The sequence below is a fragment of the Thermus thalpophilus genome (assembly GCF_022760915.1).
GTDB classification, from domain to species: Bacteria; Deinococcota; Deinococci; order Deinococcales; family Thermaceae; genus Thermus; species Thermus thalpophilus.
Map to the genome: position 1 here is coordinate 1 of NZ_JAKTNS010000001.1, position 105,324 is coordinate 105,324.

General features: G+C 67.9%; 114 protein-coding genes, 1 tRNA gene, 1 other RNA gene and 2 pseudogenes (1 of these 118 only partly in view). 62 read left to right on the plus strand and 56 right to left on the minus strand.

Annotated features, from left to right (window positions below; genetic code table 11):
• Nucleotides 1-419 precede the first annotated feature (419 nt).
• Complete coding sequence (locus L0D17_RS00005) at nt 420-1,118, minus strand: hypothetical protein (protein ID WP_243093299.1); 699 nt, start codon at nt 1,116-1,118, stop codon at nt 420-422.
• 64 nt (nt 1,119-1,182) lie between these two features.
• Nucleotides 1,183-2,598: an SWIM zinc finger family protein gene (locus L0D17_RS00010; RefSeq protein ID WP_243093300.1), complete on the minus strand. Its 1,416-nt coding sequence runs from the start codon at nt 2,596-2,598 to the stop codon at nt 1,183-1,185.
• 45 nt (nt 2,599-2,643) lie between these two features.
• On the opposite strand from L0D17_RS00010, the gene amrS reads away from it, so the two are divergent.
• Both amrS and amrB read left to right on the plus strand, forming a co-directional pair.
• Nucleotides 2,644-3,687, plus strand: a complete 1,044-nt coding sequence (amrS, locus tag L0D17_RS00015; RefSeq protein ID WP_243093302.1) for an AmmeMemoRadiSam system radical SAM enzyme — start codon at nt 2,644-2,646, stop codon at nt 3,685-3,687.
• Nucleotides 3,681-4,057, plus strand: a pseudogene (gene amrB, locus L0D17_RS00020) (AmmeMemoRadiSam system protein B); the annotation flags it as partial. The gene amrS and the pseudogene amrB, both read left to right, overlap by 7 nt.
• Here amrB and L0D17_RS00025 read toward each other — a convergent pair.
• From L0D17_RS00025 to L0D17_RS00045, 5 genes are read right to left on the minus strand one after another with little or no spacing between them, the layout of a single operon-like run.
• Nucleotides 4,055-4,444 carry a hypothetical protein gene (locus tag L0D17_RS00025; protein WP_039455364.1) on the minus strand — a complete coding sequence of 130 codons (390 nt, stop codon included), beginning with the start codon at nt 4,442-4,444 and terminating at the stop codon, nt 4,055-4,057. The pseudogene amrB and the gene L0D17_RS00025 overlap by 3 nt on opposite strands.
• 44 nt (nt 4,445-4,488) lie before the next feature.
• Nucleotides 4,489-5,235, minus strand: coding sequence for an HAD family hydrolase (locus tag L0D17_RS00030; protein WP_243093304.1), 747 nt, complete (start codon nt 5,233-5,235; stop codon nt 4,489-4,491).
• Nucleotides 5,235-5,597 carry a hypothetical protein gene (locus L0D17_RS00035; protein WP_243093306.1) on the minus strand — a complete coding sequence of 121 codons (363 nt, stop codon included), beginning with the start codon at nt 5,595-5,597 and terminating at the stop codon, nt 5,235-5,237. Before L0D17_RS00035 ends, L0D17_RS00030 begins: the two co-directional genes overlap by 1 nt.
• Nucleotides 5,594-6,109 (minus strand): LOG family protein, encoded by a 516-nt coding sequence (locus L0D17_RS00040; RefSeq protein ID WP_039455359.1) that lies wholly within the window; start codon nt 6,107-6,109, stop codon nt 5,594-5,596. Before L0D17_RS00040 ends, L0D17_RS00035 begins: the two co-directional genes overlap by 4 nt.
• The gene (locus tag L0D17_RS00045) at nt 6,110-6,544 is read right to left on the minus strand and encodes a universal stress protein (protein ID WP_039455357.1); all 435 of its coding nucleotides are present in this window, start codon (nt 6,542-6,544) and stop codon (nt 6,110-6,112) included. It abuts the gene before it with no gap.
• A 41-nt stretch (nt 6,545-6,585) separates the two neighbouring features.
• On the opposite strand from L0D17_RS00045, the gene rlmB reads away from it, so the two are divergent.
• From rlmB to L0D17_RS00070, 5 genes are read left to right on the plus strand one after another with little or no spacing between them, the layout of a single operon-like run.
• Nucleotides 6,586-7,302 carry a 23S rRNA (guanosine(2251)-2'-O)-methyltransferase RlmB gene (gene rlmB / locus L0D17_RS00050; RefSeq protein WP_039455355.1) on the plus strand — a complete coding sequence of 239 codons (717 nt, stop codon included), beginning with the start codon at nt 6,586-6,588 and terminating at the stop codon, nt 7,300-7,302.
• Between the two features lie 4 nt (nt 7,303-7,306).
• Nucleotides 7,307-8,380: a M20 family metallopeptidase gene (locus tag L0D17_RS00055; RefSeq protein ID WP_243093308.1), complete on the plus strand. Its 1,074-nt coding sequence runs from the start codon at nt 7,307-7,309 to the stop codon at nt 8,378-8,380.
• On the plus strand, nt 8,362-8,598 hold the full coding sequence (locus L0D17_RS00060) for a hypothetical protein (RefSeq protein ID WP_039455351.1): 237 nt from the start codon (nt 8,362-8,364) through the stop codon (nt 8,596-8,598). The genes L0D17_RS00055 and L0D17_RS00060 overlap by 19 nt, the downstream gene beginning before the upstream one ends.
• Nucleotides 8,595-9,503: a glucokinase gene (locus tag L0D17_RS00065; protein ID WP_039455349.1), complete on the plus strand. Its 909-nt coding sequence runs from the start codon at nt 8,595-8,597 to the stop codon at nt 9,501-9,503. Before L0D17_RS00060 ends, L0D17_RS00065 begins: the two co-directional genes overlap by 4 nt.
• Complete coding sequence (locus tag L0D17_RS00070; protein ID WP_243093310.1) at nt 9,490-9,702, plus strand: DUF2905 domain-containing protein; 213 nt, start codon at nt 9,490-9,492, stop codon at nt 9,700-9,702. Before L0D17_RS00065 ends, L0D17_RS00070 begins: the two co-directional genes overlap by 14 nt.
• On the opposite strand, the gene L0D17_RS00075 is transcribed toward L0D17_RS00070, so the two are convergent.
• Nucleotides 9,646-11,298 (minus strand): hypothetical protein, encoded by a 1,653-nt coding sequence (locus tag L0D17_RS00075; RefSeq protein ID WP_243093312.1) that lies wholly within the window; start codon nt 11,296-11,298, stop codon nt 9,646-9,648. The two genes, L0D17_RS00070 and L0D17_RS00075, sit on opposite strands and share 57 nt — an antisense overlap.
• A 153-nt stretch (nt 11,299-11,451) precedes the next feature.
• On the opposite strand from L0D17_RS00075, the gene L0D17_RS00080 reads away from it, so the two are divergent.
• From L0D17_RS00080 to L0D17_RS00105, 6 genes are read left to right on the plus strand one after another with little or no spacing between them, the layout of a single operon-like run.
• Nucleotides 11,452-12,285, plus strand: a complete 834-nt coding sequence (locus tag L0D17_RS00080) for a hypothetical protein (protein ID WP_243093313.1) — start codon at nt 11,452-11,454, stop codon at nt 12,283-12,285.
• Nucleotides 12,286-12,337: 52 nt separating this feature from the next.
• On the plus strand, nt 12,338-13,180 hold the full coding sequence (locus L0D17_RS00085; RefSeq protein WP_243093315.1) for a hypothetical protein: 843 nt from the start codon (nt 12,338-12,340) through the stop codon (nt 13,178-13,180).
• Nucleotides 13,177-13,665 (plus strand): hypothetical protein, encoded by a 489-nt coding sequence (locus tag L0D17_RS00090; RefSeq protein ID WP_243093317.1) that lies wholly within the window; start codon nt 13,177-13,179, stop codon nt 13,663-13,665. Before L0D17_RS00085 ends, L0D17_RS00090 begins: the two co-directional genes overlap by 4 nt.
• A gap of 1 nt (nt 13,666) precedes the next feature.
• The gene (locus tag L0D17_RS00095) at nt 13,667-16,771 is read left to right on the plus strand and encodes a hypothetical protein (protein WP_243093319.1); all 3,105 of its coding nucleotides are present in this window, start codon (nt 13,667-13,669) and stop codon (nt 16,769-16,771) included.
• Between the two features lie 13 nt (nt 16,772-16,784).
• Nucleotides 16,785-17,948 (plus strand): hypothetical protein, encoded by a 1,164-nt coding sequence (locus L0D17_RS00100; protein ID WP_243093321.1) that lies wholly within the window; start codon nt 16,785-16,787, stop codon nt 17,946-17,948.
• Nucleotides 17,949-17,965: 17 nt separating this feature from the next.
• Nucleotides 17,966-18,391: a hypothetical protein gene (locus L0D17_RS00105; protein WP_243093323.1), complete on the plus strand. Its 426-nt coding sequence runs from the start codon at nt 17,966-17,968 to the stop codon at nt 18,389-18,391.
• Nucleotides 18,392-18,428: 37 nt separating this feature from the next.
• On the opposite strand, the gene folE is transcribed toward L0D17_RS00105, so the two are convergent.
• The 4 genes from folE to L0D17_RS00125 are packed head-to-tail and all read right to left on the minus strand — an operon-like array spanning nt 18,429 to nt 20,986.
• Entirely contained in the window at nt 18,429-19,037 is a 609-nt protein-coding gene (folE, locus tag L0D17_RS00110; protein WP_243093325.1) for a GTP cyclohydrolase I FolE, read from the minus strand.
• 38 nt (nt 19,038-19,075) lie between these two features.
• Entirely contained in the window at nt 19,076-19,768 is a 693-nt protein-coding gene (locus L0D17_RS00115; RefSeq protein WP_243093326.1) for a gamma carbonic anhydrase family protein, read from the minus strand.
• Nucleotides 19,749-20,129 carry an NUDIX hydrolase gene (locus L0D17_RS00120; protein WP_243093327.1) on the minus strand — a complete coding sequence of 127 codons (381 nt, stop codon included), beginning with the start codon at nt 20,127-20,129 and terminating at the stop codon, nt 19,749-19,751. The genes L0D17_RS00115 and L0D17_RS00120 overlap by 20 nt, the downstream gene beginning before the upstream one ends.
• Nucleotides 20,120-20,986, minus strand: a complete 867-nt coding sequence (locus tag L0D17_RS00125) for a DUF1028 domain-containing protein (RefSeq protein WP_243093328.1) — start codon at nt 20,984-20,986, stop codon at nt 20,120-20,122. Before L0D17_RS00125 ends, L0D17_RS00120 begins: the two co-directional genes overlap by 10 nt.
• A 52-nt stretch (nt 20,987-21,038) precedes the next feature.
• Here L0D17_RS00125 and typA point away from each other — a divergent pair, with 52 nt between their 5' ends.
• Genes typA through phnE form a run of 4 tightly spaced genes read left to right on the plus strand, consistent with a single transcriptional unit; the run spans nt 21,039 to nt 26,135 of the window.
• Complete coding sequence (typA, locus tag L0D17_RS00130) at nt 21,039-22,802, plus strand: translational GTPase TypA (protein ID WP_243093329.1); 1,764 nt, start codon at nt 21,039-21,041, stop codon at nt 22,800-22,802.
• 32 nt (nt 22,803-22,834) lie between these two features.
• Nucleotides 22,835-23,710, plus strand: a complete 876-nt coding sequence (locus L0D17_RS00135) for a phosphate/phosphite/phosphonate ABC transporter substrate-binding protein (protein ID WP_243093330.1) — start codon at nt 22,835-22,837, stop codon at nt 23,708-23,710.
• 53 nt (nt 23,711-23,763) lie between these two features.
• Nucleotides 23,764-24,513, plus strand: a complete 750-nt coding sequence (gene phnC / locus L0D17_RS00140) for a phosphonate ABC transporter ATP-binding protein (protein WP_243093331.1) — start codon at nt 23,764-23,766, stop codon at nt 24,511-24,513.
• Nucleotides 24,510-26,135 (plus strand): phosphonate ABC transporter, permease protein PhnE, encoded by a 1,626-nt coding sequence (gene phnE, locus L0D17_RS00145; protein ID WP_243093333.1) that lies wholly within the window; start codon nt 24,510-24,512, stop codon nt 26,133-26,135. Before phnC ends, phnE begins: the two co-directional genes overlap by 4 nt.
• A gap of 215 nt (nt 26,136-26,350) precedes the next feature.
• Here the strand turns inward: phnE and L0D17_RS00150 are convergent, their stop codons facing one another.
• Nucleotides 26,351-27,034, minus strand: coding sequence for a hypothetical protein (locus tag L0D17_RS00150; protein ID WP_039455333.1), 684 nt, complete (start codon nt 27,032-27,034; stop codon nt 26,351-26,353).
• Between the two features lie 51 nt (nt 27,035-27,085).
• Between L0D17_RS00150 and L0D17_RS00155 the strand changes: the two genes are divergently transcribed.
• Nucleotides 27,086-28,348 carry a replication-associated recombination protein A gene (locus L0D17_RS00155; RefSeq protein WP_243093335.1) on the plus strand — a complete coding sequence of 421 codons (1,263 nt, stop codon included), beginning with the start codon at nt 27,086-27,088 and terminating at the stop codon, nt 28,346-28,348.
• Here the strand turns inward: L0D17_RS00155 and L0D17_RS00160 are convergent.
• From L0D17_RS00160 to L0D17_RS00170, 3 genes are read right to left on the minus strand one after another with little or no spacing between them, the layout of a single operon-like run.
• Nucleotides 28,302-28,817 carry a hypothetical protein gene (locus L0D17_RS00160; RefSeq protein WP_243093336.1) on the minus strand — a complete coding sequence of 172 codons (516 nt, stop codon included), beginning with the start codon at nt 28,815-28,817 and terminating at the stop codon, nt 28,302-28,304. The two genes, L0D17_RS00155 and L0D17_RS00160, sit on opposite strands and share 47 nt — an antisense overlap.
• 3 nt (nt 28,818-28,820) lie before the next feature.
• Nucleotides 28,821-29,339: a hypothetical protein gene (locus tag L0D17_RS00165; RefSeq protein ID WP_243093337.1), complete on the minus strand. Its 519-nt coding sequence runs from the start codon at nt 29,337-29,339 to the stop codon at nt 28,821-28,823.
• Between the two features lie 33 nt (nt 29,340-29,372).
• Nucleotides 29,373-30,158 carry a carbohydrate ABC transporter permease gene (locus L0D17_RS00170; protein WP_243093338.1) on the minus strand — a complete coding sequence of 262 codons (786 nt, stop codon included), beginning with the start codon at nt 30,156-30,158 and terminating at the stop codon, nt 29,373-29,375.
• Between the two features lie 30 nt (nt 30,159-30,188).
• Between L0D17_RS00170 and L0D17_RS00175 the strand changes: the two genes are divergently transcribed.
• Nucleotides 30,189-31,391 (plus strand): CaiB/BaiF CoA transferase family protein, encoded by a 1,203-nt coding sequence (locus L0D17_RS00175; protein ID WP_243093339.1) that lies wholly within the window; start codon nt 30,189-30,191, stop codon nt 31,389-31,391.
• 85 nt (nt 31,392-31,476) lie between these two features.
• Here the strand turns inward: L0D17_RS00175 and ffs are convergent.
• Nucleotides 31,477-31,577: signal recognition particle sRNA small type (gene ffs, locus L0D17_RS00180), an RNA gene on the minus strand.
• A 19-nt stretch (nt 31,578-31,596) separates the two neighbouring features.
• Here ffs and L0D17_RS00185 point away from each other — a divergent pair.
• Nucleotides 31,597-32,475 carry an ABC transporter ATP-binding protein gene (locus tag L0D17_RS00185; protein ID WP_243093340.1) on the plus strand — a complete coding sequence of 293 codons (879 nt, stop codon included), beginning with the start codon at nt 31,597-31,599 and terminating at the stop codon, nt 32,473-32,475.
• Nucleotides 32,468-33,238, plus strand: coding sequence for an ABC transporter permease (locus L0D17_RS00190; RefSeq protein ID WP_243093341.1), 771 nt, complete (start codon nt 32,468-32,470; stop codon nt 33,236-33,238). The genes L0D17_RS00185 and L0D17_RS00190 overlap by 8 nt, the downstream gene beginning before the upstream one ends.
• On the opposite strand, the gene L0D17_RS00195 is transcribed toward L0D17_RS00190, so the two are convergent.
• Entirely contained in the window at nt 33,235-34,305 is a 1,071-nt protein-coding gene (locus L0D17_RS00195; RefSeq protein ID WP_243093342.1) for an aminopeptidase, read from the minus strand. The genes L0D17_RS00190 and L0D17_RS00195 overlap by 4 nt on opposite strands.
• 20 nt (nt 34,306-34,325) lie before the next feature.
• Between L0D17_RS00195 and L0D17_RS00200 the strand changes: the two genes are divergently transcribed.
• Nucleotides 34,326-35,426, plus strand: a complete 1,101-nt coding sequence (locus L0D17_RS00200) for an E3 binding domain-containing protein (RefSeq protein ID WP_243093343.1) — start codon at nt 34,326-34,328, stop codon at nt 35,424-35,426.
• Nucleotides 35,427-35,470: 44 nt separating this feature from the next.
• Here the strand turns inward: L0D17_RS00200 and L0D17_RS00205 are convergent, their stop codons facing one another.
• From L0D17_RS00205 to L0D17_RS00215, 3 genes are read right to left on the minus strand one after another with little or no spacing between them, the layout of a single operon-like run.
• Nucleotides 35,471-36,823, minus strand: coding sequence for an NAD(P)(+) transhydrogenase (Re/Si-specific) subunit beta (locus tag L0D17_RS00205; RefSeq protein ID WP_243093345.1), 1,353 nt, complete (start codon nt 36,821-36,823; stop codon nt 35,471-35,473).
• Nucleotides 36,823-37,125 carry a proton-translocating transhydrogenase family protein gene (locus L0D17_RS00210; RefSeq protein ID WP_008630585.1) on the minus strand — a complete coding sequence of 101 codons (303 nt, stop codon included), beginning with the start codon at nt 37,123-37,125 and terminating at the stop codon, nt 36,823-36,825. The genes L0D17_RS00205 and L0D17_RS00210 overlap by 1 nt, the downstream gene beginning before the upstream one ends.
• Nucleotides 37,125-38,252 carry an NAD(P) transhydrogenase subunit alpha gene (locus L0D17_RS00215; protein ID WP_039455310.1) on the minus strand — a complete coding sequence of 376 codons (1,128 nt, stop codon included), beginning with the start codon at nt 38,250-38,252 and terminating at the stop codon, nt 37,125-37,127. The genes L0D17_RS00210 and L0D17_RS00215 overlap by 1 nt, the downstream gene beginning before the upstream one ends.
• Before the next feature lie 177 nt (nt 38,253-38,429).
• Here L0D17_RS00215 and L0D17_RS00220 point away from each other — a divergent pair, with 177 nt between their 5' ends.
• Genes L0D17_RS00220 through L0D17_RS00230 form a run of 3 tightly spaced genes read left to right on the plus strand, consistent with a single transcriptional unit; the run spans nt 38,430 to nt 41,267 of the window.
• Entirely contained in the window at nt 38,430-39,317 is an 888-nt protein-coding gene (locus L0D17_RS00220; RefSeq protein WP_243093347.1) for a DMT family transporter, read from the plus strand.
• The gene (locus L0D17_RS00225; RefSeq protein WP_243093349.1) at nt 39,314-40,126 is read left to right on the plus strand and encodes a DMT family transporter; all 813 of its coding nucleotides are present in this window, start codon (nt 39,314-39,316) and stop codon (nt 40,124-40,126) included. The genes L0D17_RS00220 and L0D17_RS00225 overlap by 4 nt, the downstream gene beginning before the upstream one ends.
• 1 nt (nt 40,127) lies before the next feature.
• On the plus strand, nt 40,128-41,267 hold the full coding sequence (locus L0D17_RS00230) for an MFS transporter (RefSeq protein WP_243093351.1): 1,140 nt from the start codon (nt 40,128-40,130) through the stop codon (nt 41,265-41,267).
• On the opposite strand, the gene L0D17_RS00235 is transcribed toward L0D17_RS00230, so the two are convergent.
• Complete coding sequence (locus L0D17_RS00235) at nt 41,249-42,343, minus strand: Fic family protein (RefSeq protein ID WP_243093353.1); 1,095 nt, start codon at nt 42,341-42,343, stop codon at nt 41,249-41,251. The genes L0D17_RS00230 and L0D17_RS00235 overlap by 19 nt on opposite strands.
• An 87-nt stretch (nt 42,344-42,430) precedes the next feature.
• On the opposite strand from L0D17_RS00235, the gene L0D17_RS00240 reads away from it, so the two are divergent.
• The gene (locus L0D17_RS00240) at nt 42,431-43,915 is read left to right on the plus strand and encodes a YifB family Mg chelatase-like AAA ATPase (protein WP_243093355.1); all 1,485 of its coding nucleotides are present in this window, start codon (nt 42,431-42,433) and stop codon (nt 43,913-43,915) included.
• Here the strand turns inward: L0D17_RS00240 and mgsA are convergent.
• Nucleotides 43,912-44,289: a methylglyoxal synthase gene (gene mgsA / locus L0D17_RS00245; RefSeq protein WP_039455292.1), complete on the minus strand. Its 378-nt coding sequence runs from the start codon at nt 44,287-44,289 to the stop codon at nt 43,912-43,914. The genes L0D17_RS00240 and mgsA overlap by 4 nt on opposite strands.
• A 22-nt stretch (nt 44,290-44,311) precedes the next feature.
• Here mgsA and L0D17_RS00250 point away from each other — a divergent pair, with 22 nt between their 5' ends.
• Genes L0D17_RS00250 through L0D17_RS00265 form a run of 4 tightly spaced genes read left to right on the plus strand, consistent with a single transcriptional unit; the run spans nt 44,312 to nt 47,347 of the window.
• A complete protein-coding gene (locus L0D17_RS00250) occupies nt 44,312-44,635 on the plus strand; it encodes a nucleotide pyrophosphohydrolase (protein ID WP_243093356.1) in 324 nt (107 codons plus the stop codon).
• Between the two features lie 4 nt (nt 44,636-44,639).
• A complete protein-coding gene (locus L0D17_RS00255) occupies nt 44,640-45,542 on the plus strand; it encodes an ABC transporter ATP-binding protein (RefSeq protein WP_243093365.1) in 903 nt (300 codons plus the stop codon).
• On the plus strand, nt 45,535-46,287 hold the full coding sequence (locus L0D17_RS00260; RefSeq protein WP_243093367.1) for an ABC transporter permease: 753 nt from the start codon (nt 45,535-45,537) through the stop codon (nt 46,285-46,287). Before L0D17_RS00255 ends, L0D17_RS00260 begins: the two co-directional genes overlap by 8 nt.
• Nucleotides 46,277-47,347 carry a YbfB/YjiJ family MFS transporter gene (locus tag L0D17_RS00265; protein WP_243093369.1) on the plus strand — a complete coding sequence of 357 codons (1,071 nt, stop codon included), beginning with the start codon at nt 46,277-46,279 and terminating at the stop codon, nt 47,345-47,347. The genes L0D17_RS00260 and L0D17_RS00265 overlap by 11 nt, the downstream gene beginning before the upstream one ends.
• Here the strand turns inward: L0D17_RS00265 and L0D17_RS00270 are convergent.
• The gene (locus L0D17_RS00270) at nt 47,344-48,879 is read right to left on the minus strand and encodes a carboxypeptidase M32 (protein ID WP_243093370.1); all 1,536 of its coding nucleotides are present in this window, start codon (nt 48,877-48,879) and stop codon (nt 47,344-47,346) included. The genes L0D17_RS00265 and L0D17_RS00270 overlap by 4 nt on opposite strands.
• A gap of 255 nt (nt 48,880-49,134) precedes the next feature.
• Here L0D17_RS00270 and L0D17_RS00275 point away from each other — a divergent pair, with 255 nt between their 5' ends.
• The 3 genes from L0D17_RS00275 to L0D17_RS00285 all read left to right on the plus strand — a co-directional run bounded on the left by L0D17_RS00275 (nt 49,135) and on the right by L0D17_RS00285 (nt 51,707).
• The gene (locus L0D17_RS00275; protein WP_039455283.1) at nt 49,135-50,205 is read left to right on the plus strand and encodes a prepilin peptidase; all 1,071 of its coding nucleotides are present in this window, start codon (nt 49,135-49,137) and stop codon (nt 50,203-50,205) included.
• A 67-nt stretch (nt 50,206-50,272) separates the two neighbouring features.
• Complete coding sequence (locus L0D17_RS00280; RefSeq protein WP_039455282.1) at nt 50,273-50,776, plus strand: DUF2939 domain-containing protein; 504 nt, start codon at nt 50,273-50,275, stop codon at nt 50,774-50,776.
• Nucleotides 50,777-50,786: 10 nt separating this feature from the next.
• Nucleotides 50,787-51,707: a nitroreductase family protein gene (locus L0D17_RS00285; RefSeq protein ID WP_039455475.1), complete on the plus strand. Its 921-nt coding sequence runs from the start codon at nt 50,787-50,789 to the stop codon at nt 51,705-51,707.
• On the opposite strand, the gene L0D17_RS00290 is transcribed toward L0D17_RS00285, so the two are convergent.
• The gene (locus L0D17_RS00290; RefSeq protein ID WP_243093373.1) at nt 51,661-52,473 is read right to left on the minus strand and encodes a C40 family peptidase; all 813 of its coding nucleotides are present in this window, start codon (nt 52,471-52,473) and stop codon (nt 51,661-51,663) included. The two genes, L0D17_RS00285 and L0D17_RS00290, sit on opposite strands and share 47 nt — an antisense overlap.
• Nucleotides 52,474-52,540: 67 nt before the next feature.
• Between L0D17_RS00290 and L0D17_RS00295 the strand changes: the two genes are divergently transcribed.
• Together L0D17_RS00295 and L0D17_RS00300 are read left to right on the plus strand one after the other, a co-directional pair.
• Nucleotides 52,541-52,616 (plus strand) — tRNA-Trp (locus L0D17_RS00295).
• A gap of 39 nt (nt 52,617-52,655) precedes the next feature.
• Nucleotides 52,656-53,354: an FAD-dependent oxidoreductase gene (locus L0D17_RS00300; RefSeq protein WP_243093374.1), complete on the plus strand. Its 699-nt coding sequence runs from the start codon at nt 52,656-52,658 to the stop codon at nt 53,352-53,354.
• Here L0D17_RS00300 and L0D17_RS00305 read toward each other — a convergent pair.
• Genes L0D17_RS00305 through L0D17_RS00360 form a run of 12 tightly spaced genes read right to left on the minus strand, consistent with a single transcriptional unit; the run spans nt 53,247 to nt 62,923 of the window.
• Complete coding sequence (locus L0D17_RS00305) at nt 53,247-54,248, minus strand: A/G-specific adenine glycosylase (protein ID WP_243093384.1); 1,002 nt, start codon at nt 54,246-54,248, stop codon at nt 53,247-53,249. The genes L0D17_RS00300 and L0D17_RS00305 overlap by 108 nt on opposite strands.
• Nucleotide 54,249: 1 nt before the next feature.
• Entirely contained in the window at nt 54,250-54,672 is a 423-nt protein-coding gene (locus tag L0D17_RS00310) for a CoA-binding protein (protein WP_243093555.1), read from the minus strand.
• An 11-nt stretch (nt 54,673-54,683) separates the two neighbouring features.
• Nucleotides 54,684-55,529, minus strand: a complete 846-nt coding sequence (locus L0D17_RS00315) for an NAD+ synthase (protein WP_243093385.1) — start codon at nt 55,527-55,529, stop codon at nt 54,684-54,686.
• Entirely contained in the window at nt 55,516-56,391 is an 876-nt protein-coding gene (locus L0D17_RS00320) for a nitrilase-related carbon-nitrogen hydrolase (RefSeq protein WP_243093387.1), read from the minus strand. The genes L0D17_RS00315 and L0D17_RS00320 overlap by 14 nt, the downstream gene beginning before the upstream one ends.
• A 4-nt stretch (nt 56,392-56,395) precedes the next feature.
• Nucleotides 56,396-57,955 carry a 1,4-alpha-glucan branching protein gene (locus L0D17_RS00325; protein WP_243093390.1) on the minus strand — a complete coding sequence of 520 codons (1,560 nt, stop codon included), beginning with the start codon at nt 57,953-57,955 and terminating at the stop codon, nt 56,396-56,398.
• 4 nt (nt 57,956-57,959) lie between these two features.
• On the minus strand, nt 57,960-58,769 hold the full coding sequence (locus L0D17_RS00330) for a [LysW]-aminoadipate kinase (protein ID WP_243093392.1): 810 nt from the start codon (nt 58,767-58,769) through the stop codon (nt 57,960-57,962).
• 8 nt (nt 58,770-58,777) lie between these two features.
• Nucleotides 58,778-59,812 carry an N-acetyl-gamma-glutamyl-phosphate reductase gene (argC, locus tag L0D17_RS00335; protein ID WP_039455266.1) on the minus strand — a complete coding sequence of 345 codons (1,035 nt, stop codon included), beginning with the start codon at nt 59,810-59,812 and terminating at the stop codon, nt 58,778-58,780.
• Nucleotides 59,805-60,650 (minus strand): lysine biosynthesis protein LysX, encoded by an 846-nt coding sequence (gene lysX / locus L0D17_RS00340; RefSeq protein ID WP_039455470.1) that lies wholly within the window; start codon nt 60,648-60,650, stop codon nt 59,805-59,807. Before lysX ends, argC begins: the two co-directional genes overlap by 8 nt.
• Nucleotides 60,651-60,700: 50 nt before the next feature.
• Nucleotides 60,701-60,865, minus strand: coding sequence for a lysine biosynthesis protein LysW (gene lysW / locus L0D17_RS00345; protein ID WP_039455264.1), 165 nt, complete (start codon nt 60,863-60,865; stop codon nt 60,701-60,703).
• On the minus strand, nt 60,859-61,179 hold the full coding sequence (locus tag L0D17_RS00350; protein ID WP_243093394.1) for a TFIIB-type zinc ribbon-containing protein: 321 nt from the start codon (nt 61,177-61,179) through the stop codon (nt 60,859-60,861). Before L0D17_RS00350 ends, lysW begins: the two co-directional genes overlap by 7 nt.
• A 9-nt stretch (nt 61,180-61,188) precedes the next feature.
• Nucleotides 61,189-61,680 carry a LeuD/DmdB family oxidoreductase small subunit gene (locus L0D17_RS00355; protein ID WP_243093396.1) on the minus strand — a complete coding sequence of 164 codons (492 nt, stop codon included), beginning with the start codon at nt 61,678-61,680 and terminating at the stop codon, nt 61,189-61,191.
• A complete protein-coding gene (locus L0D17_RS00360; protein ID WP_243093398.1) occupies nt 61,673-62,923 on the minus strand; it encodes a 3-isopropylmalate dehydratase large subunit in 1,251 nt (416 codons plus the stop codon). Before L0D17_RS00360 ends, L0D17_RS00355 begins: the two co-directional genes overlap by 8 nt.
• A 22-nt stretch (nt 62,924-62,945) precedes the next feature.
• On the opposite strand from L0D17_RS00360, the gene L0D17_RS00365 reads away from it, so the two are divergent.
• Together L0D17_RS00365 and L0D17_RS00370 are read left to right on the plus strand one after the other, a co-directional pair.
• Nucleotides 62,946-63,170, plus strand: coding sequence for a type II toxin-antitoxin system HicB family antitoxin (locus L0D17_RS00365; protein ID WP_243093399.1), 225 nt, complete (start codon nt 62,946-62,948; stop codon nt 63,168-63,170).
• Nucleotides 63,160-63,363 (plus strand): annotated as a pseudogene (locus L0D17_RS00370) (type II toxin-antitoxin system HicA family toxin); the annotation flags it as partial. The gene L0D17_RS00365 and the pseudogene L0D17_RS00370, both read left to right, overlap by 11 nt.
• Nucleotides 63,364-63,368: 5 nt before the next feature.
• On the opposite strand, the gene lysS reads toward L0D17_RS00370, so the two are convergent.
• The 3 genes from lysS to L0D17_RS00385 form a co-directional block, all read right to left on the minus strand.
• Entirely contained in the window at nt 63,369-64,499 is a 1,131-nt protein-coding gene (gene lysS, locus L0D17_RS00375; RefSeq protein ID WP_243093400.1) for a homocitrate synthase, read from the minus strand.
• 144 nt (nt 64,500-64,643) lie between these two features.
• The gene (locus tag L0D17_RS00380) at nt 64,644-65,435 is read right to left on the minus strand and encodes an isoprenyl transferase (protein WP_039455247.1); all 792 of its coding nucleotides are present in this window, start codon (nt 65,433-65,435) and stop codon (nt 64,644-64,646) included.
• Nucleotides 65,436-65,477: 42 nt separating this feature from the next.
• Nucleotides 65,478-66,020 (minus strand): NAD(P)/FAD-dependent oxidoreductase, encoded by a 543-nt coding sequence (locus L0D17_RS00385; RefSeq protein WP_243093401.1) that lies wholly within the window; start codon nt 66,018-66,020, stop codon nt 65,478-65,480.
• Nucleotides 66,021-66,063: 43 nt separating this feature from the next.
• On the opposite strand from L0D17_RS00385, the gene L0D17_RS00390 reads away from it, so the two are divergent.
• Genes L0D17_RS00390 through L0D17_RS00400 form a run of 3 tightly spaced genes read left to right on the plus strand, consistent with a single transcriptional unit; the run spans nt 66,064 to nt 69,548 of the window.
• Nucleotides 66,064-67,389 (plus strand): PASTA domain-containing protein, encoded by a 1,326-nt coding sequence (locus tag L0D17_RS00390; RefSeq protein WP_039455240.1) that lies wholly within the window; start codon nt 66,064-66,066, stop codon nt 67,387-67,389.
• Entirely contained in the window at nt 67,377-67,715 is a 339-nt protein-coding gene (locus L0D17_RS00395) for a YraN family protein (protein ID WP_243093403.1), read from the plus strand. Before L0D17_RS00390 ends, L0D17_RS00395 begins: the two co-directional genes overlap by 13 nt.
• A 45-nt stretch (nt 67,716-67,760) precedes the next feature.
• Complete coding sequence (locus L0D17_RS00400) at nt 67,761-69,548, plus strand: menaquinone biosynthesis decarboxylase (protein WP_243093405.1); 1,788 nt, start codon at nt 67,761-67,763, stop codon at nt 69,546-69,548.
• Here L0D17_RS00400 and L0D17_RS00405 read toward each other — a convergent pair.
• Complete coding sequence (locus L0D17_RS00405; RefSeq protein WP_243093407.1) at nt 69,545-70,501, minus strand: response regulator; 957 nt, start codon at nt 70,499-70,501, stop codon at nt 69,545-69,547. The genes L0D17_RS00400 and L0D17_RS00405 overlap by 4 nt on opposite strands.
• Before the next feature lie 352 nt (nt 70,502-70,853).
• On the opposite strand from L0D17_RS00405, the gene trmB reads away from it, so the two are divergent.
• Both trmB and L0D17_RS00415 read left to right on the plus strand, forming a co-directional pair.
• On the plus strand, nt 70,854-71,789 hold the full coding sequence (trmB, locus tag L0D17_RS00410; protein ID WP_243093409.1) for a tRNA (guanosine(46)-N7)-methyltransferase TrmB: 936 nt from the start codon (nt 70,854-70,856) through the stop codon (nt 71,787-71,789).
• Between the two features lie 19 nt (nt 71,790-71,808).
• Nucleotides 71,809-72,879 carry a cystathionine beta-lyase gene (locus L0D17_RS00415; protein WP_071676822.1) on the plus strand — a complete coding sequence of 357 codons (1,071 nt, stop codon included), beginning with the start codon at nt 71,809-71,811 and terminating at the stop codon, nt 72,877-72,879.
• Nucleotides 72,880-72,919: 40 nt separating this feature from the next.
• On the opposite strand, the gene L0D17_RS00420 is transcribed toward L0D17_RS00415, so the two are convergent.
• Nucleotides 72,920-73,384 carry an Hsp20/alpha crystallin family protein gene (locus L0D17_RS00420; RefSeq protein WP_243093411.1) on the minus strand — a complete coding sequence of 155 codons (465 nt, stop codon included), beginning with the start codon at nt 73,382-73,384 and terminating at the stop codon, nt 72,920-72,922.
• Nucleotides 73,385-73,481: 97 nt separating this feature from the next.
• Here L0D17_RS00420 and L0D17_RS00425 point away from each other — a divergent pair, with 97 nt between their 5' ends.
• Genes L0D17_RS00425 through L0D17_RS00435 form a run of 3 tightly spaced genes read left to right on the plus strand, consistent with a single transcriptional unit; the run spans nt 73,482 to nt 75,537 of the window.
• Nucleotides 73,482-74,174 carry a sulfurtransferase gene (locus L0D17_RS00425; RefSeq protein ID WP_243093413.1) on the plus strand — a complete coding sequence of 231 codons (693 nt, stop codon included), beginning with the start codon at nt 73,482-73,484 and terminating at the stop codon, nt 74,172-74,174.
• Nucleotides 74,171-74,794, plus strand: coding sequence for an MBL fold metallo-hydrolase (locus tag L0D17_RS00430; protein ID WP_243093415.1), 624 nt, complete (start codon nt 74,171-74,173; stop codon nt 74,792-74,794). The genes L0D17_RS00425 and L0D17_RS00430 overlap by 4 nt, the downstream gene beginning before the upstream one ends.
• Entirely contained in the window at nt 74,782-75,537 is a 756-nt protein-coding gene (locus tag L0D17_RS00435) for a zinc ribbon domain-containing protein (protein ID WP_039455217.1), read from the plus strand. The genes L0D17_RS00430 and L0D17_RS00435 overlap by 13 nt, the downstream gene beginning before the upstream one ends.
• On the opposite strand, the gene L0D17_RS00440 is transcribed toward L0D17_RS00435, so the two are convergent.
• Entirely contained in the window at nt 75,534-75,962 is a 429-nt protein-coding gene (locus L0D17_RS00440; RefSeq protein WP_243093417.1) for an OsmC family protein, read from the minus strand. The genes L0D17_RS00435 and L0D17_RS00440 overlap by 4 nt on opposite strands.
• Before the next feature lie 74 nt (nt 75,963-76,036).
• Between L0D17_RS00440 and L0D17_RS00445 the strand changes: the two genes are divergently transcribed.
• The 5 genes from L0D17_RS00445 (at nt 76,037) to truA (ending at nt 81,239) form a co-directional block, all read left to right on the plus strand.
• Entirely contained in the window at nt 76,037-76,813 is a 777-nt protein-coding gene (locus L0D17_RS00445; RefSeq protein WP_243093418.1) for an alkaline phosphatase family protein, read from the plus strand.
• Between the two features lie 80 nt (nt 76,814-76,893).
• Nucleotides 76,894-77,883, plus strand: coding sequence for an iron ABC transporter substrate-binding protein (locus L0D17_RS00450; protein ID WP_243093424.1), 990 nt, complete (start codon nt 76,894-76,896; stop codon nt 77,881-77,883).
• Entirely contained in the window at nt 77,884-79,437 is a 1,554-nt protein-coding gene (locus tag L0D17_RS00455; protein WP_243093425.1) for an ABC transporter permease, read from the plus strand.
• The gene (locus tag L0D17_RS00460) at nt 79,416-80,465 is read left to right on the plus strand and encodes an ABC transporter ATP-binding protein (protein WP_243093427.1); all 1,050 of its coding nucleotides are present in this window, start codon (nt 79,416-79,418) and stop codon (nt 80,463-80,465) included. The genes L0D17_RS00455 and L0D17_RS00460 overlap by 22 nt, the downstream gene beginning before the upstream one ends.
• A gap of 9 nt (nt 80,466-80,474) precedes the next feature.
• Nucleotides 80,475-81,239 carry a tRNA pseudouridine(38-40) synthase TruA gene (gene truA, locus L0D17_RS00465; RefSeq protein ID WP_243093429.1) on the plus strand — a complete coding sequence of 255 codons (765 nt, stop codon included), beginning with the start codon at nt 80,475-80,477 and terminating at the stop codon, nt 81,237-81,239.
• Nucleotides 81,240-81,279: 40 nt separating this feature from the next.
• Here truA and L0D17_RS00470 read toward each other — a convergent pair whose 3' ends face one another.
• From L0D17_RS00470 to erpA, 4 genes are all read right to left on the minus strand, one after another.
• Nucleotides 81,280-82,467, minus strand: a complete 1,188-nt coding sequence (locus L0D17_RS00470; protein WP_243093431.1) for an ABC transporter permease — start codon at nt 82,465-82,467, stop codon at nt 81,280-81,282.
• A gap of 9 nt (nt 82,468-82,476) precedes the next feature.
• Entirely contained in the window at nt 82,477-83,487 is a 1,011-nt protein-coding gene (locus L0D17_RS00475; protein WP_243093432.1) for an ABC transporter permease, read from the minus strand.
• A gap of 74 nt (nt 83,488-83,561) precedes the next feature.
• Nucleotides 83,562-85,442 (minus strand): peptide ABC transporter substrate-binding protein, encoded by a 1,881-nt coding sequence (locus tag L0D17_RS00480; protein WP_243093434.1) that lies wholly within the window; start codon nt 85,440-85,442, stop codon nt 83,562-83,564.
• Nucleotides 85,443-85,572: 130 nt separating this feature from the next.
• The gene (gene erpA, locus L0D17_RS00485) at nt 85,573-85,953 is read right to left on the minus strand and encodes an iron-sulfur cluster insertion protein ErpA (RefSeq protein ID WP_234506524.1); all 381 of its coding nucleotides are present in this window, start codon (nt 85,951-85,953) and stop codon (nt 85,573-85,575) included.
• Between the two features lie 85 nt (nt 85,954-86,038).
• Between erpA and L0D17_RS00490 the strand changes: the two genes are divergently transcribed.
• The 3 genes from L0D17_RS00490 to L0D17_RS00500 are packed head-to-tail and all read left to right on the plus strand — an operon-like array spanning nt 86,039 to nt 91,556.
• Entirely contained in the window at nt 86,039-87,091 is a 1,053-nt protein-coding gene (locus L0D17_RS00490; protein WP_243093436.1) for a mechanosensitive ion channel family protein, read from the plus strand.
• A 10-nt stretch (nt 87,092-87,101) separates the two neighbouring features.
• Nucleotides 87,102-89,354 (plus strand): coiled-coil domain-containing protein, encoded by a 2,253-nt coding sequence (locus tag L0D17_RS00495; RefSeq protein WP_243093438.1) that lies wholly within the window; start codon nt 87,102-87,104, stop codon nt 89,352-89,354.
• A gap of 21 nt (nt 89,355-89,375) precedes the next feature.
• Nucleotides 89,376-91,556 (plus strand): RelA/SpoT family protein, encoded by a 2,181-nt coding sequence (locus L0D17_RS00500; protein ID WP_243093440.1) that lies wholly within the window; start codon nt 89,376-89,378, stop codon nt 91,554-91,556.
• On the opposite strand, the gene L0D17_RS00505 is transcribed toward L0D17_RS00500, so the two are convergent.
• Together L0D17_RS00505 and L0D17_RS00510 are read right to left on the minus strand one after the other, a co-directional pair.
• Entirely contained in the window at nt 91,553-91,933 is a 381-nt protein-coding gene (locus tag L0D17_RS00505; RefSeq protein WP_039459484.1) for a secondary thiamine-phosphate synthase enzyme YjbQ, read from the minus strand. The two genes, L0D17_RS00500 and L0D17_RS00505, sit on opposite strands and share 4 nt — an antisense overlap.
• Nucleotides 91,934-91,946: 13 nt before the next feature.
• The gene (locus L0D17_RS00510) at nt 91,947-92,738 is read right to left on the minus strand and encodes a class I SAM-dependent methyltransferase (RefSeq protein ID WP_243093556.1); all 792 of its coding nucleotides are present in this window, start codon (nt 92,736-92,738) and stop codon (nt 91,947-91,949) included.
• 34 nt (nt 92,739-92,772) lie between these two features.
• On the opposite strand from L0D17_RS00510, the gene L0D17_RS00515 reads away from it, so the two are divergent.
• From L0D17_RS00515 to L0D17_RS00525, 3 genes are read left to right on the plus strand one after another with little or no spacing between them, the layout of a single operon-like run.
• The gene (locus L0D17_RS00515; protein ID WP_243093442.1) at nt 92,773-93,819 is read left to right on the plus strand and encodes a glucose-1-phosphate thymidylyltransferase; all 1,047 of its coding nucleotides are present in this window, start codon (nt 92,773-92,775) and stop codon (nt 93,817-93,819) included.
• Nucleotides 93,820-94,704 carry a biotin--[acetyl-CoA-carboxylase] ligase gene (locus L0D17_RS00520; RefSeq protein WP_243093444.1) on the plus strand — a complete coding sequence of 295 codons (885 nt, stop codon included), beginning with the start codon at nt 93,820-93,822 and terminating at the stop codon, nt 94,702-94,704.
• Between the two features lie 47 nt (nt 94,705-94,751).
• Complete coding sequence (locus L0D17_RS00525; RefSeq protein WP_243093446.1) at nt 94,752-95,177, plus strand: DUF2203 domain-containing protein; 426 nt, start codon at nt 94,752-94,754, stop codon at nt 95,175-95,177.
• Here L0D17_RS00525 and L0D17_RS00530 read toward each other — a convergent pair.
• Together L0D17_RS00530 and L0D17_RS00535 are read right to left on the minus strand one after the other, a co-directional pair.
• Entirely contained in the window at nt 95,125-95,520 is a 396-nt protein-coding gene (locus L0D17_RS00530; RefSeq protein ID WP_039459494.1) for a metallopeptidase family protein, read from the minus strand. The two genes, L0D17_RS00525 and L0D17_RS00530, sit on opposite strands and share 53 nt — an antisense overlap.
• On the minus strand, nt 95,517-95,927 hold the full coding sequence (locus tag L0D17_RS00535; RefSeq protein WP_126205238.1) for a 23S rRNA (pseudouridine(1915)-N(3))-methyltransferase RlmH: 411 nt from the start codon (nt 95,925-95,927) through the stop codon (nt 95,517-95,519). Before L0D17_RS00535 ends, L0D17_RS00530 begins: the two co-directional genes overlap by 4 nt.
• A 129-nt stretch (nt 95,928-96,056) precedes the next feature.
• On the opposite strand from L0D17_RS00535, the gene L0D17_RS00540 reads away from it, so the two are divergent.
• Genes L0D17_RS00540 through lpdA form a run of 4 tightly spaced genes read left to right on the plus strand, consistent with a single transcriptional unit; the run spans nt 96,057 to nt 100,876 of the window.
• Nucleotides 96,057-97,160, plus strand: coding sequence for a thiamine pyrophosphate-dependent dehydrogenase E1 component subunit alpha (locus tag L0D17_RS00540; RefSeq protein WP_243093448.1), 1,104 nt, complete (start codon nt 96,057-96,059; stop codon nt 97,158-97,160).
• A gap of 8 nt (nt 97,161-97,168) precedes the next feature.
• A complete protein-coding gene (locus tag L0D17_RS00545; protein ID WP_039459499.1) occupies nt 97,169-98,143 on the plus strand; it encodes an alpha-ketoacid dehydrogenase subunit beta in 975 nt (324 codons plus the stop codon).
• Between the two features lie 9 nt (nt 98,144-98,152).
• The gene (locus L0D17_RS00550) at nt 98,153-99,481 is read left to right on the plus strand and encodes a dihydrolipoamide acetyltransferase family protein (protein ID WP_243093449.1); all 1,329 of its coding nucleotides are present in this window, start codon (nt 98,153-98,155) and stop codon (nt 99,479-99,481) included.
• 9 nt (nt 99,482-99,490) lie between these two features.
• The gene (gene lpdA, locus L0D17_RS00555) at nt 99,491-100,876 is read left to right on the plus strand and encodes a dihydrolipoyl dehydrogenase (RefSeq protein ID WP_039459501.1); all 1,386 of its coding nucleotides are present in this window, start codon (nt 99,491-99,493) and stop codon (nt 100,874-100,876) included.
• A gap of 2 nt (nt 100,877-100,878) precedes the next feature.
• Here the strand turns inward: lpdA and L0D17_RS00560 are convergent, their stop codons facing one another.
• From L0D17_RS00560 to L0D17_RS00580, 5 genes are read right to left on the minus strand one after another with little or no spacing between them, the layout of a single operon-like run.
• A complete protein-coding gene (locus tag L0D17_RS00560) occupies nt 100,879-101,748 on the minus strand; it encodes an NAD(P)-dependent oxidoreductase (protein ID WP_243093452.1) in 870 nt (289 codons plus the stop codon).
• Between the two features lie 9 nt (nt 101,749-101,757).
• Entirely contained in the window at nt 101,758-102,120 is a 363-nt protein-coding gene (locus L0D17_RS00565) for a DUF3054 domain-containing protein (protein ID WP_039459504.1), read from the minus strand.
• Nucleotides 102,121-102,129: 9 nt separating this feature from the next.
• Complete coding sequence (lipA, locus tag L0D17_RS00570) at nt 102,130-103,101, minus strand: lipoyl synthase (protein WP_243093453.1); 972 nt, start codon at nt 103,099-103,101, stop codon at nt 102,130-102,132.
• The gene (gene lipB / locus L0D17_RS00575) at nt 103,085-103,750 is read right to left on the minus strand and encodes a lipoyl(octanoyl) transferase LipB (protein WP_243093454.1); all 666 of its coding nucleotides are present in this window, start codon (nt 103,748-103,750) and stop codon (nt 103,085-103,087) included. The genes lipA and lipB overlap by 17 nt, the downstream gene beginning before the upstream one ends.
• A gap of 50 nt (nt 103,751-103,800) precedes the next feature.
• Nucleotides 103,801-104,622: an SDR family NAD(P)-dependent oxidoreductase gene (locus L0D17_RS00580; protein ID WP_243093455.1), complete on the minus strand. Its 822-nt coding sequence runs from the start codon at nt 104,620-104,622 to the stop codon at nt 103,801-103,803.
• A 28-nt stretch (nt 104,623-104,650) separates the two neighbouring features.
• Here L0D17_RS00580 and L0D17_RS00585 point away from each other — a divergent pair, with 28 nt between their 5' ends.
• Nucleotides 104,651-104,857, plus strand: a complete 207-nt coding sequence (locus L0D17_RS00585; RefSeq protein ID WP_243093456.1) for a hypothetical protein — start codon at nt 104,651-104,653, stop codon at nt 104,855-104,857.
• Nucleotides 104,814-105,324: the 5' portion of an alpha-hydroxy-acid oxidizing protein gene (locus tag L0D17_RS00590; protein ID WP_243093457.1), read on the plus strand. The gene runs 218 nt beyond the window's last position; only the first 511 of its 729 coding nucleotides appear in the window; the start codon lies at nt 104,814-104,816; its stop codon lies off the right edge, out of view. Before L0D17_RS00585 ends, L0D17_RS00590 begins: the two co-directional genes overlap by 44 nt.

Here is a 105,324-nt window from a genome sequence, read left to right on the forward strand (position 1 = left end):
TGCCCATCAGGAGAGAGATATACACCCGTCCTCCTGACCTTTGCAAGGCAAGCCCAGGCCGAAGCCAGGCCAAAAGAAACCGCTCCACCAAGGTCCCCATGGCCGGCACCACCGCATGGTGGAGGTCGGGAAAGAGGATCGGATGGTTCTCCGAGAAAGGGCCAAACCCCATGGGCCGAAAGCGAGCCCGGCCCTCGGTGAGGGGCCCCCCGGGTAAGGGCCACCTGGTACACCCTCCGCCCCATCCCCTCCCGCGCGTCCCGGAGGCGGCAGGCCTGGGTGGGGGGTGAGGGGGTCGTTGCCCGCCTGGAGGACGAGGAGAGGAGCTTGCAGGCGCCCCGCCTCCGGCAAGGGGCTTTGCCGGGCGTAGCAGGCGGGGCAGTCCTCGGGGAGGCCGCCGAAGACCTCCCGCCAGCGCCCTAAGGCCTCCGGGTGGCTTCGCCGGAGGAGGGCCACCTGCTGGGCGAAGTCCACGGGCCCGATGACAAAGGCCACCCCCCTGGAGGCCCCTTCCCGGGCCGCCGCTTTGAGAGCCCCACAAGCCCCGAGGGAGTAGCCCCAGGTAAGCGGGCCGCCGCACCCCAAGCCGGGGGAGGAGGCGGGCCAGGTGGGCGGCGAGGTAAAGCCCGAGGAATATGGCCGGGGTGTACCAAAGGACGAAGCTTCCCGGGTAGGCCAGGAAGCGGTACCGCCGGTTCAGGAAGTAGACGAGGAGGGTAAGCCCCACGGCCGGGGGAGGAGAAGGAGGCTCGAGGGGCGCCTCCAGAGGAGGGGAAGGCAAAGGGGGGGAGCAGGGTGAGCTGAAGGGTCACCGCCAGGAAGTAGGCCTTGCCCCGAAGGAGCCGGTGGAAAAGCCGCTCCGGCTGGAAAACCCCCGCATCCCAGTAACGGAAGAGGAGGTGGGGCCAAAGGAGGCGCAGGGCGGGGTTCCTCACCCAGCGGCCCAGGCGAACCCCCCGCAAAAGCCCCGCCCCCAGGACCAGGGCGGTCATGAAGAGGAAGGCGGGCACGGCGAAGTGCAGGGTGCGGTTCACCGCCGCCAGGAGGAGCCACTCTGGGCTCCCCAGGGAAAGCTCGCGCAGGAAATAGCCGATGACGTGGCGGAGGACCACCTCCACGATGGCAAGCCCCGGAAAACTTCCACCTAAGGGGAGCGTTCCACCTCCCCGTTTTCCCAGGGCTTCACGAGCTGTGCCCGAGAAGGGGTGTGAGGGCCTCCTGAAGCGCCCGGCGGCGGGGGTAGGCCCGGAGGAGGGCCAAGGCCGCCTCCTCGGCCCCCTTGGGGTCCAGGCGGGCCGCCTGTTGCAAAAGCCGCGCCGCCTCCGCGTAGCGGGCCCTCCCCCCCGCCTCCACCAGGCGCCGGGCCGCCTCCCGGTAAAGGCGAAAGGCCTCTTCGGGAAGCTTTTCCTCCAAAAGCCCGGCCAAAGCGGGGTAGTGCTCCGGAGACGCCCGCTCCAGAAGGCGCTCCAAGGCCCTCCAGTCCTCCTCCAGGAGGTGGATGCGGGCGAGAAGAAGGGGGTCCATCTGGCGCAAAAGCCGCGGGCGCTCCTGGTAAAAGGCCTTTCCCAGCTTGGCCTTGAGGGCCAGGTAGTCCTCGAGGTTCGGCCTCAGGGCGAAGCGGGCCCGGTGGTCCTCCACCCGGCCCCGGTGGGCCACCAGGAGGTCCAAAAGGGGAAGAAGCCTCGGATCCCGGCCGAACCAGGCCAGGGCCTCCTCGGCGTAGAAGAGGGCCTCCTCCAGGCGGCCCAGGGCCAAAAGGCGCTCCACCAGGAGGAAGTAGTCCTCCACCCCCTCGAGGCCCTCCTTCAAGGCGGCGAGGGCCTCCTCCTCCCGGCCCAGGCGGAAGAGGAGCTCGGCCCTAAGCGCCCGCTTTAGGCCCGAGGGGTCTTTCCCTTTGAGGAGGGCAAGCGCCTCCTCCGGCGCCCCTTCCGCCGCCTTCAGGAAAGCCTCCCCCAAGGCCTCGGAAGGGTGGCGCAGGTAAAGCCCCAGGAGGAAGGGAAGCCGGGGCGAAAGGGCCTGGTAGCGGGCCAGGGCCAGGCGCAGGTAAGGCTCGGGGTCAAAGGGGGCCTGGAGCAGGGCCTCCAAAAGGGCCTCCACCTCCTCCCGCCCCGCCTCTTCCAGCCTTAGGAGGAGGGCCTCCACCACCTCCTCCCCTTCCCCCAGGCGGAAGGCCTGGCGCAGGCGCCGCACCCCTTCCCGGAAGGCCTCCTCGGGCGCCAAAGCCTCCTTGAGGCGGAAGGCCACCTCCGGCACCCGGGCAAGGCGGAGGAGAAGCGCCTTGGCCTCCTCGGGGGGGAGGGCCTCGAGGCGGGCCTGGAGGTCCTCGGGCCGCCTTTCTAGGTAGGCGTAAAGGAGGGCGGCGGCGTGCTTGCAGGGGAAGTCCGGGTAAGGACAGTCGCACCGGCCCGAAAGGCCCGGCCCCACCTCCACCCGGTAAGGGAGGGGCGCCGAACCCTGCACCTCGCCCAGAAGCCTCTCCCCCACCCGGAAAACCCGCCGAACCCGCCCCTCCCGGGCGTAGGCCAGGCCCCGGCGCAGGAGCTCCTCGGGGAAGAAGGGGGCGAAGTCCTCCTCGCTTTGGGGAGGAAAGGGCCGCACCTCCCCAGTTTAGGGCGTGGTATCCTGGGATTAGAAGCCTATGAAATGACGCTGGCCACGCTCAGGGAAGCGGACCTAAAGCGCCCCCTGCCCAAGGGCTTCGTTCAGTGCCGGGCCTGCGCCCACTACTGCGCCATCCCCGAAGGCGGGGCGGGGAAGTGCGGGGTGCGGCGCAACCTGAAGGGCAAGCTCTACCTGGTCACCTACGGCAAGGCCGCCGCGGTCCACCTGGACCCAGTGGAGAAGAAGCCCCTTTACCACTTCCACCCCGGGGAGGCCATCCTCTCCGTGGGCACCGTGGGGTGCAACCTCTTCTGCGCCTTCTGCCAGAACTGGCCGATCTCCCAGTTCCGGGAGTTCCGGGTCTCTCCGGAAGGGCACCTGGACCGCCCCATCGGCGAGGACTGGCCCCCAAAGCGCCTCGTGGCGGAGGCCGAGGCCTTGGGCGTGAGGCTTCTCGCCTACACCTACAACGAGCCCGCCGTCTGGATAGAGTACGCCCACGACACCGCCCGCCTGGCCAAGGCGCGGGGGATGAAGAACGTCTTCGTGACGAGCGGCTTTGAAACCAAAGAGGCCTGGGACTACATAAGGCCCCACCTGGACGCGGCCAACGTGGACCTGAAGGGCTTCACCGAGAAGTTCTACCGGGAGGTCTGCGGGGCCCGGCTCAAGCCCGTGCTGGAGAGCCTGGAGCACCTCTTGGCGAGCGGGGTCTGGGTGGAGGTCACCACGCTTCTCCTGGAGGGCTACAACGACTCGGACGAGGAGGTCCGGGCCATGGCCCGCTTCCTCAAGGGCCTCTCCCCGGACATCCCCTGGCACCTCACCGCCGCCCACCCCGACTACCGGATGCTCCACCTGAGGCCCACCCGGCACGCCACCTTGGCGCGGGCCCACGAGATCGCCAAGGAGGAGGGGCTCCGCTTCGTTTACGTGGGAAACGTCCTGGACGAGGAACGGAGCTCCACCCACTGCCCGGACTGCGGCCGGCTCCTCCTCAGGCGGCGGGGCTTCCGGGTGGAGGCCCTTTGGGAAACCCCCGGGGTCTGCCCGGGGTGCGGGCGGAGGATCCCCGGGGTATGGTGAGGAAGCCGGCGGTGGCGGGCTCCTTTTACCCGGAAACGGCGGCGGCCCTCCGGGAGGAGGTGGAAAGCCTTCTCCAAGAGGCCAAGACCCCACCCCTCCCGGGGGTGCGGGGCGCCCTTTCCCCCCACGCCGGCTACCGCTACGCGGGAAAGGCGATGGCGGAGAGCTTCCGGGCCCTTTCCGCTTGGCGGGGCAGGGCAAGGCGGGTCTTCCTCCTCGGGCCGAGGCCTGTGGCCGGCTGCCTTGGGCCGCTCTCACCCACCTGGCCCGGTCCTGGAACTGGAGGCCCAAGCTCCTCGCCTACGCCACCAGCGCCGAGGCGGGGGGCGATAGGGCGCGGGTGGTGGGCTACGCCGCCTTAGCCTACCTAGAGCCGGAACAGGGGCCGGAACCAGGGGATGGAAAGGAGGAGGACCAGGAGGGCGAGGCCAAAGAGGAGCCGGGCCCGGGGCTTCCCCTTTCGGGCCTGGGCGAGCCCGGCGTGGGCTAGCCCCAAGGCCACAAGCCCCCCCACCCAGTGCTCCGCCACGAAGTAGCGGGCCTCACCCCCCGCCGCCATCACCGCGGGCAGGTTGGCCAAGGCCCCTTGGAAGAGGGGGCTCGTAAAGGCCAACACCACCCCCAGGACCACCTGCAGGGTGAGGGTGTGGGCGAAGAAGGCCCCCAAGCGGGGCTCGGGCCGGAGGAGGGTAAGGAGGCCGAAGAGGAGGACGAACCAACGCACCCAGCCATGGAGGAAAAGGAGCACCTCGTGCATGGGGGGAGTCTACCGGAAAGACTCCAGGACCCCTGTGAAGCGACTCACGAAAGGAGGGCCAAGGCCTCCCTGAGGTCCTTCACCTCCAGGTGGGCGGGGTAGCGGGGGTCGGGCGGGCGGTGGTCCCGGTCCACGAAGACCGCATAAATCCCCGCCGCCAGGGCCCCCCGGATGTCCCGCTCTGGGTTATCCCCCACCATCACCGCCTCCTCCGCCCGCACCGAGAAGGCGCAAAGGGCCATGCGAAAGAGCCTGGGGTCGGGCTTGCCCCACCCCACCTCCCCCGAAACCAGGGTGAGGTCAAAGGCCTCCGCTAGCCCCGAGCCCGCGAGCTTCTCCCGCTGCAGGTCGGGCACCCCGTTGGTGAGGAGGGCGAGGAAGGCCCCCCGGGCCCGCAGGGCCTCTAAGAACTCCGGCACCTCGGGGAAAAGGGGGTAGCGGCGCCGCCTTTGGAAGAAGGCCTCGGCCAGGGCCCGGGCCCTTTCCACCGGTCCCCCCAAGGCGGCCAAGGCCTCGCGGAAGACCCGCTCGCGAAAGGGCCAGGCCCAGGCGGCTAGGTCCTCCAAGCCCGGGGTGGTGTAGCGGGCCCAAAGGGCTTCCAGGGCCGAGTGCCCGATCCTTTCCGCCCAAGGGTAAAAGGGGGCCTCCCGAAAAAGGGCCTCGGCCCGCGCTCGCACCGCGGGGTACAGCCCCTCCACCCCCGCCTCCGCCCCCAGGGCCTCCAGCACCTCCCGGGTCACCCCGTGGTCCACGAGGAGGGTGTCGTCCAGGTCCAAAAGCCAAAGCCGCATCAGCCCTCCCGCACCACCACCGGGTTCTCCCCGGGGTCAAAGAGGAGGAGGTGGTCCCCCGCCTCCCGGTAGGCCAGGCCATACTTGGCCAGGCGAAGCCGCTCGTGGGCGAGGCTCTCCACCAGGAAGACGAGCCGCCCCTCCTCCAGGCGGAGCCGGGCGAAGCCCTGCCCCTCGGGCCGGGGCCGGCCCGGTCCGCGCTCCACCCCCCCCTTCCCCGGCCGGAGGAGGAGAAGGGGCCCCTCCTTCGGCACCAGCAAGGCCTCGAGGGGAACGAGCTCCTCCAGGGCCAGGCCCAGGGCCTGGTAGAAGCTCGCCCCCTGGCCCAGGTCGGGCACGTAGACCACCAGGGTTTCGCTCATAGGCTCCTCAGGAAGCGGCGCAGGTCCTCCTCGTCCGCCACCACCCGCAAGAGGGCGAGGTCCTCGGGGGCGATCTCCCCGTGGGCCTTGAGGAGGCCGAGCCAGTAGGGGTCCACCCCCAGGGGCCGCCCCAAGCCCCGCCGCAGGTAGAGGAGGTTCCAGGCGAGGACGAGCTCCGCCAGGGTGCCCACCCCCCCGGGCAGGGCCAGGTACCCCACCCCCAGGTCCAAAAGCCGGCCGATGCGCTCGGGAAGGCTCGCCGCCGGAAGCTCCAGGTCCACGTGGGCGTTGGGGCCTTTCCGCTCGGGGAAGAGGCCGGGGGCCGTGACCCCCACCACCACACCCCCCCTGGCCTTCACCCCTTGGGCCAGGGCCTCCATCCCCCCTCCGTACCCGCCGCAGGCCAGGCCAAACCCCTCCTCGGCCAGCACCTCCCCGTAGCGCACGAGCCTGGGGTAAAGGGGGTCTTCCGGGGAAAGCCTGGAGGAAACGAAGACGGAAAGAAGGCGCATCTAGCGGCAGCGCACCACCAGAACCGGCACGGAAACCCGGTGGAGCACCCCCTCCGTCACCGAGCCCAGCAGGAGCTTGTCCAGCCCCGTGCGCCCGTGGGTGCCCATGACCAAGAGGTCAAACCCCTTGGCCGCCTCCACGATGGTGGGGATGGGGGTACCCTCCTTCACCTCCCCCGTGGCCTCCACCCCTTTCTCCTGGGCCAGGGCCAGGGCCTTCCCGATGGCCTCCTCTCCCGCCTTCCTCAGGTCCTCCAAAAGCTCAAGGCCGTAGGGGACGCTTTCGGGGGCGATCCAGATGGCCTGGGCGGGGTTTTCCAGCACGTAGAGGAAGTGCACCTTGGCCCCCAAGGCCTTGGCCAAGGCGAGGCCGTGCTCCAGGGCCTGGAAACTGCAGGGGCTCCCGTCCGTGGGCATAAGGATGGTCTTGTACATAAGGCCTCCTTCCCCCTCATCATACGGCGTAGACTCGGGCCATGTGGATCTACGGGAGGAACCCGGTCCTCGAGGCCATCCGGGAAGGCCGCGCCCGGAGGGTCCTGGTGGCCAAGGGCGTGGAGGCCTGGCTCCTACGGGAACTGGAGCGTCTTGGGGCCCCCTTTGAACTCGTCCCCCGGATAGAGCTGGACACCCTCCTCCGCACGACCCACCACCAGGGCCTGGCGGCGGAGGTGGAGGCGCCCAGCTACGCCACCCTGGAAGACGCCCTCCTCCTGGCCCAAGCCCGGGGCGAATCTCCCCTTCTCGTGGTCCTGGACGGGATCACCGACCCCAGGAACTACGGGGCCATGATCCGGAGCGCCCTGGCCCTCGGGGCCCACGGGGTGGTTTCCGAGGAACGGCGGGCCGCCCCCCTCTCCCCCCTCGCCCTCAAGGCCAGCGCCGGGGCCGCCCTCAAGCTTCCCGTGATCAAGGTGAAAAACCTCCCCCGTACCCTGAAGGAGCTCAAGGAAAGGGGGCTTTGGATCTACGGCTTGGACCTGCGGGGGGAAAAGACCCCCAAAGAACTGGACTTCCAAAGGCCCTTGGCCTTGGTGGTGGGCTCGGAAGGGGAAGGGATGCGGCGGCTCGTGCGGGAGTCCTGCGACGAGCTCTTCCGCATCCCCATCCGGCCCGAGGCGGAGTCCTTGAACGCCTCCGTGGCCCTGGGCATCGCCCTTTACCAGGCGGGGCTTTCCCGGGGTGTAGGATAGGGGCGTGGACTGGGTGAAGCTCCTTTCCCGCCTCGTCCAGGCGGAAAGCCTTCCGGGGAAGGAAGAGGAGGTGGCAGGGCTTCTCCTGGAAGCCCTGAAGGCCTTGGGCCTTCCCGCCACCTTGGACGAGGCGGGGAACGTGGAGGCCCTGTTGGGGGAGAAGGAGCCCGAGGTGGTCCTCGCGGGGCACATGGACGTGGTGCCCGTGGGGGACCCCGCCTACTGGCCTCACCCCCAAGGGGCGGTGGTGGGCGAGCGGCTCTACGGCCGGGGAGCGGTGGACATGAAAGGCGCCCTGGTGGCCATGCTCCTGGCCTTGGAGGCGCTTTCCAAGGCCCCCCTCCGGGGCCGGGTGCGCTTTTTGGCGGTGGTGCAGGAGGAGGTGGGGGGCCTGGGGAGCCGCTACGCCGCCGCCCGCCTTAACCCCTTGGCCTTCATCCTGGGGGAGCCCTCGGGGGGAAGGCTCATGCGGGGGCACCGGGGCCGGGCCGAGGTCTGGGCGGACTTTGAAGGGGAAGAGGCCCACGCCGCCCTGGCCTCCGGGGAAAACCCCCTTTACGACCTGGCGGAGTACCTAACCGCCTTAAAGGAGCTCCCCTTGCCCTCGGGGATCAAGCTCACCCCCACCCGGGTGGACACCTACCCCGGAGCCACCAACCAGACCCCCGGGGTGGTGCGGCTCTACCTGGACGTGCGCTACGAGCCCGAGGCGAACCTGGACGGGCTTTTGGAGCGCCTGAAGGCCCTGGGAAGCGCCTCGGTCTACATCCCCGAAGAGGAGCGGGCCTCGGGGGAGGTGCGGATGAATATCCCCGCCCTCTGGCCCCCTTACCGCCTGCCGGAGGACCACCCCCTCCTCCAGGCGGCCCTGAAGGCCCTGGGCCAAGATGGGGCGGGCCTTTGGCCCTTCACCACCGACGCCCCTTACCTGGGGGCCAAGGCCCCGGTCCTGGGCCTGGGGCCGGGGGACCCCGCCTTGGCCCACACCCCCAAGGAGCACATCCTCCTCTCCCAGGTGGAGGCCGCCGGCCAAGCCTACGCCCGCTTAGTGGAGGCCCTATGGAACGGCGCACGGTAGCCGGAACCCCATACGCCAAGCTCCTCACCGCCCCCCGTCCGGTGGCGGAGGGGCTTAGAGCCCGCCTCGAGGCCCGGGGCATCCCCGTCCTCCTGGAAACCCCCTTCGCCGGCCTCCCCGAGGCCGCCTTGGGCACCTACATGGGGGACGTGGCCCTCTTTGTGCCCGAGGCCCTTTGGGGCGAGGCCGAGGCCGTCTTGGCTGAGGAGGCGCCATGAGGGTGGTGGGCCTGGACCTCGGGGGGACCAAGATCGCCGCCGGGGTGTTTGACGGGGAAAAGCTCCTTTCCAAGGTGGTCCTCCCCACCCCCAAGGAGGGGGGGATGGCGGTGGTGCGGGCCTTAGCGGAAGCGGCCCAGAAGGCGGAGGAAGAAGCGGGGGTGGCAGGGGTGGCCCTTGGCCTCGGCACCCCGGGGCCCTTGGACTTCCGCAAGGGGATCATCCGCTTCACCCCCAACATCCCCGGCCTGGTGGACTTTCCCATCCGGGACCTTCTGCAAGAGGCCACGGGCAAGCCCGTCCACCTGGAAAACGACGCCAACGCCGCCGCCTTGGCCGAGCACCACCTGGGGGCGGCCAAGGGGGAAACAAGCTCCCTCTTCCTCACGGTTTCCACCGGCATCGGGGGCGGGGTGGTCCTGGCGGGCCGGGTGCTCCGGGGGGAAAGGGGCCAAGGCGGCGAGCTGGGCCACATGACCCTCCTCCCCGGGGGGCCCATGTGCGGCTGCGGGCTGGAGGGGTGTTTGGAGGCCCTGGCCGCCGGGCGGGCCCTGGAGCGGGAAGCCGCTTACGCCTACCACCGCCCCCTCAGCAACCAAGAGCTTTTCGCCCTCTTCCAAGAAGGCGACCCCAAGGCCAGGCGCATCCTCCTGCAAGCGGCCCACTACGTGGGCCTGGGCCTCGCCAGCCTGGTCAAGGCCTTTGACCCGGGGGCGGTGGTGGTGGGCGGGGGGCTCGCCCTAAACGCCCCAGAGGGCTACTGGGAGGCCCTCCACGCCGCCTACCGCCACTACCTGGCGGGCTGGGAGGTACCCCCCTTGCGCAAGGCCGAGCTCGGGGGAGACGCCGGGCTCTTGGGGGCCGCCCTCACCGCCTACTTGGAGGTGCGGGATGGAACTGGGTAAGGCGCTCCTTTACCTTGGGCTTTTCCTTGTGGCCTTGGGGATTCTTCTCCTCTACTTCCCCAAGCTCTTCGCCTGGTTCGGCCACCTGCCGGGGGATATCCGTATAGAGCGGGAGGGCTTACGGGTGTACATCCCCCTTACCTCAGCCCTCCTCCTTTCCCTTCTCCTCACCCTCCTTCTCAACCTCTTCCGGCGCTAGGGTCCACACCGCCTCCCGCCCCAGCCGGGGGCGGAAGGCCCGCAGGCGGAACTCCGCCACCCCAAGCCCCGTAAAGCGAAGCCGCAAAGGGCCCAGGGGGACCAGCACGCGCAAGGCGAAGGAAGCCTCCAAAGGCCATGAGGCCTCCTCCCGAAAAAGCCGCAGGGTCAGCAGGAGCCCAAGTGCCTCGGGCGCGTAGGCCTCCCCCTGTAGCTCCAGCACCAAGGCCTCCTCCAAGGGGCTAAAGGCCATCCCCGCCTCCTCCCCAGGTTCCAAAAGGGCCAGGGCATACCCCTCTCCCAAGTAGGCCACCCCGCTTTCCTCCTGCGGCAGAAGGGTCCGCTCCGGTCCCAAACCCCGGCGCCCAAGCCGCCAACCCTTTTGCTCCGCCGACCCCGTGGAACTCCCCCAGATGGCGGCGCTTTCCCCCAGGGCCAAGCGGTGAAAGGCCTCTTCCTGGAATCGGCCGGATAGGGCCAGGGCCGTGGCTGCCCGCTCGTGGAGCTCGTGCCGACGCCCCGGCGTCAAGGCGGCGTACAAAAGCCGCCGCTCCGCTTCCTTGGCGAAACAGTATCCCTTCTGGTAGACCAGCCAGCCCTTCCGCTCCAGCTCGTCTAGGTGCGGTAAGGCCCCCAAAGCGTCCAAAACCTCTTCGGGGATGAGCCCCGGGGCCACGGAAAGCCGCTCCAAGGCCAGCCTGGCGGGCTCGCTCAGGAGGCGGGCCTGGAGGCGGAGCTGTGCCAGAAGCCGCTGGGGAAAACCCGCGCAGACCCGCCACTCCGGGATCCACTCGGGCTGCCCCCCGGAAAGGAAATAAGCCCGGGCCGCCTCCTGGAACCCCAGGTCCCGCAACAGGGTCTGTCGGGCCTCGAGCCACCCCAGGGGAGGCAGGTCCAAAACCCGGGTGCGCTCGGCGGGGTAAGCCGCCCGCAGTTCCAGGAAGAAGCGGGGTTCCTCACCCGGGTCCAAGCTCAAGACCAACACCGCCCGGGAGCGGAGGAGTTCCCGCAGGGCCCCCTGGGGGTAGGGCGGGGCCAGGTACACCACCCCTTCCGGCCGGAGGGTTTCGTGGAAAGGGAGGGCCAGGATCCGGGCCAGGTCCTGGGCCAAGGCCCGCCGTCCCGCCCCGGGCCGCCCCCGGAGCACCAGAAGAAAGGGGGGGCGGAGGGCGGCGAGTTCCTGCAACAGACCCTGCCGAGTGGAAACCTCGCCGCTCCGCTCGTGGCGGACCCGCACCTCCAGTACCCAGTCCCAAAGGTGCCCCACCTCCTCTAAACCCTCCAAGGCTTCCCCCTGACCGGCGGTGTCCAAGCGGATCCAAGGGGGCAACACCAAGGGGTCTTGGCCGGCGGGGAAAGCCGCCCGGCCCAAGGCCTTGCCCAAACGGTGAAGCTCCACCCGCAGGTTCTGGAGCCCCGAGCCGTGCCCGTAGAGGAGGTCGGCGAGCCGGGTCCGGGTGGTGGGGCCTTCCAGGGCCAGGTAGTAAAGAAGGGCCAGCCCCTTTTTGGATAGCGGCACCTCCCGCCCTTCCCGGAGCGCGCGCGCCCGGCCGAAGAGGGGCAAAACGTAAAGCGATTCGTGAATGGGGCGTTTCAACCCGTTACTCCCTTGCCTCCTCAGGGTACCACAAAGCGCTTTCCTGCGTTTCTCAGGGCCCATCTTCCGGTAACGCCTCGGTAACGCCCCCCCACTTAAGGTGAGGCAGCCCTGAGAGGCCACCACCTCGAGGGGCAGATTCAGGAGGGAATTATGCGCAAAGGCATTCTGGCAGCAGTACTGGTTTTGGCGCCCCTGGCCTTGGCTCAGGCGCCCACCGTGGCCCCCACCAAGGGGAACGGCCCGGACGCTTACGCCAAGGGGGCGGACTCTGCGGCGGTGAACCAGACCATTGAGCTCATCCTGCCCAAGGCCACGGCCTTGCACCTGGACGTGACCACCCTGACCTTTGACCTTACGGGACTGGATGGAGCCCAGTGGCCGAACTCCAACCCGGATTTCGGGGGCCAGATGGTGTGCGTTTACGGTTTGAGCGACCAGGACGTGAGGACCCAGCTCGGCAACAACTTCTATAACCAAGTGCAGACCCTGCCCCTGGGCACGAGCTACAGCACCGCCACGTGGCCCAACATCACCATCAACGGCGGCGGGGCCGTGACCGCCTACCCTCCCATCAAACTGGACAAGAATGGGGAACTGGTCCCGGGAAGCAAGAACTACTTCGTCTGCTACCGCACCTTCATCCTGCAGAAGTTCTCCAACGGCAAGCAGTGGCACCTCACCGTGAACCGCAACGACCCTGAAGGCGCCCAGGGCATCCAACACCTTTACATCCAGGACAACCCTTGCGACACCTTCGGTGCGGCCACGGGCCTCTACGAGCTTCCCAACGGGGCCAGCTTGGAACTCGTGCCCCGCAACCTGCAGGCGGGCCCCACGGGCACCCGCTCCAGCAACAACCCCGAGCGGTGCGGCTACAAGAGCTGGCTGGATGACCTGGTGGTGGTGGCCGTCAAGGTCAACAGCGACCTCTGGGGCAAGAGCACGGCGAACCTGACCTACACGCTCGCCACCACGGCCTGGTAGGCGGCACGGGGGCCCGGCCTTGGGGTCGGGCCCCACCCTTTTTCGGTGAAGCATGAAACGGCTCCTTCCCCTTTTCCTAACCCTAGCCCTCCGCGCCCTGGCCCAAAGCACCCTAGGGGTGGAGCCCCCGGTTCTCCTCAAGGAGGCCAAGCCGGGGGAGGTTCTTACCCAGACCCTTCAGGTGTACAACGTGGGTACCCGCCCCGTGCGGGTGCGGGTCAGTCTGGGGGACTGGACCTACGACCCCATGGGGAAAATCCAGTTCCTTCCCGCAGGAACGCTAAAAGAAAGCGCCAGCGCCTGGGCCACCTTCGCCCCCGCGGAGTTCCTTTTGGAGGCCAAACAGGGCCGCCCCCTCACCTACACCCTGTCCCTTCCCTCCAACGCCACCCCGGGAACCCACTGGGGCGTTCTCTTCCTGGAATCCGAAGACCCTAACCCACCTCCCGGTGTGCCCCTGGCCACCTTCCGGGTGCGCATGGCCCACGTCTTCTATGTGAACGTGCCTCCACTCCAGACCGCAGGGCGCATCACCGGCATCGTGCCTAGCGCGCCCCAAACCCCCCAGGATCCCTACCGCTTCGCCGTGCAGTACCAAAATACCGGGAACACCGCCCAGAAGCTCTCGGGGCGCTTTGAGGTGAGGGACAGCGCCGGGCGCAAGGCGGCCCAGGTGGAGGTTGAGGAGGTGGTGGTCCTGCCGGGGCAGGTGCGGATCCTGCCCGTTTCCCTGGTGGGCCCCCTGCCCGCCGGGAGCTACACCGCTTTGGTAATCCTCAACTATGGAGATCCCAGCAAGGACGTGGCCGCCGACCTACCCTTTACCTTGCGCGCCCCCCTGACCGCTCCCCCCGCACCCCCCACGCCCGAAGGGGAAAAAGGAGGTTCCCCATGAGAAGTCTTTTGGCCGCCTGGCTGGTGTTGACAGCCTCGGCCCTGGCCCAGGCCACCTGGGTGGTCCAGACCCTGATCCCCGAAACCATCGCCTTGCGCACCCCCACCACGGAGATCGCCTTTGACCTTAAAGACTACCCTCCCCGGGGTTTCCCCGCCACCTACCCCGCCAGCAACCTGGAAGGAGGGGTTCTACCCGTGCAGGTGTTCTCCAACGCCCCCGGGGTCTGGAGCATCCTTCTGCAGATCCCGGACCTCAAAAGCGAGACTGGGGAAACCCTCCTCCCCGCCCGCCAGGTGCTCTACCGGGTGAACGGGGGGCTTTGGCTCCGGGCCGATGGCACGCCCCAGATCGTTTACACCCAGTCCGGTCCCACGGGGGATTGGCTGGAGCTCAGATTGGAATTTGCCTTGGAGCTTCTCGGGAACGAGCGGGCCGGAGCCTACGTGGTCCAGGCCCTGGTCACCGCCTTAAGGCAGCCCTGACATGAGGTTCTTGGCCGCTTTCCTCCTCCCGCTGGGCCTGGCCTTGGCCCAGGTGCGCCTCCTCCCCCCGCCAGCCCTTTCCGGAGCCCCGGGGGAGTACCTGACCCTGAGCCTGGGGGTGGAGGGCCAAGGCCCGGCGCGTTTTCGCCTCCTTCTCCCGGAGGGCTGGCAGGCCCTCTCTTCCGAGCGCCAGGCGGTGCTGGAGGGGCGGGGGGAAACCCTCAGCTTCACCCTGCGGGTCCCCCCCCTGCCGGCAGGCACCCGGGGCCAGGCGGCGGTGGTGGCCTACGTGGGGGAGAAAGAGGTAGCCCGGGTCCAGGTGGACCTCGAGGTGCTTCCCCTAATCCAGATCGCCCTGGCGGCGCCGGCCACGCTGGAGGCCCAGCTGGGGGGACCCTTTGAGTTTCCCGCCTACGTGAGCAACCGCTCCAACCAGCGGGTGGAGGTGCTGGTGGAAGCGGAGGCCGCCATGTTCCAGGTCTTCTTGAACCCCCAGGGCTTGGCGCTGGGGCCGGGGGAAACGGGGGTCGTCCAGGTCCTGGTCAATCCCCAAGGGGAGATCTCCGCCGGCTACCGCTTTTACCTCAAACTCCGCGCCACCCCCAAGGGCAAGGGGGAGGCCAAGAAGGAGGCAGGGGTCATCGTCCTTTTCCGCGAGGCTTTGAGCGGCCAGGCCCGGGGGAAAGACCCCACCCTCACCCTAACCCTCGGCTTGGGCCTGAGCCTCGGGGCCACCCTGGAGGGGGGAGCCTGGGCGGCGCAAGCGGGGTATTTCCTTTCCCCAAGCTTGAGCGGCGCCCTTTCCGATTACGTCACCGCCACCGCGGTGCCAAGCCCCCTCCTGGGGGACCTGGGAAACCCCTTGCGCCTCCCCCAGACCCTTAGCCTGGGCCTCAAGGGGGAAGGCTGGGAGGCCCGGGCCCAAGGAGGAGGGGGTAGCTACGGCCTGGCGGGCACCTTCCGGCTGGGCGGGGCGCGGCTGGGCCTGGAAGGCAACTACCGCCCCCAGGCCTGGGGCCTGCGGGCCAGCGCCGCCAGCCTGGACCGCACCCTAGACCTCCAGGGGAGCCTGGCCACCCAGCTCACCCCCGCAGGCCGCCAGGACAGCCTAAGTTTGCGCTACCGCCTGCCCCTGGCGGGCGGGCTTTCCTTAGGGCTCGGCACCGACCTAAGCGGCCAGCAGGGCGAAGGCTACCGCCTTTCCTTCGGCCTTGGCCAAAGCCTCACCTGGCAGACCCAGGACCTGGAGTTGGTGCAAAGCTATAGCGGCCTCCCCTTCGCCGGCCTCCACGCCCTCGGCCTGGCGGGGGGAACGCGAAGCCTCTACCCCTTGGGCCTCCGGGGGAGCACCAGCCTGCAGCTCGGGGCGGAAGCGGGCCTTTGGCATAACCAGCTCACCCTCTACCACCAGCCGGCACCCGGGGCCTTCCTGAGCCTGACGGCCGGCTACCAGCAACAAGGGCCAAGCCGAGGGTTCAGCCTGGCCCCGAGCCTTACCATCAGTTTCGGAGAAGCTGGGGTCTATGCGGGCAGCTTAGGCCTCGGGTACGGGCTAAGCCGCCGCCTCTCGGGCGAGGCCCCGGAGCGGCAGACCTACCAGGGGAACTTCTCCCTGGGTACCCGCGACCTCAGCCTTTCCGGCTACCTGCGCTACCTGGCCCAGGACACCCCCTATCTGGAAGGGAGCCTTCTCCTGCGCTTCGTCCTCCCGGGGGGGAGCCTCGAGGGCCTCTACCTCACCAAGCAGGGCGGCGATCAGGACCTCACCCTCTACGGTGCCGCCTGGAACCAGCTCTGGCCAGGGAGCCTGCAAAGCCGCCTCTTTTACGAGTACCGCCAGGAAGCCTCCGCCAACCAGCGCGTGGGCCTCGGCCTTTCCCAGCGGAACTTCCTCCAGCCCAACCTCTCCTTGGGCGCCTCCTACACCCTCATCCTGCAAAACGGGGGGGCCCGCCACGCCTTCGGCCTTAGCCTGGCCTACGCCCAAGCCCTGACGTTCCCCACCCCCAAGGAGGTGGTGGACCTCTTCGGGGGCCGCAAAGGGGGCGAGGTGGTGGGGCAGGCCTTCCGGGACGAAAACCTGAACAGCCGCCTAGACCCCGGGGAAACCCCCATGGCCGGCCTCAAAGTCTGTCTGGGCCAGGTCTGCGAAACCACCGACGCCGAGGGCCGCTACCGCCTGGTGGCCGCCCCCGGGGAAGGGGCTTTGGTCTTCGCCGGCCTTCCCGCCACCTTGGCCCTGTTGGGAGAGGAAAGGGTATGGGTGGCGCTCAACGCCCGCCTGGAAAAGGACCTGCCCTTCGCCCCCGCCACCACCTTGGTGGTGCACGTCTTGGACGGGGAGGAAGGGGGCCTGGCCTTCGCCGGGGTCTGCGCCCAAGGTGTGGTGGAGCGCTGCACCCGGGCCGACGCCAACGGCCGGGCCATCCTGGGGGGGCTCTTCCGGGGAAGCTACCGCATCCATCCCGACCCGCGCTACCTGCCCGAAGGCTACCGCCCTGGGGAAGGGGTGCAGGCTGAGGTGGACCCCTCGAGGCCCCCCCAAGAGGTGCAGGTATCGGCCCTCCCCCCCAAGCGGGACGTGGAGGTCACCTACACCGCCGACCGCCTCAGCCTGGTGGCCACGGCTGACCCCTCCACCCCCATTTCCGGGGCCGAGGTGGTGATCAAGGCCCTGGTCCAAGGCCAAGCGGAGCGCGTTTGGCTGGAGCTTCCCTCCGGAGCTGTCCCGCTTCAGGCCCAGGAAGGCAACTACTACAGCGCCCGGGTCCGCTTCACCCTGCCCCCCGGCCTACACGTCCTAAAAGTCATGGCCCAAGGCCAAGAAACGGCGGAAGCTCCCCTTTTTCTGCAGGTGGTCCCGGGTGCCCTCTTTGACCCCCAGGCCCTGGAAGGCCCAAAGGTCCACCTCACCCTTCGCTTCCGGGCCCAACGGGTGGCCCTAGGCGCAAACGGCCAATCCTTCGCCCTCCAAAGCGAAGACGGCTACACCTGGACCGGGGAAGTGCCCTTAGGCCCCGGTCAGCACACCCTTTCGGTACTGGCCGACGGGGAAACGCTGGGCTCGGTGGGCCTAAGCATCCCCTCGGAGAGTGCGACCCATTAGGAGGTGGTATTCCATGCGGCATTGGTACGGCGTTCTTTTGGCGGTGGGGCTCTTGGCGGCCTGCTCCCAGGCTCCCCAAGGGATAAACCCCCAAGCGGTGGTGACCCCAGAACCTTCGGTCACGGTGGAAAAAACGGCGGTGCCCTCCTTCAAGCGGGTGTACCGCTGGACCATCCACAAGGCGGTGACGGACCCGGCCAGCGGAAGCCTCACCCTCTCGGCGGGGCAAAGCTACACCCTGAAGTACGCGGTCTCCTTGGTGGGCACCCCCACGGACCAAGACTTTAAGGTGTCGGGCCAGGTGGTCATCAAGAACACCGGGGAGGTGCCCGTGGTCCTTCAGGCTCCTTCGGACGCCCTCTCCACCGGGGAAAGCGTGGCCTTGGCCTGCGGCGTCAGCTTCCCCTACACCCTGGCGGAAGGGCAAAGCCTCACCTGCACCTACAGCCAGACCCTTCCTGACGGGCAAAGCAGGACCAACACCGCCACGGTCAGCTGGACAGCCGGGGACAAAAGCGGCACCGCCCAAGGCCAAGCCAGCTTCGCCTTCACCACCCCCACCGAGGTGGTGGACGGGGCGGTGGACGTAAGCGACCCCTCCGCTACCCCGGTGAGCGCCATCAGCGGGATCAACTCCGAGGGCATCATCTCCCAGACCTACTTCTTTGAGCGGACCATCCGCTTTGACGCCTGCGGAAGCTACCAGGTGGAAAACCAGGCCACCTTCACCACCCGCGACACGAAGACCACCGGAAGCGCCTCGGCCACGGTTCAGGTCGCTGTGCCTTGCCTGGGGGGCTGCACCCTGACCCAGGGGTACTGGAAGACCCACTCCCGCTACGGCCCCGCCCCCTACGACGACACCTGGGCCCAGATCGGGGAGGACACCCCCTTCTACGGTTCCGGAAAGACCTTCTACCAGGTGCTCTGGACCACGCCCTCCGGGGGGAATGCCTACTACATCTTGGCCCACCAGTTCATCGCCGCTAAGCTGAACATCCTGAACGGGGCCGACGCTTCCGCCATCAGCGCCGCCATGGCCTGGGCGGAGGGCTTCTTCGCCACCTACACCCCGGGCAACGTCCCCAAGAGCGTGGCTAGCCAAGCAAAGAGCTACGCCGCCACCCTGGATAGCTACAACAACGGCCTCATCGGTCCTGGCCACTGCTCCGAATGAGGGCCCCGGAGGCTTGCATGAAGCGACTCCTTTGGCTTTTGCTGCTGGCCCTCGCCGCCTGCTCTGTCCCCCGGGGCATCGGCACCACGGGGAACCTGCGCATCCAGTCGGTGCAGCCGGACGTGGTGGCGGGCTGCGCGGTGCAGGCAGGGGACTGGATGGCACTTAAGGGCAACACCTTCGGCACCCAGGCGGAGTGGGACGCAGGGATCAACTACGCCCTCTTCCCTCCCAACCTTCCCGCCGAGTCCCCCGAGATCATCCAAGCCAGCGACCCCGCTACCCTGATGTTCCGGGTGCCCGCTGGCGCGCAAAGCGGCCTCCTCCGCCTTCACATTTCCGGCGTGGGGGAAGCGGAAATCCCGGTGCTGGTGGCCAGCGCTACGCCCCAAATGGCCGTTCCGGGCTGCGAGCTTCCCGCCCCGCCCCAGACCCCCGAGTAGGCCCGAAAGCCCGCCCTCCCCGCCAAGCGGGGAGGGCTTACTTTAAGTGGCTTAAGAACTCCTCCCGCGTCTTCTGGCTTTCCCGGAAAACCCCCAGCATGGCGCTCGTGAGGGTGCGGGAATGCTGCTTTTCCACCCCCCGCATCATCATGCAGAGGTGGACCCCCTCCACCACCACCCCCACCCCCTGGGGCTCGAGGACCTCCTGGATGGCCTCGGCGATCTGCACCGCCAGGCGCTCCTGCACCTGGAGGCGGCGGGCGAAGAGGTCCACGATGCGGGCGAACTTGGAAAGCCCCAGGATCTTGCCGTTGGGAATATAGCCGATGTGCACCTCGCCGAAGAAGGGGAGGAGGTGGTGCTCGCAGAGGGAGTAGAACTCTATACCCTTCACCACCACCATCTCGCTCCCCTCCGCCTGAAAGACAGCCCCGTTAACCACCTCCTTCAGGTCCTGGCGGTAGCCTCGGGTGAGGAAGGCCCAGGCCTTGGCCACCCGCTCCGGGGTCTTCAAAAGCCCTTCTCGGTTGGGATCCTCCCCGATGGCCTGAAGCCACTCCGAGGCCAGGGCCTTGAGACGGTCCAGGTCCAGTTCGGTTTCAAAAGAAAGGCCGGTTTCTTCAATCTCCACCATCTTGCGCTCCATGGTGCTCCCTTTTTCCCCCTCTTTTTGTGGCCCCGGGCTCACTCGGGAACGATGAGGCCCTCCTCCAGGAGGGGCAAGGCCGCTTCCGGCGCCAAGGGGAAGCCCTGGGCCACCTGGCGCAGGGCCTCCAAAGCCTCCCGCTTTTGCCGCTTGAGCCGCAAGTGGAGCTCGCTAAAGGGGTTTAGGGCGTCCTGGCCCCTGAGGGTGAGCCGGTAGCGCCTAGGTGGGTCCACGGGGAAAAGCCCCTTGCGGTAGCGCTCCGCCAAGGCCCGGTACCGAGGGGCGTTGGCGGGGGGGTCGGCGGGGCGCACCACCCGGGCGGGGACGCCCAGGGCCAGCATCCCCTCGGGCACCTCCATCCCCGCCGGCACCACCGCCCCCGCCCCCACCACGGCGTTTTTGCCGATCCTGGCCCCGTTGAGGACGATGGCCCCCATGCCGATCAGGGCCCCCTCCTCCACCACCGCCCCGTGGACCACCGCCCGGTGGCCCACGGTGACGGAAGGCCCCAAAAGGCAGGGAAAACCCGGGTCGGCGTGGAGGACGGCCCCGTCCTGGACGTTGGTACCGGGGCCCACCACCACCCTTTCCAAGTCCCCCCGGGCCACGGCGCCAAACCAGAGGGAAGCCCCCTCCCCCACCTCCACCGCCCCCACCACGTAGGCCCCGGGGGCGAGGAAAGCGGTGGGGTGGACCTTGGGAAGCTTGTCCTCAAAGCGGTAAACGCTCAAGGGCCACCTCCAAAAGCCCCAGGTCCTCGGGGAAGGCGAGGAGGGCCCGGGCCTCATCGGGGGCGAACCAGCCGGCCCCGGTCATGCCTGCCTCCAGCCTGGGCTTCCCCTCCCCCCGCATGAGGAACCAGTGCACCTCCCGCTCTATCCCCTTGGGGTTGACGTAGCGGGTGGGGTAAAGGGGGCCCAGGACCACGGCCTGGACCCCGGTTTCCTCGTACACCTCCCGCACCGCCGCGCTTTCCAGGCTCTCCCCCGCCTCTATGTGCCCCTTGGGGAAGACCCAAAAGCCCATGCGGTCCCGAAGAAGAAGCACTTCCCGCTTGGCGTTGAAGACCACGCCCCCAGCGCCTAGTTCCACCCGTACCTCCGCTTGAGGTGGTCCAGGGTGGCCTCGTCCACCTCAGGACCCCCTTGGTAGCGCTCCTCCAGGTTCTCCATGCCGATGAGGGCCAAAAAGGCCTCCTCCGTTTCCCGGTCAAAGGCCCCGTGGGCCTCCCCGGCGTAAAGGCCAAGCTCCCCGAGCACCTTCTGGAGCCAGCGCACCTCCTCCTCCCGCAAGGGGCGCCGGGCCCTGGGCCTTTCAAAGAGGAATCGGTGGAGGGAAAGGAGGCGGGAAAGCTCCCCTAGGGGCTCGAGATGGTCGTCCACCCGCAGGTCTATGTAGCGGTCCCAAAGCCCCCCGTACCCCTTCCCTTCCCCCACCACCAAAAGGGCGGCGGACTGCCGGCCCCGCTTATCCCCCCCGGCCGCCTCCCCCGCCTTCAGGGCCCGAAGGAGCCGCTCGGGAAAGGGGAGGTCCTTTTCCCGGGCGAAGGTTTCCGTCATGGCCTCCACCACCTCGGGGCCCACCAGGAGGTTGCCCTGGGCGGCGAAGCCCTCCCCCACCACCCCCCCGGCCCAGGGGTGGCAAAGGCTCCCGGTAAAGCTTAGGGCCTCGCCCTTCGCGCTCACCAAGCCGAACTGCCGCCTTTCCAAGTGGGGATCGGTACGGCGGAAGGCCTCCAAGACCCCTTCCGGGCTCGCCCCTTCCGCCAGAAGGGCCAGGCCCTGGGGGCCAAAGCGGGGGTTGGCGTAGGACTGGGTGGCGATGGCCCCCACCTGGGCCCTGGCGAAGGGCACCACCGCCCCCACCGCCAGGAACTTGCTGGCCACGGCCACGCCCAGGTCCCCGGTCTCCGGGTCCCGGGCCACCAGGGAGAAGGTGGCCACCACCATGCCCTTATCCTACGCGCCTTCCCGTGGTAGAGTGGGGGGATTGGGTGCGCCCATGGAGATTAGAAACATTGCCATCATTGCCCACGTGGACCACGGCAAGACCACCTTGGTGGACGCCATGCTCCACCAAGCCAAGGCTCTGAAGAAGGAGGAGGGGGAACGGATCCTGGACTCTTTCGCCCTGGAGAAGGAGCGTGGCATCACCATCCTGGCCAAGAACACCGCCGTGGTCTGGGACGGGGTGAAGGTGAACATCGTGGACACCCCGGGGCACGCGGACTTCGGGGGGGAGGTGGAGCGGGCCCTTTCCCTGGTGGACGGGGTGCTCCTCTTGGTGGACGCGGCGGAAGGCCCCATGCCCCAGACCCGCTTCGTCCTAAGGAAGGCCCTCGAGGCCGGCCTCAAGCCCATCGTGGTCCTGAACAAGGTGGACAAGAAGGAGGCCCGCCCCGACGAGGTCTTGAACCTCACCTTTGACCTCATGGTGGAGCTAGGCGCTTCCGAGGAGCAGCTGGACTTCCCCTACCTCTACGCCGTCGGGCGCGAGGGGAGGGCCTGGCGGGAAGAGCCCCGGGAGGACCTGGCGGAGCTTTTCCAGACCATCCTGGACCACGTGCCCCCGCCCCGCTGGACGGAAGGCCCTTTGCAGCTTTTGGTGGCCAACCTGGACCACTCCCCCTACCTGGGCCGGGTGGCGGTGGGCAAGGTGGCCCGGGACCGGGTGCGCAAGGGGGAGACGGTGGCCGTCCTGAAGGAGGGGGGCCAAGTCCTGGCCAAGGTGGCGGCGGTCTACACCCACCAGGGCCTGGAGCGGGTGGAGGTGGAGGAAAGCCTTCCCGGGGACATCGTGGCCCTGGCCGGGGTGGAGGGGGCGGAGATCGGGGACACCCTGGCGAGCCTCGAGGCCCCCGAGGCCCTGCCCCGCCTGGCGGTGGACGAGCCCACCGTGGCCCTCACCCTGAGCGCCAACACCTCCCCCTTCGCCGGGCGGGAGGGGAAGTACGTCACGGGGCAAAAGCTCAAGGAACGGCTGGAACGGGAGCTTCGCACCAACGTGGCCCTGCAGGCTTTGGAGGTGGCCCCCGAGGTGTTTGAGCTAAGGGGCCGGGGGGAGCTCCACCTGGCCATCCTCCTGGAAACCATGCGCCGGGAAGGGTACGAGTTCAGCGTGGGCCAGCCCCGGGTCCTCCTGAAGGATGGCCTCGAGCCCTACGAGCGCTTGGTGGTGGAAGCCCCCAAGGACCGCTTTGGGGCGGTGATGGAAGCCCTGGGGCAGAGGCGGGCGGAGATGGTCCACATGGAATCGGGCGAACGGGTGCGGGCGGAGTTCATCCTGCCCGCCCGGGCGCTTTTCGGTTTCCGGAGCCTCTTCCTCTCCCTCACCGGGGGGGAGGGCATCCTGAGCCACACCTTCCACGGCTACGGCCCCGAGGCCGGACCCATCCCCACCCGCGCCACGGGGAGCGCCGTGGCCATGGAAGCGGGGGTGGCCACCGCCTACAGCCTCCACCGCCTGCAGGAACGGGTGCAGTTTTTCATTGAGCCGGGCACCGAGGTCTACGTGGGCATGATCGTGGGGGAGCACGTGCGGGAAAACGACCTGGAGGTGAACGTCACCACCGCCAAAAAGCTCACCAACATCCGGGCCGCGGGCTCCGACGAGAACATCCGCCTCATCCCCCCAAGAAAGCTCTCCCTGGAGGAGGCCCTGGAGTTCTTGGCCGAGGACGAGCTCCTGGAGGTCACCCCCAAAAGCCTCCGCCTGCGGAAAAAGGTCCTGGACCCGGCCAAGCGCAAGCGCCTGGTGGGGAAGTAGCCACGGGCCCCAAGCCGGTGTAGAATCGCCCCGTGAAGCGTTTTCTGCTCCTCACCCTGGCCCTTTTGGGCCTTGGCATGGGCCTGGCCCAGGCCCCGGTAAAGGTGCGCATCGGCTTTAACCCCACCCAGAACTCCGACCAGCTCAAGGCGGCGGCCCAGGCCATCGCCGACTACATTGAGCGGGAGTTCAAGGGCACGGTGGAGGTGGAGATCTTCGTCCCCACGGAGTACCGCGGCCTTATTGAGGCCATGAAGGCGGGCAAGCTGGAGTTCGCCTTCTTCCCCCCGGACGGCTACGTCCTGGCCCACCGGGAAGCCGGGGCCGAGGTCCTTTTGAAGTCGGTGCGGAACGGCAACCCCTACTACTGGTCGGCCATCATCGTGCGCAAGGACTCCGGCGTCAAGCGGATTGAGGACCTGGAAGGCAAGACCATCGCCTGGGTGGACCCCCTCTCCGCCGCCGGCTACGTTTTCCCGCGGGCGGCTTTGGTGAGCCGGGGCATCAACCCCGATACCTTCTTCGCCAAACAGGTCTTCGCCGGCAAGCACGACGCCGCCGTGCTGGCGGTGCTCAACAAGTCCGTGGACGCCGCCGCCACCTTCGCCAACGATGACAAGAACAAGTCCGGGGCCTGGACGCAGTACCTGAAGCCGGAGGAGGCCCGCCAGATCACGGCCATCTTCTACTCCAAGCCCATCCCCGGGGACACCTTCTCCGTGGCCAAAGACTTCCTGGCCAAGTACCCCAACCTGGCCCGGGGGATCGCCGCCGCCATCCAGCGCTGCAAAGCTCCTCAGTGCAACCTCTTGCAGAACCTCTACCGCATTGACTACATGATCCCCGCCAAGGACAGCGACTACGACGTGGTGCGGGAAGCCCGCCGGATATCCGGCCAGGACAAGTGAACAGCCCCTCCCTCCGGCCCCCAGGACCCCCTGGGGGCTTTTTTCCGAAAACCATGATTGAGGTCCGCAACCTGAGCAAGGTTTTCCCCGACGGCACCCAGGCCCTTTCCGGGGTCAGCGTTTCCATCCCCAAGGGGGATTTCGTGGCCATCATCGGCCTCTCCGGGGCGGGCAAGAGCACCTTCTTGCGCACCCTAAACCGCCTGGTGGAGCCCACCGCCGGGGAGGTATGGGTGGGCGGGGTGGAGGTCACACGCCTTTCCCGCAAAGAGCTCCAGGCTTTCCGCCGCAAGGTGGGCTTCATTTTCCAGCAGTTCAACCTGGTCCAACGCCTTACCGTGCTGGACAACGTGCTCCACGGCCGACTGGGGTACTTGCCCACGTGGAAGGGGCTTTTAGGCCTCTACCGGGAAGAGGACACCGCCATCGCTCTGGAGCAGATTAAGCGGGTGGGGCTTCAAGGCAAGGAGCGCGCCCGGGCCGACCAGCTCTCCGGAGGACAACAGCAGCGGGTGGCCATCGCCCGCGCCCTGGCCCAGGAACCCGAGCTCATCCTGGCGGACGAGCCCATGGCGAGCCTAGACCCGCGCCTTTCCGACGTGATCCTGGGCATCCTCAAGGAGTACAACGAGGAAAAGGGGGTCACCGTCTTGGTGAACATCCACGTGCTGGAACTGGCCCGGCGCTACGCCCGGCGCATCTTGGCCTTCAACAAAGGGCGCTTGGTCTTTGACGGACCGGTGGAAGCCCTAACCCCCGAGGTGGAGCGCCAGGTCTATTCGGGCAACCTGGAGGCGCTATGAGCCTGGCCTTTTTTGCCGCCGGCCTATCCCTAGCTGGGCTCTTAGGCCTTGGCCGGGGTTCGGTGCGGCGGTACCTGGTGGCGGCGGCCTTAGGCATCCTGGTGGCGAGCCCGGCCTTCCCCTTGGTGGGCGCGGTGGGGTACCTTTCCCGGGAAGCTCTGGAGCCAACCCTGGCCGCCCTCCTTCCCGCCTACCCTCTTCTGGCCTTGGTGCCTTTGGCCGCCGCCTTGGCCTTGGCCCTGGCCCACTTCGGGGGCCGGGTGGCGGGGCTCGGGGGGCTCCTGGGAGGAGGGCTCGGCCTTTTCGCCCTCCTCAGCTTCCTGGACGGGCACGCCCACCTGGTTAAGCTCCGCCCTGTACCGGGCCTCATGGAAGGGGTGGCCGCCTTGGCCTTGGCCATACCCTTCCTCGCCCTGGCCTGGGGGCAGCGGAAGCGGGCCTGGCTCTGGCTTCCCTTGGGGGTGGCGCTGGGGTTTGGCGCCTTTTCTTGGCTGAACTCGCCCACCGGGCACACCTACTTCCCCCGGATGGGGGCCTACTACAAGCTGGTCCTGCCGGCGGAGCCGGGGGCCGAGGAAGCCTTGGTCCAGGCCTTTAACCAGGGCCTCGAGGAGCTCAACCGGGTCCGCCAGGAAATCGGCCTTCCCCCGCTAAAGCCCATCCAAGACCTTTCAGGCCTGGGGGAGGGAAGGCTGCCCCAGGAGGTAGCCCAGGCAGGGTACCGCCTCCTCCAGCCCGCCGCCCTTAGGTATGGGGCGGTGGCCCTGCTCCTTTTCCTGGGCGTCTTGTTCGGCGCTGGGCTTTGGCTCGTCTTTCGGCCCGGGTTGGAAGACCCCGGCGACCTGCGCCAAGGAGGGGTGATGGCCGCCGTGGCCTTGAGCATCTTTCCTGCCTTTGATGCCACGGAGTTTGACCTGGGCAAGCTGGTGAAGGGCTGGCCCTTCTTGGTCAACTTCCTGGACCGGGCCTGGCCTCCCAATCTGGCCCAGCCCCAGCAGGATATCTACCCTTTGCAAAGCGTGGCCAGCGAGATGCTCCTCACGGTGGAAATCGCCCTGGTGGGCACCCTCCTCGCCGCCCTGTTCGCCCTACCCACCAGCTTCCTGGCCGCCCGCAACCTCACCTTCAAAAACCCGGTCCTTCGCCTTCTCTTTTATCTCATGCGCGGTTTCTACAACGTGGACCGGGGCGTGGACACCTTGATCCTGGCCCTCATCCTGGTGGCGGCGGTGGGCCTTGGCCCCTTTGCCGGGGTCCTGGCCATGGCCATCCACTCCATCGCCGATCTGGGTAAGCTTTACTCGGAAGCCATTGAAAACGTGGACAAAGGCCCCATAGAGGCCTTGGAAAGCGTGGGAGCCAGTGGCAGCAACGTGCTGCGCTGGGCCATTCTGCCCCAGGTGCTGCCCCTTTTTGTTTCCTACACCCTCTACCGGTTTGAGATCAACTTCCGGGTGTCCATCGTCCTCGGCCTGGTGGGGGCGGGGGGTATTGGCTTTTTCATCAAGGGAGCCATGGACGCTGGCCACTACGACCAAATGGTAATTGGCATCATCGCCATCGTCCTGGTGGTAAACCTGATTGACTTCGCTTCCAGTTGGCTCCGTAGCCGCCTGGTCTAGCGGTTAAGGCCGGGCCAAAAGGCCCGGCCTTCTTACTCCTCTTCCCGCTCCCCGTAGGTTTCCAAAGCCTCCTGCCACGCTTGGCTGATCTCCTTGGCCTGCTCCATGGCTGACCTCCTTGGCCTTAAGGGTAGCCCCCAAGCGGGCAAGGCGCCCCAAGCTAAAGGCAAAACCCGTACACCCCCAAGCGGTGTAGGCGGAAGGAGGCTACACCGCTAAGTCTGCAGGAGGCTTTCCGCCTCGAGGCGGGCGAGAACCCGCTCTAAGCTCCCTCCCCGCCAGCGCTCCACGGCATAGGCCGCCAGGGGAAACCGCTCCTTAAGCCGCTTGAGAAGCCCAGCGGCGTCCTCTGGGCGCCCCCCCTGGAGCACCAAAAGATATCCACCTTCCAGGCGGAAGGCCAGGTCCCCTCGGCGAAGCTCCCGCACCAAGCGCTCCGGGGGCAAGGGGGCCGAGAAGTAGACCAAGACCAGCTCCCGCCTTAGGGCTAGCCCCTCCAAGGCCCCGGCCAGGCGCAAAAGGTCCTCCCGCGTCCCCACCCCCTCCAAGGCGGGCAACAGGGGGGCCTCCCGCCCCGTGCCCAGGAAGAAGGCCGCCCCTAATGTGGCCGCTCCCAAGGCCCCAGATAGGGCGGTGTAGAGGGAGCCTTCCCGCCCGGTGAAGGCCAAGGCGCTCTCTAAAGCGAGGGTCAAGGCCAAAAGGCCAAGCCCCAGCACCAAGGCGAACTGCACCCGAAAGCCCACGGGGAACCGGGAATAAAGGCTCGCCACCGCCGCCAGGAGGAGGCCCACCACGAAAAGGGTAAGCCCCCTTTCCACCTGGCCTAAAGGTTCCCCCTGGGCCAGGGGCAAAAGGCCCAGGAGGAAAAGAAGCCAAGGAAGCAAGAAGAGCCAGCGCATGCTCCCCCCAAGGCTACCACGCCTTCCTTACACCCGCCTTAGCATGGGAAGGTGGAACCCTTAGCGGAACGCTTGCGGCCGAGAAGCCTGGACGAGGTCCTGGGCCAGCCCCACCTCACGGGGGAACGGGGCCTCCTAAGGCGGATGCTGGAGGCCAAGCGCCTAAGCTCCATGGTCCTCTTCGGCCCCCCGGGCACGGGCAAGACCACCTTAGCCCGCCTCCTGGCGGAGGGGATGGGCCAGCCCTTTCTCCGGCTTTCCGCCGTGGAGGCGGGGCTTAAGGAGGTGCGGCAGGCTTTGGAGCGGGCGCGGGAGGAGGGGGGGCTCCTGCTTTTCCTAGACGAGATCCACCGCTTCAACAAGGCCCAGCAGGACGCCCTCCTTCCCCACCTGGAATCCGGCCTCCTCACCCTCATCGGGGCCACGGCGGAAAACCCCGCCTTTTTCCTCACCCCCGCCCTGCGCTCCCGCCTCCGCCTCCTCCCCGTGCGCCCCCTTTCCGAAGGGGACCTCCTCGCCCTCCTCAAGCGGGCCCTCGAGGACCCCCGGGGCCTTCCCGGCACCCCTTACGAGGAAGCGGCCTTGAGGCTCCTGGCCCAGGCGGCGGGGGGGGACGCCCGCTTCGCCCTGAACACCTTAGAGCTCGCCGCCGCCTTTGGCGAGGTGAGCCGGGAAAGCGTGCGGGAAGCCCTGGGGGCCGAGCGCTTCGCCATGGACCGCCAAGGGGACCACTTCTACGACCTCACCTCCGCCCTGCACAAAAGCCTGAGGGGCTGCCACGTGGACGCCGCCCTTTACTACCTGGCAAGGCTCCTCAAGGGAGGGGCGGACCCCCGCTACGTGGCCCGCCGCCTTATCCGGGTGGCGGTGGAGGACGTGGGCTTGGCCGATCCCCTGGCCCTCCGCCTGGCGGTGGCGGCCCTGGAGGCCTACGAGGCCTTGGGCAGTCCGGAGGGGGAGCTCGCCTTGGTGGAAGCGGCGGTCTACCTGGCCCTGGCCCCCAAGTCCAATAGCCTCTACACCGCCTGGCAAGAGGCGGAGGAAGCGGCCAAGGCCCACCCCGATGCCCCTGTGCCCCTAAACCTGCGCAACGCCCCCACCCCCTTGGCCAAAGCCCAGGGCCACGGCCAAGGCTACGCTTACTACCACGAGGACCCGGAAGGGAGTTTCGCCCAGCGCTACCTGCCCGAGGGCCTCGAGGCCCTCCGCCTCTTTGAAGCCACGGGGGAGGGCTGGGAAGAACGGGTAAGGGAGCGGCTAAAAGCCCTCAGGGCACGCTTTGAAAGCGAAGGCCAAAGGCGAGGTAAGGGCTGAAGGGTCCGTAGCCCACCTCCAAAAGCCAGCCTTCCCCCCTGTACCCCAGGCTCAGCTGGGGGGCCAGGCCCAGGTTGCCGTCCCAGTCCAAGGCCAGGTGGCCTCGAGGGGAAAGGTACCACCCCCCCCCGCCCAGGAGAAGGCCCAGATCGGCACTAAAAGCCCGCTGTCCCTCCCCGGAAGGCCACAGGCTTAGGCCGCCGTCCAGGCTAAACCCCTCCGCCAAGGCCACCTTGCCCCCCAGGCGCAGGCTCCACTGGAGGGAAAGGTTCCACTCCCACCGCCCGTCCCCTTGGGCCAAGGCCACGTAGGGCAAGGCCCAAACCGGGTACTGGCTCCCCGGGGAAAGGCTGGGGAAGAGGCTCCCTCCCACGCTGAAGGCCACCCCCCGCACTGGCTCCGGGTCCCGCAACACCGCCACGGGCAGGCACCCCGCAAGAAACACTAGGCCGAAAAGCCAAGCCCGCATGGCCTAAAAGCGCACCGCCCCGGAAAGGCTGAAGAGGCTACCCCCTTGGGGGCTCCAAAGCACCCCCACCTCCGCCAAGAACCCCTCCCCCAAGTACCCCAAGGTGCCCTGGTAGAGGAAGCCCGAAACGCTCAAGTCCTGGGACTGGAACCCCAGCCAGTGCACCCTGGGGGAAAGGTACAGGCTACCTAGACCCAGTAGGAGCCCCGCATCCGCCGACAGGGGCACCCCGTCCTGCCCCACAAAGGGCGGCAGGGTGAGGCCCAGGTCCAACGCAACACCTGGGGCCACGGCCTGCTTGAGCCCCGCCCTCAGGCCCAGCTGCACGGAGAGGTTAAACTCCGTGGAGCCGTCCCCTTGGGCGTAGGCGGCGTAGGGAACGAGGGCCACGCCGTCCCCCGAACCCAAGGCGCTCAGCCCAAAGACCAGGCTCCGCCCCGCAACCGGCTCCGGCGGGCGCAACACCGCCACGGGCAGGCACCCCGCCAAGAAGAGAAGCAGCCCCGCAAGTAGGGCCCGCATGCGTTTTCACCCCCTCGCCCTCAGGATAGTACCTCAGCCCTTTAGCCCCTCCTCAAAGGTGGCCACCACCCGCCGCTCAAAAAGGAGGTACAAAAGGGCGATGGGCAGGACGCTCAAAAGGGCCGCCGCCGAGAGGAGGCCCCAGTCCGTGGAGTACTTGCGCTGCAGGTCGGTGAGCCAGGTCTGGAGCGTCCAAAGCCTCGGGTCCGAAACCACCACCCTGGGGTAAAGGACCAGGTTCCAGTGGGCGGCGAAGGCGAGCACCCCCGCAGCCACCAAGGTGGGCCGAACCAAGGGGAAGAGGATGTGGAAGAGGAGCACCCTATGCCCCGCCCCATCCAGCCAGGCCGCCTCCAAAAGCTCCTCCGGCACCCCCCGCATGGCCTGGTAGACCAGATAGATGACAAAGGGACTGGCGGCGAAGGGAAGAACCAGGGCGAAAAGGGTATCCAAAAGGCCAAGCCCCTGGAGAACGCCGTAAAGGGGGACCAGAAGGAGCTCCGCCGGCACCGCCATGAGAAAAAGGTAAAAGGGCAAAAGCCCAAGCCCCGCTCGGAGGGCGTAAGCGGCCAAAAGGGCGGTGAAAAGCTGCAGGGCCACCACGCCCGCGGAGAGGCCCAAGGAGAAGAGAAGCCGATCCCAGAAACCCTCCTTGGCCAGGGCGCGGACGTTTTCCAGGCTGAAGCCCACCCGGGAGAAAAGCTCCCCCGAGTACACCGCCTCCTTGGGCATGAAGGCGGCGTAGGCCATCCAGAGGAAGGGGAGGGCGATGAAAAGGAGGACGGCGAAGACGAAAAGGTGCTTGAGGAAGCGGCCCACGCCCCCACTATAAAGGGTTAGGATGCCCCCATGGGACCCCTTTCCGGCATCAAGGTCCTGGACCTTTCCCGCGTGCTTGCGGGGCCCCTTTGCACCATGATCCTGGCCGATTTGGGCGCGGAGGTCATCAAGGTGGAACCCCCTTGGGGGGACGAGACTCGAGGCTGGGGCCCCCCCTTCGCCGCGGGGGAAAGCGCCTATTTCCTCTCGGTGAACCGGGGCAAGAAAAGCGTGGTCCTGGACCTGAAGCGCAAAGAAGGCCAGGAGGCGGTGCGGCGCCTGGCCCAGGGGGCGGACGTGCTGGTGGAAAACTACAAAACAGGGGACCTCGCCCGCTACGGCCTGGACTACGAAAGCTTAAAGGCCCTGAACCCCAGGCTCGTCTACCTCTCCCTCACCGGTTTCGGCCACACCGGGCCCCGGGCCAAGGAACCCGGCTACGACGCCGCCCTTCAGGGCTACACCGGCATCATGTCCGTCACTGGGGAGCCCCAAGGCCCCCCCATGAAGGTGGGGGTGGCCTGGATTGACGTGATGACGGGGATGATGGGGGCGGTGGCCGTGCTCACCGCCCTTTGGGAAAGGGAGCGAAGCGGCGTGGGCCAGCACGTGGACCTCTCCCTCTTTGACGTGGGCCTCTTCGCCCTGGTCAATCTGGGGGAAAGCTACCTTCTCACGGGAAGACCCCCACAAAGGCTTGGCAACGCCCACGCCCAGATCGTCCCCTACGGGGCCTTCCCGGCGGCGGACGGGTGGCTGGTCCTCGCCGTGGGGAACGACGAGCAGTTTGGGAGGCTTTGCCAGGTCTTAGGGCTTCCCCATTTGGCGGCGCGCTTCCCCACCAACCCGAGCCGCGTGGAAGGGCGGGAGGAGGTGGAAAGAACCCTGGCCCAGGTGCTCCGCACCCGCCCCCGGGCCCACTGGCTGGAGCGGCTCAAGGGGGCGGGCATCCCCGCCGCCCCGGTGAACGACCTGGCCGAGGCCTTCCAGGACCCCCAGGCGCAGGCCCGGGGAGCGGTCTGGACCCTGGAACATCCCCTTTTGGGGACCCTCCCCACCCTGGCCAACCCCTTGCGCTTCCTCTCCCGCACCCCCGCCAGGCCCCCCACGCCCCCACCCCTTTTGGGCGAGCACACGGAGGCCGTCCTCTTGGAAGCGGGGTACACCCCCGAGGAGGTACGCCGCCTTGTGGAAATGGGCGCCGCCCGGGTGGCCAAGCGGCGAGAAGGGTAAAGGAAAGCGCCCTTCGGAAGGGCGCTTTTTTCACAAGAACCTCTGGCCAAGGGCGTGGACGGCTGTGGATAACCCTGTGGATAACTCGCCCCCGGCTACCCAGCGGCACCCGGACCTGGGCGCTTAGGGCTGCTTCCTTCCGGACCTGACCCGGTTCACGCCCGGCCCGCCGCGCTGGACCGGGGGCTTGGGTAGTATAGCACCCATGGAAGCCCTGAGGCTAGAGGGCGTGAGCAAGCGCTACGGGCGCAAGCCCGTCTTGGAAAGGGTGAGCCTCACGGTGGCCCCGGGGGAGGTCTACGCCCTGGCGGGCCCCAACGGCTCGGGCAAGACCACCCTGATCCGCCTGGTGACGGGCCTGGCCTTCCCCACGGAAGGGCGGGCGATCCTTTTGGGGGAGGACGTGCACAAAAACCCCGCGGCCCGGCGCCACCTGGGGGCGGTGGTAGAGGCGCCCGCTGCTTTCTACCCCTACCTCACGGGGCGGGAGAACCTCCGCCTGCAGGCCTACTTGGCCGGGGTGAGGGAGGAAGGGCGCATCGGCGAGGTGCTGGCCCGCCTGAAGCTTCTGGCGGTGGCGGACCAGAAGGTGGGAAGCTACTCCTTGGGGCAACGGCAGCGCCTGGGCCTGGCGGCGGCCATCCTCCACCGGCCCAAGGTCCTGATCCTGGACGAGCCCACCAGCGGCCTAGACCCGGAAGGGGTGGAGCTCGTCCACGGCCTCCTAAAGGAGCTTTCCCAGGAAGGGGTGGCGGTCCTCCTCTCCACCCACCACCTCCAGGAGGTGAGCCAGTACGCCCACAAGGTGGGGATCCTGGGCGGGGGAAGGCTTTTGGACGAGGTGGCGCTTTCCGGGCGGGAGGTGTACCGCCTCGAGGCCCACCCTTTGGAAGGGGCCTTGGCCCTCCTCAAGACCCTCCCCCAGGTGGCCCAGGCGCGGCTCCAGGGGGGCGCCATCCTCTTTGAGGGGAACCCGGAAGCGGCGCTCAAGGCCCTCCTCGCGGAGGGCTACCGGGTGAAGGCCCTCCATGCCGAGCGCTTTGACCTCAGGAGCTACTACCAGGAGCGGGTGAAGCATGCTTAGGCTCTTTTTCTTTGAACTTTACAAACTTTTCCGGTTGCGTTCCGTAGCCCTGGGGCTCCTTTTCGCCTTCCTCCTCCCCTTCCTCTGGGCCCTGGCCCCCGGGCTCAAGGAGGTTTACGGCCTGGTCCTGGCCTCGGGGTGGCAGGTGGTCTCCTTAAGCCTCCTGGCGGGGATGGAGTTTCTCTTCCCCTTCCTGGTGGTCATGGCGGCGAGCGAGTCCTTGGGAAGCGAGGTGGCCCAGGGCACGCTCAAGACCCTCCTCCTCAGGCCCCTTCCCCGAAGCCTCCTCCTCCTGAGCAAGCTCCTCGCCGTCCTCCTCTACCCCTTCGTCCTCCTGGCGGCGAGCTTCCTGGGAAGCCTCCTGGCGGGCCTACCCCACGGGTTTGGCCCCTTCTTCGGCGGCACGGGCCTGGGGGAAGGGGGGTTTGCCGGCACCGGGCTCCTCACCCCGGGGGAAGCCCTAGGGGAACTCCTCCGGGCGCACCTCCTGGCGGGGACGGTCCTCGTGCCCCTGGCCGCCTTGGCCCTCCTTTACGGGACCCTCTTCCTCTCCACCACGGCAAGCGCCCTGGCGGCGGTGGCCACCCTGCTCCTCATGCGCCTCCTGGTGGCCTTCCCCGCCCTAACGCCCTTCCTCCTCACCACCTATTTGGACCTACACCTGCGGCCCCAGGCGGCGGGGCTTGGGCTTTCCCTCCTTCTCATCTACACCCTGGGCTTCGCCTTCCTGGCGGCCCTCCTCTTTGAGCGGAAGGACCTCTAGAGGCCCACAAAGCGCCCCTCGGCCAAGAGGGGCTCGCCGTCCAGGAGGAGCCGGCCTTCCTTCAGGGAAAGCACCAGGTCCCAGTGGAGGGCGCTTCGGTTCTTGCTGCCCGTTTCCGGGTAGCTTTGCCCCAAGGCCAGGTGCACCGTGCCCCCCATCTTCTCGTCCAGGAGGATGAGGCCCGTGGGCCGGGTGAGGCCGAAGTTGGTGCCGATCCCCACCTCCCCAAGCCGCCTCGCCCCCTCGTCCGTGGCCAGGGCGCTTCGCAGGTAGTCCTCTCCCACCTCAGCGCGGGCCTCCACCACCACGCCCCGGGCAAAGCGGAGGTAAACCCCTTCCACCCTCCGCCCCCCCACGAAGGCGGGGAGGTTGAAGCGCACCTCGCCCTCGGCGCTGTCCTCCACGGGAGCGGTGAAGACCTCCCCCGAGGGCATGTTCCGCCGCCCGTCGGAGTTGATCCAGACCCTCCCCGCCACGGAAAGGGTGAGGTCCGTGCCCGGGGCCAGGATGCGGAGTTCCTTCCCTTGGGTAAGCCGCGCGATTAAGCCCTCCTGGAAGCGGGAAAGGTCCCGCCAGGCGGCCACGGGGTCCTCCCGGTCCAGGAAGAGGGCCCCCTCTAGGTAAGCCCGGAACTCCCCCGTGCCGATCCCCGCCCCCACGGCGTAGCCCACGGTGGGGTAGAGGGTGAGGGTCCAGCGCTTCCCAAGCCGCATCTCCTGCAAGGGCCGCCAGGCCCGCTGGTGTTTTAGGGAAAGCCCTGGGTCCAAGGAGGCCATTTCCAAGGGGTTCTCCGCGGAAAGGACCTTAAGGAACTTGTCCGCCTTCTCGTAAAGGGCCCACTCCACCTCGGGAACCCGCTCCAACCATGCCCCTCCGTGGAGGAGGAAGTCCCGCCCCTCCCCGGGGTAAGCCAAGCGGAAGAAGGGGTAAGCCCCCCGCCGAAGCAGGGTTCGCTTCAGGTGAGGCAGGAGGGGAAGGGCCGGGGTTTCCGCCTCCACCAAAACCGTCTCTCCCGGGCCCGCCTCCAGGCAGTACTCGGCCAAAAGCTCGGCAAAACGCGCTTCCACCCTGTTATCATAGGGCCAAGATGGAAGAACCCAAGATCACGCCCCTGGCAAGGCGGCTGGCCGAGGAGAACGGCATAGACTGGCGCCGCCTCCAAGGCACGGGCCCCGACGGGACCATCGTGGAGCGGGACATCCTGGCCTTTTTGGCCAAGGTGATGGCGGGGGAGGTGGACCTGCCCCCCATGCCGGAGGAGCCGCCCCCCGTCCTGCCGGAGGAAGACCTCAAGCGGGCCCAGGAAGCCCTGGGAAAGGAAGGGGTGGACCTCTCAGAACTCCTCCCCGAGCCTCCCAAAACCCCCACGGTGCAGTTGGAGGAGCTGGAAGAGGAGGCCTTGGAGCTGGAGCCGGTCCTGGAAGAGATGGACCTGGAGCTGGACCTGGAGGAGGAGGCCCTGGAGGTGGCGGAGGAGCCGCCCCCCGTCCTCGAGGAGGACCTGGTCCTTCCCCCGGAAGAGCCCGCACCAAGCCCCTTGAAGGAGGAGCTCGAGGCCCTCTTGGCCGAGGAAAAGGAGCCTGCGGAGACCCCAAGTTCCCTGGAGGAAGAGCTCGCCGCCTTCCTGGCGGAGGAAGAAGCGGTCCCCGAAACACTTTTGGCGGGGGAGGACTTCCTGACCGAAGAAGCCCCGGTTCCGGTCCCGCCCCCTCCCCCCGTGGCCCCCACCCTGGGCGCGGCCGCCACCCCCGTGGCCCCCGCGGCCACCCTTCTTCGGGTCTACCGCCGCCGGCTTGACCCCACCTCCCTGCAAAACGCCCTAAAAACCTTCGCCCAGGTCCACGGGGTGCCGGAAAACCCCTTGCCCTTTTTGCTCAAAGGGGCGGAACGGGCCCTGGCGGAACTGGAGCTTCCCCTTAGGCCCCTCCTGGGCCGGTTGGAGGGGGAGAGGGTGGTGGGGCTAAGGCCTTTGGGGAACTTCCTCGCCCTCTTCCGGCAAGAAGGGGGCGAGGAGGGGGAGGGCCTCCTCTGCTTCGCCGGGGAGGAAGAGGTCCACACGGGCCGGCCAAGCCTCTTCCTCTCCGCAGAAGGGGTCCTGGCCGCCTCGGGCTTGGAAGCCCCCGTGGCCCGGAAGCTTTTGGAAAGGGTGGCCCTCTACCTGGAAAACCCCGTGCTCCTCTTGGCCTAAACGCACCCGCCCCGGGAAGGCCTCCGGGGCGGGCTCTTTCGGCGCTAGAGCTTCTTCAAGGCCTGGGTGAGCTGGGTTAGGACTTGTTGCGCATCCCCGTAGAGCATGCGGGTGTTGTCGGCGTAGAAGAGCTCGTTTTCCACCCCGGCGAAGCCCTTCCCCTGCCCCCGCTTGATGACGATGACGTTCTTGGCCTTGTCCACGTCCAGGATGGGCATGCCGTAGAGGGGGCTTCCCGGGCGGCGGGCGGCCGGGTTCACCACGTCGTTGGCCCCGATAACCACCGCCACGTCCACGGTAGGGAACTCGGGGTTGATCTCCTCGAGGTCCTTGAGCTTATCGTAGTCCACCCCGGCCTCCGCCAAGAGCACGTTCATGTGCCCCGGCATCCGCCCCGCCACGGGGTGGATGGCGAACTTCACCTCCACCCCCCGGCTTTCCAGGAGGTCGGCGAGCTCCTTCACCTTGTGCTGCGCCTGGGAAAGGGCCATGCCGTAGCCCGGGACGAAGACCACCTTGCCCGCGTAGGCCAGCATCACGGCGGCGTCCTCCACGTCAATGGGCTTCAGGCTCCCCTTGACCTCCCCCGCCTCCTGCTCCACGCCGAAACCGCCCACCAGCACGCTCCAAACCGAGCGGTTCATGGCCCTCGCCATGAGCACCGTGAGGAGGGTGCCCGCCGCCCCCACCAAGGTGCCCGCCACCATGAGGGCTGGGTTCCCCACGGCGAAGCCCTCAAAGCCCACGGCCATGCCGGTGAAGGCGTTGTAGAAGGAGATGGCCACGGGCATGTCCCCCCCGCCGATGGGAAGGGTCATGAGCACGCCAAAAAGGAGGGCGAGGAGGAAGAAGAGGACGATGCTCAAGGTGGGGTCGTTCCAAAGGAGGGAAAAGCCCAGGAGCACCGTGACCAGAAGGACCAGGGCGTTGACCACCTTCTGCCCCGGGAAGAGGATGGGGCGGCTCCGCATTAGGCCCTGGAGCTTGGCGAAGGCGATGAGGCTTCCCGTGAAGGCCACCGAGCCGATGAGCCCGCCCAGGATGGCCAAGGCCATGAGCCCGGCGTTTTCAAAAGCCCCCTTCAGAAGCTCCACCGCGGCGATGGTGGCGGCGGCACCCCCACCCATGCCGTTGTAGATGGCCACCATCTGGGGCATGTCGGTCATGGCCACCTTCACCGCCGCCCACCAGGCCACCGCGGAACCCAAGGCCAAGGCCAGGAGCATGAGGCCGAAGTTCCCCATCTCCGGCCAGAAGAAGGTGGCCAAGACCGCCAGGACCATGCCCCAGCCCGCCCAGACGATGCCGCTTTTAGCGGTGGTGGGGTGGGCCATGCGCTTCAGGCCCACGATGAAGAGGATGGCCACCACGAAGTAGGCCGCCTGGATGAGGTCCATTACTGACCACCCCCCTTGCCGGGCTTCTTCTCAAACATCTCCAGCATGCGCACGGTGACCGCGTACCCCCCGGCGGCGTTGGCCGCTCCCAGGATCACGCCCAGGAAGCCGATGAGCTTTTCCAAACCGGTTTCCGCATGCCCCAGGACCACCATGGCCCCCACCACCACCACCCCGTGGATGAAGTTGGACCCGGACATGAGGGGGGTGTGGAGGATCACCGGCACCCGGGTGATGAGCTCGTAGCCCAAAAAAGCCGTGAGCACGAAGATGTAAAGGGCCGACCAGAAGCCGAACTCCATCACGCACCTCCCAGAAGGGCCTTGGTGGGCCCGTGCAGGATCTCCCCCTCCTTCATGAGGAGCGCTCCTTGGATGATCTCGTCCTCCCACTTGGGGGCGAACTCCCCCTTTTCTATGAGCAAGCTGGAGAGGTTGAGGAGGTTCTTGGCGTACATCTCCGAGGCGTGCACGGAAAGCTCGCTCGGCAGGTTCAAGGGGCCAAAGATCCGCACCCCCCGCACCTCCACCACCTCCCCCGGCTTGGTGAGGACGCAGTTCCCCCCGCTCTCGGCCGCCAGGTCCACCACCACGGTCCCCGGCTTGAGCCTTTCCATCATGTCCTCGGTGAGGAGGATGGGGGCGCGGCGGCCCGGCACCTGGGCGGTGGTGATGAGGACGTCCATCCCCGCCACGTGCTCGCGCAGGGCTTCGTGCTGGATGCGCTTCTCCTCCTCGGTGAGCTCCCGGGCGTAGCCGCCTTCCCCCTCGGCGCTGATGGGAAGCTCAATGGGCTTCGCCCCCAAGGAGACGGCCTGCTCCACCGCCGCTTTTCGCACGTCGTAGGCGAAGACCTGGGCCCCCAGGCGCTTGGCGGTGGCGATGGCCATGAGCCCCGCCACCCCCACCCCCATGACCATCACCTTGGCCGGGCGGATGGTGCCCGCCGCCGTGGTGAGCATGGGGAAAAAGCGGGGGGAAAGCCTCGCCGCGTGGACCGCCGCCAGGTACCCCGCCACCGTGGCCTGGCTGGAAAGGGCGTCCATGCTCTGGGCCCGGGTGATGCGGGGGATGAGTTCCATGGCGATCACCGTGGCCTTTTTGGCCGCAAGCGCCCGCACCAACTCGGGGTTTTTGTGGGCCTGGACAAAGCCCACCACGATGGCCCCAGGCTCCAGCGCCCCGATGAGGTCCTCCGGGGGGGGTTGGACGGTGAAGAGGAGGTTGGCGCCCTGGAGAAGCTCTCCTCGCTCCACCACCTCCGCGCCCGCCTCCTGGTAGGCGGCGTCCAGGTGGTAGGCGCCCTCCCCGGCGCCCCGCTCCACCCGCACCCGGGCACCCCCCTTCACCAGGCGGGCCACCACCTCGGGCACCAGGGCCACCCTTCTTTCCCCGGGAGCCCGTTCCTTGGGAACCGCTACGGTCACCATAGGACCTCCTTCGGGGGCAGTATACCAGCCCAGGTGAGGACGCCTGTCCCACGGGGAAGCCCCCCTTTACACCACTCCGGAAGGAGGTCTACACTTCCTGGACTTTCCGCCAAGTACCCCGGGATGGGCAGAAAGCGCACCCTCGCAAGCGCCGCCCTTTCGTGGAAGAATACCGCCATGCGCCCCTCGAGGCTCACCCTCCTCGCCGTGCTCCTTGCCGGCATCCTGGCCATAAGCTTCGGCAGCATCCTGGTGCGCCTAAGCCTCGAGGCCGCCCAGGACCGAAGCCTCGCCTTCAGCCTGGTGATGAGCGCCGGGCGCCTGGGTTTTGCCGCCCTCCTCCTCGCCCCGGGCTGGCTTAGGCCCTTGCGGGAAAAGAGGGGCCTTCCCTTCGCCGTGGGCGCCGGGGTCTTTTTAGCCCTCCACTTCGCCTTCTGGATCACCTCCCTCTCCTACACCTCCGTGGCAGCAAGCACCGCCCTCGTCACCACCAACCCCGTCTGGGTCACCCTTTTCGGCTGGCTCCTCTTCGGGGAGAAGCCCTCCGGCATCACCCTCCTCGGGGTGGCCGTGGCCCTCGTGGGGGGGCTTCTCATCGGGCTTGGGGATGCGGAAGGGGGTGGGGGGGAAAATCCCCTTCTGGGGGACCTCCTGGCGGTCTTGGGGGCGGTGGCGGTTTCCTTCTACTTCCTCCTGGGGCGGGAGGCCCAGCGGCGGGGGCTCTCCACCTTGGAATACATCCGGGTCGCCTACACCGTGGCGGCCTTGGTCCTCCTCCCCCTTCCCTACCTCTTTGGGGGCGGGTACGGCGGGTACCCCCCCGCCGTCTACGGCTACCTCCTCCTCATGGCCCTTTTGCCCCAGCTCGTGGGGCACACCAGCTTCAACTGGGCCACGCGGCACATCCCCCCGGTCCTGGTCACCCTGGCCATCCTCTTTGAGCCGGTGGGGGCAAGCCTCCTGGCCTTCTTGCTCTTTGGGGAGCTTCCGGGCCTCCCCGTGCTCCTCGGGGCCTTGGTCCTCCTCCTGGGCGTGGGCCTGGCCGTGGTGGGGGGTAGGCGGTGATCTTCGTGGCCCTGGCCGCCCTCCTTTGGGGCCTGGGAGGGGCCTTGGCGGGGCGGTTCATGGAGGGCATCCCCCCGGGGGTCCTCATCCCCTTGCGCTTCCTCCTGAGCTTCCTCCTCCTCCTTCCCCTCCTCCTCCGCCACCCCCCAAGGCCCGAGGAAAGGCGGCGCCTCTTGGCCGTGGGCTTCTCCCTGTCCGGGGCCCAGGCCTTTTACTACCTGGCCATCCATGCCGCGGGCGTGGCCACGGGCATCTTCCTCCAGTACCTGGCCCCCGCCCTCCTCACCCTCCACGCCCTCCTCCGCCGGGAAAGGCTTCCCGCCCGGGCCCTCTTCGGGGTGGCCCTGGCCCTTTTGGGGGCCTACATCCTGGTGGCGGGGGGGGTGGGGCTTGCGGGAAGCCCCCTGGGGGTGGCCTTTGGCCTTTTGGCCGCCCTCTCCTTCGCCCTGTACGCCGCCACCTCCCAAGGGCTCAAGACCCCGCCCTTGGTGAGCCTGGGGGTGGCCACCGGGGTGGGAAGCCTCCTCGCCCTGCCCGTTCTTCTCCTAAACCTGCCCCACCTCCTCGCCTTGGACCTCGAGGCCTGGGGCGCCGTGGCCTACCTGGTCCTCTTCGGGACCCTCCTCCCCTTCACCCTCTTCCTGCAGGGGGTGCGGCTGGTCCCCGCCCGGGAGGCCACCCTCCTCGCCATGCTGGAGCCCGTGGCGGGGGCGCTTTTCGCCTGGCCCTTGGCGGGGGAGCCCCTGCGGGCGGAGGCGCTTTGGGGCGGCGCCCTCATCCTTTTGGGGGTAGTCTTAAACTGGAGGTGATATGGCGGCGCGGGTGTTTTTCCTCTTCACCTTGGGCTACTTCCTCTCCTACTTCTACCGTTCGGCCAATGCGGTGCTCGCCAAGGACCTCTCCCAGGACCTGGGGCTTGGGCCGGCGGAGCTCGGCTTCATGACGAGCCTCTTCTACCTGGCCTTCGCCGCGGTGCAACTCCCCTTGGGGGGGTTTTTGGACCAGGTGGGGCCCCGGGTGGTGACCCCGGCCCTTCTCCTGGTGGCCGCCTTGGGGAGCGTGGTCTTCGCCTTAGCCCCGAGCTTTCCCATCTTGGCCCTGGGCCGGGCCCTCATCGGGGTGGGCATGGCCGCGGCCCTCATGGGCTCCCTCAAGGCCTTTAGCCTTTGGTTCCCCAAGAACTACGCCACGGTTTCCACCCTGCTGGTGGGCCTCGGGGCCACGGGGGGGCTTTTGGCGGCCACGCCCCTCGCCCTCCTCAAGGAGGCCCTGGGCTGGCGGGGGGTCTTCCTCGTGGGGGCCTTGGGGGTGGTGGGGGTGGCCCTGGCCATCCACCTGGGGGTGCGGAACACCCCTCCCGGGGTCCCCTGGCCCAAGGCGGGGGGGAGTGGAGGGCTCCGGGAGGTTTGGCAGAACGGGAGGCTCCTCCGGGTGGCCTTCCTTTCCCTGGCCTTCGCCGGGAGCTTCCTGGCCCTCCAAACCCTTTGGGCTGGAGCCTACGGGTACCACCTGGGGCTTTCGGCGGTGGCGGTGGGGAACCTCCTTTTCCTCTACTCGGGGATGGCGGTTTTGGGGTTTCTGGTATCCGGGTACCTGGCGGACCGCCTGGGCACGGCGCGGGTGCTCCTCCTTTCCGCCTTGGCCTTCGCCCTGGGGCTTCTTCTCCTTCTCCTCAAGCTCTTGGCCCCCGCCTACGCCCTTTTGGGCTTCTTCGGGGCCTTCAACATCCTCACCCTCACCCAGGCCCGGGAACTGGTGCCGGGCCACCTGGTGGGCCGGGGCACCACCTTGGTGAACCTCTTCGGCATCGGCGGCACCTTCCTCCTGCAATGGGGGGTGGGGGTGGTGGTGGGAAGCCTGGGGTACACGTGGGCCTTTGGGGGGCTTCTCCTCTTGCTCCTTTTGGCCCTAGGGCTTTACCTGCCCGTGCTTCAGAAGTCCTCCGGGTGAAAGAGAAGGCGCTGGAGGTCCTTCACCCGCTCGGGCCAGTCCGGCCGGATGGGAGGAAGCGACTCGGGTAAAGGAGCGGGACGCTCCCGCGTCCCCAGGAAGAGCCAAGGGTGCGAGCGAAGAGGTCCTTTCCCCGCCCGGCGGTACACCACGAACCTGCCCCTATCCACCCAAACGTAGAGGAGCGGCTTTGCCACCCCTAAGGCCCGGGCCACTTCGTCCAGGGGCAAGAGGTCGGCAAAGCGCATGAGGGCTAAGGCCACAACATTATCCAAGCGGGCGAGAAGGGACTCCCCCAGAAGGGAAGCCAAAGGCACCCAGTCACCCTGGTCCAACGCCTCCACCAAAGCCTCGGGCTTAGGCGGGGGAAACCCTCGGTGAAAACCTTGGTCCGCCCGCTCCAGGGCCTTGTAGTAGCGCTCGCGGTCCTGGGCCTCGAGGCCTTTCACCACCAGGGGGGGAAGGCCGCTACGGATGGCCACGTAGTTGAGCACAAGCCGCCCTACCCGCCCGTTTCCGTCCCGGTAAGGGTGGATGGCCTCAAAGAGAACGTGAACCTTGGCCAAGGCCTCCAGAAGGTCATCCCGTCGCAGAATTTGGGGAACCGCCTTAACAAAGGCCCGAAGGTAGTCGCTCGCCTCCAGAGGAGGCCTTATACTGGCCCCTTGAATGCGCCGCTCCACCCCGTCGGCAGGCCTTCCCCGCTCTCCCTCCAAAGCTGTTCCCCGGAAAAGCTGGCCGTGGATGTTGTTCACAAAGGCCACGTCCAGATGCCAAATCCCCTCCTGCAGGTCCTGAAGGGCCTGCTCATAGACGAACTGGGCCGTGCGAAAGTAGTTCAGGACCTCTACGGCCCCCTTTTTCCCCTTAAGGACGTCCCGGAGTTCCCGCTCCGTGGCGAAATAGCCTTCTATAGCCAGGGAATGGCGGGTGTCTTCCTGAAGCATGTAAAGCCACTCCTCATTAGCCACCTGGACTAGGTGAAGGTCTATCCCCCCGAAGCGGCGGAGAAGAGCCAGGCGCTCCTCCAGGGCACGGCGAAGTTTGCTATATGCGGTTTCGGCCTTGCGCAGCATCTGACCCCAATCTTAACGCAAAAACTCCACTGATAGAAAAGGGGCTTCCCCCTTGGCAAACTAACAAACTTTCGTTAAACTCCCTACATGCTAGCCCAGGTGCGAAGCTACGCCCTCTTCGGTCTGGACGCGGTTCCGGTGACCGTGGAGGTGGACGTTAGCCCCGGGCTTCCCACCTACGCCCTGGTGGGCCTCCCGGACAAGGCGGTGGAGGAAAGCCGGGAAAGGGTGCGGGCCGCCCTGAAAAACGCCGGCTTCCCCTACCCCCAGGCCCGGGTGGTGGTGAACCTGGCCCCGGCGGAGCTCAGGAAGGAGGGAAGCCACTTTGACCTCCCCATCGCCTTGGGCCTCTTGGCGGCCCAAGGGGTGGTGCCCCTCGAGGCCCTCTTTGGCCTCGCCGTGGCGGGGGAGCTGGGGCTAGACGGCACCCTCCGCCCCGTGCCGGGGGCGGTTAACCTGGCCCTGGCCGCCTTGGCCGAGGGGAAAAAGCTCCTCCTTCCCAAGGAGAGCGCCAAGGAGGCGGCCCTGGTGGAGGGGGTGGTGGCCCTGGGGGCGGAAACCCTGGCCCAGGCGGTGGCCCACCTGCGGGGGGAAGCGGCCCTCGCCCCCGCCCACCCCGAGGAAACGGGGGAGGCCCTGGAGGTTCTGGACCTCCGGGACGTGAAGGGGCAGGCCAAGGCCAAAAGGGCCCTGGAGATCGCCGCCGCCGGCTACCACCACCTGCTCCTGGTGGGAAGCCCGGGCTCGGGGAAGACCATGCTGGCGCGGCGCCTGCCCTTCCTCCTCCCGCCCCTCGCCCGGGAGGCCGCCCTGGAGGTGACCCGCATCCACTCCGCCGCGGGGAAGCCGGTGAAGGGGCTCCTGCGCACGCCCCCCTTCCGCGCCCCTCATCACACGGTGAGCTACGCCGGGCTCATCGGGGGCGGGGCCATCCCCAAGCCGGGGGAGGTATCCTTGGCCCACCGGGGCGTGCTCTTCCTGGACGAGTTCCCCGAGTTCTCCAGGGACGCCCTCGAGGCCCTCCGCCAACCCCTGGAAGACGGGGTGGTCACCGTGGCCCGGGCCCGGGCCAGCCTCACCTTCCCCGCCCGCTTCCTCCTGGTGGCGGCCATGAACCCCTGCCCCTGCGGCTGGCACGGCGACCCAGAAAGGCCCTGCACCTGCACCCCCTCCGCCCAAAAGCGCTACGCCGGCCGCATCTCCGGCCCCCTTTTGGACCGCTTTGACCTGGTGGTGGAGGTGCCCCGCCTCACGCCCCTGGAGCTATCCCGCGCCCCCGAAGGGGAAGGCACGGAGGCGGTGCGGGAACGGGTCCTAAGGGCTCGGGAACGGATGCTCGCCCGCCAGGGCAGGCCCAACGGGGAGCTTTCCGGCAAGGCCCTGCGGGAACACGTGCGCCTCACCCCGGGGGCCGAGGCCCTCCTGCAGGCCGCCGCCAAGAAGATGCTCCTCTCCGCAAGGAGCTACGACCGCATCCTGCGGGTGGCCCGCACCGTCGCCGACCTCCTAGGGGCGGAAAGGGTGGAAGAAGCCCACGTGGCCGAGGCGCTGGCGTACCGCAGGACCCTCTAGCCCACCAGGGAGGCGAGCCACGGGACCAAGGCTTCCGCCGCCATAGGGTTGGTGGCGAGGGGCACCCCGTGCACGTCGCACACCCGCAGGAGGGCCTGGACGTCGGGCTCGTGGGGCTGGGCGGTGAGGGGGTCGCGGAAGAACAGCACGGCCAAAATCCGTCCCTCCGCCACCCGGGCCCCCATCTGCTGGTCCCCACCCAGGGGGCCCGAAAGGAGCTTTTCCACCTCCAGCCCCGTGGCCTCCTCTATCCGCCTCCCCGTGGTGCCCGTGGCGACGAGGGGAAAGCGGGCGAGAAGCTCCCGGTGCCTCCGGCAAAAGTCCACCATGGCCTCCTTTTTGGCATCGTGGGCGATGAGGGCAAGGGCCCGCATGGGGGCATTGTACGCTTGGGGCATGGAGCCCCTCACCTTTAGGGAAGCGCAACGCCAGGTGGATGCGTGGATCTCCCAGTTCAAGGAGGGCTACTTCCCACCCCTCCTCCTGCTGGCCCGCCTCGCGGAGGAACTGGGAGAGGTGGCCCGGGTCCTGGCCCACCGCCACGGCAAAAAGCCCAAGCCGGGGGAGGCGGAAGGGGATTTGGGGGAGGAGCTTGCCGATCTCCTCTTCGTCCTCATCTCCCTGGCCAACCGGGAAGGGATTGACCTGGAGGAAGCCTTCCGCAAGGCCATGGAAAAGTACCAAAAGCGGGACGCCACCCGCTGGAGCCCCCTAGACTAGGGCCATGGAACCCCTCCTCCAGGCCCGGGGGCTGGTGAAGCGCTTTGGGGCCCTCACCGCGGTGCGCAGCGTGAACCTCGCCTTGCGCCCGGGGGAGGTCCTGGCCTTCCTGGGCAAAAATGGGGCCGGCAAGACCACCACGGTGAAGATGCTCTCCGGCCTCCTCCTTCCCGACGAGGGGGAGGTGCGCCTATTGGGCCGGGATCCCTTCCAGGACCCCAAGGCCCTCCGCCATCTGGGGGCGGTGCTGGAGGGGAACCGCAACGTCTACTGGCGGCTCACCCCCTTGGAGAACCTGGTCTACTTCGGCGTGGCCCGGGGGCTACGCCTGAAGGAGGCCCAAAAGCGGGCCTTGGCCCTCCTGGAAGCGTACGGCCTCCGGGAAAAGGCCCACACCGAGGTGCGCCACCTCTCCCGGGGCATGCAACAGAAGCTCGCCCTCCTCCAGGCCCTCATCCACGACCCCGAGGTGCTCCTTTTGGACGAGCCCACCCTGGGCCTGGACGTGGAAACCGCCCTCTTGGTGCGGGAGCGGATCCGGGCCCTGGCCCAAAGCGGCAAGGCCATCCTCCTCACCACCCACCAGTTGGAGGTGGCCGAGGCCCTGGCGGACCGCATCGCCATCATCCACCGGGGGGAGGTGGTCCTGGAGGAGGAAAAGGGCGCCCTCCTCGCCCGCTTCGCCGGGGACCACTACGTGCTGGAGCTGGAGGGCCCCGTGCCGGAAGGAGCCTTGGCTCGGCTTCGCGCCCTGGGGGTGGAAGGGGATGGACCTTTCCTCTTTCGCGGGGACGGGAAGGCGCTGTGGCGGGTCCTCGAGGCCCTCAAGCCCCTTCCCCTCAAGCGGGTGGCCAAGGCGGAGGCCGATCTTCTGGAGGTCTTTTTAAAGGTGGTGGGCCATGCTTGACCTCTTTTTGGCAGAGTTCTGGCGGAGCCTCCTCTACCTCCGCCGCTACCCCCTGGAGCTTCTGGGGGCGGTGGTCACCCTAAGCCTCATCTTCTACTTCCTCTTCCTCGGGGCCCGGTTCCTGGCGGGGCCGGGGGCGGAGTTCGGGGGAAGGCTGGAGGCGGTGCTGGTGGGCTATTTGCTTTGGACCTTCACCCTTTCCGCCTATAACGGCCTCTCCTTCGGCCTTATGGAGGAGGCGCAGACGGGCACCCTGGAGCAGGTCTTCCTCACCCCCTATGGGCCCATCCCCCTCTTTTTGGTGCGGAACCTGGCGGGGCTCCTTTCCCAGGGCCTCTTGGTCTTCCTCATCGCCCTGGTCCTCATGGCCCTCACCGGGGCCCGGCTCGCCTTCGCCCCTGGGGTGATCCTCCCCTGCTTGGCGGTGCTCCTCGGGGGGTACGGCCTGGGCTTCGCCATGGGGAGCCTCGCCCTCCTCTACAAGCGGGTGGAGCAGCTTCTGGGGCTTTCCCAGTTCCTCCTCCTCTTCCTCCTCCAGGCCCCGGGCACGGGGCCCTTCGCCCTCCTGCCCTTAGCCCCGGGGGCGGCCTTGGCCCGGAGGATGCTGGCGGAAGAAGCCCCCTTGGACCCCTCTGCCTTGGGCCTCGCCTTCCTGAACGGCTTGGCCTACCTGGGCGTGGGCCTCTTCCTCTTCCGGCGGGCGGTGTACAGGGCCAAGCGGCTGGGCCTCCTCCATGGCTATTAGGATCCTCCTCCTCACCCTGGGGCCCGGGGTGGCCCTGGGCCTGGGGCGCTTCGCTTACGCCCTGGTCCTTCCCCTCATGCAGGCCGCCTGGGGGCTTTCCTACGCCCAAGGAGGGCTTTTGGGTAGCGCCAACACCTTGGGGTATTTCCTGGGAGCCATCGTGAGCCACCGCCTTTTGGGGTGGCTCGGCTACCGGAGGGGGTTTTTCCTGGCCCTCCTCCTTCAAGGGGGGGTCTTGGCCCTCACGGGGGCGGATGGGTACGCCTTGGCCTTCGCCTTAAGGCTTCTCCAAGGCGCTTTGGGGGCCTTGGTCTTCGTGGGCGGCGCCGCCTTGCTCATGGCCCTGGGAAGCTCGGGGCGGAGCTTGGGCGCCTACTACGGCGGGGTGGGCCTCGGCCTCCTCCTCGCCCCCTGGCTCCTCTTGGGAGCGGACACGCCGGAAAGCGCCTGGGGACGGCTTGGCCTTGGGGCCTTTCTCCTCTCCTTGGCCCCCCTTTGGACCTGGAAAGCGCTCAAGGAGCCCCCGCCTCCCGCCCGGGGGGAGGGAAGCCTCAGGCCCATCCTCCCCCTTCTCCTGGCCTACGGCCTCTACGGGGCGGGGTACATCGGCTACATGACCTTCGTGACCACGGCGGTGGGGGACTGGACCCTGCTTTTCACCCTCCTCGGCCTGGGCGCCCTCCTTACAGGGGTGGTCTGGGGTACCTGGGTGGAGCGGGTGGGAGGGAAGCGGGGGCTATTCCACGTGCTCCTGGTGCTCTTTTTGGCGAGCCTCCCCCCCTTGGCCCAGGGGCTTCCCGGGCTTAGCGCCTTCCTCTTCGGCCTGGCCTTCTTAGGGGTCATCACCGCCGTCACCCAGGCCTTCCGCGCCCTCCTCCCCCCTTCCGCCTGGCCCAGGGCCATGGGGCTTTCCACGGCGGCCTTCGCCTTAGGCCAAGCCTTAGGCCCCGCCTTGGCGGGGCTAGGGGCCGAAGCCTTGGGCCGGGGGGAGGGGGCCTTGTGGGTGGCGAGCCTCCTCCTGGCCCTAGCCCTCCCCCCCGTCTGGCCCCGGCGGGGCTAGAAGCCGTAGAGGGCGGCGAACTTGCGCTCCAGGTAGGCCAGGAAGGGCTTGGCGCTCGGGGCTTCCCCGGTCACCCGCTCCACCAGGGCCCTGGGGCGGAAACGGCTCCCCTCGGCGTGGATCTTGGCCCGGCTCCAGTCCAAAAAGGGCCGGAACTCCCCCCGGGCAAACATGGGCTCCAAGGCCCCAAACCCCGCCTCCGCCTTCTGGAAGAACTGGGCGGCGTAGAGGTTGCCCAGGGTGTAGGTGGGGAAGTAGCCAAAAAGCCCCCCGGACCAGTGGACATCCTGCATGACCCCGTCCTTGTAGTCCTTGGGGGCCACCCCGAGGTAGGCCCGGTACTTCTCCGCCCAGGCCTCGGGAAGGTCCTCCAGGGCGAGCTCGCCCCGGAAGAGGGCCACCTCGAGCTCCAGGCGCACCAGGATGTGGAGGTTGTAGGTGACCTCGTCCGCCTCCACCCGGATGAGGGAGGGAGCCACGGCGTTCACGGCGAAGTGGAACTCCTCTAGGCCCACATCGGCGAGGCTCGCAAAGACCTCCTTCGCCCGGGGGAAGAAGCGCTCCCAAAAGCCCAAGGAGCGGCCCACCAGGTTCTCCCAAGTGCGGCTTTGCGACTCGTGCACCCCCAAGGAGACCGCCTCCCCCCTGGGAGTGCCCCAGTGCTCCTTGGGCAGGCCCTGCTCGTAGAGGGCGTGGCCCATCTCGTGCAGGGTGCCGAAGATGCCGGCGTTGAAGAAGTCCTCGTAGTAGCGGGTGGTGATGCGCACGTCCCCCGGGCCGATGGAGATCTCAAAGGGGTGGGCCGTGGGGTCCAGGCGGCCGGCCTCGAGGTCGTACCCGCAGGCCTGAAGGAGCTCTAGGGCGAAGGCCCGCTGCGCCTCCTTGGGGTAGGGGCGGTGGAGGATCTCCGTCCTGGGCTGCTTGGCGCTGCCCAGGATGCGGTCCAAAAGCCCCCTTAGCCCTTGGCGGAGCTCGGCGAAGAGGGGTAGAAGCTCCTCCACGCGCATCCCCGGCTCGTACCCGTCCAAAAGGGCATCGTAAACCTCCCCGTAAGGCGGGTCCCCGGGGGCCGGGGGAAGGCTATAGAGGATGTTGGCCTTCTCCTGGGTCAGGGAGAAGACCCGCTTGAGGTAGGGCAAAAAGCCCTGCCAATCGTTGCGGGGCCTTGCCTCTTCCCAAAAGCTTTCGCTCTCGCTTTCCGCCTGGACCAGCTCCACGGCGAGCCTTTCGGGAATGGCCCGGGCCCGCTCGTAGGCCTGGCGCCACTCCCGCACGTTCACCGCCGCGTCGGAAAGGGGGTCTTGCACCAAGGGGGAACCCTCCACCCGCTCCAACCACTCCCCGATGCGGGGGTCGGTCATGCGCTGGTGGAGGAGGCGGGCCAGGGCGGCCATCTGCCGGGCCCGGTGCTCGTGCCCCTTCCTGGGGATCATGGTGCGCTGGTCCCAAGCGGCCAAGGCCCCCAAGGAGGCCAGGTAGGCGGTTTCCCTTTGGAACTCCAAGAGGTTTTGGTAAGCGGCTTCCGGCGTCACGGAAGCATCCTACACCTGGGGTGTGAAAGCGGGGCGAATGGCCTCCCGCCTCCGCGACCCAAGGAAAAGGGGCGGCTCGCCCTAAGTTCCCCCTGAAGGGGCCCACCCAAGCCCTCCGCCCAGCCCAGACCGAGGACGCGGCGAAAGGCCTCGAGGATGGGCCGGCTAGAACCGCCCCTCTTTCGGAAGCTTCCAAACCCAGAGCCCCTCCTAGACCCCAAGAACCCCAGGCGGCCCACCCCGTAAAATGCCCCCATGTGGCCCCTCTTCGCCCTGGTCTTGGGCCTTTTGGTGGGCTCCTTCCTCAACGTGGTCATCCACCGCCTGCCTAAGGGAGAATCCATCGTCTTCCCCCCTTCCCGCTGTCCCCACTGCGCCCACAGGCTTTCAGCCTTGGACCTGGTCCCCGTCTTCTCCTACCTGGGCCTTCGGGGGCGGTGCCGCTACTGCGGCAAGCCCATTAGCCCCCGTTACCCCTTGGTGGAGGGGCTCACGGGGGGGCTTTTCCTCCTCGCCGCCCTCTTTTACCCGCCCTCGGTGGAAGCGCTTTTGGTCTTCGCCTTCTTGGGCTTTCTCGTGGCCCTCTCCTTCATTGACCTGGACACCTTTGAGCTTCCCGACGCGCTCACCTACGGCCTCCTCTTCCTGGGCCTCCTCGGGGCCTGGCTCCTTTCCTTTCCCCTCCCCTTCGGGGAGGCCCTGGACGGGGCCCTCCTGGCGGCGGGAGGGCTTGGGCTCATCGCCGGCTACGCCAACCTCTTCATGAGGCGCTTCCAAGAGGGCCGGGCCGAGGTGCCCGTGGGGCCCCACCAGGTGCACATGGCGGCCCTCTTCGGGGCGCTGTTGGGCCCCGGGGTGGGGATGGCCTTGGCCTTCCTCACCTGGGCCCTTTCCGGGCGCACCGGAAAGCCCGTGGTCCTGCCGGACCGCCTGACCCTGCCCCTTCTGCCCCTGGCCCTCCTCCTCGCCCCCGCCCTGGGCCTGGACCTCCTGGCGAGCCTCAAAGGAGCCCTCCTCGCCGCGGGGGGCCTGGCCCTGGCCGGGGGGCTTTACTGGGCCCTCCGCCCGGTGCCGGAAGGGGAAGACGAGGAGCCCGTGGCCCTGGGTTACGGGGATGTGAAGCTTTTGGGAGCCTTGGGCGCCTGGCTTGGGCTTTACGCCTTCTTGGCCCTCTTCCTCGGGGTCTTCGCCGGGGCTTTGGCCGGGCTCCTTTTCCGCCAGCGCAAAATCCCCTTTGGGCCCTACCTGGCCCTCGGGGGGGTGGCGGCCTTCTTCTTCGGGCCGGCCATCTGGGAGGCTTACTTGCGCCTTCTCGGGGTTTACTAACCAGCCCTTGGCCCCGTATTCTGTAGGGGGGACAGGTTTATTCCCCTTTCCAAATCCAGGAGGAGCCATGCGGAAGCCCCTATGGATCGCTCTTTTGGCCCTCGGCCTTGTGGGTGTGGCCCTGGGAGCCTACCTTTGGGCCTCGCCCTACCTCTTCCTCCGCCACCTGCAAAACGCCATCCTGGCGGGCGACCGGGCCCAGCTGGAGCGCATGGTGGACTTCCCCCGGGTGCGGGAGGGGCTTAAGGCCCAGATCAACGCCCACGTGCTCCAGGAGGCGGCCAAGGAAGCGGAGAACAACCCCTTCGCCGGCCTGGCCTACCTCTTCGCCGCGGGCCTGGTGAACGCCTTTGTGGAGGCCCTCCTCACCCCGGAGGGGCTCGCCGCCTTGGGCACGGGCGCCGAGCCGGGCCAAGCCCCCAAGGAGGAGGTGAAGAACTGGCGGCTAAGGTACCTGGACTTCCGCACCGCCTACATCCACCACAAGGACGACCCGGAAAGCCGGCTTTACCTGGAGCGGCAGGGGCTTTTCGGCTGGAAGGTGGTGCGGCTGGAGTTTCCCTTGCAGTAGGATGCCTCCCGTGGACCTTCTGGAAGTCCTGGCCAGACGGCGTAGCACCCGCCGCTTCAAGCCCGAGCCCATCCCCGAAGAGGACCTAGAAAAGCTCCTCTTCGCCCTGCAGCGGGCCCCCACGGACGCCAGCGCCCAGCTCTACTCCGTCATCCGGCTCCGGGACCCCGCCCTCCGGGACGAGATCGCCAGGCTCTCCGGGGAGCAGGAACACATCCGGCAGGCGGCGGAGTTCTTCGTCCTCTTGGCGGACGTGCACCGCCTGGAACGGCTTCTCGCCCACCGGGGGCAAGCCATGGCCCCTTGGCCCAGGACCGCCCTCCACTTCGCCATCCTGGACGCGGGGCTTTCCGGGGCTTACCTGGCCCTCACCGCCGAGGCCTTGGGCTACGGGGTTTGCTTCATCGGAGGGGTGCTGAACGGGATAGAAGCCCTCGTAGACCTCCTGGGGCTTCCCCCGGGGGTTCTTCCCGTGGCGGGCCTGGCGGTGGGCGTGCCCGACGAGGAGGGCCCGCCGAGGCCAAGGCTTCCCCGCAGGCTCGTGGTCCACGAGGACCGCTACCGCCCCTACAGCGCGGAGGACCTCGAGGAGGCCTACCGGGCCATGGCCCCCTACAGCCGGGTGGGGGACTGGAACCGGGTGCTAAAGCGCTACTTCACCCAAGGGGGCACCATGGAGGCGCGGGAAACGCCCTATGGCAGGGCCCTAGCCCGCCAGGGCTTTGACCCCGACCTACCCCCAGGGGCCCCCTTCTACTCCCTCGGGGCCCTTTTGGAGGAGGCCCTTCGGGAGGCCAGGGGGGTGCTCTTCCGCCCGGGGGAGGCCTGGTTGGAGCGGGAGCAGGAGGCCTTCCGGGGTGAAGGAAGGCCAGGAGAAGCCCTCCTCACCGCCCTGAGGAAGGCCCGGGGGGAGATCCCAGACTGGCCGTAGCCTCCTGCGCCACCCGCCGCGCCCCCCGGTAGGCCTTTTGGTAGAAGGGGGCCTCGAGGCTCTCAATCACCACCCGGCTCCCGTAGCTAGAGGCGTGGGCGAAGACCCCCCGGCCCAGGTAGATGCCCACGTGGTCCACCTCCTTCCCCCCGAAGCTGAAGAAGACCAGATCCCCGGGGCGGAGGGCATCGGCGGGGGTGAGGGCCTGGTACTGCTCCTTTGAGGTGCGGGGCAAGGCCACCCCAAGCTCGGCGTACACCTGGGCTACGAAGGCGGAGCAGTCCAGGGCCAAGGGGGAGTTGGCCCCGTACTTGTAGGGCACCCCCAGGTAGCGGAGCACCGCCCGCAAGAGGGGGCTTTCGGGGTTCCACTCCTCCTCCACCTCCCCTTGCGCCTGCCCTTCCGGGGCGGGTGGGGCCTCCTGGTTTGGGGGAAGCCGGAGCACCTGCCCCACCTTGAGCTCGGGGGAGGCGAGGCCGTTTAGGCGCATGAGCGCGTCCACCGTGGTCCCATAACGGCGGGCGAGGGCAAAGAGGGTGTCCCCAGGGGCCACCACGTGGGTGGAGGCCTCGAGGGGCTTCACCTTCAACACCTGCCCCGGGCGAATGAGGAAGCTTTCCAGCCCGTTGAGGCGCATGAGCTCCTCCACCGTGGTGCCGTAGCGCCGGGCGAGGGAAAAAAGGGTGTCCCCGGGCGCCACCACGTGCGTGGCCTCCTGGGCGAAGGCGAAAAGGAGTAAGAGCAAGGCAAAAAGAAGGCGGGGCATGGAGCCATTTTACCCCTTCCGCCCCCTTCCCCTTGGCGTCAAGGGTGTGCTACAATCCCCAAGGCGGGGGCCGTTAGCTCAATTGGCAGAGCACCGGTCTCCAAAACCGGGGGTTGGAGGTTCGAGTCCTTCACGGCCCGCCAGCGCGCCCTCCCTGAGGGAGGGCCTTTTTCTTAAGGGCTATGCGGCGCTACCGAGTGCTCATCGTGGGGGCGGGCTTCGCCGGGGCCGAGGCCGCCTGGCACCTGGCCCGGGCTGGGGTGGAGGTGGGGCTCCTCACCCAAAGCCTGGACTCGGTGATGATGCCCTTCCTCCCCCCCAAGCCCCCTTTTCCCCAAGGAAGCCTCCTGGAAAGGGCTTATGACCCCGAGGACGAGCGGGTCTGGGCCTTCCACGCCCGGGCCAAGTACCTCCTCGAGGCGGAAGCCCGCCTCCACCTCTTCCAGGCCACGGCCACGGGGCTCCTCCTGGAGGGGGAGCGGGTGGTGGGGGTGAGGACCTGGGAAGGCCCCCCCGCCTGGGGGGAGCGGGTGGTGTTGGCGGTGGGAAGCTTCCTTGGGGCCCGACTTTACCTAGGCGAAGTGGAGGAGGAGGCGGGAAGGCTTTCCGAGGCAAGCTACCCCGACCTCTTTGAGGACCTGAAAGCCCTTGGCTTCCGCTTCTTAGACAAAGAGGGGGAAGTCCCCGAAACCCCCACCACCCCGGGCTACCGGGTGCGCTACCACGCCTTCCACCCCGAGGAGTGGGAGGAAGGGACCTTCCGCCTAAAGGGCCTAGCGGGGCTCCACGCCGTGGGGCTCTGCGTGCGGGAGGGGGACTACGCCCGCATGAGCCAGGAGGGGAAGCGCCTCGCCCAGTATCTTCTCCATGAGCTTGGGTAGGGGCTTGGCTTTAGGATCTTCCCCCTCCCCGTCCCAGGGGGCCCCGTACACCCGCACCCGGAGCCGGCGGTGGGTGAGGGCGTGGCGGACCTCGGCCAGGTACCGGGGGGCCACGCCGAAGGCCTGGGCCCGCGCCTCCAGCTCCCCTTCCGGGAAAAGGGGCACCCCGTAAAGCCCCTGGAAGCGGCCCGCAAGGCGCTCCAAGTACACCCCCCGCCTCCCCAAAAGGACCAAGGCGGCGAGCCCCTCCTCCGGCGCCTCCCGCCGCCTCGGCCTCGGGTAGCGCGCCCAAGCCTCCCGGCCCCGGCAGAAGGCGGCGAGGGGGCAGGCGGGGCAGAGGGGCTTCCGGGGAAGGCAGACCACCGCCCCCAGCTCCATGAGGGCCTGGTTCCACTCCCCGGGGTCCTCCCCCTCGGGGAGAAGCCCCTGAGCCAGGGAAAAGAGCTCCCGAGGGGATGGGTTTTCCAGGGCGAAGAGGCGGGAGAGCACCCGGCGCACGTTCCCGTCCACCGCCGCCACCCGCTCCCCGAAGGCCACGGAGGCCACCGCCGCCGCGGTGTAGGGCCCTAGGCCGGGGAGCTCCTGAAGCGCGGCGAAGCTTGGGGGAAGGGCCTCCACCTCCCGGCTCAGGCGGTGGAGGCGCTCCGCCCGGCGGTAGTAGCCCGCCCCCTGCCAGACCCTCAGCACTTCCTCCAGGGAGGCTTCCCGCAAGGCCTTCAGGGTGGGAAAGCGGGCCAGGAAGCGGTGGTAGTAGGGGATGGCCTGGGCCACCCGGGTCTGTTGCAGGAGGACCTCGGAAACCAGGATGCGGTAGGGGTCCTTCTCCTTCCGCCAGGGAAGGGGCCGGGCGTTTTGCCGGTACCAGGCGAGGAGGGCCTTCTGCCAGGCTTCCACGCTAGAGGGGAATGGGGCCCCGGAAAAGGCGCTTGTGCTCCACCATGAGGCAGCGGTCCGCCACCACGGGGATGCCCGCCTCCCGTAGGGCCCCTTCAAAGCCGGGGTGGGTGATCCCCGACTGGAGCCAGACCAGGCCGGGCCTCAGGGCGAGGATCTCCGGGAGGTGGTCCGGGAGGGCGGAAGGGGGGCGGAAGACGTCCAGGATGTCCACCGGGGCCTGGAGCTCGGCGAGGCTCGCCGCCACCTTCTCCCCAAAGAGCTCCTCCCCGGCGAAGCGGGGGTTCACGGGCAGGATGCGGTAGCCCTTCTCCCACAGGTACTTGGGCACGTAGTGGGCGGGGCGGGAAGGGTCCTTGTGGGCACCCAAAACGGCGATGGTCCGGGCCCTTTCCAGATAGGCCCGCAGGGCTTGGTCGTTCATCGCTTCACCCCTCATAGCCTAAAGTCCAAGGGCCTCAGGTAAAACTCCCCGATGGCGGTGGAGGAAAGAAGGGCCACGGTGGGCAGGGCCCGCTTCCAGTGGGTGCGGTTCACCCGCTCCTTCACCCGCTTAAGCTCCTCCTCGGTGTAGCCCAGGCTCAGGATGTAGGCGTCGGGGTAGCCCTTGAGGTAGTGCTCCAGGATCACGTCCGCCCGCAGGTAGCGCACCCCCAGGTCCGCCTCGTCCGTCTGGCCGGGGATGAGGTCGGCGGTGGGGGGCTTCCTCACCACCGCCTCGGGCACCCCCAGGTACTCCGCCAGGCGCCAAACCTGGGTCTTGTAGAGGTCGCCCAAGGGGTTCACGGGAGGGGTATCGTCCCCGTGCCAGGTGAAGTAGCCGAAAAGCCTTTCGGTCTTGTTGCCCGTGCCCAGGGGGAGGGCCTTGTAGGCCTCGGCCTTGTCAAAGAGGACGATCATCCGGGCCCGGGCCATGACGTTCCCCTTGCGGTGGGGGGTGAGGTCGGGGGTGAGGGCGGCGTACCCCTCCACCATGGGGGTGATGTCCACCTCCTCCAGGGCCACGCCGAAGGTGCGGGCCACCAGGTGGGCGTGTTCCCGGGAAAGGGGGCTGGAGTCCCTGTGGGGCAGGAAAAGGGCGTGGACGTTCTCCGGCCCCAAGGCCCGCACCGCCAGGGCCAAGGTGGTGGCGGAGTCCACCCCGCCCGAGACCGCCACCAGGGCCTTGGTGTACCCCCGCCAGGCGAGCTCCTCCCGGATGAAGCGGGTGAGGAAGTCCGCCACCAGGGACCAGTTGAGCTCCAACACCTCGTGCGCCTTGGGCGCCTCAAGAAGCCTCATGCCGCCTCCCATTGAGGAGCCGGGTCAGGTCAGGGAGAAGAAGGGGAAGGCCCGCCTCGAGGTCGGAAAGGAGGGGACTATCGTAGCGCACCGGGGGGATCCGCTCCCGGTCCAGGGGGAAGAGGAGGGCCGCCTCCTCAAAGAGGGGCGCCTCGGCCAAGATCCGCCCCTCGGGGCCCGCCACCAGACTCCCCCCGCTCATCCCCTTCCCCGCCTCAAAACCCACCAGGCTGGCCAGGACCACGTAGACCCCGTGCTCCGCTGCCACCGCCTGGGCCAGGGTGCGCCAGCGGGCCACGTTCTCCGGGCGCTCCCCCTGGAAGCCCCGGGCCGGGCTGGCCGCCGGCACGTAGAGGACCTCCGCCCCATCCAAAGCGGCGATGGTGGCGGTGACGGAGTGCCAGAAGTCCTCGCAGATGAGGATGGCGGCCCGGCCAAAGCGGGTGCCGAAGGCCTCCACCCGCCGGCCCCGGGCCAGGTAGCGCTCCTCGTCAAAGACCCCGTAAGTGGGCAGAAAAACCTTGCGGTGAACGTGGACCACCCGGTGGGGGAGCTCCAGGTAGGCGGCGCTATTGTAGTAGGCCCCCTCGTCCCGCTCGTAAAACCCCACCACCATGTCCAAAAGCCCCTCCCAACCCGCCTCCCGGTGCACCTTGGAAAGGAGTTCCAGAAGCTCGTAGCGGGTGAGGGCGAGCTCCCGCACCCCCCCTTGCAGGAAGTACCCCGTGAGGGCGGCCTCGGGCAGGACCACCACCTCGGGAGCGTGGGGCTTTAGGAGGCGGAGGGCTTCGGCCAAGCGGGCCAGGTTCTCCCGAACCCGCCCCTTCTCCGGCCGGAACTGGAGGATGGCGTGCCGGACCACAGCCTTATCCTAGCTCTTGGTACAGCCTAAAGTCCGCCTCGGGAAAGGGGTTGTCCTGCTCCTCCAGCGCTTTTAGCTCCTCCGGGGAAACCCCTCTTAGCAGGCGGAAGAAGCGCTCGGCGTGGGCCTTATAGCGCTCCTCGGCGTACTCCTTGGCCTGGCCGGTGTCTATGAGGAAGGGCCAGTCGGAGGCCTCCAGGAGGAGAAGCTCCCGCATGGCCTGCTGCAGCACCGAAGAGGGCAAGACGCCCCGCCGCACCGCCTCCCGCATGGCCCCTTCCGCCCGGTAGACCTGGCGCCAGTAGTCCAAGGTGGCCTCGTTCAGCCAGACCCTGTGGTCCCCGCCCCGGCCCCAAGACCCCTCGGGCAAGGCGGTGCGCACGGCGGGCCCCTGCACCGCCTCCTTGGCCGTCACCGCCTTTACCCCTTCTTCCCGGGCCAAGAGGCGCAAGACCTCCTCCAGCCACGCCACCCCCTCGTACCACCAGTGGCCGAAAAGCTCGGCGTCGTAAGGGGCCAGGATGACCCCATGGGGATGGCGGCGGGCGAGGCGGGCCACCAGGCCCACAAAGTGGGCGGCGTGTTCCCGCACCTTGGCGAAGGCGGCCTCGGGGTCGTAGGGGGCCTTGGCACCGAGGTCCGCCTGGCGGTGGGTCACCCGCCAGTGGTGGAGGCCGGAAAGGGGGTCCTTGCGGTGGAACTCGCGGTAAAGGCCCTCCCCCGGGTAGCCGTGGTCGGCGCTCCAGACCTGGAGGGCGGTCTCTTGGTTGCGGGCGAGGACCCGAAGCCCCGACTCCAGCTCGTGCACGTAAAAGGTGGTCTCCCCGCTTTCCACCGGCCCCAAGCTCGCCTCCCCATAGGGGGCAAGGGGCTTACCCCCTTGGACCAGGTGGGCGTCCACGAAGGTGTAGCGGATCCCAGCCCGCATCAAAAGCTCGTCCACCCCGGCCCTAAGCCCTTCCGGGGGGCCCTCCACCGGGGGCTTCCAAGGACCCCGGGGGCGGTAGGCCATCTCGGGAAGCCAAAAGCCCGTGGGGTGTTGGGCGAAGTGGCGGCGGTGGGTGGCCACCCCGGTTTTGATCTGGGCCCAAAGGGCCTCGTCGTAGCCGAGGAGGGGCGAGTAGCCGTGGGTGGCGTTGGAGGTGATGAGCTCCACCTGCCCCCGGTCCTGGGCCCGGCGGAAGGCGGGCAGAATCTCTCCGGAAAGGGAGTGAAAGTGGTCCAGGGTGAGTTCCCAGAAGGTCACCTGGTGGCGGGCGCTTTTTTCCAGGTCCGTGCCCTGGTAGCGAAGGTAGTCCCCCTGGGCCCGCTCCAAGCGGTCTTGGGCGTAGGCGGAAAACCCTTGGCGGATGCGGGCGTCCGCCAGTTGCTCCGCCAGGATGGGGGTAATCCCCAGGGTGAAGCGGGCCTCCACCCCTTCTTGCCAAAGCCTCTCCAGGGCCCGCAATAGGGGCAGGTAGGTCTCGGCCATGGCCTCGTAGAGGGTCTCCTCCCCAAAGGGCCACATACCGTGGGCCCGCACGTAGGGGAGGTGGCCGTGGAGGACCAGGGCGAAGCGCGCCATGGGGCTAGCGTACCACGGTGCCCTCTCCCGCCAGGGCACGGCGGATGGGGTTTTCCACCCGGGCGTCGGCGAAGACCACCCGCTTCACCCCACCCCGCACCGCCTCCACCGCCCCCATCACCTTGCGCTTCATCCGCCCCTGGGCCAGGGCCAGGTACTCGGGATCCTCCACGTTGTGCACGGGGATCTCCCGCACCAGGCTCCCCTCGTCCGGGTAGCGGGCGAGGAGGCCGGGCACGTTGGAGAGGTACACCAGGGCCTCCGCCCCGTAGGCGGTGGCGATCAGGGCGGCGATCTGGTCCCCGTCCGTGTTGATGGCCTCGTTTTCATAGCTTAGGGCGGGCGGGGTGAGGACGGGGAGGTAACCCGCCCCCAGGAGGAGGTCCAAAAGCGCCTTGTTCACCTCCTCCACCGTGCCCGTGTAGTCCCCGCGGTGGATCTTGATTTTGCCGTCTTCCACGTACTTCACCGCGGTCTTCCTGCGGCCCACGAGAAGCCTTCCGTCCAGGCCGGAAAGCCCGATGGCGTTCGCCCCTTCCCGCTGCAAAAGCTCCACCAGGCGCTTGTTCACCAGGCCGCAGTAGACCATCTCAAAGATCTCCAGGGTCCTGCGGTCCGTGAGGCGGCTCACCTGCCCCCCGGGGTGGGTGAGGAAGCGGGGCGGGTGGCCCAGGGCCTCCGCCAGCTTGTTGGTCTCGCTGCTTCCCCCGTGGACCAGGATGAGCCGCGCGCCCTCCCGCCACAAGGAGGCCGCGTCCTTGGCCACCGCCTCGTAGTTGATGCCCTCCGCGCCGCCCACCTTGACCACGATCATGGCGCCTCCTAGGGGTGAAGCCCGGGGAAGTCCAGGCCCAGGGTCTCCGGCCAGCCCATGCGGATGTTCAGGGCCTGCAGGGCGTGGCCGGCGGTGCCCTTCACCAGGTTGTCAATGGCGGTCATGACCACCAGCCTGCCCGTGTCCTCCTCCAGCTCAAAGCCGATGTCGGCGTAGTTGGTGCCCTGGACGAAGCGGGGGTCGGGGTAGCGGTGGACGCCCTTCTTCTGCTTGACGAGGCGGACGAAGGGCTCGGCCCCGTAGGCCTCGCGGTAGGCCTGCCACACGTCCCGCTCGCTCCAGCCGTCCTGGAGGAAGCACTGGGCGGTCATGAGGATGCCCCGCACCCGGTCGGTGGCGATGGCGGTTAGGTGGACCTCGGGGCGGCCCGGGAGGTTTTCCACCACCTCGGCGGTGTGGCGGTGGCCCGTGGGTTTGTAGACCCGCAGGGAACCCGCCCTTTCCGGGTGGTGGCTCGCCGGGGTGGCCTCCGCCCCGGCGGCGGAGGTGGAGATGAGGAGGGTGACGAAGATGGGGGTGGGCTTGAGCACCCCGCCCTTCAGGAGGGGATAGAGGCCGAGGAGGGTGGCGGTGGCGTTGCACCCCGCCCCCGCCATCCAGTCCGCCTCCTTTAGGGCCTCCCGGTGGAGCTCGGGCACGGCGTAGACGAAGCGGCCCAGGAGGTCGGGCCTGGGGTGGTCCCCGTAGTACTTGCGGTAAAGCTCCAAGTCCTTCAGGCGGAAGTCGGCGGAGAGGTCTATGAGGATGGGGGCCAAGGCGGCGTAGCGGTCAAACTCCCGGGCCAAGACCCCGTGGGGCAGGGCCAGGACCAGGATGTCCGCGGGCTCCAGCTTCTCGGGGGGGATGAACTTGAGGTTCGTTCTCCCCCGGAGGTTGGGGTGGACGAAGTGCACCGGCTCCCCGGCGAAGCGCCTCGAGGTCACCTGCTTCACCTCCAAATAGGGGTGGGAAAGGGCCAGGCGCAAAAACTCCCCCCCGGCATACCCGGAAGCCCCCACGATGGAGATGGTCTTCCTATCCACGGGCCACCTCCCAGGCGTAGCGCAGGATCTCCCCGGGGATGTCCACCCCCGTGGTGTGCACGGAGTTCTTGAACTCCATGGTGTGGTTCACCTCGTTCACCAAAAGCCCCCGCTCGGACTCAAAGAGGTCAATGGCCACCACCCCGCCCCCCACCGCCTGGGCCGCCCGCACGGAGAGCGCGGCGAGCTCCTCGGTGAGGGGGCAGTTTTCCGCCTGGCCGCCCCGGGCGGTGTTGGTGATCCAGTGGGGGCTTTTGCGGTAGATGGCGGCGATGGCCCTATCCCCCACCACGAAGACCCGGATATCCCGCCCGGGCTTTTTCACGTACTCCTGCAGGTAGAGGAGCTGGTGCTGGAAGCCCCCCAGAACCTCCTTGTGCTCCAAGATGGCCTCCGCCGCTTCCCGGTCGGTGATCTTGGCGAGAAGCCTCCCCCAGCTCCCGATCACGGGTTTGAGGACCACGGGGTACCCCCAGGCCTCCATGAGCTTCAGGGCCTCCTCGGTATCGGTGAGGAGGGCGGTTTTGGGCTGGGGCACCCCGAGGCGGGCCAGGGCCACGCTGGTGGCCCATTTGTCCCCGCAGGTTTCCATCACCTCGGGGCGGTTCACCACGGGAATGCCCAAGGCGGTGAGGTAGCGGGCCACGGCCAGGCCCCGGCTTTGGCTCACGCACCGCTCCAGGGCCACCGTGACCCCCTCCAGCTCCTCGGGCCTTTCCCCCAGGACCATGGGCAGGGCGGGAACGTACACCTTCTTGTAGGGGATGCCCAGGGCCTCGGCCCGCTCAAAGAGCATCCTCTCGTCGGGGCGGATGCGGTCGTAAAGGATGGCCAGCATGGCTCTAGAAAGGGGGAAGGCCAAAAGGCCTTCCCCAAGGCCCTAAAGCCTCACTCGCCCCAGTCCTCCGCCTCCTCGGGGGCGGGCTCGAGGCGCAAGGGGTCAAGCCCCACCACCTCTAACTCGGCGCCGCAGTCCTCGCAGACCACCAGCTCCCCAAGCTCGGGGTTTTCCAAACGGATCTCCGCACCGCATTCTGGACAGGTGGCTACCATTCCTCGTCCTCCTCTCCTTCCACTTCGCTCCAGTCGGGGACAAAGCTAAAGCCGCACTCGGGGCACTGCACCTCTTGGCCTTGGTCCTCCTCGGACACCTCAAAGGTGTAGCCGCAACGGGGGCAGTCCACGAAGAAGCCTTCCAGGCCCTCCTCCGTCACCTCCACCTCCAAGGGGTCCAGGGAGACCACCTCCAGAAAGGCCCCGCAGGCCTCGCACTCCAAGACGTCCCCCACCTCGAGGGTCTCCAGATCCTCGGCCAGCACCACGCTGGCCTCGCCGCACACCGGACAGACGATCTCTAGGTCCTCCATGACCAGAGTTTACTCCCCCGGGAAGCGCCCGTGCTTCTTGTAGTAGTCCAGAAGCGACCCCTCCTTGAGCGCCTCCAGGAGGAAGGGGGGTGGAGGGCGGAGGAGGAAGCGCTCCCTTCCCCTCTGCAAAACCCCCCCCTCGAGGTCCAGCTCCACCTCCTCGCCGTCCTCTAGCGCATCCACCACCTCCTCCGACTCAAAGGGAACGATGCCCAGGTTCACCAGGTTGCGGAAGAAGATGCGGGCGTAGCTCTTGGCAATCACCGCCCGGATCCCCAGGCGCTTTAGCGCCTCGGGGGCATACTCGCGGCTGGAACCAAGCCCGGCGTTCCGGCCGAAGACCAGGATGTCCCCGGGGCGCACCTCCTTAGCGAACTCGGGCCTTAGGTGGGCGAAGGCGAACTGGTGGAAGCGGTCCTCCCCCACCATGAAGGGGGCGTACTTTCCCGGAAGAATGTCGTCGGTGTTGATCTGGTCGCCGAACTTCCAGACCCTAGGCATGGGCCACCTCCAGTTCCTCCGGCGTGGTCAGGTAGCCGGCCACGGCGCTGGCCGCCGCCACCCGGGGGCTTGCCAGGTAGATCTCCGCGTCCGGGGCCCCCATGCGCCCGCGGAAGTTGCGGTTGGAGGTGGAAACGCACACCTCCCCCGGGGCCAAAACCCCCATGTGCCGCCCCATGCAGGGGCCGCACCCGGGGGTGCCGATGGTGGCCCCCGCCTCCAGGAGGGTGAGGAGGGTCCCGTCCTTGGCCGCCTCCTCCAGGACCTGGCTGGAAGCGGGCACCACCAAAAGCCGCACCCAGGGGGCCACCTTCCTACCCTTGAGCACCTCCGCCGCCGCCCGCAGGTCCTCAATCCGCCCGTTGGTGCAGGTGCCGATGAAGACCTGGTCCACCCGCTTGCCCTTCACCTGGGCCACCTCGTGCACGTTGTCCACGTAGAAGGGCACGGAAACCCTGGGGGTGAGGGTGGAAAGGTCAATCTCCACCTCCCGGGCGTACTGGGCGTCGGGGTCGGGGTAGAGCCACTCGGGCACCCGGTACATCCGCAAAATCTCCCCGCTCGGCACCACGAGCCCCGCCTTGGCCCCCGCCTCCACCGTGAGGTTGGCCAGGGTCATCCTTTCCCCCCGGGAAAGGCTTTCCGCCCCGTCCAACAGGTGGATCTCCACCGCCATGTAGGTGGCCCCGTCCGCGGTGAGGCGGCGCACCATCTCCAAGGCGGCGTCCTTGGCCGTGACCCCCTTGGGAAGCCTCCCCCGGAAGACCACCTTGACGCTTTCCGGCACCCTTAGCCAGGTGCGGCCACTGGCCGCGGCCAAGGCGATGTCCGTGGCCCCCATGCCCGTGCCGAAGGCGGCCACGGCCCCGTAGGTGGTGGAGTGGGAGTCCGAGCCCACCACGATCCACCCAGGTTGGGCGAGCCCTTCTTCCACCAGGACCTGGTGGCAGACCCCCCTCCCCACGTCAAAGACCCGGATGCCCAGGCGCCTGCCCCACTCCCGGATCTCCTTTTGCGCCTTGGCCACCTCCAGGTTGGCCGCGGGGGCCACGTGGTCAATCACGATGGAAACCCGCTCGGGGTAGCGGGGGGTGGCGTTCAGGTACTCCAGGCGCTTGAAGAAGCTCCCGGCGATGGAGTCCACCACCATCACCTGGTCCACCTCCACCACCACGAGCTCCCCCGCCCGCACCGGGCGCTTCGCCTTGTGGGACAGGATCTTCTCCGCTAAGGTCAGGCCCATCTCGCCCTCCTATAATGAGGGTATGCCCACGTACACGGCCCTCGTCTACGAGGATCCCGAGAACCCGGGGTACTGGATCGCCGAGTTTCCCGCCCTGCCCCAAGCGCATTCCTTTGGCCGAAGCCCCGAGGAGGCTCTAGTCCACGCCAAGGAGGCCTTGGAGCTAGTCCTGAGCTTTCTCCAAGAAGAAGGCCGGACCCTGCCCCCAGATGTACGGGTGGCCGAGGTGAGCGTGGATGCCGCCTAGGCCAGAAGAGGTGGCCCGCAAACTCAAACGGCTGGGCTTCACCGAGAGGATGGCCAAAGGCGGCCATCGCCTTTACGCGCACCCCGATGGGCGGGTGGTTGTGGTACCCTTCCACAGCGGGGAACTTCCAAAGGGGACTTTTAAGAAAATCCTGCAACAAGCAGGCCTCACGGAAGAGGAGTTTCGCAACCTCCAAGCTCATGCCGTGATCCACTCCCTTAGGATGCGGTCCAGCTCCTCGAGGGTAAGCTGGCCCCGGTCCGCCAAGGCCTTGATGTGCTGGGTGATGCGGTGGAGCTCCTCCTCCCCGTAGTGTAGGCCGAGCTCCTCCGCCCGGGCCTTGATGGCGTGGCGGCCCGTGAGCTTGGAGGCGATGATGAGCTTGCGCCTGACGCCAAAGACCTCGGGGGGGTAGGGCTCATAGGCCTCGGGGTTGATGTAGATGGCCTTGAGGTGCATTCCCGCCTTGTGGCTGAAGGCGGTTTCCCCGGTGATGTAGTTGTTGAAGGGGATCTCCACCCCCACCATCTTGGCCACCATGCGGTCCAGCTCGGGAAGCATCTCCAGCTTGTACTTCCCGCGCACGTACTCGGGCTGCAGGGTGTACATGCGGGCCAAAAACCCCCCTAAAGGGGTGATGCCGTTCCGCTCCCCGATGCCCAGGATGGTGGTGTCCACATGGGTGGCCCCCGCCTCAATGGCCTCGTAGGCGTTGGCGATGGCGCAGCCCGTGTCGTTGTGGCCGTGGAACTCTATGTCCACGTTAGGCCCCACCACCCGCCGCACCTCCCGCACCAAGGCGTAGACCTGACGGGGCGTGGCCACGCCCACGGTGTCCGCCAGGCCCACCCGGTCCACGTAAGGGGCGATGGCCTCGTACACCGCCAAGAGGTCGTGCTCGTCGGAGCGGAAGGTGTCCTCGGCGGAGAAGCGCACCTCCACGTGGGGGGCATGCTCCCGGATGTAGCCGATCACCTCCCGGGCCTCGGCGATGATGCGGGGGATGTCCCGGCCGTGGGCCGCCCGCAGGTACTTGCTGGTGCCGAAGAGGAGGTCAATCCCCTGCACCCCGGTTTCCACCGCCACCTTGGCCGCGTCCAGGCGGGTTTGGATGTGGGTCACCACCTTGGCCTTGAGGCCTAAGGAGGCCAGGACCTCCGCGTCCTTGCGGGACTGGGGAGAGGCCATGGGGGTGGTGACCTCTATATACTCCACGCCGAACTCGTCCAGGGCCTTGGCGATCTCAATCTTGTCCTGGGTGGAGAAGTTCGCCCGCTCAAACTGCTCGCCTTCCCTCAAGGTGGAGTCTATAATCTTCCATTCCCGCATGCGCCCCTCCCTAAAAAGAAAACCGGCCCGAACTCGGGCCGGGGGATAAGGAACCCTTAGAGGGCTATCCTACCCCCCGGCGGCCGAGTTTTTTCCCACGGGCCAGCATCCTGCCTGTAAGGGTATACGAAGCCCCGCATTTTGTCAACGCCCGAAGCGGCGCTCCCGGGCCTGGTAGCTCCTGAGGGCGCGGAGGAAGTCAATCTTGCGGAACTCGGGCCAAAGCACGTCGGCGAAGTAGAACTCGGAGTAGGCGGACTGCCAGAGCAAAAACCCCGAAAGCCGGATCTCCCCCGAGGTGCGGATGATGAAGTCGGGGTCGGGAAGCCCGGCGGTGTAAAGCCTTTGGGCGATCTCCTCCGGGGTCAAGGCGGCCGCCACCTGGCCCGGGGTAAGCCCCTTCTCCTCGGCCTCGAGGAGGAGCCTTTTCACCGCATCCACGATCTCCTCCCGCCCCCCGTAGCCCATGGCGATGTTGAGCACCATGCCCCGGTGGTGGCGGGTGCTTTCCTCCAGGCGCTCCAAGGCCCTCAGCACCTCCTCGGAGAAGCCCTCCCGCCGCCCGATCACCCGCACCTGCACCTGGTGGCGATGGATGCGGTGGTCCTCCGCCATCCGCTCCGCCTCCCGCACGAAAAGGCGCATGAGCTCTTCCACCTCCTCGGGGGAGCGCCGGAAGTTGTCGGTGGAAAAGACCCACACGGTGACGGTCCGGATGCCCATCTCCAGGCACCACTCCAGGACCTCGTAGGCCTTGTGCACCCCGAACTCGTGCCCCTTGGTGGGGGAAAGCCCTAGGGCCTTGGCGTAGCGGCGGTTCCCGTCCAGGATGAGGCCCAGGTGGCGGGGCATGGGCCCCCCCTTCACCTCCCTTTGCAGGCGGCGCTCGTAAAACCAGTAAAGGGGGCGGGTGAGGGAAAGGAGGCGGCGGAGCATACCTTCCCCACCCTACGGGGGAAGGATGAGAAAGGGAAGGCCCTATTTGGCGTGGTCCTTGTAGGGCTCGCCCCTGAGGTCGGAGATGAGTTGCACCGCCACGTAGGCCCCGTCCCCGGCGCTCACGATGGCGTGGCCCGGCACCTTGCCCCGGGCCACCCCGGCGGCGTAGACCCGGGGGTAGCTGGTGCGCCCCCCCTCGTCGGTGTCAATGAAGGTGCCCTTGCGGCTAAGGCCCAGGAGGGAGGGGAGGGTGGGGTCTTTGTGGGTGCAAAGGAGAAGCCTTTCCGCCTCCACCACCCCTTCTTCCGTTTCCACCTCAAAGACCCCGCCCAGGTCCCGCACCCCCTTCACCACCCCTGGGCGCACCTCGGCCCCGTACCGCTCGGCGTGCGCCTTGAGCCGGGCCAAAAGCTCGTCCCCGGAGGGTTCGTCCAAAAGCCCCGGGTAGTTGGGCACCCGGCTCACCTGGAGGACCTGGGAGCGGCCCCCGTCCAATACCAGGGTTTTTAGGCCCGCCCGGGCCAAAAAGAGGGCCGCGGAGAGGCCCGAAGGTCCACCGCCCACCACGAGCACATCCCACATAGCGCCTTAGAGTATAAGGCGGCCCGGGTATAATCGGCGGCGCATGGTCCTGGACGACCGCTACCCGGTGCTGGAAACCCTGGAAAGCCGAGAGGGGATCACCCTCTACCGGGTGGAGGGGGGGCTCGTCTTCTTCTTTGACGTGAAGACCCCCGAGGACAAGGAGCGCTTTTACCGCTACCGGGCGGCCCTGAAGCGGCTCATGGAGCTGGGGCTCCTCGAGGCCCACGTCTCCGCCAAGCCGGGCCGCCACTACGCCTTCTTCCCGGAAAAGCCCCTCTCCCGCAAAGCCCCGCCCGCCAAGGCCCTGGAGGCTTTGGCCCCCTTGGGCTTCGGCCGGGAGCACCTGGCCATGGGGGAAGACGGGGTGGCCTACCTCTCCCCCTGGCCCCTGGGAAAGAAGGCCGCCCCCCTCAAGCCCAGGCTAAGGCCCCGCCTCCTGGGGGTGGCCCCCGGGGTCTTCCTCCTGGCCCTGGGCGTCTTTCTGCTCTCCCAGGGGCTTTACCGCTACTTCAACCCCCCCGAGTACCCCGTGCCCGACCTGGTGGGCAAAAGCGCCCGGGAAGCCTTTCTCCTCCTCAAGGACACGGGGCTGAGGCTGGAGGTGGAGGAGGGCAACGACCCCACCAAGCCCAAGGAGGCGGTCCTGGCCCAAGATCCCCCGCCCGGCACCCGCCTCCGGGCCGGCCGCACCGTGCGCCTCACCCTCAACCAGGCGCGGCTCAACCCGGTGCCCGAGCTTGCAGGCCTTAGGCAGGAAGAGGCGGAGGCCCGGCTCAAGGAGCTGGGCTTCCAGGTGGCGGGCGTGGCCCAGGCGCAAAGCCCAAAGCCCCTAGGCACCGTCCTCGCCACCTTCCCCCCCGCCGGCACCCCCTTGGCCCCCGGGGGTGGGGTGTGGCTTCTCGTTTCCCAAGGGGCCTCCACGGGCTCCACCTGGCCCCTGCCCCGGCTCGTGGGGCTTTCCCGCCAGGAGGCCCTTTTCCTCCTCAACGCCGCCGGGCTCAAGGCGGAGGTGGAGGAGGTGCCCTCGGGCGCCCCTGAGGACACGGTGATCGCCCAAGCGCCCGCCCCCGGCACCCCCATGCCCGAGGGGAGCGGGGTGCGCCTTAGGGTGGCGGTGCGGGGCGAGGTGCTCCTGCCCCCCGCCCCTCCCGTGGAGGAACGGAGCGTGTCCTTGGCCCTGGAGCTGCCCCAGGAAGCGGAGGGGCGGGAGGTGCGCCTCACCCTCCTGGACGCGGACGGGGAGCGGGTGGTGTACGAGGGGGTGGGGCAGGCGGGGTTAAGGTTGGAGGGGACCTACCCGGCGCGGGGGGAGGCCCGCTTCCGCCTCTACCTGGACGGGGTTCTTTTCCAAGAGTGGGCGCCGTGAAGGGGAAGTGGGCGGAAGAGGCGGCCCTGGCCTACCTCTTGCAAAGGGGCTACCGCCTCCTCGGGCGGAACCGCCGCACCCCCTTCGGGGAGGTGGACCTCTTCTTGGAAAAAGACGGGGTCTACGTGGTGGTGGAGGTGAAGCAACGGGCCTCCGGGCGCTTCGGCACCCCCCTCGAGGCCATCACCCCCAAAAAGCTTTTCCGCCTCCTGCAAAGCGCCCGCTTCCTCCTGGGCCAGGACGACCTCCCCGTGCGCCTGGAGGCGGTTTTGGTCCACGGCACCCCCAAGGCCTTCCGCCTAGAGCACCTGGTTTTGGAAGTGTAGGCGCCACCTTTCCCTCCCCTTTCCCCTTTGGGTAAGCTTAGGCCCGTGTTTAGGAACCTAAGGGCCTACCTAGAGGCCTTGGAAGCCCGGGGCGAGCTCAAGCGCATCCAGGTCCCGGTGAGCGCCGAGCTGGAGATCACCGAGATCGCCGACCGCATGGTGAAGCGAGGCGGCCCCGCCCTCCTCTTTGAGCGGGTGGTGGGCAAGGACTTCCCCCTGGCCATCGGCCTCTTTGGGACCCGGGAACGCGCCGCCTTCGCCCTGGGGGTGGAGGACCTGGACGAGCTGGCCCAGAAGGTGGAAACCCTCCTGGCCCTGAACCCGGGCAAGGGAGGGCTTTCCGCCCTCCTGGGGCTCCTTCCTAAGCTCCCCCTCCTCAAGGGCTTCTTCCCCCGGCGGGTGCGCCGGGCCCCCGTGCAGGAGGTGGTGTATAGGGGCGAGGCGGTGGACCTAAGGCGCCTTCCCGTCCTCACGTGCTGGCCTTTGGACGGGGGGCCCTTCCTCACCCTGCCCCTGGTCATCACCAAGGACCCGGAGACGGGGGAGCTCAACCTCGGCATGTACCGCATGCAGGTCCTGGACGAGCGGAGCACTGCCATGCACTGGCAGCTCCACAAGGTGGGCCGCCGCCACCTGGAAAAGGCGAGGAAGCTCGGGAAAAAGCTGGAGGTGGCCGTGGCCCTGGGGGGAGACCCCATCCTCACCTACGCCGCCACCGCCCCCCTTCCCCCGCTTCCGGGGGTGAGCGAGTTCCACCTGGCGGGCTTCCTCAGGGGGGCCCCCATAGAGCTCGCCAAGGGCCTCACCGTGGACCTGCCGGTGCCGGCGGAGGCGGAGTTCGTCCTCGAGGGCTACATTGACCCGGAAGAACCCCTGGTGGAGGAAGGGCCTTTCGGCGACCACACGGGCTTCTACACGCCCAAAGACCTCTACCCCCGCTTCCACGTCACCGCCCTCACCCACCGCAAAGGGGCCATCTACCCCGCCACCATCGTGGGGGTACCCCCCATGGAGGACGCCTACCTGATCGAAGCCACGGAAAGGCTCTTCCTCCCCGCCCTGCGCCTCGTCCTGCCCGAGGTGGTGGACTACCACATGCCCCCCGAGGGGGTGGCCCACAACTGGGTGAACGTGAGCCTAAGGAAGGAGTACCCGGGCCAGGCCTACAAGGTGGCCTACGGGATGCTGGGCCTTGGGCAGATGATGTTCGCCAAGGTCATCGTGGCGGTGGACGGGGAGGTGCCCGTGAAGCCGGGCTTCGCTGCCCTCTTGGAGGCCCTCAAGCACGCCCTCCCCGGGCGGGACACCCTCCTCCTCCGGGGCCCCGTGGACGTCCTGGACCACAGCGCCCGCGCCTTCGCCTTCGGGGGGAAGCTCTTCCTAGACGGCACGCGCAAGCTTCCCGAAGAGGGAGGGGAAGTGCCCTTCACCCCCAAGGCCCACACCGCCCTCCCCGAGGACCCGGAGGCCCTGGCCCAACGGCAGTGGCCCGGGCTTTGGGGGGTCACCTTGGAGAAGCGGCGGCCCCACCAGGCCTGGGAGGTGGCGGAAAGGCTCTTAAAGACGCCCCAAAGCGCCGGCATCCGCCTCCTCCTCCTCGCGGACGCCGACACCGCCTTGACCCCAGCGGAGCTCCTTTGGGCCGTGCTCAACAACATTGACCCCGAGCGGGACGCGCGGGTGATGCCCGGGGCGGAGGGGCCCGTCCTGGTCCTGGACGGCACCCGCAAGCTCCCCGAGGAGGGCTTCCAGCGGGTCTGGCCCGAAAAGATCCGCATGGACCCCAAGGTCAAGGCCCTGGTGGAGGCCCGCTGGGAGGAGTACGGGTTTTAGCGGCGCAGAACGCGGTTTCGCAAAAGGGCGCTCCTAAAGGCCCGCACCACTTCCTGGGAAAGCCGGCCCTGGTCCGCCTCCTCCCTCAGGACCTCCAAGGCCTCCTCCGGTTTAGCGGGGTGGCGGTAGGTGCGCCTGCTGGTAAGGGTATCGTAGATGTCGGCGGCGGCCACCGCCTGCACCAGGAGGGGCACCTCCGTGATCCCGTCTGGGTAGCCGGAGCCGTCCAGACGTTCGTGGTGCCAACGCACGTAGGGGCGCAAGCGCGGATGGGCCTTAAGGGGCTTGAGGATCTCGTCCCCTTTGATGGGATGTTCCCGAACAATCCGCCACTCCTCCTCCGTTAGCGGGCGGTCCCCCCGAAGAAGATGATCCGGAATAGCGATCTTGCCCACATCGTGCAACAGGGCTCCCAGGCGAAGATCTTCCACCTCATGGGCCAAGACGCCCAGAACCTCGGCGGTCCAGAGGGCGTAGCGCGCCACCCGCTCCCCGTGGCCTGCGGTGTAGGGGTCTTTGGCTTCCACCGCCCGCACCAGCGCCAAAAGAGCCCGTTCTAGATCTTCCAGCTTTTCCTGTAAAAAGCGGCGCTCCACGTGGCCTTTTACCCGGAGGCGGAGCTCCGCCAGGTCCACCGGGCGGTGGAGAAAGTCGTCCGCCCCCGCTTCAATCCCCTTCAGGCGCACCTCCCGCTCCCCGTCTGCGGTGAGGAGGATTACCGGCAAGAGAGGGTCTAGGGCCTTGAGGTGGCGGGTCAGGGTGAGACCGTCCATGAAGGGCATGTGTAAATCGGTGAGTACTGCGTGGGGCATGCCGTCTTGAAGCCGCTCCAGCGCCTCCTGGCCGTGGCTAGCCACCCATACCTCCAAGCCCAAGGGAGCCAGGGCCCGCAGCAACAAGGCCCGCTGAAGGGGCTCATCGTCCACCACCAAGACGCGGGCTATCCCCCTCAACGTACCCACCCCCTCCCAAGGCTAGACCGGCCCCTTTTTTGGGAACCCGGGGAAGCGGTCAAAAAGCGCAGCCGGAGTTCAGGGTGCAACTTTGCGGCCAGAGGTTCCAAGGGCTTGCCTCCTTGCTCCCCGGCCAGCCAGCGCCACGGCTTGAGGAACGGGGTATGAGGGTGGCATGTCTTCCTGGTTCCCAAGGGCCATACCTCCTTCCCGAGGCCTACAAAACTGCAACGGCTCCCCAAAGGCAAGCCTGTTTAAGCCCCCCTGGATGGGCATAATGGAAACACCCCCTTGGCTCTAGACTACTCCCCCCCTGTGAAAAGGGTTTGAAAAGGCCGTATAATGCCCCCTCGTGCTGGTGCGCCCCGCCCTCCTTCCCGCTTGGCCCCCCTCCCCCCGGGACCTCTTTGGCCGGGAAGGCCCCTTGGTGCTGGAGATCGGCTTCGGGGACGGGCGCTTCACCCTGGAGCTGGCCCAGGCCCACCCCGACTGGCTCATCCTGGGGGCCGAGGTTTCGGCGGCGAGCGTCCTACGGGCCTACAAGAAGATGCGCCGCCACGGGGTGGAAAAGGTGCGCCTTTACCACGGGGAAGGCCCCTTTGCCCTGCGGAACCTGGTGCCGGCGGGAGGCCTCGAGGCGGTCATCGTGAACTTCCCCGACCCCTGGCCCAAGAAGCGGCACCAGGAAAGGCGGCTTCTCCAGGAGGGCTTTTTCCGCAAACTTTCCACCCGGCTCAGGGAAGGAGGAAGCCTCCTCCTCACCACGGACCACGAGGGCTACTTCCGCTTCGCCCTGGAGGAGGCGGCCAAAACGGGGCTTTACCGGGTGGAGGTGAAGCCGCCCCCGGAGGCCCACCTGAGGACCAAGTACGCCCTCAAGTGGCGGGAGGCCGGGCGCCCCTTCTTCCACGCCGTCTTCACCAAGGTGGGGGAGGACCCCCACCCCTGGCCCCCCCTAAGGAGGTACGCCGTGGCCCACGCCCTACTGGAAGGAAACCTACCCGAAGCCCTGGAGCTAGGGAAAACCCCCGTGCCCCTCTCGGGCGGGGTGGCGGTGTTTTTGGAAACCGCCAAGGGGGAGAAGGGGTTTTACGTTCTCACCCACGTGGAGGAGGAGGACCTCACCCAAGACCTCCTCCTGGAGGTGCGGCCAAGCGCCCACGGGGTCTACGCCGGGGTGAGCCGCTTCGGGAGTCCCCTCATCACCGAGGGGGTGAAGGGGGCGGTGCGGGCTTTGGTGGAACGCTTGGAAGCCTTGGGCCTTAGGGTGGTCCAGGACCACACCTAGGCCCCGGTAAGATAAACCCATGACGCTACCCCCCCGCAAGGACTCCCTGAAGTGGGGCACCTACCCCGAGGACGTCTTGCCCCTTTGGGTGGCGGACATGGACTTCCCCGTGGCCGAGCCCATCGTGCGGGCCCTGAAGGAGCGGGCGGAAGGCTTTTTGGGCTACCCGCCCCGGGAGGGGGATTGGGAGCTCAAGGCCCTCCTCCTGGAGAGCACGGGCCTCGAGGGAGAGGTGGCCTTCCTGCCCGGGGTGGTGGTGGGGCTTTACGCCGCCGTGGCCGCCTTCACCGCCCCCGGGCAAGGGGTCTTGACCCAGCTTCCCATCTACCCCCCCTTCCTCGCCGCCATCCGCGAGCAGAAGCGCACCCTCCTGGCCAACCCCTTGCGGGAAACGGAGGAGGGCTACCGCCTGGACCTCCCCGGTTTGGAACGCCTGGCCTTCGCCAGCCGCCTCCTCCTCTTCTGCCACCCGCAAAACCCCACAGGCCGGGTCTTCACCGAGGAGGAGCTTTCCGCCCTGGCCGCCATCGCCCGCAAGCACGACCTCATCGTGGTTTCCGACGAACTCCACGCCCCCCTCACCTACGAAAGGCCCCACGTGCCCCTGGCCCGCTTCCTTCCCGAGCGTACCCTCACCCTCTTGGGCCCGGGCAAGGCCTACAACCTGGCGGGGCTCCCCATGGGGGCCGTGGTGGGGCCCAAGCCCTTGGTGGAAGCCCTGAAGCGCCACCTCCCCCACACCTTCCCCAACGTCCTCGCCATGGCCGCCTGGAAGGCGGCCCTAAGGGAAGGGGGGCCCTGGCTTCGGGAAACCCTGGCCCTCTTGAAGGCCAACCGGGAGCGGGTGGCCGCCTGGGCCAAGGAACTGGGCCTGGTCCACTTCCCCCCGGAGGGGACCTACCTGGCCTGGCTGGGCACGGGGATCCCCAAGGCCGCCGCCCACCTCCTTAAAGAGGCCCGGGTGGCCTTGAACCCCGGGGAGAGCTTCGGGGAAGGGTACGAGCGCTACGTGCGCCTCAACTTCGCCACCTACCCCGAGGTCCTGGAGGAGGCCTTAAAGCGGCTCGCCGAGGCCCTGCGGAAAGCCTAAGGCCCCCGGGGAAGCCCGGGGGCCTTAGCCCTTTAGGCCCTTACTGGACCACCTGGATGGGGATCCGCTTGGCCCGGGCCTCCGCCACCTTGGGCAGGGTGAGCCGGAGGATGCCGTGGCGGAACTCCGCCTTGGCCTCGTCCCCCTTGACCTCCACGGGAAGGGTGAAGGTGCGGACGAAGGAGCCGTGGGGGATCTCCTGGAGGTAGTAGCGGCGCGCCTGGGCATCCTGAGCCGGCTTCACCTGGCCCCGGATGGTGAGCTTGTTGCCCTCGAGGCTCACCTCCAAATCCTCCGGGGTGAGGCCCGGCACCGCCATCTCCAGGACCAAGGCCTCGTCCGTCTCGTAGAGGTCGGCGGGGGCCACGTAGGTCACCACGGGCCGGCCGAAGTCGCCCAAGACCTCCTCAAAGAGCCGGTTGGCCTCCTCCAGGAGGGAGAGGGGACCCCAGGTCCTAAAGGGCGTGATCTCCAGAGGACGAGCGTCCCTACGCACCAGGGCCATACTCATCACCTCCACTTACACTTATATCACTTGCGCCTTCCTTTGTCAAGTATCCTCATCCAAAGCGCCTACCCCTGCGCCCCCTATAATCAAGGGCATGGAGCTTCCCCAAAACGCCCTCTTCGTGGACACCCGGCCCCGGCCCGCCTACGAGGCCGGGCACCTCCCGGGGGCCCGCCACCTGGACCTCTCCGCGCCCAAGCTCCGCCTGCGGGAGGAGGCGGAGCTTAGGGCGCTGGAGGCGGGCCTCACCGAGCTTTTCCAAACCCTCGGCCTCCAAAGCCCCGTGGTCCTCTACGACGAGGGGCTCACGAGCCGGCTTTGCCGCACCGCCTTCTTCCTGGGGCTAGGGGGCCTCGAGGTGGAGCTTTGGACCGAGGGCTGGGAGCCCTACGCCACGGAGAAGGAGGAGCCCAAGCCCGAGCGGAGCCAAACCCAGGCCCGCCTGCGCCGCGACTGGCTCCTCACCGCCGACGAGGCCGCCCGTCACCCCCTCCTCCTGGACGTGCGGAGCCCCGAGGAGTTCCAGGGTAAGGTCCACCCCCCCTGCTGCCCCCGGGGGGGCCGCATCCCGGGAAGCCGAAACGCCCCCCTGGAGCTTTTCCTCAACCCCGAGGGGCTTTTGGAAAGGCTGGGCCTCGCCCCGGGCCAGGAGGTGGGGGTCTACTGCCACTCCGGGGCCCGGAGCGCCGTGGCCTTCTTCATCCTGCGAAGCCTCGGGGTGAAGGCCCGCAACTACCTCGGTTCCATGCACGAGTGGCTACAGGAGGGCCTCCCCACGGAGCCATGAAAGCCCACCGCCTGGTCTTAGGCCCCTTGGCGGAAAACGGCTACCTGGTGGAAACCCCCCAAGGGGCGGTCCTCATAGACCCTGGGGACGAGCCGGAGAAGATCCTGGCCCTCCTGGCCCAAAGGGGCCTCACCCCCAAGGCCATCCTCCTCACCCACGCCCACTTTGACCACGTGGGGGCGGTGGCCCCCTTGGTGGCGGCTTACGGCCTGCCCGTCTACCTCCACCCCCTGGACCTTCCCCTCTACGGGCGGGCCCAGGAGGTGGCGGCGGCCTGGGGCTTCGCCATCCCCAAACCCCCCTTGCCCGTGGAGCCCCTGGCGGAGGGGATGGAGCTTTTCGGCCTGCAGGTCCTCCATCTCCCGGGCCATAGCCCCGGGCACGTGGCCTTCCTGGACCCCGTGGGCCAGGCGGTGTATTCCGGGGACCTCCTCTTCCGGGGAAGCATCGGCCGCTACGACCTGCCGGGCTCGGAGCGGGAGGCCCTTTTCGCCTCCTTGAAACGCCTCCTTTCCCTGCCCCCCGAAACCCAGGTCCTCCCCGGGCACGGGCCTCCCACCACCTTGGCCCTGGAGGCCCGCACGAACCCCTTCCTCACGGGGTTAGAATGGGAAGCGTGAACGGGCCGGACGCTCCCCACCGGGGACAACTCGAGGCGCTCAAGGCCCTCTTCGGGCTCCAAGAAAAGGACTTGGAAATAGACAGGCTCAGGCAGGAGGCGGAAAGCCTCCCGGAGGAGCTCCTCGCCGTCAAAGCCCAAGTGGAGGCCCTGGAAGAGGAGCTAGCCGACCTCCTGGAGCGCCAGGCGGAGCTCAGGAAGGAGTACAACCGCCACAGCCTGGACATAGAAGACCTCACCGCCAAGGAAAAGCAGGCGGAGGCGGAGCAGCGCCAAGCCCAAAGCGCCCGGGAACAGACCCAGTACGAAAACCGCATCCAGCAGATTAAGGACCGCATCCGGGAGCTCCTGGAGCTTTCCACCCCCATCATGGAGGCCATGGAGAACCTGGAGGGCGAGATCGCCCGCCTCGAGGCGGAGCTCGCCCAGCTCAGACCCAAGCTGGAAGAACTCCTCGAGGCCAACCGGGTGCGGGTGGAGGCCCTCAAGGCGGAGATCGCCGCCCGCTTAGCGGAGCGGGAGGCCCTGGCCCAGGGCATCCCCGCCCCCGTCCTCAAGGAGTACGAGGCCATCCGCCGCGCCCGCAAGGGGATGGGCATCGTGCGCATGGCGCGGCAGGGACAGGTCTTCCGCTGCGAGGGGTGCAACGTGGTCCTGCCCACCCACGTGGCGCAAAAAGTGGTCCAGGGGCAGCTCACCCGCTGCCCCTCCTGCGGCCGCCTCCTTTGGAAGGGGGAGGCCTAGACCAGCCTGGCCTGGAGGGTGATCTCCTTCACTCCCGCCAGGGCGCGGGAAACCGGGCAACCCTCCTTGGCCGCCTGGGCGATTTCTTGGAACTTCTCCGGGCTAATCCCGGGCACCTCCGCCTCGGTCAGGAGCTCAATCCGGGTGAGGGTAGGCCTTCCCTCCACCATCTCCAAGTGTACCCTGGCCTCGGTGGAAACCCGTTTGGGGGTAAACCCCTCCCGCTCCAGGCTGGCGGCCAGGGCCATGGAGAAGCAACCCGCATGGGCCGCGGCGATGAGCTCCTCCGGGTTCGTGCCCTCGCCCTCCTCAAAGCGGGAGGGGAAAGAATAAGGCCCCTCAAAGGCCTGGCTCTGGAGCCGCATGATACCCTTGCCCTGGCGGAGACCGCCTTCCCATACCGCACTCGCCTTACGCACCGGCATCGCTTTCCCTCCGGCTCCAGATTACCCAAAAACCCGGGGCGCATAGAAAGGCAAGGCACCTTTACACTGGCCTTGTGCTCTTCCTCTTCGTGGATGGCCTGGGCCTAGGGGAGGCGCTCAAAGACCTCTTCCCCCTCCTCCTGGACCTCTCCCCCAGACCCCTGGACGCCACCCTTGGCGTGGAGGGCCTGCCCCAGTCGGGCACGGGGCAGACCGCCCTCCTCACCGGGATCAACGCCGCCCGGCTCCTCGGCCACCACCAGGGGCCCTTCCCGAGCCCCAGGCTTAAGCCCCTCCTCCGGCGAAGCCTCTACGCCTGGGCCCGGGAAAAGGGCCTAAACGTCCTCCACGCCAACGCCTACCGGCCGGAGTACCTCAAGCGGGCCACGGGAGGCCGAAGGGAGATGCTTTCCGCCTTCGCCCAGGCGGCGAGGCTCGCCGGCCTCCCCCTCCTCCCCCTGGGCCACCCCCTGGCCCTGCCCCCCGCCTTCTGGGAAGACCCCTACGGCATGGGCGCGCGGGCAGCGGCCTTGGCCCGGGCTTGGGACCTGGTGGTCCTGGAGTACTGGGCCTTGGACCTGGCGGCCCACCGCGCCCCCGAAACCTTGCCCGAGCGCTTCCGGGAGCTTTCCCTCTTCCTCAAGGGCTTCCTGGCCGAAGGAGGAGAGCTTCTCCTCACCTCGGACCACGGCAACGCCGAGGAGCCCTGGCACCCTCGGCACACCCGAAACCCCGTGCCCCTGGTCTACACCGGGGAAGCCCCCTTTTGGCCCACGAACCTGACCGGGGTCTTTCCCTTGTTGCGAGCAATTATCGCTCCTAAATATTTGAAATCCGACCGGAATACTTGACTTTCTCCCCAGGATGGGCTAGCCTACCCAGGCAGAGGGCGCCCTCGCCCCCCCGGAGGCTTCCGGGAGAAGGAGGCAGGATGCGAAAGAGAACTTGGCTCGTGCTAATCGGCTTAACCGCCTTGACCCTAGCCCAGGCCCAGACCCTCACCATCTACTCTGGCCGGGGCCAAAGCCTGGTGGAACCCCTAATCAAGCAGTTTCAGGAGGAAACGGGGATCCGGGTCCAGGTGCGCTACGGTTCCGACGCCCAGATCCTGGCCGCCTTGCAGGAGGAAGGAAGCCGCTCCCCGGCAGACCTCTTCTGGGCCAACACCGCCGGGGCCTTGGGCCAGGCGGCGTCCCGGGGGCTTCTTAGGCCCTTGGGGGAAACCCTCCTCAAGCAGCCCCTGGCCTTCGTGCCCGCTTCCAAGACCTGGGTGCCGGTGACCGTGCGCCTTAGGGTGCTGGCCTATAACCCCCAGAAGTTCAAGCCGGAGGAGCTGCCGCAAAGCCTTCTAGACCTCCCCCGCTTCGCCCAGGAGAAGGGCCTCCAGGGCCGGGTGGGCTGGACCCCCACCTACTCCAGCTTCCAGGACATGGTGGCGGGGATGATCGCCCTGTACGGGGAAGCCCGGACCCGGGAGTGGCTTTTGGCCATGAAGGCCCTGAACCCCAAGGCCTACGCCTCCAACCCCGCCATGCTGGACGCCATCCGGGCGGGGGAGGTGGACCTGGGCTCCACCAACCACTACTACGTGGTCCGCTTCCGCCGGGCCGGGTACAACCTGGGCATGCACCACTTCCAAGACGGGGACGTGGGCAACCTGGCCTTGGTCACGGGGGCGGGGATCCTCAAAACCTCCAAGAACCTGGTGGCCGCCAACCGCTTCCTCACCTACCTCCTTTCCCCCAAGGGGCAGCAGTACTTTGTGGGCAACGTGGGGGAGTACCCCTTGGTGAAAGGCGTGGTGGTGGACCCCAACCTGCTCCCCTTGGACCAGGCCCTGCGGAAAAGCCCCAAGCTGGACTTTGAGCGCCTACCCCTGGACCAAGCCCTGAAGCTCCTGCGCGACCTGGGCATCTTGTAGATGGTCCGGCCTCGAGGCCTCCACCACCTGCCCGGGCTTTTGCCCTTCCTGGTGCCCGCCCTCCTCACGGGGGGCGGGGTGGCCTTGCCCTTGGCCTACCTGGTCCTGCGGGCCCTGGAGGCCGACCCCGGCGCCCTCCAAGAAATCCTCCTTCGCCCCAAAAACCTGGAGCTCCTCCGCAACACCCTGGCCCTCCTCGTGGGGGTCCTGGCCCTCACCACCCTCCTCGCCCTGCCCCTCGCCTTCCTCACCACCCGCACCGACCTCAAGGGCAAGCGCTTGTTTTCCCTCCTCCTCACCCTGCCCCTGGCCGTCCCGGGGTACGTGGGGGCTTACGTCCTCCTGGCCGCCACCGGCCCGGGGGGCATCCTGCCCTTGCCCCGCCTCGAGGGGTACGTGGGGGCCCTTTTCGTCCTTTCCTTCATCACCTACCCCTACCTCTTCCTCTCCTTGCGCGCCGCCTTTTTGGGCCTGGACCCCGCCTTGGAGGAGGCGGCGAGGACCCTGGGGATGGGCCCTTGGCGGGCCTTCTTCCGGGCCGCTTTCCCCCAGCTTCTGCCCGCCTTGCTCTCGGGCTACCTGGTGGTGGGCCTCCACGTCCTGGGAGACTTCGGCACGGTGAGCCTTCTGCGCTACGAAACCTTCTCCTACGCCATCTACCTGCAATATAGCGCCGCCTTTGACCGGGTGTACGCCGCCTGGCTGGCCCTGCTGCTCCTCCTTCTCACCGGGGGGCTTTTGTGGCTGGAGGGCCTTCTCCTCCGCCGCCTCACCCTGGCCCGCACCGGAAAGGGAGCAAGCCGGCGCCATCGGCCCCTCCATCTTGGGCCCCTTGCCCCCTTGGGCTACGCCCTAGCCCTCCTCCCCCCTCTTGTCGCCTTGGCCCTTCCCCTCTATGCCCTCTTCCACCTGGCCCGCCGCTTTCCCCAGGAGGGGCTTAGCGGGCTTTGGGAGGCTTTAGGGCATTCCGCCTTGGCCGCGGCCCCTGCCGCCTTCTTGGCCGTGGGGATGGCCCTGCCCTTGGCCTACCTGGCGGTGCGCCTTCCCTCCCCCGCCTCCCGCTTCCTGGAGCGCCTGGCCTACCTGGGGTACGCCATCCCCCCCTTGGCCTTCGCCCTGGCCTGGATCTTCTTCAGCCTCCGGAGCCTTCCCTTCCTCTACGGCACCCTGCCCCTTTTGGTCCTGGTCCTCGCCTTCCACTTCCTGGCGGAGAGCCTGGGCCCGGTGCGGGGAGCGCTTTTCCAGGTGCCAAGGCGCTTGGAGGAAGCGGCGAGGACCTTGGGGGAAACCCCCACGGGGGCCTTCTTCCGGGTCACCTTCCCCCTCCTTTGGCGGGGGGCGGTGGCGGGGGGAGCCTTGGCCTTCATCGGGGCGGTGAAGGAACTCCCCATCACCCTCCTCCTGGCCCCCATGGGCTACGCCACCTTGGCCACCCGGGTTTTCAGCTACACTCAAGAGGCCATGTTCGCTGAGGCCGCCCCCTTCGCCCTCCTCATCGCCCTTCTTTCGGCGGCCTTTGTGGGGGTGCTGCTTTGGACCGAGCGCCGCTTTTAGCCCTAAAGGGCATCCGCAAACGCTTCGGGGAGCACGAGGTGCTGAAGGGAATAGACCTCGCCGTCTACCCCGGGGAGATCCTGGCCTTGCTTGGGCCTTCGGGCTGCGGCAAGACCACCCTCCTTAGGGTCATCGCCGGCCTGGAAAGCCCCGACGGGGGAAGGGTAGTTCTGGAGGGCCAAGACATCACCCACCTTCCCCCAGAAAGGCGGGGCATCGGCTTCGTCTTCCAGGACTACGCCCTCTTTCCCCACCTCACCGCCTTGGGCAACGTGGCCTTCGGGCTCAAGGGGAAAGACCGCCTGCTCCGGGCGCAGAAGGCCCTGGAACGGGTGGGCATGACCCTCTTCCAGCACCGCAAGCCCCAGGAGCTTTCCGGCGGGCAACAGCAGCGGGTGGCCTTGGCCCGGGCCCTGGCCCCCGGCCCCAAGCTGGTCCTCCTGGACGAGCCCTTCTCCAGCCTGGACGCAAGCCTCCGGGCCGCCACCCGGGAAGAGGTGCGCAAGGTGCTCAAGGAAACGGGCACCACCGCCCTCCTGGTCACCCACGACCAGGAGGAGGCCCTCTCCTTCGCCGACCGCCTGGGGGTGATGCGGGACGGGAGGCTTTTGCAGGTGGGCACCCCCGAGGAGGTCTACCTCCGGCCCAAGACCCCCTTTGTGGCCCAGTTCCTCGGGCGCACCAACCTCCTTTCCGGGGAGGGGAAGGGGCGCTACGCTGAAACCTGCCTTGGCCCCGTGGCCTTGGCCGAGCCCGCCCACGGACCTCTTCTCCTTTCCCTGCGCCCCGAGGCCCTGCGGCTCGCCCCCCCGGAGGAGGGCAGGGCCTTGGGCCGGGTGGTGGCCCGGGAGTTCAAGGGGCACGACCTCACCTACCGGGTGCGCCTCCTGGCCCCGGAGCGGGAGGTCCTGGTGCAAGAGGGGCCGGAAAGCCCCTTCCGGGTGGGGGATGTGGTGGCGGTACAGGTGGTGGGGGAAGGGGTGGCCTTGGAAGGCCAAAGCCCCAAGGCCCCCGTGGGCACCGACTAAGCTTAGGGCGTGCGCCGCATCCTCCTCCTCGCCGAATACGACGGCACCCACTTCGCCGGGCTCCAGCGGCAACGGGAGGGCTTGCGCACGGTGCAGGGGGAGCTGGAGAAGGTCCTTCCCGCCATCGGGGCCCTCCCCAAGGCGGTGGCCGCCGGCCGCACCGACGCCGGGGTCCACGCCCTGGCCATGCCCTTCCACGTGGACCTGCAAGGCCGCATCCCCGTGGAAAGGATCCCCGAGGCCCTAAACCGCCTCCTCCCCGAGGACCTCAAGGTGCATGGCGCCAGGGAGGTGGCGAGGGACTTCCACGCCCGCAAGGATGCCCTGTGGCGCGCCTACCGCTACCGGGTCCTCTTAAGGCCCTATCCCTCGCCCCTTCTCCGCCACCGGGCCCTTTGGCTCCGGCACCCCTTGGACCTAAAGGCCGTGGAGGAGGCTCTTCCCCTTCTCCTTGGGCGGCACAACTTCCTGGGCTTCGCCAAGGAGGAGGTGCGGGAAGGGGTAAGGGAGCTCTTGGAGGCCAGGCTCTCGGTGGTGGAGGGGGAGGGGGGCCTCGAGGTCCATTTCTACTTCCGGGGCACCGCCTTCCTCCGGGGCCAGGTGCGGGGCATGGTGGGAACGCTTCTGGAAGTGGGCCTGGGCAAACGCTCCCCGGAAAGCCTAAAGACCATACTACAAACCCAAGACCGCCGCCTCGCCGGCCCCTCCGCCCCACCCCACGGGCTTTACTTCGTGGAGGCGGCCTACCCGGAAGACCGCCTTACCCCGAAGTGAAAAGGGGCCGGGGGCGCCCGGCCCCATTTTCCGGAGATGGCTAGAGCCGGCTCCGCGGGTCCAGGGCGTCCCGCAGGCCGTCCCCCAGGTAGTTAAAGGCCAAGACGGTGATGAAGATCATGAAGCCCGGGGGGAGGGCCAGCCACGGGGCGGTGAAGATGTACTCCTGGGCGTTGGTCAGCATGTTGCCCCAGGTGGCCACCGGGGGCTGGATGCCAAAGCCCAGGAAGGAAAGCGCCGCCTCCACCAAAATGGCCCCGCCGATCTGCAAGGTAGCCTGGACGATGAGGGGGGCCAGGGTGTTGGGCACCAAGTGGCGGAACATGATGCGGGCGTCCGTGGCCCCCAGGGCCTGGGCGGCGGTGGCGTAGTCTTGCTCCCGCAGGGAGAGGATGTTCCCCCGCACCAGCCTCGCCGTGCCCAGCCAGCCGAAAAGCACCAGGATGGTGATGATGATGAAGACGCTCGCCGCATCCCCAAACACCCCTTGCGCCCACTGCCCCACCTTGACCCCAGGGTCCCGCAGGAGGGCGGAAAGCACCAGGAGCAAAGGCAAGGTGGGGATGGTCAGCATGAAGTCAATGAGGCGGCTGATGGCCACGTCCAGGTCCAGCCGGATCTGCCCCTTAAGCCCATACCAGGCGGCCCAGAGCACCAGGGCCAAGGTGAGCCCAAAGCCCAGGTAGCTCCCCACGCTTCCCGCCCGGATGCCGTCTTGGGCCAAGGCCCAGGCGATGGAAAGGACCAGGTAAAGCACCCCGTAGTAGAGGAACCAGGAAACCACCCGCCAAAGGGCGAAGCTCCAAGGGTAAAACCCCTCCCGCTCCCGGCGCAAAGGGCCCAGGTAAAAGCGCAAGGGGCGCCCGGAGAAGTAGCCCGCCAGCGTGCCCATAATGGTCCCCAGGATCACGCTGGAAAAGGCCACGGCGAAGCCCACCAAAAGGGAGATGCGGGAGCCGTAGATGATGCGGGAAAGCACGTCCCGCCCCAGGTCGTCGGTGCCCAAGGGGTGCTCCCGGGAGGGGGGGTTGAAGTAGTACTGGCCCACGTCCTCCCCCGTGGGCTGGGCCGTGGGGTCATACGGGGCCAGCCAGGGGGCGAAGATGGCCATCAGGATGAGGAGGACGATGACCACCAAGCCGGCCATGGCCATCTTGTGCCGCCGCAAGCGGCGCCAGAAGAGGCCGAAGAAGGTCCTGGGTTTAGCGGATGCGGTCGCGGTCGCCATGGTTCACCTCTAGCTGTAGCGAATGCGGGGGTCCACCACCGCGTAGGCAAGGTCCGCCAACAGGTTGAAAAGGGCGGTCATCAAGGCCAAGAAGGCCAAGGCGGCCATGGCCACGTTGTAGTCCTTCTCCACCAAGGCGTCAAAGATGGCCCGTCCCATGCCCGGGTAGCTGAAGATGGTCTCGGTGATGGTGGCCCCACCCAAAACCCCCGGGATGGCCAAGCCCACCAGGGTGACGATGGGAATAAGGGCGTTCCGAAGCGCGTGCTTGTAGAGGACCACCCGCTCGGAAAGCCCCTTGGCCCGGGCGGTGCGGATGTAGTCCTGGGAGAGGACCTCCAAGAGGGAAGCCCGCATGAAGCGGGTCCACTCCGCCATCTGCAAGGAGGAAAGGGCGATGACGGGCAGGATCAGGTGCCAAGCCCACTGGCCAATAAACTCCCAAAGGCTCACCGCCCCCGAGCGCACGTCCTCCCACAAAACCCCCGGCACCCCCCCCGTGGGGAAGCGGGGAAAGCCCGGGATGTGGTCGGGCAGCCAGATGGCGAAGAGGTAAAGGAGGAGGATGCCCAGGAAGAACACCGGCATGGAAAACCCCACGAAAGACAGAAAGGTGATGACGTAGTCGGCCACAGAGTACTGGCGGACAGCGGAAAACACCCCCACGGGGATGGCCACCAGCAAGGCCAGGGTGAGGGCCAAGCCCGAGAGGAGTAGGGTCTTGGGTAGCCGCTGGACGAAGATGTACTCCGCCGCCGGAATACCGTAGGTGCGGCTATAGCCCAAGTCCCCCTGCACGGCGCGGGAAAGCCACTTGAAGTAGCGGATGTGAAGGGGCTTGTCCAGGCCGTAGGCCCGCTTCAAGGCCTCAAACTGCTCCGCGGTCATACGGGGGTTCTGCCGCTTGAGCTCCTCCAAAGGGTCCCCCGGCTGCAGGGCCAAAAGGGCGTAGATCACCACGCTGGCCGCCAGGAGCAAAGGGATCATCTGCAAAAGCCTGCGCACCGTGTAGGCAAACACCGTTGTACCTCCCGTTTATGGCACTAAAAAGCCCGCTGGGGCTAACCCCAGCGGGCCCCACTATACCACCCAGGCTACTTGATGGAAAGGGCGTACTTCGCCTGGTCCCACTTCTTCACGGCCCCGCGGCTGGCCCAGCCGATTTCCCAGGCGTTCCAGCCGGGGTAGCCGAAGCCGCCGGCGTAGGCGCTGGCCACGTAGTTCACGAGGCCCTGGCGCACCACGTAGGGGTTGGCGCGGAAGTAGAGGGGCAGGGCGGGAAGCTCCTCGGCCCAGATCTCCTGCGCCCGGGCGAAGAGCTGCTTCCTGCGGGCCTCGTCAAACTCCAGCACCGCCTGGCTGGTCAAGCGGTCAAACTCGTCGTTGCGCCAGCCGCCGATGTTCTGGCCCTGGTAGTTGTTTTCCTTGGTGGGCACCATGATGGCCCCGGTGTTCAGGTTCTTGTACTGGAAGAGGCCGCCATCTTCTTGGAGGCTGGACACCCAGGCGAACTCAAACATCCCCGTCCACTTGCACTCGGAGGCGCGCTGGATGTAGTCGTCGGAGAAGACCACGGCGGAGGGAGCGTTGTTGATCTTGACGGCGATGCCGATCTTCTTCAGGTCCTCGGCGAAGAACTGCTGCGTGCGCTCGCGGATGGCGTTGCCGGCGGTGGTCACGTACTCAATCTCAAAGCGCACGGTGCGCCCGCCCACGGTGCGCTGCAGGATGCCATCCGGGCCCTTGCGCCAGCCCATCTCAGCCAGGAGGGCCTCTGCCTTCTTCAGGTCAAACTCGTACTTCCGGACGTTGGGGTTGAAGAGGGGGTTGACGGGGGCAATCCAGGTGTGGGCCACGGGCTGAAGCCCGTCAAAGAAGGCCTTCACCAGCCCCTCGCGGTTCAGGGCGTGGAGGATGGCCTGCCGGGTGCGCTTGTCGTTCAGGCCCAGGTCGCGCACGGTCTGGCAGTTCTCAAACTTGTTGATGTCAATGTGCTCCCAGATGGCCCCGGGCACGAACCAGATGTCAAAGCGGCCGGGGGCACGGGAGGTGAGCTGGCGGCTCCTGGCCTGGTCAAAGGTGAGGGAAACGCTGGAGGTAGCGTCAATGGACCCGCCGATCACCGCCACCAAAAGGGAGTTGGTGTTCTGGATGAAGCGGTAGACCACCTTCTGCACGTAGCGGCTCTCCCCACCTTCCGGCTTGATGGGGAAGTTGGGGTTCCGCTCCATCTCCACGGAGTTGCCCGGCACCCAGCGCTTGAGCTTAAAGGGCCCGGAGTACACCATGGCCCCCCGGTTCAGGGCCTGGGGCGTAGAGAACTTGAGGAAGAAGTTGCGGTAAAGCTCGTTGAGCTTCTCCGCGTCCTTGTCGGGGTCCAGGTTGCGGGCCGCCGCCTTCACCTTCTCCCACTCTGCGCCCATGATGTGCTTGGGAGCATAGCCGATGGGGGAGCCGTAGGTGCCGCCGTAGGTGTCGTAGTAGTAGGCGGGCTCAAAGATAACGGTGAAGTTCCGGGCATCCTTTACCTTTAGGCTTACCCGCTCCCAGTAGTCGGGGTTCAGGACGGGCATCCCCTTGGCCTTGCCCACCTCAAAGTAGAACTGCACGTCCTCGGTGGTGATGGGCTTGCCGTCGGACCAGCGGGCGTCTGGGCGGATGGTGAGGTCCATCTCCAGCCGCTTCTTGCCCCCGCCGATGTCCGTCACCCGCAAGCGCCCGTTCTGCTGGGTGGGCACCTCGGTGGCCAGAACGGGGAAGTTCTGGCTGTCGGCGTTAAAGCCGATGAAGGGGGCGAAGAGATAGCCCTCAATCTCGCTCTTGATGGCCTGGTTGGAGATGATGGAGAGGAAGTCCCCCGCCAGCACCCGGGGTTCCTGGGAAGCCCCGATGACCAAGCTGTTGTCCTGGGGCCCCGCCAGGGCTAGCCCCATGGCGGTTAAACCGAGTACAGCCAGTTTGCCTAGTTTCCTCATACTGCCTCCTTTCGTGTGTGCGGCACTCTCCTTAGTGGCCGAGGTCATTATACGGCGCCCATTCTGGGGGTCAATGGGGTAAAGGTAAAGGGGCCTGAAACCAGGCCCCCCAAATAACGATGCGAAAGGCTTAGTGGCCGCAGGTGCGGGCCTCGCCCTCCTGGTCCTTGGTGCGGAAGGAGTGGCCGCAGCCACAGGTGCTGGCGGCGTTGGGGTTGTTCACGGTGAAGCCGCCCCCCATGAGGCTTTCCACCCAGTCAATCTCGGAGCCCACCAGGTAGGGCAAGGACATGGGGTCCACCACCAGGCGCACCCCGTGCATCTCCACGAAGGTGTCCCCCTCCAGCTCCCGCTCGTCCACGGCCATGCCGTACTGGAAGCCAGAGCACCCCCCGGATTTTATGTAGACCCGGATGGCCGCGTGCTCCTTGCCGTAGCGGGCCAGGATCTCCTTAGCCTTTTCAGCTGCCAAAGGGGTGATGCGGATAACCGCCTCCTGCGTTTCTACCATCCCCCAACCTCCTTACCCCGTAGCCTAGCATGACAAGGGTAGGACAAGGTGTCATAGCTCCCATACCCGGGCGTATATTGGCAACATGTTCTGGCACCTGGTGGCGGTTTTGGTGCTGGTGGGGGTCCTGGGCCGCCTGGGTGGCCGCTTCTTTGCCGCCTTGGCCCAGGCGGTGCCCGGAAGCCGGGACGACGCCTTTTTCCGGCTTTTGGGCTTCCTCTGGTGGGGGTTTTTGGCCGTGGCGGGGGCTTCTTACCTGGTCCACGCCCTGGGGCTTCCCCACGAGCCCTTCCGCACCTGGGGGGAAAGCCTGGTGCGCTGGGCCGGGGCCAAGGGGGTGGCGGCCCTAGGTGCCCTGGCCCTCACCTATTTGGGCTACCGCCTCACCCCTTTCCTCCTCGGCCAGCTCCCCGTGCCGGAAACGGGGGAGCACACCCGGGAGGCGGTCCGGCGGAAAACCCTCAGGGCCGTGGCCGAATCCGCCTTGCGGGTGGGCATCCTGGTCTTGGGAGGGCTCTTCTTTCTCTCCAACCTGGGCCTCAACGTCACCGCCCTCCTGGCGGGGGCCGGGGTGGCGGGGCTTGCGGTGAGCTTCGCGGCGCAGAACCTGATCCGCGACTTCATCAACGGCTTCTTCATCCTCCTGGAGGACCAGTACGGGGTGGGGGATATCGTCCAGATCGGGAATGTTGGCGGGCAGGTGGAGCGCTTCACCCTACGGATCACCGTCTTGAGGGACCTCGAGGGCCGGGTCCACTTCTTCCCCAACTCCGAGGTGCGCCAGGTCACCGTCCTCACCCAGGAGTGGAGCCGGGCGGTGGTGGACGTGGGCGTGGCCTACAAGGAGGACATTGACCGGGTCCTGGAGGTCTTCCGGGACGAGGTGGCGCGCTTCCACCAGGACCCCGAGTGGCGGGAGCGCTTCACCGAGCCCCCCGAGGTCCTGGGAGTCCAGGCCCTGGGGGACTCCTCCGTGGTGATTCGGGTTCTCTTCAACACCAAGCCCGCCCAGCAGTGGGCGGTGGCCCGGGAGTTCCGCCGCCGGATCAAAAAGCGCCTGGACCAGGAGGGCATAGAGATCCCCTTCCCCCACCAGAAGCTCTACTTCGGAGAGCCCTTGCGGCTGGAAAGGGTGTAGGCTAAAGGGGATGCCGGAAGTGTACCAGGAGATCCTAAAGGCGCTCCAACCCCACTTGGGCCCCAGGGCCGAGGTGGTGCTGGACGAAGGCCTTAAGCGCCTGGGCAAGCGCCCGAACGAGCTCACCCCCAAGGACGGGGAGTTCCTCCTAAAGGGCTTGGTCTTCCGCGAGCTGCAAGCCCGGCTGCCCGCGGAACAAGCCCGGCGGGTGGTGGAGGAAACTTTAGAACGCATACAGGACGCTCCTTTAGCCCTGGAGGACCTGGAGCGGGGCCTCAAGCGCTTCGGCCTCTACGTGGACTGGCCGGAGGTGGCCCGGCTCCGGGCCCTGACCAACCGCCTGCGCCAGGGCAAAGAACCCGCCCTCCTCGCCGAGGCCAAGGCCCTTCTGGAGGCCTTGGAGGAGAAGGCGGAGGAGGCCCTTTTGCGCCAGGCTAAGGACCTGGCCCACCTGGAGGAAAGCTTAGAGCGGGTGCGCCACCTGGGCGGCCCCAAGGTGCGACGCCTGGAAGGCCTCCTGGATACCATCCGTCAGGCCCACGGGGAAGGGCTTTTGGCCCAAGCGGAGGTGGAGCGGGCGAGGGCGCTGGCCCTGGAGCTCCGCAAGTTCCTGGAGTCCAGCGCCGTGCGGGCCCCCACCTTGCCCGAGATGGTCTTTGAAACCCAAGAAAGCCCCCCCGAAACGCCCAGGCACCCCACGGACGTCTTCCTCACGGTGGAAGAGGCGGCCGAGCTGGAAGGGGAACTGGTCATTGACCTGGGCCCCCTCTCCGAGGAGGCAAGCCAGCGCATCCAGGCCCTGGAGGTGGAGGAAGAGCGGCGCCGGCTGGAAGCCCTCCTCGCCCGCCACGCCCACCTTCTGGAAAGGGCCACGGTGAGCCCCCTCCTGGCCGAGGTCCAAGCCCTCTTGGAAGCGGGGACGCCCGCCGGGGAAAGGCTTAAAGCCCTGGAAGAAGCCTTGGCCGAGGCGGAGAAAAACTTCCGGGCGGAAAAGCGGGCCCGCCTCATCCAGCTGGAGGAGGCCCTCCGGGCCCTTCCCCTTCCCGAGGAGGCCAAGGCGCCTTTGGAAAGCGCCTTGCGCTTGGCGGAGGAAACCCTCGAGGAGGGAGGCTATCCGGACCTCTCCCCCTTGGAAGAAAGCCTAAGGCGCCTAGAGGAAGAGGCCAAGCGGAAGAAGGAGGAGGAAGTCCGCCTGGAAGAGGAGCGGAAAGGGCTCCTGGCGGAGCTTTCCACCAAGGGCGAGGCCTTCGCCCCCTTGGCCGAGGCGCTTAAAGCCCTTCCCAAGGAGCGCTTAGCGGAGGCCCTCCCCGAGCTTCGCGCCCGCTACGCCGAGCTCCTTAAGGCCAAGGGGGAAGAGGAAGCCCTCAAGGCCAAGCTGGAGGAGGCCAGACGGGCGCTCCTCGCCCTCAAGCCGGAGGCGGAGGCCCTGGGCCTCGGGGAGGAGGTGCAAAGGGTAGAAGAGGCCCTGGCCCAGGGGGAGCTTCCCGACCTCGAGGCCCTCCGCCAAAAGATGGCCCAGGCCCGTGGCGAGGCCCGGGAACGGGCCTTGCAAGAGCTCGCTCGCCTCCAGGTGCTGGCGGAACGCTTCGTGGGCTTCGGTGGCGAGGCGGTTCTAAAGGCCATAGAGGAGGAAAAGCGCAAACCCCTCCCCGACCCCACCCCCACCGCCCGGGCCCTGCAGGCCCTGAAGCGCAAGCTGGAGGCCAAGCGGGAGGAGCTCACCACCCGCCTCACCGCCTTCTTCCAGGCGGAGGCGCGCTTAAGCAGCTTTGAAAGCGAAACCCGGCGCCGCCTAAAACCCCTCCTGGCCTTCCTGCAAAGCGCCAAAGAACGGCTTCCCCTCCTGGGCCCCAAAGGGCTTATGCAGGTGGAAAAGACCCTGGGTGAGGCGGAAGGCCTCCTAAGGGAGCTGGAGCGGGAAAAGGAGGCGGCTCAGGCGGTGCTCAAGGAGATCGGGCAGGAAAACCTCGAGGCCCTCCTCGGGGCCTTGGTGCCCGGGGAAGACCCCCTGACCCGGCTCCGGCTACCTGGGGTAGAGGCCTTGGGCTTCCTGGAAGACCCCTTGCCCCTTCCCAAAGAAGCCCTCCTGAACCTAAAGGAAGCCCTAGACCGCCTGGACCAAAGCCTGGGGCAAAGGCGGGGGCCCGTGGCGGTGCTCTTTGGGGAAAAGGCCCTGGTGCTGGCCCCCAAGGAGGGGCGGAGCCTGGTGGCCCTCCTGGAGCGGCCAAGCCTTTCCGCCTTCCTCCTGGAGCTATCCGCCTAGGGGGGTGCTAGACTAAAAATAGTGGTCCGCGCGCCCGCCCTTTGGGAAAAGCTGGAGCCCCACCTAGAATACCTCTCCCCAGAGGAACGGGAGAAGGTGAGGCAGGCTTACCTTTTCGCCGAGGAAGCCCACCGGGGGCAGGTGCGCAAGAGCGGGGAGCCCTACATCACCCACCCGGTGGCGGTGGCGGAGATCCTCGCCTCCTTGCGCATGGACGCCGACACCGTGGCGGCGGGGCTCCTGCACGACACCCTGGAGGACTGCGGCGTGGCCGCGGAGGAGCTGGAAAGGCGCTTCGGCCCGGCGGTGCGGCGCATCGTGGAGGGGGAAACCAAGGTCAGCAAGCTCTACAAGCTGGCCAACCTCGAGGGGGAGGAAAAGCGGGCCGAGGACCTCCGCCAGATGTTCATCGCCATGGCGGAGGACGTGCGCATCATCATCGTGAAGCTGGCGGACCGCCTCCACAACCTGCGCACCCTGGAGTTCATGCCCCCCGAGAAGCAAAAGCGCATCGCCCAGGAAACCCTGGAGATCTACGCCCCCCTGGCCCACCGCCTGGGGATGGGGCAGCTGAAGTGGGAGCTGGAGGACCTCTCCTTCCGCTACCTCCACCCCGAGGCCTACCAGGCCCTCCTCTCCCGCATCCAGGAAACCCAAGAGGCCCGGGAGCGCCTGGTGAAAAAGGCCATGGCCGCCCTGGAGGAGGCCCTAAAGCGGGACGAGCTCCTCCAGGCCCAGCTCCAGGGCTTTGAGGTCACGGGCCGGCCCAAGCACCTCTACTCCATCTGGAAGAAGATGGAGCGGGAAAACAAAGCCCTGGAGCAAATCTACGATCTCCTGGCGGTGCGGGTCATCCTGGACCCCAAGCCAAGCCCCACGGAGGAGGGCCGGGCCCTAAGGGAAAAGCAGGTTTGCTACCACGTCCTGGGCCTGGTCCACGCCCTTTGGCAGCCCATTCCCGGCCGGGTCAAGGACTACATCGCCGTGCCCAAGCCGAACGGCTACCAAAGCCTCCACACCACGGTCATCGCCCTGGAAGGCCTCCCCCTGGAGGTGCAGATCCGCACCCGGGAGATGCACCGCATCGCCGAGTACGGCATCGCCGCCCACTGGCTTTACAAGGAGGGCCTCACCGACCCCGAGGAGATCAAGCGCCGGGTTTCCTGGCTCAAGAGCATCCAGGAGTGGCAGCAGGAGTTTTCCAGCTCCCGGGAGTTCGTGGAGGCGGTGACCCGGGACCTTTTGGGGGGGCGGGTCTTCGTCTTCACCCCCAAGGGGCGGATCATCAACCTGCCCAAGGGGGCCACCCCGGTGGACTTCGCCTACCACATCCACACCGAGGTGGGGCACCACATGGTGGGGGCCAAGGTGAACGGGCGCATCGTCCCCCTCTCCTACGAGCTGCAAAACGGGGACATGGTGGAAATCCTCACCGCCAAAAACGCCCACCCCTCCAAGGGCTGGCTGGAGTTCGCCAAAACCCGGAGCGCCAAGAGCAAGATCCGGCAGTACTTCCGCGCCCAGGAGCGCCAGGAAACCCTGGAAACGGGCCAAGGCCTCTTGGAGCGCTACCTGAAGCGCAAAGGGCTTCCCAAACCCACGGACAGCCAGCTGGAGGAGGCGGCCAAGCGCCTGGGCCTTCCCCCTTCCCCCGAGGAGCTCTACCTGGCCCTGGCCCTAAACCGCCTCACCCCCAAGCAGGTGGCGGAAAAACTCTACCCAAAGGCCCTCCTCAAGCCGGAAAAGCCCAAGCCCGCGCCCAAGAACGAGTGGGGCATACGCCTGGAGCAAGACCTCCACGCCCCCATCCGCCTCGCCTCCTGCTGCGAGCCCATGAAGGGAGACGCCATCCTGGGCTTCGTCACCCGGGGCCGGGGGGTCACGGTCCACCGGGCGGACTGCCCCAACCTGCGGCGCATCCTCCAGGGGCCGGAGGCGGACCGGGTGATTGGGGCCTACTGGGAGGGGGTGGGGGGAAAGGTGGCCACCCTCGAGGTCCTGGCCCAGGACCGGGCAGGCCTCCTCCGGGACGTGATGCAGGTGGTGGCGGAGGCGGGAAAAAGCGCCCTGGGCTCGGAAACCCGCATCCTGGGCCCCATGGCCCGCATACGGCTTCGCCTCACCGTGCAGGACGGGGAGCGGGAAGCCCTCCTGGAAGCCATCCGGGGGGTGAAGAGCGTGCAGGAGGTGCGCTGGGTCTAAAGGGGCCGCACCCACACCTCCCGGGTCCTCGGCCCGTCAAACTCCGCCAGGAAGACCTGCTGCCAGCGGCCCAGCTTAAGCCTACCCCCCTCGGCGAAGAGGAGCAGGTGGACCCCGGTGAGGAGGGTTTTCAGGTGGGCGTGGGTGTTGCCCTCCGCGTGGCGGTCCTTGGGGTGGAAGCGGGGGGCGAGCTCCTCCAGGCGGGCCAGGAGGTCGTGGGCCACGTCGGGGTCGGCCCCCTCCTGGAGCAAGAGGCCGCAGGTGGTGTGGGGCACGAAGAGGTAGACGAGGCCCGTATGCCCCTCTAAGGCCCCCTCCACGAGCCCCGTGATGTTCACCAGGCCCTCTTGGGGCGTGCGCACGGTAAGCCTTCGCATAGGGCCAGGATACCTAGCCCAGGCGGGTCACCCGCAGGAAAAAGCTCTTTTGCAGGGTGAAGGAGCGGTCTAGCCCGCCAAACTCCGCCTCGGCCCAGGCCCTGAGCCTTGGCATCACCTTGGCGTGCACCGCCTCGGGCACGGCCTGGGTGAAGGAGTAGAGGCGCTCCTCCAGGGCCTCCAAAGCCTCCCGCACCGTGCGCTCCTCCCGCCAGACCACCACCTGGCGGGCCTTGGGCCTAAGCCCAAGCCGCTTCAGGGCTTCCTCCACCTCGGCGAGGCGCCTTTGGTGCAGGCCCCTTTCCACCCGCACGCCGTCCTCCGCCACCAAGGCCCGCCAGCGCTCCTGCAGGGCCCACTCTTCCGCCGCTTCCACCTGGTCCCACCCCTCCAGGAGGGCCCCCCCAGGCTTGAGCACCCTTAGGGCCTCGGCCAAGGCCTTGGGCCAGTCGGGAAGGAGGTGCCAGAGGTGGACCACGATGACCCCGTGGACGCTCTCCCCCGGCAGGGGGATGGCCCGGGCGTCCGCCTCCAAAAGCCGCACCTTGCGCATCACCCCCGCCGCCTTCTGGCGGAAGACCTCCAGCATGGCGGGGTTCACGTCCAAGGCGATGTAGGAAAAGCCGCGGGCGATGAGGGGCAGGGCGATGCGCCCCGTGCCCACCCCGAGCTCCAAAAGGACGGGCTCCTCCCCCCGGCCGGAGACCGCGTTGGCCATGGCGGTGGCGATGCGGCCCGCCACCTCGGGCGGGTAGGCCCGGAGGCGATCGTAGGCGTAGGCCACCCGGGTGAGGGCGCTGGACATGTCCAACTCCATTGTACGAGGTATACTTCGGCCCATGAAGGGGCTCATCCTGGCCGCCGGGCGGGGCACGCGGCTCCGCCCCCTCACCCACACCCGTCCCAAGCCGGTGATCCGGGTGGCGGGCCGGCCCATCATCCACTACGCCGTGGAAAACCTGCGGGAAGCGGGGGTGGACGAAATTGGGGTGGTGGTCTCCCCGGAAACGGAGAAGGACATCCGCGAGGCCCTATCGGGATACCCCGTGCGCTACGTCCTCCAGGAGGAGCCCCAAGGCCTGGCCCACGCCGTGGCGGTGGCCCGGGGCTTCCTGGGGGATAGCCCCTTTGTCCTCTACCTGGGGGATAACCTCTTCCAAAAGGGGATCCGATGCTTCCTTCAGGCCTTCCGGGAGGGGGTGAGCGCGGTGATCGCCCTGGTGCGGGTGGAGGACCCGAGGCAGTTCGGGGTGGCGGTGCTGGAAGGAGACCGGGTGGTGCGCCTTTTGGAAAAGCCCAAAGACCCCCCCTCGGACCTGGCGGTGGCTGGGGTGTACGTCTTCACCCCCGAGGTCTTGGAGGTCATCCAGGACCTCAAGCCCTCGGCCCGGGGGGAGTACGAGATCACCGACGCCATCCAGGGCCTCATTGACCGGGGCCGGCGGGTGGTGGGGGTGGAGGTCACGGGCTGGTGGAAGGACACGGGCCGCCCCAAGGACCTCCTGGACGCCAACCGCCTCCTCCTGGAGGAGCTTTCCCCCAGGGTGGAGGGCGAGGTGGAGGGTAGCGAGCTCACGGGCCGGGTGGTGGTGGAAAAGGGGGCCAGGGTGGTGGGGAGCACGGTTATCGGCCCCGCCTTCATCGGGGAGGGCGCCCTGGTGGAGGGGGCCTACGTGGGGCCCTTCACCTCCTTGGGGCCGGGGGCGCGGGTGGTGCGCTCGGAGGTGGAGTATTCCATCCTCGAGGACCACGCCGCCTTGGAAGACGTGGCCTTGCGCCTTCAGGAGAGCATCCTGGGCGTGGGGGCCAAGGTGCAAAGCCGTAACGGCCTTCCAAGGGCCCACCGCCTCATCCTTGGGGACCTCTCCCAGGTGGAACTGGCCTAGATGGCGGGGCTCCTTTCCCTCCTCACGGAGGACTTCCAAAGCGGCGAGGCCCTGGCCCGGCGCCTGGGGGTGAGCCGGGCCGCCATCTCCAAGGAGGCGCACCGGCTTTTGGAAGAGGGTTTCCCCCTGGAGGTGGGCCGGCAGGGCTACCGCATCCTCCCCGGCACCCCTCTCCCCCACCTCTTCCACCCCCCGGGGCGGCTCGGGAGGCCCTACCGCTACCTGGGCCGGGTGGGGAGCACCCAGGACGCCCTCCGGGCCTGGGCCGAGGCGGGGGCCCTCGAGGGGGCCTTGGTCCTGGCGGAAGTCCAGGAAAGGGGCCGGGGCAGGCGGGGAAGGACGTGGGAAAGCCGCCCCGGGGTAAGCCTCACCTTTTCCCTCCTCCTAAGGCCCCGCCTCCCCCTCCCCGCCCTAGGGCTTCTCCCGCTCCTCGCGGGCCTCGCCCTCTATGAGGCGGTGGGGGTGGGGGGGCTCAAGTGGCCCAACGACCTCCTGAGCCCCGACGGCCGCAAGCTGGCCGGGGTGCTCCTCGAGGCCAAGGCGGAGGGCGAGGAGGTGGCCCACGCCCTCTTGGGGGTGGGGGTGAACGTGGCCTGGGCCCCGGAAGGGGCGGCCTTTTTGCAGGAGTTCACCCCCCTTTCCCGGCGGGAGGTCCTGGAAAGGTTCCTGGCCCGCCTCGAGGCCCTCCTCCCCCTTTTGGAAGACCCGGAAGCCTTCCTCCCCCGCTACGCCCAGGCCTCCTACACCCTGGGGCGCCGGGTGCGGGTGGAAACCTCCAAGGGCCCCGTGGAGGGGGTGGCGGAGGCCGTCCTCCCCGACGGAAGCCTCATGGTGGGGGGGGTGCGGGTGGGGGCGGGGGAGGTGGTCCTCCTGGACCTTGAGTGAGCCACGCTTAGATTTTCCTCACATCTTGTGCTAGGATTAGGGCAGGTATGTTCGCCCGCATCTTCACCAAGGAAGAGGCGGACGCCCTCCTGCCCGAGATCCGCCGGGTTTTGGCCCAGATGCGCAAGGCCCGGATCGAACTCCAGGAGGTTCAGAGCCAACTCCCCGAGGCCCGGGGGCTAAAGCGGCGGGCCCTGGAGGAGGAAGCCCGCTTCCTCCTGGGCTCCCTGGAAGCGGACGCCCGCCACCTGGCCTCCTTAGGCGTCCTCCTCAAGGACCTGGACCGGGGCCTGGTGGACTTCCCCGCCCGGGTAGGGGGCGAGGTGGTCTTCCTCTGCTGGCAGGAGGGGGAGCCGGAGGTGGCCCACTACCACCCCCTTTCCGGGGGCTTCGCCGAGCGGCGGCCCCTGGGGGAGGCCCCTAGCCTCCTTCCCCCCGAGGCCCGCCCCGGCGAAAGGCGTCCAGGCGCCTGAGGTCCTCCCGCACCAGGTCCTCCCGCCCCGCCAAGGACTCCAGGTGGTGGCGGAGTTCGTGGAGGAGGGTTTCCCACACCTCCCCTTCCCAGTCAAACCCCGGCCCCGCCACCGCCCGAAAAGAGCCGTAATAGAGGGCGATGTGCCGCCCGAGGCCCTCAAAGCCGCCCAAGGCGCTAGGAGGCCCGGGGTCCAGGTATTCCCCAAGCCGCCACACCCCGGGAAGCCCGGGCTCGGGCTTGGCCTCAGGGAAAACGTGCACCCCCTGGAGGCCCCGCTTGAACTCAGGCGGGATCTCCTCCCAAAGCCCCTCCACAAGCCGCACGAAGGCCTCGTAGGTCATGGCCGGTGGTAGGGGTGGCCCGCCCTTAGGGTGAGGACCCGGTAGAGCTGCTCCATCAGGACCAAAAGGGCTAGCTCGTGCTGCAGGGTGAGGGGGGAAAGGGAGAGGAGGAAGTCCGCCGCCTCCCGCACCGCCTCCTCGTGCCCCTCGGCCCCGCCCACCAGGAAGGCCACCTTTTCCCCTTCCCACCCCTGGAGGAGCCTAAGGAAGCCCTCGGTGGAAAGGAGCTTTCCCCTTTCGTCCAGGACCACCTTGCGGTGGCCCTCCGCCCTGGGAAGGAGGTCCTCGTCCTTGACGAAGAGGACCTCGAGGGGAGCGTACCGCCCAATCCGCCGGGCGTACTCCTCCACCCCAAGCCGGGCGTAGGCCAGCTTGGGCTTTCCCACCGCCACCACCCGCAGGCGCACACCCCCATCCTAACGGGGTATACTCGGGGCGAAGGGAAAGTGGGGCCAAGCCCACCCCCGAAAAGGAGGCCCAAGCCCTTACCCAGGGCGGGCTTCCCGGCGCCACAAGCGCCACGCAAGGAGGGTGCTATGGTAAAGGAAACCCGCAGGTTCCAGCCCTTCACCCCCGAGCCCATAAGGCTCCTCGGGGAGAAGGGGGAGTGGCTAGGGGAGTTTCCCCTGGACTTGGGGGAGGAAAAGCTACGCCGCCTCTACCGGGACATGCTGGCGGCCCGGATGCTGGACGAGCGCTACACCATCCTCATCCGCACCGGCAAGACCAGCTTCATCGCCCCCTCCGCCGGCCATGAGGCGGCCCAGGTGGCCATCGCCCACGCCATCCGCCCCGGCTTTGACTGGGTCTTCCCCTACTACCGCGACCACGGCCTGGCCCTGGCCCTGGGCGTCCCCATAAAGGAGCTCTTCGGCCAGATGCTGGCCACCCGGGCCGACCCCAACAAGGGCCGCCAGATGCCCGAGCACCCCGGTTCCAAGCCCCTCAACTACTTCACCGTGGCGAGCCCCATCGCCTCCCACGTGCCTCCCGCCGTGGGGGCCGCCCTCAGCATGAAGCTTTTGGGCACGGGGCAGGTGGCGGTCTGCACCTTCGGCGACGGGGCCACCAGCGAGGGGGACTGGTACGCCGGCATCAACCTCGCCGCCGTGCAGGGAGCGCCCGCCGTCTTCATCGCCGAGAACAACTTCTACGCCATCAGCGTGGACTACGCCCGCCAGACCCATAGCCCCACCCTGGCGGAGAAGGCCCACGCCTTCGGCATCCTGGGCTACCTGGTGGACGGGATGGACGTCCTGGCCAGCTACTACGTGGTGAAGGAGGCGGTGGAGCAGGCCCGCCTGGGGGGAGGCCCAAGCCTCATAGAGCTTCGGGTTTACCGCTATGGCCCCCACTCCTCCGCCGACGACGACAGCCGCTACCGCCCCCAGGAGGAGGTGGAGGCTTGGCGGAAGCGGGACCCCATCCTCCGGTTCCAGCGCTTCCTCGAGGCCCAAGGCCTCTGGACCCTGGAATGGGAGGAGGACCTGAAGGCGGAGATCCGCGCCGAACTGGAACGGGGGCTTAAGGAGGCGGAAGAAGCGGGCCCCGTGCCCCCGGAGTGGATGTTTGACGACGTCTTCGCGGAAAAGCCCTGGCACCTAAAGCGCCAGGAGGCCCTCCTCAAGGAAGAGCTTTAGGAGGCGGCATGGCCCTCATGACCATGGTGCAGGCCCTCAACCGGGCCCTGGACGAGGAGATGGCCAAGGATCCCCGGGTGGTGGTCCTGGGGGAGGACGTGGGCAAAAGGGGCGGGGTCTTTTTGGTGACGGAGGGGCTTTTGCAGAAGTACGGCCCCGACCGGGTCATGGACACCCCCCTCTCCGAGGCGGCCATCGTGGGGGCGGCCTTGGGCATGGCCGCCCACGGCCTGAGGCCCGTGGCGGAGATCCAGTTCGCCGACTACATCTTCCCCGGCTTTGACCAGCTGGTGAGCCAGGTGGCCAAGCTCCGCTACCGCTCCGGGGGACAGTTCACCGCTCCCCTGGTCATCCGCATGCCCTCGGGGGGCGGGGTGAAGGGCGGGCACCACCACTCGCAAAGCCCCGAGGCCCACTTCGTCCACACCGCCGGGCTCAAGGTGGTGGCGGTCTCCACCCCCTACGACGCCAAGGGCCTCTTGAAGGCCGCCATCCGCGACGAGGACCCCGTGGTCTTCCTGGAGCCCAAGCGCCTCTACCGCTCGGTGAAGGAGGAGGTGCCGGAGGAAGACTATGTCCTGCCCCTGGGCAAAGCGGCCCTGCGGCGGGAGGGCAAGGACCTCACCTTAATCGGCTACGGCACGGTGATGCCCGAGGTGCTCCAGGCCGCCGAGGAGCTTGCCAAGGCCGGGGTTTCCGCCGAGGTGCTGGACCTACGGAGCCTCATGCCCTGGGACTACGAGGCGGTGATGAGCTCCGTGGCCAAGACGGGGCGGGTGGTCCTGGTCTCCGACGCCCCCAGGCACGCCAGCTTCGTGAGCGAGGTGGCGGCCACCATCGCCGAGGACATCCTGGACATGCTCCTCGCTCCCCCCATCCGGGTCACGGGGTTTGACACCCCTTACCCCTACGCCCAGGACAAGCTTTACCTGCCCAGCGTCACCCGCATCCTCAACGCCGCCAAGCGGGCGCTAGACTACTGAAGGAGACCTATGCCCAAAGAGATCCTCATGCCCGAGCTCGCCGAAAGCGTGGTGGAAGGCGAGATCCTCAAGTGGTTGGTGGAGGAAGGGGACTACCTCAAAAAGGACCAGCCCTTCGTGGAGGTGATGACGGACAAGGTCACGGTGGAACTTCCCTCCCCCTACGAGGGAGTCCTCATCAAAAAGCTGGCCAAGGAGGGGGAGGTGGTGAAGGTCCACGCCCCCATCGCCCTCGTCGCCGAACCCCACGAGGCGGCGGCCCCGGTGCAGGCGGTGGAGGAGCGCTCCATCGTGGAGCCGGGGCTTCCGACCCCAGAGGAGAGGGAAGACCTCTCCCTCTTCAAGCCCGACCCCACGCAGGTGGCGGTGAAAAACCCCTTCCTGAGCCAGGCCAAGCCCCAGGAGGAGGCCAGGCCCCAAGGCCGGATCCTGGCCGTGCCCGCCGCCAGGAAACTGGCGCGGGAGCTGGGCATCCCCATTGAGGAGGTGCCGGGCTCGGGGCCCTTGGGGCGGGTGCGGGTGGAGGACGTGCGGGCCTACGCGGCCAAGAAGGCGGCCCCCACTCCCCAGGAAGCCCCCTCCCCCACCCCCTTCCCCCCACCCCCCCGCTACGCCCCGCCCAAGGGCTACGAGCACCTGGAGGAGCGCGCGCCCTTAAGGGGCGTGCGCCGGGCCATCGCCCAGGGGCTTTGGCAAAGCCACCTCTACACCGTGCGCACCCTCAACGTGGACGAGGCGGACCTCACGGAGCTGGTGGCCTTAAGGGAGCGCCTCAAGCCCGAGGCGGAGGCCCAAGGGGTCAAGCTCACCTACCTGCCCTTCATCGTCAAGGCGGTGGTGCGGGCCCTGAAGAAGTACCCCATGCTCAACACCAGCCTGGACGAGGAAAGGCAGGAAATCGTCTACAAGCGCTACTACCACATCGGCCTGGCGGTGGCCACGGAGCGGGGCCTGGTGGTGCCCGTGGTGCGGGACGCCGACCGCAAGAGCGTCCTGGAACTGGCCCAGGCCATCGCTGAGCTCTCCGCCAAGGCCCGGGAAGGGCGCCTAAGCCCCGAGGAGGTGTCGGGCTCCAGCTTCACCATCACCAACATCGGCTCCGTGGGGGCCACCTTGAGCTTCCCCATCATCAACCTGCCGGACGCCGCCATCCTGGGCGTCCACTCCATCCGCAAGCGGCCTTGGGTTATGCCGGATGGCTCCATCCAGGCGCGGGACATCATGTTCCTCTCCCTCTCCTTTGACCACCGCCTGGTGGACGGGGCCGAGGCGGCCCTCTTCACCCGGGAAGTGATCCGGCTTTTGGAAAACCCCGACCTCCTCCTTCTGGAAATGTAGGATAGCGCCATGGATGCTTACGACCTCATCGTCATCGGCACGGGACCAGGGGGTTACCACGCCGCCATCAGGGGAGCGCAGCTCGGCCTGAAGGTCCTGGCGGTGGAGGCCGCCGAGGTGGGGGGGGTGTGCCTGAATGTGGGCTGCATTCCCACCAAGGCCCTCCTCCACGCCGCGGAAACCCTGCACCACCTCAAGGTGGGGGAGGGCTTCGGCCTAAAGGCGGCCCCGGAGCTAGACCTTAAAAAGCTCGGCTCCTGGCGGGAAAGCGTGGTGAAGAAGCTCACCGGGGGGGTGGCCACCCTCCTCAAGGGGAACAAGGTGGAGCTTGTGCGGGGCTTCGCCCGCTTTGCCGGGCCCAAGGAAATAGAGGTGAACGGGGAACGCTACGGGGCCAAAAGCGTCATCCTGGCCACGGGGAGCGAGCCCGCAAGCCTCCCGGGTTTTCCCTTTGGCGAGGACGTCTGGGACTCCACCCGGGCCCTGCGGGTGGAGGAGGGGATCCCTGGGCGCCTCCTCGTGATCGGGGGCGGGGCGGTGGGGCTGGAGCTCGGCCAGGTCTACCACCGCCTAGGGGCCCAGGTGACCCTCATTGAATACATGCCAGAGATCCTCCCCGCGGGCGACCCGGAAACCGCGGCCCTCCTCCGCCGGGCCCTGGAGAAGGAGGGCATCCGGGTGCGCACGGGCACCAAGGCCGTGGGCTACGAGAAGAAGAAGGACGGCCTCCACGTGCGCCTCGAGGCCGCCCAGGGAGGCGGGGGGGAAGAGATCGTGGTGGACAAGATCCTGGTGGCGGTGGGCCGCAAGCCCCGCACCGAGGGCCTGAACCTGGAAAAAGCGGGCGTGGCCCTGGACGCCAAGGGCTTCGTCCAGGTGAACGCCAGGATGGAAACCACCGCCCCCGGGGTCTACGCCATCGGGGACGTGGCCCGCCCCCCCCTCCTCGCCCACAAGGCCATGAAGGAGGGGCTGGTGGCCGCGGAGAACGCCGCCGGCAAGGACGCCGCCTTTGATTACCAAATCCCCAGCGTGGTCTACACCTCCCCCGAGTGGGCGGGGGTGGGCCTCACGGAGGAGGAGGCCAAGCGGGCGGGCTACCGGGTGAGGGTGGGCAAGTTCCCCTTTTCCGCCAGCGGCCGGGCCCTCACCCTGGGGGCCACGGAGGGGCTCATCAAGGTGGTGGGGGACGAGGAAACGGACCTCCTCCTTGGCGTCTTCATCGTGGGCCCCCAGGCGGGGGAGCTCATCGCCGAGGCCACCTTGGCCCTGGAGATGGCGGCCACGGTCTCCGACCTGGCCCTCACCGTCCACGCCCACCCCACGCTTTCCGAAGGGCTCATGGAGGCGGCGGAGGCCTTCCACAAAGAGGCCATCCACATCCTGAACCGCTAGCCTTAGCGGATCTCCACCCCGGCCCAACGCTCCAGGAGCCTTAAGGCCTCCACATGGTCCGCCTCGGGGGAAAGCTCCCGCTTGGCCATCTCGTAGACCTCCCGGGTGAGGCGGAGAAGGGGGCTTGGGTCCCTGGCCCCCTCCAGCACCCCCATGGCGATGCCCAGGTCCTTCACCAAAAGCCCCAGGGCGAAGGTCTTGGGGAAGGCCCGGGTGAGGACCCTCTCCGGGATGAGGTTCTCCGTGGCGTTGGAGCGGCCGCTGGAGGCGTTGATCACCTCTAACGCCTTTTCCGCGGAAACCCCCTGCCGCACCAGGGCCACGAGCCCCTCCCCCGCCGCCCAGAGGTTCACCGCCAAAAGGGCGTTGTTGATGGCCTTCACCGCGTGCCCCGCCCCCACGGGGCCCACGTGGACCACCTTGCCGGCGTAGGCCAAAAAGGGCTTCACCCGCTCCACCGCCTCCTTGGGGCCTCCCATCATCACCGTGAGGGTACCCCGCTCCGCCCCCGCCGTGCCCCCGGAGACGGGGGCGTCCAGGTAAGTGACCCCCCTTTCCCCAAGCCGCTCCGCCAGGCGTCGGCTCCCTTCGGGCTCGCCACTGGTGGCGTCCACCCAGTAGGCGCCGGGCCTGAGGTGGGGCAGGAGGGCCTCCGCCACCTCCGCCACCTCCTTGGTGGTGGGCAGGCAGGTGAAGATCACCTTCGCCTCCGCCACCCGCTCCAAGGGCACGGCCTCGGAGCCGAACTCCTCCTGGTGCCGCAGGGCCTTGGCGAAGGTCCGGTTCCAGACCAGGGTGGGAAAGCGCTTGGCCAGATGCCCCGCCATGGGGTAGCCCATGGCCCCAAGCCCGAGGAAGGCCACCTTCTCCATGCCCCTTTTTTACCAGAGCCTGAGGAGCTTGGCGAGGCCTCGGAGGAGGAGGAGGAAGATGAGGCTAAAGGCCATGGCCACCCCCAGGAAGACGAAAAACCCCAGCCCGAAGCTCCCCCCAAGGACCATCTGCCGAAGCCATAGCCCGCTGGGGAAGGCGAGGAGCCAGGTGAGGAGGAGGTTGCGCCAGCTGGGCCTCCGGTAGGTGCCGAGGAAGGGGGAAAGGAGCATCCAGACGAAAAGCACCGGGAGGACGTTGCGGGCAAGGCCCGCCAGGGTCACCGCCTGGCCGTGGGAAAGAAGCCCCAAGGCGGCGAAGAGGAGGAGGGCCAGAAGGTCCAGGAGGAAGAGGTAGGGGGAAGGCTTTTCCACGGCGGGATTTTACCGGGAGGTGGCCTCGAGGAAGACCCGGTCCGCCCGGTAGGAGCTTCGCACCAAGGGCCCGGAAAAGACCTCCTTGAAGCCGAGCCCGTACCCCCAGGCCTCGTACTTCTTGAAGTCCTCGGGGGGCACGTAACGCTCCACGGGCAGGTGGGCCGGGGTGGGCCGCAGGTACTGGCCCAAGGTGAGGATGTCCACCCCCGCCGCCCGGAGGTCCCGCATGGCCTCCAAGATCTCCTCCTCCGTCTCCCCTAAGCCCAGCATCAGGCTGGACTTGGTGAGGACCTGGGGCCTGTACCGCTTGGCGTGGGCCAGGACCTTTAGGGTCTGATCGTACCCCGCCCGGGGGTCCCGCACCTTGGGGGTGAGGCGGCGCACCGTTTCCAGGTTCTGGGCGTAGACCTCGGGCCCCGCGTCCAAGACCCTCTCCACCGCCTTCAGGTCCCCCTGGAAATCGGGGGTGAGGGCCTCCACCAAAACCCCGGGGGCCATCTCCTTGATGGCCCGGATGGTGGCGGCGAAGTGGGCGGCCCCCCCATCGGGCAGGTCGTCCCGGTCCACGCTGGTGAGGACCACATAGCGGATGCCGAGCCGGGCGATGGCCTCCGCCACCCGCCTGGGCTCCTCGAGGTCCACCAGGCCCTTGGGGTTTCCCGTGTGCACAGCGCAGAACTTGCAAGCCCTCGTGCAGATATCCCCCAGGATCATCACCGTGAGGGTGCCGTGGGTCCAGCACTCCCCCACGTTGGGGCAAAGGGCCTCCTGGCAGACGGTGTGGAGGCGAAGCTCCTCCACCGTGCGCTTTAGGGCCTGGTACTTGGCCCCCGTGGGCAGGGTGGCCCTAAGCCAGGCGGGCTTGTTCCGGTCCACGGGCTCGGGCCGGGCCTGGGCCAGGCCCCGCTTCACCACCTTGAGCTCCACCACCTCCCCCGAGGGGGCCACAAGCTCCACCACCTCAAACTTGGGCTTCATGGCTCGCGTTCCTCTCCCACCTGGGCACCAGGCCGAACACCTCGGCGAAGGCCTCCACCACCTTGGCCTTGGCCTCCTCCATGGGCACCTTCCGCCGCAAAAGCCTTTCCAAGGAGGTGACCCCCTTGCCCTTTAGGCCGCAGGGGACGATGACGCTGAAGTCGTTGAGGTCGGTGGAGACGTTCAGGGCGAAGCCGTGGAAGCTCACCCCCTCCTTCACCGCCACCCCGATGGCGCAAAGCTTATCCTCCCCCACCCAGACCCCAGCGTACCCGGGGGTGGGGTAGGCGGCGATGCCGTAGGCCGCCGCCACCTTGACGATGGCTTCCTCTATCTGCCGCAGGAAGCGGCGCACCTCCCGCCCCACGGGGAAGATGGGGTAGCCCACCAGCTGCCCTGGGCCGTGGTAGGTCACGTCCCCGCCCCGCTCCACCCAGTAGAGTTCAAAGCCGTTTTCCCGGTACCAACCCTCGGGAAAGAGGAGGTTCTCCCCCGTGGCCTTGCGGCCTAAGGTGATGACCCGGGGGTGCTCCAGGAGGAGGAGGGTGGGGGGACGCTTCCCCGCCACCACCTCCCGGTGCACCGCCTTCTGGTAGGCCCAGGCCTCCCCGTAAGGCACCAGGCCGAGGTCTTCCACCCGGAACTCCACGTCCCTAAGGATACCCCCGAAGCCCCCAAGGGCCCAAGGCCCAGGGCACACTACGAGAGGAAGCGGGCGATGAGGCGGTCCCGCCAGGGGGCAGAAAGGAGCCTCAAAAGAAGGGTTTCCCGGATGCGGGCCGGGTGGGCCACCAGGTAGCGGGCCTTGGGGTTCGGGCTCTCCAGGGCCTTCAGCACCGCCTCCGCCACCCTCTCGGGGGGAAGGCCCCTTTGGGCGTTCCTTTCCGCTAGCCGCCGGGCCACCTCCAGATAGCGGCCATAAACCCCTTCGGTGCCCGGGGGAGGGGGTTCCAGGTAGGCCTCGGCCCGCTTTAGGGAGCGCTCCCAGATGGGGGTGGCCACGGAGCCGGGCTCAATGAGGGAAACCCGGACGCCAAAAGGGGAAAGCTCCACCCTGAGGGCGTCCGCCAGGGCCTCGAGGGCGAACTTGCTGGCGGCGTAGGGCCCCATGAGGGGCAGGGCCACCAGGCCCGAGACCGAGCCCATGAGGACCACCCGCCCCCGGCTTTGGCGCAAGGAGGGCAAAAAGGCCTTCACCGTGGCGAAGGCCCCGAGGACGTTCACCTCCAGAGCCTCGCGAAAAGCAGCCACGGGCACAAGCTCCAAGGGCCCAGCCACCGCCACGCCGGCGTTGGCCACGAGGCCATAGAGCCCCTCCTGCAAGGCCTCCCGGGCCCTCGCCAGGTCCTCCTCCCGGGTCACGTCCAGGAGAAGGGGGGTGATCCCCTCCGCCCTTAGGGCCTCCGCCTCCTCCTCCCGCCGCACCCCGCCGTAGACGCGATAGCCCCTTTGGCAAAGAAGCCTCGCCGTGGCCCGGCCGATGCCGCTTCCCGCCCCGGTGATGAGCACTTGCCTTTCCATTTGGACGGAGTATAATCCGGGCAAACCCATGTGGGGAAGAAGCGTGCAACAGGCCATCTACCTGCGGGGCTTCCTGGGGGAACGGCCGCCTTTGCCCCTGCACCCCGAGGCCCTGGAGGAGGCGGCGAAAAAGCGCATGTCCCCCGAGGCCTTCGCCTACGTGGCGGGCGGGGCGAGCAGGGTGCGCCGGGGTGGTCCTCACCGTGGACACGGTGCAGCTCGGCTGGCGCCCTAGGGACCTCGCCCTAGGCCACCTCCCCTTCCTCAAGGGGCAGGGCCTGGCCATCTACCTCACCGACCCCGCCTTCCTAAAGGCCTTGGAAGAACCCCTGGAGGGGCCTGCCCTGCGCCCCAGGCCCACCTTGGCCCTTCTCAAGAACCTCCTCGCCCTCCGGCGGGCGGGGAGGCGCTTCGGCCTAAGCCTCACCCAGATGCAAAAGGCGGTGCGCCGCTTCGTGGCCACCTACTCCTTCCCCGAGCTCTCCTGGGAGGAGGTGCGCCGGGTGCGGGAGGCCACCCCCTTGCCCCTCCTCCTCAAGGGCCTCCTCCACCCCGAGGACGTGACCCAGGCCGTGGCCCTGGGGGTGGACGGGGTCTACGTCTCCAACCACGGGGGAAGGCAGGTGGACGGAAGCCTAAGTGCCCTAGAAGCCCTCCCCTTAGCGGTGCAAGCCGCGGAAGGCAAGGTGCCCATCCTCATGG

What these genes read in the sequence shown, in the direction of transcription:
- amrS (WP_243093302.1), top strand. Translation starts at nt 2,644, where the DNA reads ATGACGCTGGCCACGCTCAGGGAAGCGGACCTAAAGCGCCCCCTGCCC.
- L0D17_RS00025 (WP_039455364.1), bottom strand. Translation starts at nt 4,444, where the DNA reads ATGCACGAGGTGCTCCTTTTCCTCCATGGCTGGGTGCGTTGGTTCGTC.
- L0D17_RS00030 (WP_243093304.1), bottom strand. Translation starts at nt 5,235, where the DNA reads ATGCGGCTTTGGCTTTTGGACCTGGACGACACCCTCCTCGTGGACCAC.
- L0D17_RS00035 (WP_243093306.1), bottom strand. Translation starts at nt 5,597, where the DNA reads ATGAGCGAAACCCTGGTGGTCTACGTGCCCGACCTGGGCCAGGGGGCG.
- L0D17_RS00040 (WP_039455359.1), bottom strand. Translation starts at nt 6,109, where the DNA reads ATGCGCCTTCTTTCCGTCTTCGTTTCCTCCAGGCTTTCCCCGGAAGAC.
- L0D17_RS00045 (WP_039455357.1), bottom strand. Translation starts at nt 6,544, where the DNA reads ATGTACAAGACCATCCTTATGCCCACGGACGGGAGCCCCTGCAGTTTC.
- rlmB (WP_039455355.1), top strand. Translation starts at nt 6,586, where the DNA reads ATGTGGATCTACGGGAGGAACCCGGTCCTCGAGGCCATCCGGGAAGGC.
- L0D17_RS00060 (WP_039455351.1), top strand. Translation starts at nt 8,362, where the DNA reads ATGGAACGGCGCACGGTAGCCGGAACCCCATACGCCAAGCTCCTCACC.
- L0D17_RS00065 (WP_039455349.1), top strand. Translation starts at nt 8,595, where the DNA reads ATGAGGGTGGTGGGCCTGGACCTCGGGGGGACCAAGATCGCCGCCGGG.
- L0D17_RS00070 (WP_243093310.1), top strand. Translation starts at nt 9,490, where the DNA reads ATGGAACTGGGTAAGGCGCTCCTTTACCTTGGGCTTTTCCTTGTGGCC.
- L0D17_RS00080 (WP_243093313.1), top strand. Translation starts at nt 11,452, where the DNA reads ATGCGCAAAGGCATTCTGGCAGCAGTACTGGTTTTGGCGCCCCTGGCC.
- L0D17_RS00085 (WP_243093315.1), top strand. Translation starts at nt 12,338, where the DNA reads ATGAAACGGCTCCTTCCCCTTTTCCTAACCCTAGCCCTCCGCGCCCTG.
- L0D17_RS00090 (WP_243093317.1), top strand. Translation starts at nt 13,177, where the DNA reads ATGAGAAGTCTTTTGGCCGCCTGGCTGGTGTTGACAGCCTCGGCCCTG.
- L0D17_RS00095 (WP_243093319.1), top strand. Translation starts at nt 13,667, where the DNA reads ATGAGGTTCTTGGCCGCTTTCCTCCTCCCGCTGGGCCTGGCCTTGGCC.
- L0D17_RS00100 (WP_243093321.1), top strand. Translation starts at nt 16,785, where the DNA reads ATGCGGCATTGGTACGGCGTTCTTTTGGCGGTGGGGCTCTTGGCGGCC.
- L0D17_RS00105 (WP_243093323.1), top strand. Translation starts at nt 17,966, where the DNA reads ATGAAGCGACTCCTTTGGCTTTTGCTGCTGGCCCTCGCCGCCTGCTCT.
- folE (WP_243093325.1), bottom strand. Translation starts at nt 19,037, where the DNA reads ATGGAGCGCAAGATGGTGGAGATTGAAGAAACCGGCCTTTCTTTTGAA.
- L0D17_RS00125 (WP_243093328.1), bottom strand. Translation starts at nt 20,986, where the DNA reads ATGGTGGTGGCCACCTTCTCCCTGGTGGCCCGGGACCCGGAGACCGGG.
- typA (WP_243093329.1), top strand. Translation starts at nt 21,039, where the DNA reads ATGGAGATTAGAAACATTGCCATCATTGCCCACGTGGACCACGGCAAG.
- phnC (WP_243093331.1), top strand. Translation starts at nt 23,764, where the DNA reads ATGATTGAGGTCCGCAACCTGAGCAAGGTTTTCCCCGACGGCACCCAG.
- phnE (WP_243093333.1), top strand. Translation starts at nt 24,510, where the DNA reads ATGAGCCTGGCCTTTTTTGCCGCCGGCCTATCCCTAGCTGGGCTCTTA.
- L0D17_RS00150 (WP_039455333.1), bottom strand. Translation starts at nt 27,034, where the DNA reads ATGCGCTGGCTCTTCTTGCTTCCTTGGCTTCTTTTCCTCCTGGGCCTT.
- L0D17_RS00160 (WP_243093336.1), bottom strand. Translation starts at nt 28,817, where the DNA reads ATGCGGGCTTGGCTTTTCGGCCTAGTGTTTCTTGCGGGGTGCCTGCCC.
- L0D17_RS00165 (WP_243093337.1), bottom strand. Translation starts at nt 29,339, where the DNA reads ATGCGGGCCCTACTTGCGGGGCTGCTTCTCTTCTTGGCGGGGTGCCTG.
- L0D17_RS00175 (WP_243093339.1), top strand. Translation starts at nt 30,189, where the DNA reads ATGGGACCCCTTTCCGGCATCAAGGTCCTGGACCTTTCCCGCGTGCTT.
- L0D17_RS00185 (WP_243093340.1), top strand. Translation starts at nt 31,597, where the DNA reads ATGGAAGCCCTGAGGCTAGAGGGCGTGAGCAAGCGCTACGGGCGCAAG.
- L0D17_RS00190 (WP_243093341.1), top strand. Translation starts at nt 32,468, where the DNA reads ATGCTTAGGCTCTTTTTCTTTGAACTTTACAAACTTTTCCGGTTGCGT.
- L0D17_RS00200 (WP_243093343.1), top strand. Translation starts at nt 34,326, where the DNA reads ATGGAAGAACCCAAGATCACGCCCCTGGCAAGGCGGCTGGCCGAGGAG.
- L0D17_RS00205 (WP_243093345.1), bottom strand. Translation starts at nt 36,823, where the DNA reads ATGGACCTCATCCAGGCGGCCTACTTCGTGGTGGCCATCCTCTTCATC.
- L0D17_RS00210 (WP_008630585.1), bottom strand. Translation starts at nt 37,125, where the DNA reads ATGGAGTTCGGCTTCTGGTCGGCCCTTTACATCTTCGTGCTCACGGCT.
- L0D17_RS00215 (WP_039455310.1), bottom strand. Translation starts at nt 38,252, where the DNA reads ATGGTGACCGTAGCGGTTCCCAAGGAACGGGCTCCCGGGGAAAGAAGG.
- L0D17_RS00220 (WP_243093347.1), top strand. Translation starts at nt 38,430, where the DNA reads ATGCGCCCCTCGAGGCTCACCCTCCTCGCCGTGCTCCTTGCCGGCATC.
- L0D17_RS00230 (WP_243093351.1), top strand. Translation starts at nt 40,128, where the DNA reads ATGGCGGCGCGGGTGTTTTTCCTCTTCACCTTGGGCTACTTCCTCTCC.
- L0D17_RS00235 (WP_243093353.1), bottom strand. Translation starts at nt 42,343, where the DNA reads ATGCTGCGCAAGGCCGAAACCGCATATAGCAAACTTCGCCGTGCCCTG.
- L0D17_RS00240 (WP_243093355.1), top strand. Translation starts at nt 42,431, where the DNA reads ATGCTAGCCCAGGTGCGAAGCTACGCCCTCTTCGGTCTGGACGCGGTT.
- mgsA (WP_039455292.1), bottom strand. Translation starts at nt 44,289, where the DNA reads ATGCGGGCCCTTGCCCTCATCGCCCACGATGCCAAAAAGGAGGCCATG.
- L0D17_RS00250 (WP_243093356.1), top strand. Translation starts at nt 44,312, where the DNA reads ATGGAGCCCCTCACCTTTAGGGAAGCGCAACGCCAGGTGGATGCGTGG.
- L0D17_RS00255 (WP_243093365.1), top strand. Translation starts at nt 44,640, where the DNA reads ATGGAACCCCTCCTCCAGGCCCGGGGGCTGGTGAAGCGCTTTGGGGCC.
- L0D17_RS00260 (WP_243093367.1), top strand. Translation starts at nt 45,535, where the DNA reads ATGCTTGACCTCTTTTTGGCAGAGTTCTGGCGGAGCCTCCTCTACCTC.
- L0D17_RS00265 (WP_243093369.1), top strand. Translation starts at nt 46,277, where the DNA reads ATGGCTATTAGGATCCTCCTCCTCACCCTGGGGCCCGGGGTGGCCCTG.
- L0D17_RS00275 (WP_039455283.1), top strand. Translation starts at nt 49,135, where the DNA reads ATGTGGCCCCTCTTCGCCCTGGTCTTGGGCCTTTTGGTGGGCTCCTTC.
- L0D17_RS00280 (WP_039455282.1), top strand. Translation starts at nt 50,273, where the DNA reads ATGCGGAAGCCCCTATGGATCGCTCTTTTGGCCCTCGGCCTTGTGGGT.
- L0D17_RS00290 (WP_243093373.1), bottom strand. Translation starts at nt 52,473, where the DNA reads ATGCCCCGCCTTCTTTTTGCCTTGCTCTTACTCCTTTTCGCCTTCGCC.
- L0D17_RS00300 (WP_243093374.1), top strand. Translation starts at nt 52,656, where the DNA reads ATGCGGCGCTACCGAGTGCTCATCGTGGGGGCGGGCTTCGCCGGGGCC.
- L0D17_RS00310 (WP_243093555.1), bottom strand. Translation starts at nt 54,672, where the DNA reads ATGAACGACCAAGCCCTGCGGGCCTATCTGGAAAGGGCCCGGACCATC.
- L0D17_RS00315 (WP_243093385.1), bottom strand. Translation starts at nt 55,529, where the DNA reads ATGAGGCTTCTTGAGGCGCCCAAGGCGCACGAGGTGTTGGAGCTCAAC.
- L0D17_RS00325 (WP_243093390.1), bottom strand. Translation starts at nt 57,955, where the DNA reads ATGGCGCGCTTCGCCCTGGTCCTCCACGGCCACCTCCCCTACGTGCGG.
- L0D17_RS00330 (WP_243093392.1), bottom strand. Translation starts at nt 58,769, where the DNA reads ATGATCGTGGTCAAGGTGGGCGGCGCGGAGGGCATCAACTACGAGGCG.
- lysX (WP_039455470.1), bottom strand. Translation starts at nt 60,650, where the DNA reads ATGCTGGCCATCCTTTACGACCGCATCCGCCCCGACGAGAGGATGCTC.
- lysW (WP_039455264.1), bottom strand. Translation starts at nt 60,865, where the DNA reads ATGGTAGCCACCTGTCCAGAATGCGGTGCGGAGATCCGTTTGGAAAAC.
- L0D17_RS00350 (WP_243093394.1), bottom strand. Translation starts at nt 61,179, where the DNA reads ATGGAGGACCTAGAGATCGTCTGTCCGGTGTGCGGCGAGGCCAGCGTG.
- L0D17_RS00355 (WP_243093396.1), bottom strand. Translation starts at nt 61,680, where the DNA reads ATGCCTAGGGTCTGGAAGTTCGGCGACCAGATCAACACCGACGACATT.
- L0D17_RS00360 (WP_243093398.1), bottom strand. Translation starts at nt 62,923, where the DNA reads ATGGGCCTGACCTTAGCGGAGAAGATCCTGTCCCACAAGGCGAAGCGC.
- L0D17_RS00365 (WP_243093399.1), top strand. Translation starts at nt 62,946, where the DNA reads ATGCCCACGTACACGGCCCTCGTCTACGAGGATCCCGAGAACCCGGGG.
- lysS (WP_243093400.1), bottom strand. Translation starts at nt 64,499, where the DNA reads ATGCGGGAATGGAAGATTATAGACTCCACCTTGAGGGAAGGCGAGCAG.
- L0D17_RS00380 (WP_039455247.1), bottom strand. Translation starts at nt 65,435, where the DNA reads ATGCTCCGCCGCCTCCTTTCCCTCACCCGCCCCCTTTACTGGTTTTAC.
- L0D17_RS00385 (WP_243093401.1), bottom strand. Translation starts at nt 66,020, where the DNA reads ATGTGGGATGTGCTCGTGGTGGGCGGTGGACCTTCGGGCCTCTCCGCG.
- L0D17_RS00390 (WP_039455240.1), top strand. Translation starts at nt 66,064, where the DNA reads ATGGTCCTGGACGACCGCTACCCGGTGCTGGAAACCCTGGAAAGCCGA.
- L0D17_RS00415 (WP_071676822.1), top strand. Translation starts at nt 71,809, where the DNA reads ATGACGCTACCCCCCCGCAAGGACTCCCTGAAGTGGGGCACCTACCCC.
- L0D17_RS00420 (WP_243093411.1), bottom strand. Translation starts at nt 73,384, where the DNA reads ATGGCCCTGGTGCGTAGGGACGCTCGTCCTCTGGAGATCACGCCCTTT.
- L0D17_RS00425 (WP_243093413.1), top strand. Translation starts at nt 73,482, where the DNA reads ATGGAGCTTCCCCAAAACGCCCTCTTCGTGGACACCCGGCCCCGGCCC.
- L0D17_RS00430 (WP_243093415.1), top strand. Translation starts at nt 74,171, where the DNA reads ATGAAAGCCCACCGCCTGGTCTTAGGCCCCTTGGCGGAAAACGGCTAC.
- L0D17_RS00435 (WP_039455217.1), top strand. Translation starts at nt 74,782, where the DNA reads ATGGGAAGCGTGAACGGGCCGGACGCTCCCCACCGGGGACAACTCGAG.
- L0D17_RS00440 (WP_243093417.1), bottom strand. Translation starts at nt 75,962, where the DNA reads ATGCCGGTGCGTAAGGCGAGTGCGGTATGGGAAGGCGGTCTCCGCCAG.
- L0D17_RS00450 (WP_243093424.1), top strand. Translation starts at nt 76,894, where the DNA reads ATGCGAAAGAGAACTTGGCTCGTGCTAATCGGCTTAACCGCCTTGACC.
- L0D17_RS00455 (WP_243093425.1), top strand. Translation starts at nt 77,884, where the DNA reads ATGGTCCGGCCTCGAGGCCTCCACCACCTGCCCGGGCTTTTGCCCTTC.
- L0D17_RS00470 (WP_243093431.1), bottom strand. Translation starts at nt 82,467, where the DNA reads ATGGCGACCGCGACCGCATCCGCTAAACCCAGGACCTTCTTCGGCCTC.
- L0D17_RS00480 (WP_243093434.1), bottom strand. Translation starts at nt 85,442, where the DNA reads ATGAGGAAACTAGGCAAACTGGCTGTACTCGGTTTAACCGCCATGGGG.
- erpA (WP_234506524.1), bottom strand. Translation starts at nt 85,953, where the DNA reads ATGGTAGAAACGCAGGAGGCGGTTATCCGCATCACCCCTTTGGCAGCT.
- L0D17_RS00490 (WP_243093436.1), top strand. Translation starts at nt 86,039, where the DNA reads ATGTTCTGGCACCTGGTGGCGGTTTTGGTGCTGGTGGGGGTCCTGGGC.
- L0D17_RS00495 (WP_243093438.1), top strand. Translation starts at nt 87,102, where the DNA reads ATGCCGGAAGTGTACCAGGAGATCCTAAAGGCGCTCCAACCCCACTTG.
- L0D17_RS00505 (WP_039459484.1), bottom strand. Translation starts at nt 91,933, where the DNA reads ATGCGAAGGCTTACCGTGCGCACGCCCCAAGAGGGCCTGGTGAACATC.
- L0D17_RS00510 (WP_243093556.1), bottom strand. Translation starts at nt 92,738, where the DNA reads ATGTCCAGCGCCCTCACCCGGGTGGCCTACGCCTACGATCGCCTCCGG.
- L0D17_RS00515 (WP_243093442.1), top strand. Translation starts at nt 92,773, where the DNA reads ATGAAGGGGCTCATCCTGGCCGCCGGGCGGGGCACGCGGCTCCGCCCC.
- L0D17_RS00520 (WP_243093444.1), top strand. Translation starts at nt 93,820, where the DNA reads ATGGCGGGGCTCCTTTCCCTCCTCACGGAGGACTTCCAAAGCGGCGAG.
- L0D17_RS00525 (WP_243093446.1), top strand. Translation starts at nt 94,752, where the DNA reads ATGTTCGCCCGCATCTTCACCAAGGAAGAGGCGGACGCCCTCCTGCCC.
- L0D17_RS00530 (WP_039459494.1), bottom strand. Translation starts at nt 95,520, where the DNA reads ATGACCTACGAGGCCTTCGTGCGGCTTGTGGAGGGGCTTTGGGAGGAG.
- L0D17_RS00540 (WP_243093448.1), top strand. Translation starts at nt 96,057, where the DNA reads ATGGTAAAGGAAACCCGCAGGTTCCAGCCCTTCACCCCCGAGCCCATA.
- L0D17_RS00545 (WP_039459499.1), top strand. Translation starts at nt 97,169, where the DNA reads ATGGCCCTCATGACCATGGTGCAGGCCCTCAACCGGGCCCTGGACGAG.
- L0D17_RS00550 (WP_243093449.1), top strand. Translation starts at nt 98,153, where the DNA reads ATGCCCAAAGAGATCCTCATGCCCGAGCTCGCCGAAAGCGTGGTGGAA.
- lpdA (WP_039459501.1), top strand. Translation starts at nt 99,491, where the DNA reads ATGGATGCTTACGACCTCATCGTCATCGGCACGGGACCAGGGGGTTAC.
- L0D17_RS00560 (WP_243093452.1), bottom strand. Translation starts at nt 101,748, where the DNA reads ATGGAGAAGGTGGCCTTCCTCGGGCTTGGGGCCATGGGCTACCCCATG.
- lipA (WP_243093453.1), bottom strand. Translation starts at nt 103,101, where the DNA reads ATGAAGCCCAAGTTTGAGGTGGTGGAGCTTGTGGCCCCCTCGGGGGAG.
- L0D17_RS00580 (WP_243093455.1), bottom strand. Translation starts at nt 104,622, where the DNA reads ATGGAAAGGCAAGTGCTCATCACCGGGGCGGGAAGCGGCATCGGCCGG.
- L0D17_RS00585 (WP_243093456.1), top strand. Translation starts at nt 104,651, where the DNA reads ATGTGGGGAAGAAGCGTGCAACAGGCCATCTACCTGCGGGGCTTCCTG.